This window comes from Glycomyces sp. TRM65418 (assembly GCF_019710475.1).
Lineage (GTDB): Bacteria > Actinomycetota > Actinomycetes > Mycobacteriales > Micromonosporaceae > Glycomyces.
Genome location: NZ_JAJFAX010000014.1, coordinates 1 through 97,418, shown reverse-complemented (window position 1 = coordinate 97,418; position 97,418 = coordinate 1). Strand labels below are relative to the sequence as shown.

General features: G+C 69.9%; 93 protein-coding genes and 1 pseudogene. 71 read left to right on the top strand and 23 right to left on the bottom strand.

What is annotated here, in order from left to right; all coding sequences use genetic code 11:
* Window positions 1-447: 447 nt before the first annotated feature.
* Complete coding sequence (locus tag K3N28_RS21975; protein ID WP_228094900.1) at window positions 448-1,221, bottom strand: transposase family protein; 774 nt, start codon at window positions 1,219-1,221, stop codon at window positions 448-450.
* Between the two features lie 262 nt (window positions 1,222-1,483).
* On the opposite strand from K3N28_RS21975, the gene K3N28_RS21970 reads away from it, so the two are divergent.
* The 4 genes from K3N28_RS21970 to K3N28_RS21955 all read left to right on the top strand — a co-directional run bounded on the left by K3N28_RS21970 (window position 1,484) and on the right by K3N28_RS21955 (window position 4,371).
* The gene (locus tag K3N28_RS21970; RefSeq protein ID WP_228094899.1) at window positions 1,484-1,834 is read left to right on the top strand and encodes a hypothetical protein; all 351 of its coding nucleotides are present in this window, start codon (window positions 1,484-1,486) and stop codon (window positions 1,832-1,834) included.
* 8 nt (window positions 1,835-1,842) lie between these two features.
* Window positions 1,843-2,802, top strand: a complete 960-nt coding sequence (locus K3N28_RS21965; protein ID WP_228094898.1) for a hypothetical protein — start codon at window positions 1,843-1,845, stop codon at window positions 2,800-2,802.
* The gene (locus tag K3N28_RS21960; protein WP_228094897.1) at window positions 2,799-3,860 is read left to right on the top strand and encodes a hypothetical protein; all 1,062 of its coding nucleotides are present in this window, start codon (window positions 2,799-2,801) and stop codon (window positions 3,858-3,860) included. The genes K3N28_RS21965 and K3N28_RS21960 overlap by 4 nt, the downstream gene beginning before the upstream one ends.
* A 61-nt stretch (window positions 3,861-3,921) precedes the next feature.
* Window positions 3,922-4,371 carry a DUF2269 family protein gene (locus K3N28_RS21955; RefSeq protein WP_228094896.1) on the top strand — a complete coding sequence of 150 codons (450 nt, stop codon included), beginning with the start codon at window positions 3,922-3,924 and terminating at the stop codon, window positions 4,369-4,371.
* A gap of 16 nt (window positions 4,372-4,387) precedes the next feature.
* Here K3N28_RS21955 and K3N28_RS21950 read toward each other — a convergent pair whose 3' ends face one another.
* A complete protein-coding gene (locus K3N28_RS21950) occupies window positions 4,388-4,972 on the bottom strand; it encodes a YqgE/AlgH family protein (protein ID WP_228094895.1) in 585 nt (194 codons plus the stop codon).
* Between the two features lie 258 nt (window positions 4,973-5,230).
* Window positions 5,231-6,082 (bottom strand): mycothiol conjugate amidase Mca, encoded by an 852-nt coding sequence (gene mca / locus K3N28_RS21945; RefSeq protein ID WP_374209856.1) that lies wholly within the window; start codon window positions 6,080-6,082, stop codon window positions 5,231-5,233.
* A 218-nt stretch (window positions 6,083-6,300) separates the two neighbouring features.
* On the opposite strand from mca, the gene K3N28_RS21940 reads away from it, so the two are divergent.
* Window positions 6,301-6,759, top strand: coding sequence for a DUF4307 domain-containing protein (locus K3N28_RS21940; protein WP_228094893.1), 459 nt, complete (start codon window positions 6,301-6,303; stop codon window positions 6,757-6,759).
* A gap of 141 nt (window positions 6,760-6,900) precedes the next feature.
* Window positions 6,901-7,395 (top strand): transcription elongation factor GreA, encoded by a 495-nt coding sequence (gene greA / locus K3N28_RS21935; protein WP_228094892.1) that lies wholly within the window; start codon window positions 6,901-6,903, stop codon window positions 7,393-7,395.
* Between the two features lie 103 nt (window positions 7,396-7,498).
* Here greA and K3N28_RS21930 read toward each other — a convergent pair whose 3' ends face one another.
* Window positions 7,499-8,773: an ABC transporter ATP-binding protein gene (locus tag K3N28_RS21930; protein ID WP_228094891.1), complete on the bottom strand. Its 1,275-nt coding sequence runs from the start codon at window positions 8,771-8,773 to the stop codon at window positions 7,499-7,501.
* Between the two features lie 356 nt (window positions 8,774-9,129).
* On the opposite strand from K3N28_RS21930, the gene ilvA reads away from it, so the two are divergent.
* The 5 genes from ilvA to K3N28_RS21905 all read left to right on the top strand — a co-directional run bounded on the left by ilvA (window position 9,130) and on the right by K3N28_RS21905 (window position 12,712).
* Complete coding sequence (ilvA, locus tag K3N28_RS21925) at window positions 9,130-10,344, top strand: threonine ammonia-lyase (RefSeq protein ID WP_228094890.1); 1,215 nt, start codon at window positions 9,130-9,132, stop codon at window positions 10,342-10,344.
* 3 nt (window positions 10,345-10,347) lie between these two features.
* Window positions 10,348-11,037: a uracil-DNA glycosylase gene (locus K3N28_RS21920; protein ID WP_228094889.1), complete on the top strand. Its 690-nt coding sequence runs from the start codon at window positions 10,348-10,350 to the stop codon at window positions 11,035-11,037.
* Between the two features lie 23 nt (window positions 11,038-11,060).
* A complete protein-coding gene (locus K3N28_RS21915) occupies window positions 11,061-11,312 on the top strand; it encodes a hypothetical protein (RefSeq protein ID WP_374209854.1) in 252 nt (83 codons plus the stop codon).
* A 123-nt stretch (window positions 11,313-11,435) separates the two neighbouring features.
* Window positions 11,436-11,621 carry a hypothetical protein gene (locus K3N28_RS21910; protein ID WP_228094888.1) on the top strand — a complete coding sequence of 62 codons (186 nt, stop codon included), beginning with the start codon at window positions 11,436-11,438 and terminating at the stop codon, window positions 11,619-11,621.
* A 272-nt stretch (window positions 11,622-11,893) separates the two neighbouring features.
* Window positions 11,894-12,712: an alpha/beta hydrolase gene (locus tag K3N28_RS21905; RefSeq protein WP_374209855.1), complete on the top strand. Its 819-nt coding sequence runs from the start codon at window positions 11,894-11,896 to the stop codon at window positions 12,710-12,712.
* 127 nt (window positions 12,713-12,839) lie between these two features.
* Here K3N28_RS21905 and K3N28_RS21900 read toward each other — a convergent pair whose 3' ends face one another.
* Window positions 12,840-14,147 (bottom strand): protein kinase, encoded by a 1,308-nt coding sequence (locus K3N28_RS21900; RefSeq protein WP_228094886.1) that lies wholly within the window; start codon window positions 14,145-14,147, stop codon window positions 12,840-12,842.
* Window positions 14,148-14,481: 334 nt separating this feature from the next.
* On the opposite strand from K3N28_RS21900, the gene chvE reads away from it, so the two are divergent.
* The 3 genes from chvE (at window position 14,482) to mmsB (ending at window position 18,521) form a co-directional block, all read left to right on the top strand.
* Window positions 14,482-15,567, top strand: a complete 1,086-nt coding sequence (gene chvE, locus K3N28_RS21895; protein WP_304608753.1) for a multiple monosaccharide ABC transporter substrate-binding protein — start codon at window positions 14,482-14,484, stop codon at window positions 15,565-15,567.
* Window positions 15,568-15,669: 102 nt separating this feature from the next.
* Window positions 15,670-17,220 carry a multiple monosaccharide ABC transporter ATP-binding protein gene (gene mmsA / locus K3N28_RS21890; protein ID WP_228094885.1) on the top strand — a complete coding sequence of 517 codons (1,551 nt, stop codon included), beginning with the start codon at window positions 15,670-15,672 and terminating at the stop codon, window positions 17,218-17,220.
* A complete protein-coding gene (mmsB, locus tag K3N28_RS21885) occupies window positions 17,220-18,521 on the top strand; it encodes a multiple monosaccharide ABC transporter permease (protein ID WP_228094884.1) in 1,302 nt (433 codons plus the stop codon). Before mmsA ends, mmsB begins: the two co-directional genes overlap by 1 nt.
* A 190-nt stretch (window positions 18,522-18,711) precedes the next feature.
* Here the strand turns inward: mmsB and K3N28_RS23395 are convergent, their stop codons facing one another.
* The 3 genes from K3N28_RS23395 to mce all read right to left on the bottom strand — a co-directional run bounded on the left by K3N28_RS23395 (window position 18,712) and on the right by mce (window position 22,545).
* Window positions 18,712-20,514, bottom strand: coding sequence for a DivIVA domain-containing protein (locus K3N28_RS23395; protein ID WP_304608752.1), 1,803 nt, complete (start codon window positions 20,512-20,514; stop codon window positions 18,712-18,714).
* 174 nt (window positions 20,515-20,688) lie between these two features.
* Window positions 20,689-21,888: a cell division protein DivIVA gene (locus K3N28_RS21875; RefSeq protein WP_228094883.1), complete on the bottom strand. Its 1,200-nt coding sequence runs from the start codon at window positions 21,886-21,888 to the stop codon at window positions 20,689-20,691.
* Window positions 21,889-22,116: 228 nt separating this feature from the next.
* Window positions 22,117-22,545 (bottom strand): methylmalonyl-CoA epimerase, encoded by a 429-nt coding sequence (gene mce / locus K3N28_RS21870; RefSeq protein ID WP_228094882.1) that lies wholly within the window; start codon window positions 22,543-22,545, stop codon window positions 22,117-22,119.
* Between the two features lie 33 nt (window positions 22,546-22,578).
* On the opposite strand from mce, the gene K3N28_RS21865 reads away from it, so the two are divergent.
* From K3N28_RS21865 to K3N28_RS21840, 6 genes are all read left to right on the top strand, one after another.
* Entirely contained in the window at window positions 22,579-23,751 is a 1,173-nt protein-coding gene (locus K3N28_RS21865) for an acetyl-CoA C-acyltransferase (protein ID WP_228094881.1), read from the top strand.
* Window positions 23,748-24,701, top strand: coding sequence for a methylmalonyl Co-A mutase-associated GTPase MeaB (gene meaB, locus K3N28_RS21860; protein ID WP_228094880.1), 954 nt, complete (start codon window positions 23,748-23,750; stop codon window positions 24,699-24,701). The genes K3N28_RS21865 and meaB overlap by 4 nt, the downstream gene beginning before the upstream one ends.
* 42 nt (window positions 24,702-24,743) lie before the next feature.
* A complete protein-coding gene (locus K3N28_RS21855) occupies window positions 24,744-27,362 on the top strand; it encodes a valine--tRNA ligase (protein WP_228094879.1) in 2,619 nt (872 codons plus the stop codon).
* A 75-nt stretch (window positions 27,363-27,437) separates the two neighbouring features.
* Window positions 27,438-28,790 (top strand): folylpolyglutamate synthase/dihydrofolate synthase family protein, encoded by a 1,353-nt coding sequence (locus K3N28_RS21850; RefSeq protein ID WP_374209853.1) that lies wholly within the window; start codon window positions 27,438-27,440, stop codon window positions 28,788-28,790.
* The gene (locus tag K3N28_RS21845) at window positions 28,783-29,205 is read left to right on the top strand and encodes a DUF4233 domain-containing protein (protein ID WP_228094877.1); all 423 of its coding nucleotides are present in this window, start codon (window positions 28,783-28,785) and stop codon (window positions 29,203-29,205) included. The genes K3N28_RS21850 and K3N28_RS21845 overlap by 8 nt, the downstream gene beginning before the upstream one ends.
* On the top strand, window positions 29,202-29,723 hold the full coding sequence (locus tag K3N28_RS21840) for a GNAT family N-acetyltransferase (protein ID WP_228094876.1): 522 nt from the start codon (window positions 29,202-29,204) through the stop codon (window positions 29,721-29,723). The genes K3N28_RS21845 and K3N28_RS21840 overlap by 4 nt, the downstream gene beginning before the upstream one ends.
* Here the strand turns inward: K3N28_RS21840 and K3N28_RS21835 are convergent.
* The gene (locus K3N28_RS21835) at window positions 29,705-29,953 is read right to left on the bottom strand and encodes a hypothetical protein (protein WP_228094875.1); all 249 of its coding nucleotides are present in this window, start codon (window positions 29,951-29,953) and stop codon (window positions 29,705-29,707) included. The genes K3N28_RS21840 and K3N28_RS21835 overlap by 19 nt on opposite strands.
* Before the next feature lie 203 nt (window positions 29,954-30,156).
* Between K3N28_RS21835 and K3N28_RS21830 the strand changes: the two genes are divergently transcribed.
* Genes K3N28_RS21830 through K3N28_RS21820 form a run of 3 tightly spaced genes read left to right on the top strand, consistent with a single transcriptional unit; the run spans window position 30,157 to window position 33,980 of the window.
* The gene (locus K3N28_RS21830; protein ID WP_228094874.1) at window positions 30,157-32,022 is read left to right on the top strand and encodes an SCO2524 family protein; all 1,866 of its coding nucleotides are present in this window, start codon (window positions 30,157-30,159) and stop codon (window positions 32,020-32,022) included.
* 2 nt (window positions 32,023-32,024) lie between these two features.
* A complete protein-coding gene (locus K3N28_RS21825) occupies window positions 32,025-32,969 on the top strand; it encodes an SCO2523 family variant P-loop protein (RefSeq protein WP_228094873.1) in 945 nt (314 codons plus the stop codon).
* A 12-nt stretch (window positions 32,970-32,981) separates the two neighbouring features.
* On the top strand, window positions 32,982-33,980 hold the full coding sequence (locus K3N28_RS21820) for an SCO2522 family protein (RefSeq protein ID WP_228094872.1): 999 nt from the start codon (window positions 32,982-32,984) through the stop codon (window positions 33,978-33,980).
* Here the strand turns inward: K3N28_RS21820 and K3N28_RS21815 are convergent.
* Window positions 33,977-34,999 (bottom strand): SCO2521 family protein, encoded by a 1,023-nt coding sequence (locus K3N28_RS21815; RefSeq protein ID WP_228094871.1) that lies wholly within the window; start codon window positions 34,997-34,999, stop codon window positions 33,977-33,979. The genes K3N28_RS21820 and K3N28_RS21815 overlap by 4 nt on opposite strands.
* A 39-nt stretch (window positions 35,000-35,038) precedes the next feature.
* Complete coding sequence (locus K3N28_RS21810; protein WP_228094870.1) at window positions 35,039-36,466, bottom strand: VOC family protein; 1,428 nt, start codon at window positions 36,464-36,466, stop codon at window positions 35,039-35,041.
* Window positions 36,467-36,711: 245 nt separating this feature from the next.
* On the opposite strand from K3N28_RS21810, the gene ndk reads away from it, so the two are divergent.
* Window positions 36,712-37,119 carry a nucleoside-diphosphate kinase gene (gene ndk / locus K3N28_RS21805; protein WP_228094869.1) on the top strand — a complete coding sequence of 136 codons (408 nt, stop codon included), beginning with the start codon at window positions 36,712-36,714 and terminating at the stop codon, window positions 37,117-37,119.
* 53 nt (window positions 37,120-37,172) lie between these two features.
* Here the strand turns inward: ndk and K3N28_RS21800 are convergent, their stop codons facing one another.
* The gene (locus K3N28_RS21800; protein WP_228094868.1) at window positions 37,173-37,445 is read right to left on the bottom strand and encodes an NTP transferase domain-containing protein; all 273 of its coding nucleotides are present in this window, start codon (window positions 37,443-37,445) and stop codon (window positions 37,173-37,175) included.
* Here K3N28_RS21800 and K3N28_RS23425 point away from each other — a divergent pair.
* On the top strand, window positions 37,347-37,589 hold the full coding sequence (locus K3N28_RS23425) for a hypothetical protein (RefSeq protein WP_308062216.1): 243 nt from the start codon (window positions 37,347-37,349) through the stop codon (window positions 37,587-37,589). The two genes, K3N28_RS21800 and K3N28_RS23425, sit on opposite strands and share 99 nt — an antisense overlap.
* Window positions 37,590-37,604: 15 nt before the next feature.
* Window positions 37,605-37,964, top strand: a complete 360-nt coding sequence (locus tag K3N28_RS21790) for a tRNA-binding protein (protein ID WP_228094866.1) — start codon at window positions 37,605-37,607, stop codon at window positions 37,962-37,964.
* 59 nt (window positions 37,965-38,023) lie between these two features.
* Here the strand turns inward: K3N28_RS21790 and K3N28_RS21785 are convergent, their stop codons facing one another.
* Together K3N28_RS21785 and K3N28_RS21780 are read right to left on the bottom strand one after the other, a co-directional pair.
* The gene (locus tag K3N28_RS21785; protein ID WP_228094865.1) at window positions 38,024-38,929 is read right to left on the bottom strand and encodes a 2-hydroxyacid dehydrogenase; all 906 of its coding nucleotides are present in this window, start codon (window positions 38,927-38,929) and stop codon (window positions 38,024-38,026) included.
* Between the two features lie 256 nt (window positions 38,930-39,185).
* Window positions 39,186-39,770, bottom strand: a complete 585-nt coding sequence (locus tag K3N28_RS21780; protein ID WP_374209852.1) for a dihydrofolate reductase family protein — start codon at window positions 39,768-39,770, stop codon at window positions 39,186-39,188.
* A 226-nt stretch (window positions 39,771-39,996) separates the two neighbouring features.
* Here K3N28_RS21780 and K3N28_RS21775 point away from each other — a divergent pair, with 226 nt between their 5' ends.
* Window positions 39,997-40,392, top strand: coding sequence for a hypothetical protein (locus K3N28_RS21775; protein WP_228094863.1), 396 nt, complete (start codon window positions 39,997-39,999; stop codon window positions 40,390-40,392).
* Between the two features lie 90 nt (window positions 40,393-40,482).
* Here the strand turns inward: K3N28_RS21775 and K3N28_RS21770 are convergent, their stop codons facing one another.
* Window positions 40,483-42,609 (bottom strand): anthranilate synthase component I, encoded by a 2,127-nt coding sequence (locus tag K3N28_RS21770; protein WP_228094862.1) that lies wholly within the window; start codon window positions 42,607-42,609, stop codon window positions 40,483-40,485.
* Window positions 42,610-43,113: 504 nt separating this feature from the next.
* Between K3N28_RS21770 and ileS the strand changes: the two genes are divergently transcribed.
* The 3 genes from ileS to K3N28_RS21755 all read left to right on the top strand — a co-directional run bounded on the left by ileS (window position 43,114) and on the right by K3N28_RS21755 (window position 46,977).
* Window positions 43,114-46,257 (top strand): isoleucine--tRNA ligase, encoded by a 3,144-nt coding sequence (gene ileS / locus K3N28_RS21765; protein WP_228094861.1) that lies wholly within the window; start codon window positions 43,114-43,116, stop codon window positions 46,255-46,257.
* Window positions 46,258-46,390: 133 nt separating this feature from the next.
* On the top strand, window positions 46,391-46,591 hold the full coding sequence (locus tag K3N28_RS21760) for a hypothetical protein (RefSeq protein WP_228094860.1): 201 nt from the start codon (window positions 46,391-46,393) through the stop codon (window positions 46,589-46,591).
* Complete coding sequence (locus tag K3N28_RS21755) at window positions 46,591-46,977, top strand: type II toxin-antitoxin system death-on-curing family toxin (RefSeq protein ID WP_228094859.1); 387 nt, start codon at window positions 46,591-46,593, stop codon at window positions 46,975-46,977. Before K3N28_RS21760 ends, K3N28_RS21755 begins: the two co-directional genes overlap by 1 nt.
* Window positions 46,978-47,062: 85 nt before the next feature.
* Here the strand turns inward: K3N28_RS21755 and K3N28_RS21750 are convergent, their stop codons facing one another.
* The 5 genes from K3N28_RS21750 to K3N28_RS21730 all read right to left on the bottom strand — a co-directional run bounded on the left by K3N28_RS21750 (window position 47,063) and on the right by K3N28_RS21730 (window position 56,612).
* Window positions 47,063-47,533 carry a DUF4878 domain-containing protein gene (locus tag K3N28_RS21750; protein WP_228094858.1) on the bottom strand — a complete coding sequence of 157 codons (471 nt, stop codon included), beginning with the start codon at window positions 47,531-47,533 and terminating at the stop codon, window positions 47,063-47,065.
* A gap of 144 nt (window positions 47,534-47,677) precedes the next feature.
* A complete protein-coding gene (locus tag K3N28_RS21745) occupies window positions 47,678-50,734 on the bottom strand; it encodes an ATP-dependent DNA helicase (protein WP_228094857.1) in 3,057 nt (1,018 codons plus the stop codon).
* 39 nt (window positions 50,735-50,773) lie between these two features.
* Entirely contained in the window at window positions 50,774-53,881 is a 3,108-nt protein-coding gene (locus tag K3N28_RS21740) for an ATP-dependent DNA helicase (RefSeq protein WP_228094856.1), read from the bottom strand.
* Between the two features lie 170 nt (window positions 53,882-54,051).
* On the bottom strand, window positions 54,052-55,689 hold the full coding sequence (locus K3N28_RS21735) for an ABC transporter permease (protein WP_228094855.1): 1,638 nt from the start codon (window positions 55,687-55,689) through the stop codon (window positions 54,052-54,054).
* Window positions 55,686-56,612: an ABC transporter ATP-binding protein gene (locus K3N28_RS21730; RefSeq protein ID WP_228094854.1), complete on the bottom strand. Its 927-nt coding sequence runs from the start codon at window positions 56,610-56,612 to the stop codon at window positions 55,686-55,688. The genes K3N28_RS21735 and K3N28_RS21730 overlap by 4 nt, the downstream gene beginning before the upstream one ends.
* Window positions 56,613-56,703: 91 nt before the next feature.
* On the opposite strand from K3N28_RS21730, the gene K3N28_RS21725 reads away from it, so the two are divergent.
* The 36 genes and pseudogenes from K3N28_RS21725 (at window position 56,704) to K3N28_RS21550 (ending at window position 89,041) form a co-directional block, all read left to right on the top strand.
* On the top strand, window positions 56,704-57,222 hold the full coding sequence (locus tag K3N28_RS21725; RefSeq protein WP_228094853.1) for a GbsR/MarR family transcriptional regulator: 519 nt from the start codon (window positions 56,704-56,706) through the stop codon (window positions 57,220-57,222).
* A gap of 72 nt (window positions 57,223-57,294) precedes the next feature.
* Window positions 57,295-57,576: a preprotein translocase subunit SecE gene (gene secE, locus K3N28_RS21720; RefSeq protein WP_228094852.1), complete on the top strand. Its 282-nt coding sequence runs from the start codon at window positions 57,295-57,297 to the stop codon at window positions 57,574-57,576.
* Window positions 57,577-57,839: 263 nt separating this feature from the next.
* Window positions 57,840-58,574: a transcription termination/antitermination protein NusG gene (gene nusG / locus K3N28_RS21715; RefSeq protein WP_228094851.1), complete on the top strand. Its 735-nt coding sequence runs from the start codon at window positions 57,840-57,842 to the stop codon at window positions 58,572-58,574.
* Window positions 58,575-58,808: 234 nt separating this feature from the next.
* Entirely contained in the window at window positions 58,809-59,240 is a 432-nt protein-coding gene (gene rplK / locus K3N28_RS21710; protein WP_228094850.1) for a 50S ribosomal protein L11, read from the top strand.
* A gap of 97 nt (window positions 59,241-59,337) precedes the next feature.
* Complete coding sequence (rplA, locus tag K3N28_RS21705; RefSeq protein ID WP_228094849.1) at window positions 59,338-60,033, top strand: 50S ribosomal protein L1; 696 nt, start codon at window positions 59,338-59,340, stop codon at window positions 60,031-60,033.
* A gap of 279 nt (window positions 60,034-60,312) precedes the next feature.
* Window positions 60,313-60,849, top strand: coding sequence for a 50S ribosomal protein L10 (gene rplJ / locus K3N28_RS21700; RefSeq protein ID WP_228094848.1), 537 nt, complete (start codon window positions 60,313-60,315; stop codon window positions 60,847-60,849).
* A 34-nt stretch (window positions 60,850-60,883) separates the two neighbouring features.
* Window positions 60,884-61,267, top strand: coding sequence for a 50S ribosomal protein L7/L12 (gene rplL, locus K3N28_RS21695; protein ID WP_228094847.1), 384 nt, complete (start codon window positions 60,884-60,886; stop codon window positions 61,265-61,267).
* 229 nt (window positions 61,268-61,496) lie between these two features.
* Window positions 61,497-62,759, top strand: coding sequence for a hypothetical protein (locus K3N28_RS21690; RefSeq protein ID WP_228094846.1), 1,263 nt, complete (start codon window positions 61,497-61,499; stop codon window positions 62,757-62,759).
* A gap of 1,041 nt (window positions 62,760-63,800) precedes the next feature.
* Window positions 63,801-67,232 (top strand): DNA-directed RNA polymerase subunit beta, encoded by a 3,432-nt coding sequence (locus K3N28_RS21685; RefSeq protein WP_228094845.1) that lies wholly within the window; start codon window positions 63,801-63,803, stop codon window positions 67,230-67,232.
* Between the two features lie 85 nt (window positions 67,233-67,317).
* On the top strand, window positions 67,318-71,202 hold the full coding sequence (locus K3N28_RS21680) for a DNA-directed RNA polymerase subunit beta' (RefSeq protein ID WP_228094844.1): 3,885 nt from the start codon (window positions 67,318-67,320) through the stop codon (window positions 71,200-71,202).
* 229 nt (window positions 71,203-71,431) lie between these two features.
* On the top strand, window positions 71,432-71,833 hold the full coding sequence (locus tag K3N28_RS21675; protein WP_228094843.1) for a hypothetical protein: 402 nt from the start codon (window positions 71,432-71,434) through the stop codon (window positions 71,831-71,833).
* Between the two features lie 648 nt (window positions 71,834-72,481).
* Entirely contained in the window at window positions 72,482-72,853 is a 372-nt protein-coding gene (gene rpsL / locus K3N28_RS21670) for a 30S ribosomal protein S12 (protein ID WP_091039811.1), read from the top strand.
* Window positions 72,854-72,856: 3 nt separating this feature from the next.
* Window positions 72,857-73,327 carry a 30S ribosomal protein S7 gene (rpsG, locus tag K3N28_RS21665; protein WP_205326525.1) on the top strand — a complete coding sequence of 157 codons (471 nt, stop codon included), beginning with the start codon at window positions 72,857-72,859 and terminating at the stop codon, window positions 73,325-73,327.
* A 21-nt stretch (window positions 73,328-73,348) separates the two neighbouring features.
* Window positions 73,349-75,454, top strand: a complete 2,106-nt coding sequence (gene fusA, locus K3N28_RS21660; RefSeq protein ID WP_228094842.1) for an elongation factor G — start codon at window positions 73,349-73,351, stop codon at window positions 75,452-75,454.
* Between the two features lie 129 nt (window positions 75,455-75,583).
* Window positions 75,584-76,777: an elongation factor Tu gene (gene tuf, locus K3N28_RS21655; protein WP_228094841.1), complete on the top strand. Its 1,194-nt coding sequence runs from the start codon at window positions 75,584-75,586 to the stop codon at window positions 76,775-76,777.
* Between the two features lie 419 nt (window positions 76,778-77,196).
* Entirely contained in the window at window positions 77,197-77,505 is a 309-nt protein-coding gene (gene rpsJ / locus K3N28_RS21650; RefSeq protein WP_026922761.1) for a 30S ribosomal protein S10, read from the top strand.
* Window positions 77,506-77,512: 7 nt separating this feature from the next.
* Window positions 77,513-78,166, top strand: coding sequence for a 50S ribosomal protein L3 (gene rplC / locus K3N28_RS21645; protein WP_228094840.1), 654 nt, complete (start codon window positions 77,513-77,515; stop codon window positions 78,164-78,166).
* Window positions 78,163-78,813, top strand: coding sequence for a 50S ribosomal protein L4 (rplD, locus tag K3N28_RS21640; RefSeq protein ID WP_228094839.1), 651 nt, complete (start codon window positions 78,163-78,165; stop codon window positions 78,811-78,813). The genes rplC and rplD overlap by 4 nt, the downstream gene beginning before the upstream one ends.
* Window positions 78,810-79,124, top strand: a complete 315-nt coding sequence (gene rplW / locus K3N28_RS21635; protein WP_304608751.1) for a 50S ribosomal protein L23 — start codon at window positions 78,810-78,812, stop codon at window positions 79,122-79,124. The genes rplD and rplW overlap by 4 nt, the downstream gene beginning before the upstream one ends.
* Window positions 79,125-79,135: 11 nt before the next feature.
* Window positions 79,136-79,978, top strand: a complete 843-nt coding sequence (gene rplB / locus K3N28_RS21630) for a 50S ribosomal protein L2 (RefSeq protein WP_228094838.1) — start codon at window positions 79,136-79,138, stop codon at window positions 79,976-79,978.
* Between the two features lie 3 nt (window positions 79,979-79,981).
* On the top strand, window positions 79,982-80,263 hold the full coding sequence (gene rpsS, locus K3N28_RS21625; protein ID WP_205326519.1) for a 30S ribosomal protein S19: 282 nt from the start codon (window positions 79,982-79,984) through the stop codon (window positions 80,261-80,263).
* 36 nt (window positions 80,264-80,299) lie between these two features.
* On the top strand, window positions 80,300-80,764 hold the full coding sequence (gene rplV / locus K3N28_RS21620) for a 50S ribosomal protein L22 (protein ID WP_374209851.1): 465 nt from the start codon (window positions 80,300-80,302) through the stop codon (window positions 80,762-80,764).
* Complete coding sequence (gene rpsC, locus K3N28_RS21615; RefSeq protein WP_228094837.1) at window positions 80,764-81,576, top strand: 30S ribosomal protein S3; 813 nt, start codon at window positions 80,764-80,766, stop codon at window positions 81,574-81,576. The genes rplV and rpsC overlap by 1 nt, the downstream gene beginning before the upstream one ends.
* Window positions 81,577-81,581: 5 nt before the next feature.
* Window positions 81,582-82,007, top strand: a complete 426-nt coding sequence (gene rplP, locus K3N28_RS21610; RefSeq protein WP_228094836.1) for a 50S ribosomal protein L16 — start codon at window positions 81,582-81,584, stop codon at window positions 82,005-82,007.
* 2 nt (window positions 82,008-82,009) lie between these two features.
* On the top strand, window positions 82,010-82,243 hold the full coding sequence (gene rpmC / locus K3N28_RS21605; protein WP_228094835.1) for a 50S ribosomal protein L29: 234 nt from the start codon (window positions 82,010-82,012) through the stop codon (window positions 82,241-82,243).
* Window positions 82,240-82,509, top strand: a complete 270-nt coding sequence (rpsQ, locus tag K3N28_RS21600) for a 30S ribosomal protein S17 (protein ID WP_228094834.1) — start codon at window positions 82,240-82,242, stop codon at window positions 82,507-82,509. Before rpmC ends, rpsQ begins: the two co-directional genes overlap by 4 nt.
* 12 nt (window positions 82,510-82,521) lie before the next feature.
* The gene (rplN, locus tag K3N28_RS21595) at window positions 82,522-82,887 is read left to right on the top strand and encodes a 50S ribosomal protein L14 (protein ID WP_091039823.1); all 366 of its coding nucleotides are present in this window, start codon (window positions 82,522-82,524) and stop codon (window positions 82,885-82,887) included.
* Window positions 82,888-82,890: 3 nt separating this feature from the next.
* Window positions 82,891-83,205 carry a 50S ribosomal protein L24 gene (gene rplX / locus K3N28_RS21590; RefSeq protein ID WP_228094833.1) on the top strand — a complete coding sequence of 105 codons (315 nt, stop codon included), beginning with the start codon at window positions 82,891-82,893 and terminating at the stop codon, window positions 83,203-83,205.
* The gene (gene rplE, locus K3N28_RS21585) at window positions 83,205-83,780 is read left to right on the top strand and encodes a 50S ribosomal protein L5 (RefSeq protein ID WP_228094832.1); all 576 of its coding nucleotides are present in this window, start codon (window positions 83,205-83,207) and stop codon (window positions 83,778-83,780) included. Before rplX ends, rplE begins: the two co-directional genes overlap by 1 nt.
* Window positions 83,773-83,958, top strand: a complete 186-nt coding sequence (locus K3N28_RS21580; protein ID WP_136536817.1) for a type Z 30S ribosomal protein S14 — start codon at window positions 83,773-83,775, stop codon at window positions 83,956-83,958. The genes rplE and K3N28_RS21580 overlap by 8 nt, the downstream gene beginning before the upstream one ends.
* A gap of 110 nt (window positions 83,959-84,068) precedes the next feature.
* Window positions 84,069-84,476 carry a 30S ribosomal protein S8 gene (gene rpsH, locus K3N28_RS21575; RefSeq protein ID WP_228094831.1) on the top strand — a complete coding sequence of 136 codons (408 nt, stop codon included), beginning with the start codon at window positions 84,069-84,071 and terminating at the stop codon, window positions 84,474-84,476.
* Window positions 84,477-84,491: 15 nt separating this feature from the next.
* Entirely contained in the window at window positions 84,492-85,031 is a 540-nt protein-coding gene (gene rplF, locus K3N28_RS21570; RefSeq protein ID WP_228094830.1) for a 50S ribosomal protein L6, read from the top strand.
* Window positions 85,031-85,426, top strand: a complete 396-nt coding sequence (gene rplR, locus K3N28_RS21565; protein ID WP_228094829.1) for a 50S ribosomal protein L18 — start codon at window positions 85,031-85,033, stop codon at window positions 85,424-85,426. Before rplF ends, rplR begins: the two co-directional genes overlap by 1 nt.
* A gap of 156 nt (window positions 85,427-85,582) precedes the next feature.
* Complete coding sequence (locus K3N28_RS21560) at window positions 85,583-87,394, top strand: glycoside hydrolase family 3 protein (protein ID WP_228094828.1); 1,812 nt, start codon at window positions 85,583-85,585, stop codon at window positions 87,392-87,394.
* 277 nt (window positions 87,395-87,671) lie between these two features.
* Window positions 87,672-88,316: pseudogene (locus K3N28_RS21555) on the top strand (GH25 family lysozyme); the annotation flags it as partial.
* A gap of 59 nt (window positions 88,317-88,375) precedes the next feature.
* Window positions 88,376-89,041 (top strand): peptidoglycan recognition family protein, encoded by a 666-nt coding sequence (locus tag K3N28_RS21550; protein ID WP_228094826.1) that lies wholly within the window; start codon window positions 88,376-88,378, stop codon window positions 89,039-89,041.
* 52 nt (window positions 89,042-89,093) lie between these two features.
* Here the strand turns inward: K3N28_RS21550 and K3N28_RS21545 are convergent, their stop codons facing one another.
* On the bottom strand, window positions 89,094-89,975 hold the full coding sequence (locus tag K3N28_RS21545) for a MurR/RpiR family transcriptional regulator (RefSeq protein WP_228094825.1): 882 nt from the start codon (window positions 89,973-89,975) through the stop codon (window positions 89,094-89,096).
* Window positions 89,976-90,077: 102 nt separating this feature from the next.
* Between K3N28_RS21545 and murQ the strand changes: the two genes are divergently transcribed.
* Window positions 90,078-91,004 carry an N-acetylmuramic acid 6-phosphate etherase gene (gene murQ, locus K3N28_RS21540; protein WP_228094824.1) on the top strand — a complete coding sequence of 309 codons (927 nt, stop codon included), beginning with the start codon at window positions 90,078-90,080 and terminating at the stop codon, window positions 91,002-91,004.
* Window positions 91,005-91,391: 387 nt separating this feature from the next.
* Here the strand turns inward: murQ and K3N28_RS21535 are convergent, their stop codons facing one another.
* On the bottom strand, window positions 91,392-92,345 hold the full coding sequence (locus tag K3N28_RS21535) for an N-acetylglucosamine kinase (RefSeq protein ID WP_228094823.1): 954 nt from the start codon (window positions 92,343-92,345) through the stop codon (window positions 91,392-91,394).
* Between the two features lie 136 nt (window positions 92,346-92,481).
* Between K3N28_RS21535 and K3N28_RS21530 the strand changes: the two genes are divergently transcribed.
* The 4 genes from K3N28_RS21530 to K3N28_RS21515 are packed head-to-tail and all read left to right on the top strand — an operon-like array spanning window position 92,482 to window position 96,789.
* Window positions 92,482-93,447, top strand: coding sequence for a MurR/RpiR family transcriptional regulator (locus K3N28_RS21530; RefSeq protein WP_228094822.1), 966 nt, complete (start codon window positions 92,482-92,484; stop codon window positions 93,445-93,447).
* A gap of 59 nt (window positions 93,448-93,506) precedes the next feature.
* A complete protein-coding gene (gene ngcE, locus K3N28_RS21525) occupies window positions 93,507-94,913 on the top strand; it encodes an N-acetylglucosamine/diacetylchitobiose ABC transporter substrate-binding protein (RefSeq protein ID WP_228094821.1) in 1,407 nt (468 codons plus the stop codon).
* Window positions 94,914-94,945: 32 nt separating this feature from the next.
* Window positions 94,946-95,869 carry a carbohydrate ABC transporter permease gene (locus K3N28_RS21520; protein ID WP_228094820.1) on the top strand — a complete coding sequence of 308 codons (924 nt, stop codon included), beginning with the start codon at window positions 94,946-94,948 and terminating at the stop codon, window positions 95,867-95,869.
* Between the two features lie 8 nt (window positions 95,870-95,877).
* Window positions 95,878-96,789, top strand: coding sequence for a carbohydrate ABC transporter permease (locus K3N28_RS21515; protein ID WP_228094819.1), 912 nt, complete (start codon window positions 95,878-95,880; stop codon window positions 96,787-96,789).
* Window positions 96,790-97,204: 415 nt separating this feature from the next.
* Here the strand turns inward: K3N28_RS21515 and K3N28_RS21510 are convergent.
* Window positions 97,205-97,418, bottom strand: a 214-nt coding sequence (locus tag K3N28_RS21510) for a hypothetical protein (protein ID WP_228094818.1), incomplete at its 5' end; no start/stop codon positions are given.

The following is a 97,418-nucleotide window of genomic DNA, read 5'->3' as shown; positions in this document are numbered from 1 at the left end:
GCTCTTGTGAAGTTGTCAGTTTATCCACCTGGGCCGAAATTGTGGATAGGGAAAATGTTCTCAAGATCTCGCACTTTCGTTCGAGAAGATGAGAATCGAAACGGTGCGGCCGTTTTCGCCTCCGCGGCAGCTGCAATGTTGGTGGGGATATCTGTCTCGTTGATCTTCAGTGGGGAAATCCTGCTTGGATTGGCAGTAGAGGTCTCAATGGTCCTACTTGGGATTGCCGGGTTCCTTGTTTGCGATCGTGTGCGAAGAGATCGTGTTTCCTTAGCGTCGATTAGTCTGTGATTCAAGACTCCTCAGCCCAGAGGTGGCGATGAGGTCCGCAATTCCGGTAGTCACCTGGTGACCGTCAGGGCAGTCGTGGCTACCTCGAAGTGACCGGTCCTCTTCAGCGGCCTCACCCTTCGATTTTGGGTAGCGGTAAGCGACACTGAGCCTTTCTCAACCTGATTGGTTCTCTTGGTGGTTCAGTGCGGCGATGGCGCGGGCGATCGGGGTGGCCCGGTTGGGATCGCAGCGGAGTTTCCTCAGGACACGCCACTTCTTCAACTCGGTGAAGGCCCGCTCGCCAGGGCCTCGGAGCCGGGCGTGGAACCGGTTGTGCTCCTTCTGATACTCAGGTTTGCCCTTCCCCTTGTAAGGCGTGACCACCAGTTCGTGGTCCAGGCCCTGGTAGCCCTTGTCGGCCAGGGCGAACAGGCCGTGCTCGCGCAGCAGTCTGGGCAGTTGCCAGATCCGGGCCGCCTTGGTGTCGTGGACGGACCCGCGGATCGCGCCCGAGACCCACAGCAGGTTCCCGCGCCAGTCGGTGATGGCCTGGAAGTTCATCCCATGGCAGCGATGCTTGCCCTGGTAATAGGGCCGGTCGGCGGCGAGCCGGTCGGTAGGGATGAGCGTGCCGTCGAGGATGACATAGCCCCGGCCCGAGCGCTTCGCGCGGCGCAGGCCCTCGCGGAGTTTCGGAGCGCCGGCGGCGAGTAGGCCGATGGTCTCGTGGATGCGGCGGGCGGCAGTGGCGCGGGAGATGCCGAAGCCGGGTGCGAGTTGGTCGTAGGTGTGGCCCTGGTGTAGGTAGGCGAGGGTGAGCAGGGCCTGGGCACCAGGGTTGAGCACCCGCCATCGTGAGCCGATCACGGCTCGGTGGGCGCGGACGAGCCGCGAGGTGAAGGTCAGGGTGCGACTCGACAGCGGCAAGGCCGCCTGGTACAACAGCATGGAAGCTCCTGGGAGACAACGTGTTTGGCGACTGTTGTTGTACCAGGAGCTTCTTCATTGCCGTGCAACGGAACTCCCCCAGGTTGAGAAAGGTTCACTAGGCTCCACTGACAGGCCGGGCCCGGACGCTCTCGCGTCCGGGCCCGGCCTTCTCGTACGCCCGGTCGACGGGTTCCGGGGCAGCCGTTCCGTCAGGCTTGGCCGCCGCTTCGTAGGATGCAGGCCGGATGCCGATCGCACCCCCCCAGGAAGGAACCCTCCCTTGGTCGTCCAAGACATCGATGCGATGGATCAGTCACGGGACCGCCTCACCGAGCTGGCCGACGACGCGCAGGCCCTCAAAGAGGCCGCCGCGGACGCCGATCCCGAGTTCGGCACATGGGGCCCGTTCCTCGGCGCCCTGGTGGGCCTCGCCTACAGCGGCTTCGTCAGCTGGCAGGTCACGGCCCTCATGGAGGACGTGCCCGCCGCGATCGAGGCGCACGCCATCCGGCTCGACGCCTGCGCCCGCGCCTACCAGGCCACCGACGAGGACATCGCCGCGCAGCTCGCCATCGTCAACAGCTCGCTGGACGAGGTCGCCGCGGCCGTCACGCAAGCGCAGATCTGCTAGGGCCCGGCATGAGCGATCTCGGTTACAAGAACCCCGGCTACGACATGGACGGGATGGTCGGCGACCAGCCCTCCACGGACTTCCTGTCCGTCAACCCCGTCTCCGACGGCCTGGGCATGACCGCCTACGGCGCGGGCAAGAACCTCTACGACTCCTTCCAAGGCGAGGACGTCGACATCGTCAAGGCCTCGGCGGCGACCATGGAATTGGGGGCGCAGGCGGTCGGCTGGATCACCGACCCCCTCGGGGCCCTCATCAGCAACGGCCTCGACTTCCTCATCGCGGTCATCCAGCCGCTGGAGGACATCCTCGGCTTCGTGACCGGCAACCCCGACCGGCTGCAGAACGCGATCGACCGCTGGAACACCATCGAGCAGGCCTGCTACGCGCTCGCCCAAGAGGTGCAGCACGTCTCGGGCGCCGGCCTCGGCGAATGGGACGACCAAGCCGCCGCGATCGCGAAGACGCGCATCAGCGAACTCGCCGACGCGATCGGCGGCATCGGCGTCAAGTCCGCCACCTGCCAGCACTGGCTCTCGGTCGCGCAGGCGCTCGCGCAGACCCTCCAGGAGGTCATCAAGTCGATCATCTCCAGCTTCCTGTCGCAGCTGATCACGACCTGGCTGGCGGCGCTGGCCGCGGCCGCGGTCACCTTCGGCGGCTCGACCGCCGCGGCGGCGTCGTGGACCGCGGTCATGTCCGCGAGGAACGTCATGCAGGCCACCAGGGCCCTCGCCCAGGGCAAGAACATCTCCGCGATGCTCCAGGCCTCCATCAAGACCGTGACCACCGACCTGGCCAAGGCCGGCGAGGTGCTGACGAAGATCAAGACGATCACGCCGATCGCGACCGCCACGGCCAACAACCAGGCCACCCGCAGCCGCGACAACCACTCCCGGGCCGGTGACGGCGGGTCCGAGTACGACGGCCAGGGCTTCAGCGACATCTCCGGGACGATCCACTCGTGAGCCGCTTCACCCCCCTGGTCGAAGGCTGGGAGGCCCGGGCGCACCCCCGGGCCGAACACCGCGTCCTGCCCGGCGGCACGGCGCGGCCGGGCCCGGACCGCACCGTGCTGCGCCTGCGGCTCGGCAAGGTCGGCGAGGGCGGGTGGCGGCCCCGGAACATGCCGGACGGCTGGGTCTACCCCGGCACCCCGGTGGTGCTCATCGACGGCATCCCCTGCGTGCAGGGCTTCGGCGAGGTCGATGTGGCGCTGCCTCTGGGCGGCCACGACGTCGAGGTGCAAGGCGGTGGCTCCCGCGGCTGGTGGCGCATCGAAGCAGGGACCGGCGGCATCGTCGAGCTCGACTTCGTGAACGACCTGACCCAGGACCGGACCTCGGGCCGGCGCTGGTACTTCGGGCCGCCGGTGCGGCGGCACCGCGCGCGGCACATGCGCTCCTCGCGCGTCAAGGCCCAGCCGTGGCAGCCGCTCGACGCGACGCCCGCACTGGAACCGCCGGGCGCGATCGCCCCCATGGCTCCTTCGCGTCCAGAGGTCCCGACCGGATGCGGCGCGCTCGTGATCGACCTGCGCTGGGAACTCGTGTGGCAGCGCCTCGCCCACCCCGAAGGCACGGGGCTGCGCCAGATGCCGCTGTACGGCGAGCCGCTGCCCTCGCGCCGCCGCCCGTGGCTGGAGCGCCCGACCCTGCTCGTCGACGACACCGTCCTCGACGCCAGGTGGGCGCGACTGGTCATACCGCTGCGTCCCGGCTCGCACGCGATCGACCTGGCCGTGCCCGCGACCTCCGGTGAGGACGGCGATGACTTCGTCTCCCACCAGGACACGGTCGCGATCGCGGCCGGCCGGCTCTGCCGGCGCTCGATCACCGCCGAGGTGCTCCAGGTCCACGACGGCGAGGACTACCGGCTCGACGTGCTCGCGGTGACCAGCGAGGCGCACCGGCCCGCCCGATCGCTGCCGCCGTACCCGGCGACGCGGCCGCCGTTGCGCCGCATGGACGGCGAAGACCGCGGGCACCGGCCCTACAGCGTCGACCAAGCACACTTCGAGCACTGACGGTTCCGTCAGAGACGCCATTTTTCAGATAGTCCTACCGTTATGTCCGTAAGATCGCGGTATGCACACGCTGTTGTCGATCCTGCACGTGCTGACGGCGGTGATCGTCGTCGGCCCCGCGATGCTCCTGCCGTGGCTCGGCGAGCGGGCCCTGCGCGAGCGCGACGGCGACCGGGTGCACCGGGCCGGGCGCCGCTGCATGGCGTTCAACGCGCTCACGGTCGTCGCGGCCCTCTTCGGGGCGCTCACCACCGTCACCGGAGAGCGGTACTCGTTCGCCGATCCCTGGCTCATCGTCGCGGGCACCCTGTACGTGGTCGCCGTCGTCAACGGTGCGGCCGTGATCCCCGGGACCCTCGCGCGCATCGGCAAGGAGCTCCAAGACGGCCACGGCATCATGGACGGCGAGTCGCTGGAGCAGCACCGGGCCCGACTGCTGACCCTCGCGACGCTGAACTTCGTCCTCTACCTCTTGATCGTGATCCTCATGGCCTGGCGGCCCGGGGTATGACGGGGAGCGGCGCGGCTCAGTTCATCGCGGGGTCGGCGGGGAAGTGCGCGACCGCGGAGAGCAAGCCGCCCTGGCGCTTCCACACCATGGACCACAGCTCCTCGGGATTGGTCGAGAACGGGTCGGCGGGCAGGGCGTCGAAGACCATCCACGCGCCCGCCTCGATCTCCGCCTCCAGCTGGCCCGGCGCCCATCCGGCGTACCCGGTGAACACCCGCATCCCCTCCAGCAGCGGCGCGACCTCGTCCGGGTCCCGGGAGAGGTCGAGGGTGCCGAGCCGCCCCAGCACGGGACGGAACGCCTCGTTGAATGGCGCGTCGGCCTTCCGCCAGCCCAGTCCGATCGCCGCGTCCGGCTGGACCGGGCCGCCTTCGAAGAGGACCGCGGGGTGCCCTGCCAGGTCGGCCCACTGGTCGAGGTAGTGGACGACCTGCCGCTCGGTGGCGCGGTTGAGGACCACGCCGAGCACCCCGTCGGATTCGTGTCCGACGCCGATGACGACCGTGCGATCGAAGTTCGGGTCCTGCAGCGTGGGCGTGGCGACGAGGAGACTGCCGACGAACGACTTGGTGCGCGCCGGTGTTGTTTCGCGACTGACCATGGGTCCACCTCCGTTCTGCGCCCGCCTCCGCGTGTCGTGCCCGGTCCGGGGTTCGACCCCGTTCACCCGGCACGGTAACCCGCGGGAGCGCGCTTGCAGCAAGGTTCCCGCACTTTCCGAGGAAATACAGCGTGGTGTCAGGAGCCCGACAGTTGTTTCCTCACCGAGGGTGCGCGAAGCCCGACGATCCGGCACGGCGGTGGCGCCCCAGCCGTCTGGAGTGGATGATGGGGCGCCAGAGGCCCCTGGGGCGCAGCGCTACCGGAGGCCGGCGAAGAGGTCGTTCTCGGGCAGGCGCGTCTCGACGTGCGACTCGACCAGTTCGAAGTCCTCGGTGGGCCAGGCCTTCTGCTGGATCTCGCGCGGCACGGCGAACCAGAACCCGTCCGGGTCGATCTGCGTCGCGTGGGCCTTCAGGGCCTCGTCGCGGATGTCGAAGTACTCGGCGCACTCGACCTTGGTCGTGGTCCGCTCGCTCTTGTCGCGGGTCCAGTCCCCGGCTTCCATCCAGTCCTTATAGGGCGATTCGAGGCCGGCCGTGACCATCGCGTAATGCAGGGCCTCGATCCGGGCCTTGCCGAAGGAGTGGCTGTAATAGAGCTTCAGCGGCTGCCACGGCTCCCCGACGTCCGGGTACCGCTCGGGGTCGCCCGCGGCGCGGAACGCCTCGATCGACACCTCGTGGGTCTTGACATGGTCCGGGTGCGGGTAGCCGCCCTCCTCGTCGTAGGTGGTGACCACGTGCGGTTTGAACGCGCGCATGATCGCCACGAGCGGCGCGGCGGCCTCCTCGGTCGGCACCAGGTAGAAGGCGTCCTCGGGCAGCGGCACGCCCGACTCGGGCAGCCAGCCGTCCGGGAGCCCCGAGTCGGTGAAGCCCAGCCAGTGCTGCTTGACGCCGAGGATCTCCCGGGCCCGGGCCATCTCCTCATTGCGGATCTGCGCCAGGTTCTCCTGCACTTCCGGGCGGTCCATCTTCGGGTTCAGCACGTCGCCGCGCTCGCCGCCGGTACACGTGACGACGAGGACCTCGACGCCCTCCCGGACATAGCGCGCCATCGTCCCGGCGCCCTTGCTGGACTCGTCGTCGGGATGGGCGTGCACGCACATCAGGCGCAGCTCGCTGGACGGATTCGTCACGTCGGTCAACCTCACTGGCGGGTGTCATTCGTGGAAGGCTCGGCGCACTGGAACCGACGCGCGCACAGCGGTAGTTGTCGGCTCTGGCATTCTGTGCAACGATACTCGATAATCAATGCTTCCCGGTTCTTCCAGGAACCGTGGGCTCACGGCGACCGAACCGCTGTTCGCGAACGGAAAGCGACGCAATGACTGAGACGCAGGCCACGGATGGGCGCGTGCAGGCGGTGTCCGCCCGGGACGCCGCCGACGTGACCTTCCCCGACGGTCGCTACGGTCGCCGCCGCGCTCCTCGCCGTCGCCGCCCGGCGGTGACCGTGGTCCTCACGGTCGCGGTCGTCGCGGCGGGACTCGTCGCCGCCTGGCGCCTTTCGGAGCTTTACGGCCAGAACGACGTCTCCGAGCGCCTGCTCGGCTTCGACGACTCCGTGCCCGGCCAGGTGACGGTCGAGTTCGAGGTCTACAAACCGGCCGGCGAGGGCGCCGTGTGCGCCGTCAGATCCCGCGACCTCGCGGGCGCCGAGATCGGATACGCCGAAGTCGAGATCCCGGCGGACGATGCCACGCATGTCGAGGTGGCGTATGCGCTCGCCGTGGAGGGCCAGCCCAATACCGGCGAGGTCCTGAGGTGTCGCCAGGCGGACTGAATTTCGACTTTCGGCCCGTCGCACCGCATTTCGGTCGGCGGGCCTTTCGCTATCCGGGATCGTGACCCGGAGCGGCGAGGGCCTTCACGCAGCGACAGGGCCTGACAGTACGGATCGCACTATTCGGAGGATATGGAACACATGGCTACCGACGCAAACCAGGGCACTTGGCTCACCCAGGAGGCCTACGACCGCCTCAAGAGCGAGTTGGACGAGCTCATCGCGAACCGTCCGGTGATCGCCGCCGAGATCAACGCCCGGCGCGAGGAGGGCGACCTCCGCGAGAACGGCGGCTACCACGCCGCCCGCGACGAGCAGGGCAAGCAGGAGGGCCGCATTCGCCAGCTCGAGGACCTGCTGCGCAACGCGAAGGTGGGCGAGGCGAAGGAGAGCGACGAAATCCAGATCGGGACCGTCGTGACGATCGCCTTCGACGGCGACCCGGACGACACCGAGAAGTTCCTCCTCGGCTCGCGCGAGATCGCGGCCACGACCGACCTCACCGTCTACAGCCCCGACTCGGCGCTGGGCGCGGCCATCCTCGGCCACAAGGTCGGCGACACCGTCACCTACAAGACCCCGAAGGACATCGAGATCTCGGTGAAGATCATCGAAGCCGAGAAGTTCCTGGGCTGACGGCCCGCGGGCCGCACCGGGCGGGTAAGCGCACGGCCCGGTGAGCACGAATCGATCGACGACGCCGCGGGGCCCTTCCACGAGGGCCCCGCGGCGTTCCGCTTCAGGCGCGCTGCGTCCATCCGACGTCGATGCGCTTGCCGTACTTGTCGAAGTAATGCAGCGCGTCCATGTGGACGGCCACGGTGATCGGCTGCCCGGCCGAGACGGGGATGTGCGGGGGCAGCCGGAAGACCAGGTCGGCGGGCTTGCGGATCGGGCCGGTGTCGGCCTCGCGCTGCTCGACCGCGGGCTGGCCGAACCCGGAGAACAGCCCGCCGAGGCGGCGGCGCGGCTTCGAGCCGCTGCGCGCCAGGTCCGGCTTGTCGCCGATGCCGTCCGGCACGACCGCCGTCGCGCCGATGTCGAGGAACACGAGGGTCTCGTGGCCGTGGTGCTCGTAGAACCGCACCCGGCCCTGGATCGACTGGCCCGGGTGGCCGTCCGCGACCGGTGCGAGCGCCTCGGCCCGCATCCCGACCACGATGGTCTCGCCGTGGTAGCGCGCCACGGCCCGCCCGCGCAGGTCGTGCCACGGCAGCCGCAGCTCCTGCTCGCCGAAGTCGAGGGCCACGTACCGGTCGAGGTAGACGTTGACGCGCGCCTCCACGAGGTTCATGCGCGGGGTGCCCAGGAACGCGGCCACGTACATCGTCGCCGGCCGCTCGTACACCTCGTCGGGGGTGCCCACGTCCTGGAGGACGCCCTTGCGCATGACCGCGACCCGGTCGGCCATCGTGAGCGCCTCGGTCTGGTCGTGCGTGACGTACAGGGTGGTCGCGTCGTGGCGGCGCACCAGCGAGGAGATCTCGGTGCGCAGTTCGGCGCGCAGGCCCACGTCGAGGTTCGAGAGCGGCTCGTCCATGAGGAAGAGCTTCGGGCGCCGCACGAGCGCGCGCCCCATGGCGACGCGCTGCTGCTGGCCGCCCGAGAGCTGGTTCGGCTTGCGGTCCTTGAGGTCCGAGATGCCCAACGCGCTCGCCATGTCGCCCACCGCGTCCGGCACGGACTGGGCGCCGTTCTGCTTGCCGAGCTTGAGGGGGAACCCGATGTTGTCGGCGACCGACATGTGCGGGTAGAGCGCGAACGTCTGGAAGATCATCGCCGCGTTGCGCTCGCGCGGCGGGAGGTCGTTGGCGTACTGGCCGTCGAGGAGGATCTCGCCGTCGGAAGGCGTCTCCAGCCCGGCGACCATCCTCAGCACGGTGGACTTGCCGCAGCCGGACGGCCCGAGCAGGACCAGGAATTCGCCGTGGTTGACTTCCATGCTCAAGGAGTCCACGGCCAGGGTATCGCCGGGGAACACCTTCGAGACGTTCTTCAGCGTGACAGCAGTCACCGTTGACTCCAGGGGTTCTAAGGGGATGGATGGGATCGGTGATGGGCGAGTGACGAGGACGGGCCATTGCGGAAGCGTGTCCTGCAAGCTTCTTCATGGTTAAGAGTTGAATGTTCGTAGCTTAAGCCTTCCGGTCTCGCGAAGTAGCGGCGGTCACCCATTGTCGCGGACGTCCAGTGGCGTGCGCTGCGCTCCTCGCACTTGGTGCCACCTGCGGTTTCAGACGTCCCACGCTTGTCGCCCACGACGCATCAAGATCGGCATTTCGGTCTACAGTAATCGCTTTCAGGCCATTGGGCGGTGCGCCGCGATCGATGCGCCCGAGCCCTCGGGCCGGTGCGCACTACGATCGAGGCGTGACGGAGCTCGTGACACTCGCCGACGTCCGCGCCGCGGCCGTCGAACTCGCCGGGGTCGTGCGGCGCACCCCGCTCGAACCCTCCCGCGACCCCGTCCTCGACGGCGTCCACCTCAAGTGCGAGAACCTGCAGCGCGCGGGCTCGTTCAAGATCCGCGGCGCGTACATGCGCGTCTCGCACCTGGACGAGGGCCAGCGCGCCCTCGGCGTCGTCGCCGCCTCCGCGGGCAACCACGCCCAAGGCGTCGCGCTCGCCGCCTCGACCCTCGGCATCCGATGCACCGTCTTCATGCCCGAGTCCGCGCCGCTGCCGAAAGTCGCCGCGACCAAGGGGTACGGCGCCGAGATCATCCTCGGCGGCGACAACGTCGACGACGCCCTCGACTCGGCCCGCGCCTTCGCCGAGCGGACCGGCGCGACCCTCATCCACCCCTTCGACCACCGCGACATCGTCACCGGGCAGGGGACCATCGCCCTCGAGATCCTCGATCAGCTGCCCGAGACCGGCACCATCGTGACGTCCGTCGGCGGCGGCGGGCTCATCGCCGGCATCGCCGCCGCCGCGAAGCAGCTCAAGCCCGACATCCGAATCATCGGCGTCCAGGCCGAAGGCGCCGCGGCCTACCCGGACTCGCTCGCCGCCGGGAAGCCCGTGCGCCTCGACAAGATGCACACCATCGCCGACGGCATCAAGGTCGGCCTCCCCGGCAAGGTCCCCTTCGCACACGTCGCCTCTCTTGTGGACCAGATCGTCACCGTGACCGAAGAGGACATCAGCCGCGCGCTCCTCTCACTCCTGGAACGCAACAAGCTCGTCGTCGAACCCGCCGGGGCCACCGCCTACGCCGCGCTCCTGAACTACTCCGTCGCCCACGAGGGCCCCGCCGTCGCCGTCCTCTCCGGCGGCAACATCGACCCGCTGCTGCTGATGCGGCTCATCGAACACGGCCTGGGGGCCTCGGGCCGCTTCATGCGGGCGAACCTGCGGTGCGCCGACCGCCCCGGCGCGCTCGCGTCGATCCTCCGGCTCATCGGCGCCTACGGCGGCAACATCGTCGACGTCTACCACCAGCGCTCCGATCCGCGCCTGTCCGTCGGCGAGGTCGCAGTGGACCTCTCGATCGAGACGCGGGGATCGGAACACACGAGCGAAATCGTTGCGGCCCTCCGCGACGCGGGGTATTTCGTGTCAGTGGAGGGACTTAGCATCTGAGTCATGCAGAAAACTCTCGATGAACTCATGGAGCCCGGCTGGGCCAAGGCCCTCGAACCGGTGGCCGACGACGTCGCCAAGATGGGCGAGTTCCTTCGCGCCGAAGTCGCCGCAGGACGCAAGTACCTCCCCGCCGCCGAGCACATTCTCCGCGCCTTCCAGCAGCCGTTCGACCAGGTCAAGGTGATCATCGTCGGGCAGGACCCCTACCCGACCCCCGGCCACGCCATCGGCCTCTCCTTCGCCGTCGCCCCCGACGTGCGGCCCCTCCCCAAGAGCCTGGTCAACATCTTCAACGAGTACCGCGACGACCTCGGCTACCCGCTGCCCGCCAACGGCGACCTCACCCCGTGGGCCGAGCAGGGCGTCCTGCTCCTCAACCGCTCACTCAGCGTCGCCCCCGGCACGCCCGCCTCGCACCGCGGCAAAGGCTGGGAGTCGGTCACCGATCAGGCCATCCGCGCCCTCGCCGAGCGCGGCGGCCCCGCCGTCGCGATCCTCTGGGGCGCCGACGCCCGCAAGCTCAAGGACCTCCTCGGCCCGATCCCGTCCATCGAGTCGGCCCACCCGTCGCCGCTGAGCGCCCGCCGCGGCTTCTTCGGCTCCAAGCCGTTCAGCCGCGCGAACCGGCTCCTCGTCGAGCAGGGCGGTGAGCCGGTCGACTGGCGGCTCCCGGCACTCGAGACCTCCTAGGCCGTTCGGGATACGGTTGACCCGTGGGTATGGAGATCTTGGCGAACGCGCCGTTGGCGCAGGTCGTCGCGCAGACGCAGGAGTTCGGTCCGGAACGCGACCAGGCGATGGCCGGGCCGTTCGGGCTGTTCGTGACCGTGTTCCTCGTCGTCGTGACGGTGCTGCTCGTCCGGGGGATGAACAAGCACGTCAGACGGCTGAACGAGCGCGTCGCGCGGGAGGCCGCCGAGGCGCGGGCCGCCGACGGCGGACAAGACGACCCCGCCCGCGCCTAGGCCGCCCGCCACGACCGAGACCGACCGATGCCGCGCAAGAACCGTCGCCGGAGCGAACCTCGGCGGCCGACTTCGGCCGCGCAGGACCCGACCCTGATCGACGGACCGAACGGACCCCTGCGCGTGCGCCGCATCCCCGGCGAGAGCGCGGCGAAGGCCTACCGGTGCCCCGGCTGCGACCTGGAGATCCAGCCGAGCACCCCGCACGTGGTGGCCTGGGCCGACGACGGCGACGGCGACGACCGCCGCCACTGGCACACCGGCTGCTGGAACGCCAGGGACCGGCGCCGCCCGGGCCGATGGCGCTGAGCCGCACCGACGACGACCCCTGAGGGGCCGGACCCGCGGGTCCGGTCCCTCGACGCTGCCGTCCTCTTTCGGGTGACACGAGCGCCGCGAAGGCCCGTTCTCGTCGTACCCGCGCGCAACGATGGCGCCTACCTTTCCCCGGGCGGGCGGGGGCTCGGGACGGCGGCCCTCCGCGGCCCGCCCGCCGTCCGGTGCCAGGTGCGCCACACGGGTGTCCTCCCGCGCGCCGTTCCGGGGATAATTCCCGCGTGGCTGTCATCAGATCCGCGAGCATGCTCCCCGCCAAGCGCGAGGCGCTCACGCTCCAAACCGCCGACGGGCTCGACCTCGTCGGCGAACTCGCCCTGCCCGCCGACCGCGAGCCCGAGGCGACCGTCATCTGCGTCCATCCGCTGCCCACCCACGGCGGCATGATGGATTCGCACATCTTCCGCAAGGCCGCCTGGCGGCTGCCCGCGCTGGCGGACATGGCGGTGCTGCGGTTCAACACCCGCGGCACCGCATCCCAGCAGGGCAAGAGCCAGGGCGCGTTCGACAACGGCGTGGGCGAGCGCTTCGACGTCGCCGCGGCGGTCGAGTACGCCGAGTTCGCGGAGCTCCCGCGGGTGTGGCTGGTCGGCTGGTCCTTCGGCACCGACCTGACGCTGAAGTACGGTCTGGAGCCGGGCGTCGAGGGCGCGGTGCTCCTGTCCCCGCCCCTGCGCTACACCAAAGAGGACGAGCTGGAGCGGTGGGCCGAGGACGGCCGCCCGCTCCTGGCGCTCATCCCCGAGCAGGACGACTACCTCCAGTACCCGGAGGCCGAGCAGCGCTTCGCGGCCGTGCCGCAGGCGGAACTCGTGGAGATCGAGAACGGCGGCCACCTGTGGGTCGGCAAGGCCGAAGAGGCCCTGGACCGCATCGTCGGCCGCATCCTCCCCGATCGCGCCCCGCTCCCGACGACCTGGGACGGTCCGATGGAGCGCGGCGACACCTCCGCCTACGCCGACAAGACCGTGGCCGCCTTCGGCGGTTTCCTGCCGAAGGCGGACGAAGAGCAGGGCCTGCCGACCACCGGCGACGGGCGGGATCCGAAGTCGGGCGAGGCGTAGCGCCTTCCGGCGCCCGGTCGCGACCGGCGCACGTCCCGAGCGATTCCCGGGCCTCGCGGCGGACCGCCGGGGGGCCCGGTCGTCCACCCTTCGAAGACGATGCGGCCGTCTTCGGATCGGTGCCGGCTCAGGGGCACTCGAGGAACTCGGCGATCGAGGCCGGCAGGGCCGCTTCGCCGCAGTCGGTCACGGCGACGAGGTGGTCGCCCTCGATGCGCCACGCGTGGCGCTCGGTCGCGCCTTGGCCGTCGCCCCCGGAGCCGCCCGGGTAGGTCACCGTGGCGGCCACGTAGTCGCCGTCGTCGGCGCACCAGCTCTCGACGATGTGGCCGTCCTCCAGCTGCTCGCTGATCCGCCCCCCGAGCACGGCCTGGTCGGAGCACACCGCCGCCGACTCCTCGGGGTTGGTGGCCGCGTACGTCGCCAGAGCGGCGCCGCCGAGCAGCGCTCCCGTCAGGGCCACGGCCGCGGTGGCGGTGGCGATCGACCGCAGCCTCGGGCGCATGCCGACGCGTTCGCGGCCGGGCCGGTAGGGCGCGAGCTCGGTCGAGACGGCCACGGTGACCGGTCGCAGCCCGCGCCGGGGGAGGAGCCCCGCGGCCACGGCGCCGGGACGCGGGCCCGGGGCCTTCGGGCCGTCGAGCTGCAGTCGCGTCAGCTGTTCGCGGAAGGCGTCGGCCGAGGGCCGCCGGCGCGGATCGGGCCTGAGGGCCGCGCCGATCACGTCGGTGAGTTCGGCGTCCACACCGGGGATGTGCGGCACGGGGGCGGCGCGCAGCAGCGGGTCGGCGGCGTCCTCGCGGGCGTGGCGCACCCACGGCAGCCTGCCTCCAAGGGCCGCGTAGAGGGCCGTGGCGAGGGCGTAGACGTCTCCCGAAGGGCTGGCGGCCACCTCGCCCGCGACGGCGGCGTCGAGGTGTTCAGGGGCCGTGTAGGACGTGGGCGGCAGGGGCGCGGCCAGGACCGGGGCGGTGACGTCGTAGGCGGTGAGCTCGAGGTGGTGCCCCGAGCCGACGAGGATGTGGGAAGGCTGGATGGCGCCGTGGATCAGCCCGGCCCGGTGGTAGACGGCCACGGCGTCGCTCAGGGCGACGCCGAGCGCGCGGACCTGCCCGGCGGGCATGGGCCCCTGCTCGGCCAGGAGATCGGCGAGGGTGCGCCGCGAGGTGCCGACGGCCAGATAGGGGCGGCCGTTCTCGGTGAGCCCGACGGCGGTGCAGGGGGACAGATGGGGGTGGGCGGGGAGGCCGGTGAGCTTCGCGGCCCATTCGAGGAAGACTTCGCGGCGGGAGCCGTCGACGCGCTCATGCGCGACGGTGACGCACAGCAGGTCGGTGGGGGCCGACGCGACGGTGCCGCTGAAGACGCTGCACACCGCGTCCCGGTGCAGTAAACGGTGGACGGCTGCGGGTCCGACGGTCTGGGGGCTCGACATCCTCACCTCCTCAGGGGTCCGCTGTTCGGTGTCGTGATTTGGCACTAAATGTGAGGCTAACCCATCCGAACGGTCGAGCGGTAGTCGGCCGTTGAGTTGTGGCACGATCAGGTGACCAGGTCGATACGCACGGTCATTTCCCTCGGAGCGTCCAGTGTCCGATGCGCCCCGAGGGGGCGGTGTGTCGCAATTCAACGATCTTGAAAAGCAACGATTCGGACACGAGAGGCATCCGCTGTTGACGGTTGTCGAAAAACGTTGAACTATCGAAACCGTCTTGACCCCAGGGCGACGTCGGCCGTGCGCCGACACCGCCCGGTACGAAGGAGTACTAATGAACGTCAACCGACGGCACCTGCTGACCGGCACGATCGGCGCCGCGGCCGTGGCCATGGTCGCCTCCGCCTGCGCGTCCGAGGACGGCGGCGACGGTTCCGGCAGCGGCAAGAAGGTCGGCATCGCGATGCCCACGAAGACCTCCGAGCGCTGGATCCTCGACGGTGACAACCTGAAGAAGTCGTTCGAGGAAGAGGGCTACGAAGTCACTCTGCAGTACGCGAACGACGAGCCCGACGAGCAGGTCAGCCAGATCGAGACCATGGTCGGCCAGAACGTGGACGTGCTGGTCATCGCCGCGATCGACAACAAGTCCCTCAGCGGCGTCCTGGCCCAGGCCAAGGAGCAGGACATCACGGTCATCGCCTACGACCGCCTCATCCTGGACACTCCGGACGTCGACTACTACGCGAGCTTTGACAACACCAAGGTCGGTACCCTCCAGGGCACCTACATCGTCGAGGCGCTCGACCTCGCGAACCAGGCCGGCCCGTTCAACCTCGAGCTCTTCGCCGGGGCGTTGACCGATAACAACACCAAGTACTTCTTCCAGGGCGCCTGGGAGGTGCTCCAGCCCTACGTGGACGAGGGCAAGCTGGTGATCCCGTCCGGGCAGACCGAGCTCGAGCAGATCGCCACCGAGAACTGGGACGGCGCCGTCGCCCAGGAGCGCATGGACAACATCCTGTCCAACTTCTACCAGGGCGGCAACCAGGTCCAGGCGGTCCTCTCGCCCTACGACGGCATCAGCCGCGGCATCATCGCCTCGCTCGAAGGCAACGGCTACACGACCCTCCCGGTCGTCACCGGCCAGGACGCCGAGGTCGAGTCGGTGAAGTACATCATCGACGGCAAGCAGTCGATGACCGTCTACAAGGACACCCGCGAGCTCGCGGCCACCACGGTCGACATGGTCGTGGCCGTCCTCGACGGCAACGAGCCCGAGGTCAACGACGACTCGACGTACGACAACGGCGTCAAGGTCGTCCCGGCCTACCTGCTGGAGCCGGTGAGCGTCGACGTGAACAACTACCAGGAAGTCGTCGTCGACTCCGGCTACATCGACGCCGAAGACCTCGCGTAGTCCGTTTGCGCCAAGCCTTTTCCTCGGGGACGCCCATGCCCGCCACGGGCGTCCCCGAACCTCTCCCCAGAGCTGTCCATTCATTTCAAATAGGACGAAGCAATGTCTGAAGACATCCTCCGTATGCGGGGGATCACCAAGCGGTTCCCCGGCGTGCTCGCGCTCTCCGGGGTCGACTTGGAGGTCAAGCGGGCGACGATCCACGCGCTCGTCGGCGAGAACGGCGCCGGCAAGTCGACGCTCATGAAGATCCTGTCGGGCGTCTACGCCCACGGCGACTTCGAAGGCGAGATCGAGTTCGACGGCGAGCCCGCACAGTTCCGCAGCATCCGCGATTCCGAGGCCGCCGGCGTCGTCATCATCCACCAGGAGCTCGCCCTCGTGGGCGAGCTCTCGATCGCCGAGAACATCTTCCTCGGGAACGAGCGCAAGAGCGGCGGCGTCATCTCCTGGGACCGCACCAACACCGAGGCGGCCGGCCTCATGCGCAAGGTCGGTCTCCACGACAACCCGGCCACGCTGGTCGAGAAGATCGGCGTCGGCAAGCAGCAGCTCGTCGAGATCGCCAAGGCCCTGTCCAAGGACGTCAAGCTCCTGATCCTCGACGAGCCCACGGCCGCGCTCAACGACACCGACTCCGAGAACCTCCTGGAACTGCTCAAGCAGCTCCGCGAGGAGGGCGTCACCAGCATCATCATCTCCCACAAGCTGGGCGAGGTGCTGGCGGTGGCCGACCGGATCACGGTGCTCCGCGACGGCCAGTCCATCGAGACGCTCGACAACGCCGAGGACGACGTCACCGAGGACCGCATCATCAAGTCCATGGTTGGCCGCGACCTCGAGCACATGTACCCGCCGCACGAGCCCAAGATCGGCGAGGTCTTCTTCGAGATCGAGGACTGGACCGTCTACCACCCCGAGCAGCGCGACCGCGTCATCGTCAACCGGGCGGCCCTGAACGTCGCCCGCGGCGAGATCGTCGGCCTGGCCGGGCTCATGGGCGCCGGCCGCACCGAGTTCGCCATGAGCGTGTTCGGCCGCAGCTGGGGCTCGAACATCTCCGGCCGGGCGCTCATGGACGGCAAGCCGCTGCGCCTGCGCAACGTCCCCGAGGCCATCGAAGCCGGCCTCGCCTACGCGACCGAGGACCGCAAGCACTACGGCCTGCACCTCGAATACGACCTGCGGGAGAACTTCACCCTGCCCGGCCTGGGCAGGCTCTCCAAACGCGGTGTCGTCGACCAGGACGGGATCAACGCCGTCTCCGAGCGCCTGCGCAAGGAGTTCGGCGTCAAGGCGCCGTCGGTCTACCAGCTCGCCGGCAACCTCTCCGGAGGCAACCAGCAGAAGATCGTGCTCGGCAAGTGGGTGTTCACCGAACCCGAGCTGCTCATCCTCGACGAGCCGACCCGAGGCATCGACGTCGGCGCCAAGTACGAGATCTACGAGCTGATCCAGAAACTGGTCGACCAGGGCAAGGGGGTCCTCATGATCTCCTCCGAACTGCCCGAGCTGATCGGCATGTGCGACCGCATCTACGCGATGAGCGCCGGGCACATCACCGGCCAGGTCGACCGCGAGAACGCCACACAGGAAGAGCTGATGCGGCTCATGACGCTTGACGTCGCATCCGGGGGAGAAGAACTACGCTGATGAGCACCGTCCAGACCACATCACGGCCGAACCCGTTCTCGGCCCTGAAGCACCTCAACCTTCGTTCCTACGGCATGATCATCGCCCTGGTGCTGATCATGCTGCTGTTCCAGGTCCTCAACGTGACCTTGCAGAACGAGAACTTCATCACGCCGCTGAACCTGACGAACGTGATCCTGCAGAACTCGTACATCCTGATCCTCGCGATCGGGATGATGCTGGTGATCGTCAACGGCCACATCGACCTGTCGGTCGGCTCGCTCCTGGCCTTCTGCGGCGCCGTCTCCGCGATCGCGCTCTCGCACTGGGACCTGCCCTGGTTCCTCGCGGTGCTCATCGCGATCGCCCTCGGCGCCCTCGTCGGGGTCTGGCAGGGCTTCTGGATCGCGTACGTGCGGATTCCCGCCTTCATCGTGACCCTGGCGGGCATGCTCATCTTCCGCGGCCTGACCCTGAAGGTCCTCGACGCGGAGACCATCGGCACCCGCGGCACCTACAACCAGCTGGCCTCCGGCTACGACGTCCTCGGCGTCGACCTGCGCATGCCGACGCTCGTCGTCGGCATCGCCGGCGCGGCCCTGTACGTGCTCCTCCAGGTCCGCGGCCGCAACCGCCAGCTCAAGGCCGGCATCGCCGGGTCCTCGCAGTTCGCGTGGCTCGCGAAGGTCGTCGCCGTGGCGGCCGTGATCGTCGTGGCCTCGTACGTCTTCTACTCGTACAAGGGCCTGCCGATCATCGGCTGGATCCTGCTGGGCCTGGTCCTGCTGTACACCTTCATCGCGAACCGGACCGTGTTCGGCCGCCACGTCTACGCGGGCGGCGGCAACGAGAAGGCCGCGCTGCTCTCGGGTGTGAAGACCAAGAAGACCACGTTCTGGGTGTTCGTGAACATGGGCGCGCTGTCCGGCCTGGCCGGCGTCATCGTCACCGCCCGCCTGCACGCGGCCACGCCGGGCGCGGGCGAGATGTTCGAGCTCAACGCGATCGCGTCCTCGTTCATCGGCGGCGCCTCGGTCACCGGCGGCGTGGGCACCATCATCGGCGCCGTCATCGGCGGTCTCGTGATGGGTGTGCTCAACCAGGGCATGCAGGTCCTCGGCATCGCCACCGACACCGTGCAGATCGTCCTCGGCCTGGTCGTCCTCGCCGCGGTCCTGTTCGACGTCTGGAACAAGAAGCGCGCCACCGGCGGCGGCCTCATGCCGCCGATCGTCGGCACCACTCCGGGCGGGTCCGGCGAGGCCAAGAGCAAGGGCAAAGAGGGCTCCGGCAAGGAGCCCGCGAAGGCCGGCTCCAGTTAACCGGCGATGACCGGTCCCCCTCACGGCGGCGCCTGCGGGCCGTGAAGCGAGTCCGGTCAGCGGGGCCCGCGCCGAGCGATCGGCGCGGGCCCCGTCGCGTTCCGGCGGGTGCGGCGGCCCGAAGCCGCCGCCCGCGGAGGACGACGCAGGGCCCGCACCGGGATCGGTGCGGGCCCTGTGCTTCGTGCGCTTACGAGGAGGACACCTTCTCGGTGGACTCGCTGCTCTGCTTCCCGCCGCCCTGCGGGCGCTTGCGGTTGTTCGCGCCGGGCTGGTCGTTCCCCGTCGGCTCCTGCGCGGGCGCCTCGGCCTCGCCGTCGCGGCCCGCGCGGGCCTCCTCCAGCAGCTTCTTCGCCTGCGCCCGGGCCGTGGCCAGGATCGCCTCGGAGTCGCGCCGCGCGGTCTGCTTGGCGGACTTCGACAGTTCCTCGGCGCGGCGCTTGGCGTTCTCGGCCCTCTTCTCGGCCTCGGCCACGTACTGGTCGCGTTCGGACTTGACCTGCTCGGCCTCCTGGTTCGCCTGCTCCAGGACCTTGGCGGCCTCGGCCTTCGCGTCGGCCAAGAGCTGCTCCCGCTCGGCCTCGATCGCGGCCAGCTCGGTGCGGGACCGCTCGACCTGGGCCTCGGCCTCCACCTTCGCCCGATCCGCGTCCTCGCGCAGCTTCGCGGCCTCCGCGGCGGCCTCGGCCGTGATCCGCTCCACCTCGGCGGCGGCCTGCTCACGCAGCCGCTGCACCTCGATCGCGGTGTCCTCGTTGAGCTTCCGGGCGGCGGCCTCGGCGTCCTCTCGCTCCTTGCGGGCGGCCTCGGCCGCCTCCTCGCGCATGCGCCGGGTCTCGCGCTCGGTCTCCTCGGCCAGCCGCACCGCGGCGGCCTCGGCGTCCTCGCGCTCCTGGCGCGCGGCGGCTTCGGCCGCGGCGGTCAGCTCGGCGAGCCTCGTCTCGGTCTCGGCGGCCAGCCGCTGCGACTCGGCCTCGGCCTCTTCGAGCTTGCGCTGGGCCTCCTGACGGAGCCGCTTGGCCTCGTCGGCGGCCTCGGTGCGCGTCTGGGTCGCACTGTCGGCGGCCTCGGCCCGCACGCGCGTGGCCTCGCTCTCGGCCTCGGAGCGGACGGTCTGCGCGAAGATCTCGGTCTCCTGCTTGAACTTCTCGAGGCTCTCGACCGCCTCGGTGCGCAGGTCCCGCAGTTCCGCCTCGTGCTCGGCGCGCTTGCGCTCGGCCTCGGCCTCGGCTTCGGCGGCCATCCGCTCGGCCTTCTCGCGGGCCTCGGCGACCACCTGCTCCGCCGTCTGGGCGGCGTCGTCCTTGAGCTGCTGGGCCTCGGCGCGCAGGCGCTCGACATGAGCGACCAGCTGCCGGGTCTGCTCGTCAGCGGCGGCGCGCTTGTTCTCGGCGTCCTGCTCGGCCTCGGCCACGAGGGCCGCGGCGCGCTCCTTCGCCTGGTCCACCATGGCCTGTGCTTCGCGGGCGCGCTTGTTGATCTCGGCGTCGATGATGGCCCGCCGGTCGGCCTCGGCCTTCTCGGCGGCGGCCCGCCGGGCCTTCAACGTGGTCTCGAAATCCTTGCGCGCCTGCTCGATCTGCGCCTCGGCCTCCCGCAGGCGCTGGTCGGCGTGCTGGTGCAGGTGCTGGGTCTGCGCGTGGGCGTTGGCCTTGATCTCCTCGGCCTGCTCCTCCGCGAGGGTCAGCATGTGCTCGATCCGCACGCCCAAGTGCCGGTAGGAGGCCTTGTCGCCGGCGGCGCTGCGGCGGCGCAGATCCTGGATCTGGGCCTGCAACTGCTGGATCTGCACCACGAGCCGGTCGATCTGGGCGAGCGCTTCGGCGCGTTCCCCCGCCAGCGTGTCCATCTGGAGCTGCATCTGCTGGAGGTACCGGTCCACCTGCCGTTTGTCGTAGCCGCGCAGGGCGGTCTCGAACCCCCGGTCGATGGGTCCGGCCTCATCGAATCCGGTCAGCAGTTCCGAATCATCGAGTCTGTCTTCACGCGCCATACCCTCATCCTCACGTAAGCCGCGTCCCGTCACATCCGGCAAGGGACCGGATGTGACGGGACGCGGCCGAAGCTGTGGTTCCTCCACCGTCGACCAACGCCTGCGACCATTCTTCACTGCCGCAGACTTCGACGGTAACGCGGATTCGCCAGGTTTACTTGTCGTCAGGCGTTTCTACTTGTCATCGGACGACTGCCCGAGAGCGCCTCCCAGCGCCCCGCTGACCAGACCGCTGAGGTTGCGCAGAGTCTCCTGCACCTGGTCGCGCTTCGCGGTGAGCTCGGAGACCTTGGTCTCCGCCTCCTGCGTGACGCGCTCAGCGTCCGATTTGGCGTCCGCGAGCAAGCGCTCGGCCTCGGCCTTCGCATCGGCCACGAGCTTGTTCGCGTCCTTTTTGGCCTTGCTGGTGGTCTCTTCCGCGTACTTGTCGGCCTCGGAGCGCTTTTCCTCGGCGCGGGTCTCGGCGGACTTGGCGCGCTCCTCGGCGTCGCGGGCACGGTTCTCGGCGTCGGAGACGAGCTTCTGCGTCTCGGCGACGGCGCGGGTGTGGCGCTCGGACTCCTCGCGCTCGGCCTTCTCCTTGCGCTCGGCCAGTTCGAGGTCGAGGGCCTGGAGGTCCTTGTCGCGCTTCTCCTTCGCCTCGGCGAAGAGCTTCGCGGCCTCGGCGCGCTTCTCCTCCGCCTCGCGGGCGGCCTTGGCGCGCAGCTGGGTGATCTCGCGGTCGGCCGTGGCACGGAGGGTCGCGACCTCGCGCTCGACGGACGCCTTGAGCTCGGCGACTTCGTGACCGGTCGCAGTGCGCAGCTGCTTGGTCTCGCGCTCGGCGTCGGCGCGGAGGGTCTCGCACTCGCGGCGGGCGTTGGTCCGCAGCTCGGCGACCTCGCGCTCGACCTGGGTGCGGAGGGTGTTGGCCTCGCGCTCGGCGTTCTGCTTCAGGCTGCCGGCCTCGCCGCGGGCGGCGTCGGTGATCTCGCGGGACTCGAGGCGGGCGGCCGAGAGGATGCCCTCGGTCTCGCGCTTGGCCTCGGCGCGGTGCTCGTTCGCCTGCTCCTCGGCCAACCGCAGGATCTGCTCGACCCGGGTGCCGAGCCCGGAGAGCGTCGGGCGGGTGTTCTCCTCGAGCTGCTTCTGCTGCTCGGCGAGGCGCTGCTCGAGACCCTGGATGCGCTGCTCGGCCTGGCGCAGACGACGCTGGGCGTCCGTCATCCGCTGCTCGGCCTCGGTGCGCTGCTGCTCGGTCTGAGTCAGCTTCGCCAGGTTCTTCTGGATGAAGTCATCCACCTGGTGCCGGTCGTACCCCCGCAACTGCACGGGGAATTCCGGCACCGATTGGTCGTTGTCGAAAAAGGTACTGCTGGAGGGCTGCTGCGACATGGACCAATACTTGCAGACGCGACCGGGAATGTCGACAGCAAGGTCAGGGGTTTGTGGAGCGGGAACCACCCGCAACACTAGCCGCAAAACGGGCGAAATCCTTGAAACACCGCGGAAGTCGGTCGAGGTCCGTTTTCACCGTTCTTCGAGTGTCACTCGAACGGCGTCGCGTATCCGACAGCCACGGTGGTCCCGCGGCCACGCTCCGGCAGGGGCCCGGCAAAAGCCCTATGCCGGTTCGACCAGTTCCACCAGGACGCCGCCGGCGTCCCGCGGGTGCACGAAGTTGATCTTGGAGCCCGCGGTGCCCGGCCGCGCCTCCTCGTACAGCAGCCGCGCGCCGCGCGCCCGCAGCGCCGCCGCGGCCGCCTCGACGTCGGCGACGGTGAACGCCAGCTGCTGGAGCCCCGGCCCCTTCGTCCCGATGAACTTCGCGATCGGCGAGTCCTCCCCGAGCGGCGCGAGCAGCTGCACCTGCGCTCCGCCCTCGGGCCAGGCCACCATCGCCTCGACCACGCCCTGCGCCTCGTTCACCTCGCGGTGCACGGCCCGCCCGCCGAGCGCGCCCTCATACCATTCCAGGGCCGCATCCAGGTCCGGGACCGCGATTCCCACGTGATCGATGCGCCGCAATCCGATTCCGTCAGTGAACGTCATACGATCGAGCGTATCGACCAACGGAGGATCGCCATGAACGACAGCACTCACAAGGACTGCACCGTCATCCTCGCCGCCGCCCGGACACCCATCGGGCGCTTCAACGGCGCACTCGCCGACGTCCCCGCCACCGAGCTGGCCGGGACCGCCGTCAGGGCCGCGCTCGAACGCGCCGGGGTCGCCCCCGACCTGGTGGACCAGGTGATCCTCGGGCAGGTCCTGCCCGCCGGATGCGGCCAGAACCCCGCCCGCCAGGCCGCCGTCGCGGCCGGGCTGCCGATGCGCGTCCCCGCATTGTCGGTCAACAAGGTGTGCCTCTCCGGGCTCACCGCCGTGGGCCTGGCCGACCAGCTCCTGCGCGGCGGCGCCGCCGACGTCGTCGTCGCCGGCGGCATGGAGTCGATGAGCCGCGCCCCGCACCTGCTGCCCGGCTCGCGCCGCGGCTTCAAGTACGGCGAGACCGTCCTCCTCGACCACCTCGCCCACGACGGCCTCACTGACGCCTACGACGGCATCTCCATGGGCGAGTCCACCGAGCGCCACCTCAAGGGCCGCTCGATCACCCGCGAGGACCAGGACGCCTTCGCCGCGCTCTCGCACCAGCGGGCCGCCAAGGCCGCCGAGCGCCTCGCCGAGGAGATCACCTCGGTCGAGACCCGCAAGGGCCTCGTCGACGCCGACGAGGGCGTCCGGCCCGACTCCACCGCGTCCGGTCTGGCCCAGCTGCGCCCCGCCTTCACCGAGAACGGCACCATCACCGCCGCGACGGCCTCCCAGATCTCCGACGGCGCGTCCGCGCTCGTCCTCGCCCGCAAGTCCGTGGCCGAGGCCAACGGCTGGGCCTGGACCGCGGAGATCCTCGGCTACGCCACGGTCGCCGGCCCCGACAACTCGCTGCTCGACCAGCCCGCCAACGCCATCGCGAAGGCGCTCGACATCGCCGGCGTCGCGGCCGCGGACCTCGACGTGGTCGAGATGAACGAGGCCTTCGCCGCCGTGGTCCTGGCCTCGGCCGAGACCCTCGGCGTCGACCTCGACCGCGTCAACCCCGACGGCGGCGCGATCGCGCTCGGCCACCCGATCGGGGCCTCCGGGGCCCGGCTCGCGCAGACCCTCGCCCGCCAGCTCGGCCCCGGCCGGCTCGGCGCGGCCGGCCTGTGCGGCGGCGGCGGCCAGGGCGACGCGATCGTCCTCAAGGGAGCATGACTCGAGTGCGAGACAGCGCTTTGCACGACACCGCTCTGCACGACACCGTGGCGGCGGCCCGGGCGGGCGACCGCCGGGCCACCGCCCGCCTCCTGACCGCTCTGGAGAACCAGACGCCGGACGCCGCCGAGATCGCCCGCCTCGTCAAAGGCGGCGACGCCACGATCGTCGGCGTCACCGGCTCGCCCGGCGTCGGCAAGTCCACCCTGGTCTCGGCGCTCATCGCCGCGTGGCGCGCGGCGGACCTGCGGGTCGCCGTCCTCGCCGTGGACCCCTCCAGCCCGTTCAGCGGCGGCGCGATCCTCGGCGACCGCGTCCGCATGGCCGACCACGCCCTCGACACCGGCGTCTACATCCGCTCCGTGGCCACCCGCGGGCACCTCGGCGGCCTCGCGGCCACCACCGGCGCGGGCGTGCGCCTCCTCGAAGGGCTCGGCTTCGACGTCGTGGTCGTCGAGACCGTCGGCGTCGGCCAGGCCGAAGTCGAGATCGCCAGCCTCGCCGACACGACGCTCCTGCTGCTCGCACCCGGCATGGGCGACGGCATCCAGGCCGTCAAGGCCGGGGTCGTGGAGATCGCGGACGTCTACGTCGTCAACAAGGCCGACCGGCCCGGCGCCGACGGCGCGGTGCGCGACCTGCGCGCCATGATGAGCCTCGTCCGACGCGAGCCCGGCGAATGGCGGCAGCCGATCTGCACCACCGTCGCCGCCGAAGGCAAGGGCGTCGACGACCTCGTCGCCGCCATCGCGAAGCACCGCGACTGGCTCGCCGGGAGCGACCACCTCGCGCTGCACCGCCGGCGGCGGGCCGCCGCGGAGATCCGCGCCCGCGTCGACGCGGCCCTGCGCGAGCGCTACCGGGTCCCGGAGGCGCTGGCGGCGGCGGTCGCGAACGGCGAGATCGACGTCGCCTCGGCCGCGGGGAGGGTTCTGGGCGACACCGAGTAAACCGCTTCGCGCCCCAGCCCGCGTGCTCCTTACACTGGACGGGTGACAGACGCAGCTAAGAAGACACCGGACCTGGAAACCCATCTGCCGAAGACGTACGCGCCCGTAGAGGTAGAGGCGCGACGCTACGCCAAGTGGGTAGCCGACGGGCGCTTCAAGGCTGACGACGACTCGGACCGCGAGCCCTACGCGATCGTGATCCCGCCGCCGAACGTGACCGGCCAGCTGCACCTCGGGCACGCGCTCGACCACACCCTCATCGACACCCTCGTGCGCCGCGAGCGCATGCGCGGCAAGGAGGCCCTGTTCCTGCCGGGCACCGACCACGCCGGGATCTCGACGCAGAACGTGGTGGAGCGCCAGCTCGCCGACAAGGAGGGCCTGTCCCGCCACGACCTCGGCCGCGAAGGCTTCGTCGAGCGCGTGTGGGAGTGGAAGGACGTCTACCACGAGCGCATCACCTCGCAGATGAAGAAGATCGGCGACGGCGTCGACTGGGACCGCGAGCGGTTCACGCTCGACGAGGGCCTCTCCAACGCCGTGCAGACGATGTTCAAGCGCATGTACGACGACGGCATGATCTACCGCGCCGAGCGCATCATCAACTGGTGCCCGCGCTGCATGACCGCCCTGTCGGACATCGAGGTGGAGCACCAGGAGGACGCGGGCGAGCTCGTGTCCATGCGCTACGGCGAGGGCGAGGCCTCGATCGTGGTGGCCACGACCCGCCTGGAGACGATGCTCGGCGACACCGCCGTGGCCGTCCACCCCGACGACGAGCGCTACCGGCACCTGCTCGGCACGACGGTGGAGGTCCCGTTCACCGGCCGCCGCATCCCGATCGTGGCCGACTCGCACGTCGACCCGGAGTTCGGGACCGGCGCGGTGAAGGTGACCCCGGCGCACGACCCGAACGACTTCGCGATCGGCCAGCGCCACGGCCTGGAGTCGATCCTCATCATGGACGAGCGCGGCGTGATCACCGCGCACGGCCCGTTCCAGGGCCTGGACCGGTTCGAGGCGCGTTCGGCGATCGCCTCGGCGCTGCGGGCCGAGGGCCGCATCGTGGCCGAGAAGCGCCCGTACCTGCACGCCGTCGGGCACTGCGAGCGCTGCGACACCACCGTGGAGCCGCGCCTGTCGAAGCAGTGGTTCGTGAAGGTGGAGCGCCTGGCCAAGCTGGCGGGCGACGCCGTCCGCAACGGCGAGACGAAGATTCACCCGCCGGAGATGGAGAAGCGCTACTTCTCGTGGGTGGACAACCTGCTCGACTGGTGCATCTCGCGCCAGCTGTGGTGGGGCCACCGCATCCCGATCTGGTACGGCCCGAACGGCGAAGAGGTGTGCGTGGGCCCGGGCGAGACCGCCCCCGAGGGCTACGTGCAGGACCCGGACGTGCTCGACACGTGGTTCTCCTCGGGACTGTGGCCGTTCTCGACGTTCGGCTGGCCGGAGGGCACGAAGGCCCTCGACAAGTTCTATCCGACCGCGGTGCTCGTCACCGGCTGGGACATCATCTTCTTCTGGGTGGTCCGGATGATGATGTTCGGGACCTACGCCATGGGCAGGGCGCCCTTCGGCGAGGTGTTCCTGCACGGCCTCATCCGCGACAAGCACGGCAAGAAGATGTCGAAGTCCTCCGGGAACGGCATCGACCCGCTCGAGGTGGTCGACCAGTACGGCGCGGACGCGCTGCGGTTCATGCTCGCGCGCGACGCGAACCCGGGCGCGGACTCGATCGCGTCGATCGAACTGGCGGAGATCAGCCGGAACTTCTGCAACAAGCTGTGGAACGGCACGCGCTTCGCGCTCATGAGCGGGGCCACGGTCGAAGGGGACCTGCCCGCCGACCCGTCGCTGATCGACCGGTGGATCCTCTCGCGGCTCTCGAACACGGTCGAGGCGGTCGACCGCCACTTCGAGCAGTACGAGTTCGCGAAGGCCATGGACGCGCTCTACCACTTCGCGTGGGACGACGTGTTCGACTGGTACGTGGAGCTCACCAAGCCGGTGCTCGCCGAGGGCGGGCAGGCCGCCGAGGACACCCGCCGCGTGCTCGGCCACGTCTTCGACCGGCTGCTGCGCCTGCTGCACCCGGTGATCCCGTTCGTCACCGAGGAGCTGTGGCTCACGCTCACCGGCGGCGAGCCGCGCGGGGAGTCGCTGACCGTGGCCGCCTGGCCCGAGGCCGCCGGGGCCGACGAGGAGGCCGAGCGCCTCGTCGCCGCGCTCCAGCACCTCGTGGTCGAGGTGCGCCGCTTCCGCCAGGACCAGGGCGTCAAGCCGAGCCAGCGGGTGGCCGCGCGCATCAGCGGCCTGGACGCGGCGGGGCTGGGCGACCAGGAGCGGTTCATCCGCTCGCTCGTCAAGCTCGACGCCGAGGCCGAGGGCTTCGCGCCGACCGCCGAGCTCGCGGTGTCCGACCAGATCACCGTCGCGCTCGACACCTCCGGCACGATCGACGTCGCGGCCGAGCGGGCCCGGCTCGAGAAGGCCCTGAAGGTCGCCGAGAAGGAGCTGGCCGGGACCACGGGCAAACTCGGCAACGAGGCGTTCCTGGCGAAGGCGCCCGACGCCGTGGTCGAGAAGATCAAGGCGCGCCAGGCGACCGCCGAGGCCGACATCGCCCGCATCACCGCACAGCTCGAACGACTGGCGTAACCGGTCCGCGGCCGTCCGACGGGGACGGCCGCGGACCGCTCACCGGCCGCCGCCGCGGCCCACCGACGCTCGCCAATGGGGGATCACACCTTGAACGCCGAATTCGCCCAGGTCGAGGCCGCGCTCGAAGCGCGCGGCTTCTCCCGCTGGGACTTCACCCTCGACCGCATCAAGCAGCTGCTCGACATGATGGGCGACCCGCAGCGGTCCTTCCGTTCCGTGCACATCACCGGCACCAACGGCAAGACCTCGACCAGCCGCATGATCGAGCGGCTGCTGCGCGGGCACGGGCTGCGCACCGGCATGTTCACCTCGCCGCACCTCACCACGGTCAACGAGCGGATCTGCATCGACGGCGAACCGATCCCGTTCGACAAGTTCGCCGCCCAGTACTACGAGATCGCGCCGCTCGCCGAACTCGTCGACCGCGAGGCCTCCGAGCCGCTCACCTACTTCGAGATGACCGTGGCGCTCGCCATGGGCGCGTTCGCGGACACCCCGATCGACGTGGGCGTCATCGAAGTGGGCCTCGGCGGCGAGACCGACTCGACGAACGTCCTGGGCGCCGAGGTCGCGGTCATCACCCCCATCGGGATCGACCACACCAAGTGGCTCGGCGAGACCCTCGCCGAGATCGCGACCATGAAGGCCGGGATCGTCCACGAGGGATCGACGCTCGTCACCGCGGCGCAGGAGCGCTCGGCCATGGAGCCGCTGCTGCGCCGCGCCAACGCCGTCGGCGCGAAGCTCGTGCCCGAGGGCCGCGGCTTCGAGGTCACCGCCCGCGAGGTGGCCTTCGGCGGCCAGCTCGTCACCATCGAGACCCGTGCGGCCCGCTACCAGGACCTGTTCCTGCCCCTCCACGGCGAGTACCAGGCGCACAACGCCGCGCTCGCGCTCGCCGCCGTCGAGGTGCTCCTCGGCGCGGGCGAACCGAAGGCCCTCGACGCCGAGGTCGTGGAGCAGGCCTTCGCGGAGTTCTCCTCGCCCGGCCGCCTCGAGCTGGTGCGCAACGCCCCCGCGGTCCTCCTCGACGCCGCCCACAACCCGGCGGGCATGGAGGCCATGACGCGGGCCGTGGAGGAGGAGTTCAACTTCCGCAAGCTCGTCGGCGTCGTCGGCATGCTCGCCGACAAGGACGCCGACCACATGCTCGAACTCCTCGAACCGGTCCTCGACGAGATCGTCGTGACGAAGTCCTCTTCGGACCGGGCGATGCCGGCGGCGACGCTCGCGAAGCTCGCCCGCGAGGTCTTCGGCGAGGAGCGCGTCACGGTGCTCCCGCACCTGCGCGACGCGATCACCCGCGGCATCGAGCTCGCCGAGGAGGCCGACGACCTCTACGAGTCCGGCGGCGGCGTCCTCATCACCGGTTCGGTCTTCACCGTCGCCGACGCCCGGAAGATCCTGGTCGGCCGTCGTGGCTGACCGGCGGCCGGACCCCGAGCGCCCCGAGCCCGAAACGGCCGAGGCCCCCTGGAGCGAGCCCGACGCGACCCGCTCGGGCCTGCGCGACCCCGCCAGGGCCGCGCGCAGCCTCGCCGCGATGGCGCTGGCCTTCGAGGCACTCGCGCTGCTGCTGGCGATCGTCCCGATGCGGATGATCCTGGACGACGCCACCGGCGCGATCGTCGCGGTCCTCGTCCTCACGGTCGCCTGCGTCGTCCTGGCGGGCATGGCCAGGCGCCCCTGGGTCTGGGCCGCGGGCGCGGTCGTCCAGGTCGCCCTGATCGCCTGCTGGGCCCTCCATTGGTCGCTCGGCGTGGCCGGCATCGTGTTCGCCCTCGTGTGGGCCTACTGCTGGTACGTGAAGACCGCGCTCGGCAGGCCGCCGAAACGATGAGGCTCCGCCTGGCGACCGAACGGCTCGTCCTGCGCGACTGGACCGAGGACGACGTCGAACCCTTCGCCGCGATGAACGCCGACCCCGACGTCATGCGCTACATCGGCGACGGGCTGCCGCGCACCGTCCGGCAGACCCGCGAGGCCGTCGAGCTGATGATGCGGCGCTGGGACGAGCAGGGCTGGGGCACGTTCGCCGTGGAGCTGGCCGAGACGCGCGAGTTCGTCGGCTTCGCGGCGCTGGCCGTTCCGGCGTTCCTGCCGGAGATCCTGCCCGCGGTCGAGGTGGGCTGGCGCATCGAGCGACGCCGGTGGGGCCAGGGGCTCGCGCCCGAGGCGGCGCGGGCGGTCATGGGATTCGCCTTCGACGAGCTGGGGCTCGACCGCGTCGTCTCCTGCATCCATCCGCAGAACGCCGCCTCGATCCGCGTCGCCGAGAAGCTCGGCATGACCTTGGAACGCGAGACGGTCGTCCCGGTCCGCGAGGTCCCCTGCAGCGTCTACGAACGCCGCGCCTGACGCCCGGGCGGCTCCGCCCAGCGCGTCCCGTCGGCCGCGCCGCCCTCGGCCCTACCCGTCCAGCCGCTCGGGATCGGTTCGCCGGACGGCGGTGCTCCGGGACGCTTCGCCGCGGTCCGTTTCGTCGCGACGCGCTCGGCCCTGCGGCGGCGCCGGTCGCGGACGCCGGTGACCGTCGCCGCCGTCGTCACGGCGCCGATGAGCAGGCCCGCCAAGATCAACTCGACCATCTCGACTCCTCGCGCATGAAGGGACCGGTTCGCCCGGTTTGCCACCTTACTGAAAGGACGCTCGAGACCCCGTTCTCGGACGTCCGAAGTCTGTCGGGTAGCCGACAGAACATGTTCTGTGAGCCTATTCGTGTCGCATCGTCGTGCCATAGTGAATCCGTCCGTTTCGGTCCTGAGCGCGCTCGGCGGTGAACCCTGTGAAGATGCAGCCTCGGCAACAGCTCCTCGACATCTGGAAGGCCGAAGTGGCCTACAGTTGGCGGGTCCCCGAGGACGGCGGCCGACACAAGGCCTGGCACTGGGGCGGGCGCAACGACTCCGACGCCGTCGGCGACGCCCAGCAGCTCCTGTGCCTGCTCTACCCCGCCCAGGAACTCGCCGAGCTCAACTACGCCGACCCCGACGCCACCAGCGACGCCGTGCTCGACGCCCTCGCGGGCCTCGGCGACGCCGTCGAGATCCCCATCCGGGTCATGCGCCTGGTCAAGAACTACATGGAGAAGCACGTCGACGACGCGGGCGTGCCCGTCTACTCCGGCGGCTCCAACATGCACCGGGTCGACCGCAGCCAGAAGGCCAGCGCCGAGCAGCGCGCCGTCGACGTCACCGAGGGCTTCGCGCTCGCGATCCCGCTGTGCCTCACCGCGTTGACGTTCCTCGCCGACTTCAGCCCCACCGTCGTCCGCATGGACCGCGAGGACCTCGTCAAGGAGCTGGAGGACGTCGAGCGCGCCGTCCACCGCCGCCTCCTCGGCGCGATCACCGGCCTGCTGCGGTCCTTCGCCGTGTCCACCTTCGACGCCGACGACGACTTCGGACGCCAGCTCATCGCCCTCATCAACGTCGACGGCCAGCCCGACCGCAAGATCGTGCGCCGCTTCCGCGAGGAGGCCGAGGAGATCGTCGCGACCCTGCGCACCATCACCGTCGGCTCGGGCGGTACCGCCGGCGTCGAGGCCCCCACGAAGCTCTTCGAGATCGGCTGGTCCTGGTCGGTCGTGGAGCAGGCCCCGGACATCCTCGACGTCTCCGACACCTCCACCCAGCGCCCGGGCCGCGCCGAGGACGCCCCGTACCTGTACTTCACCGTGGTGGCACTCGAAGCCATCCAGACGCTGTTCTCGCCGCGGGTCATGCGCCGCAACCTCCTCACCGAGGAGGAGCAGCGCCTCGTCCAGTCCCTGCAGCTGCGCGTGGACGTCACCCGCCGCTACTGGGCCATGGTCGCCTCCTTCGGCGGCGGCTCGAAGTGGCCGCTGGAGGACGTCCCCTGGCGCACCACCGACGGTCTCGAGTACGACTACTACAGCCTCCTGGTCTGCGCGGTCGCGACCGAGACGTTCGGTTCCCAGCGCGGCGGCGACGACGACCTCATCCGCCTCGGCGAGGTCCTCGTCGAACTCGCCAACCGCGGCCGCATCACCCGCCGCGCCCTCACCGGCGACCGGGCCGTGGAGATGCACTTCCCCGGCGTGAAGGCCGAACTCGCCGGCATCGAGAAGCTCGACGGCCCGGCGATGGTCTGGAACATGGTCGACTTCGCGCCGCTCCTGCTCAAGCGCCTCTACCACGCCGCCGGTCTCCTGGTCACCATCGGCGCCCGCGCCGAACTGCTCGACGTCGCCGACCAGGTGTGGGACCACCTCGCGCGCCGGCGCATCCGCGAGGGCCGGGCCGCGCGCCTGTGGGACCAGCCGCAGCAGGTCTACAGGGAGATCCCCGACTGGTTCGAGGACCCGTCCTGGCACTTCACCATCCGCGTGGTCGAGTCGATGGTCCTCGCCGCCCAGTTCGCGACCTCCGAGCCCGCACGCTCCCGCGGCCTGGAGGACCTGGCGCACGAGCTGCTCGTCGAGGCCGAGCACATCTACGACCAGGAGCTGCTGCGCGGCTCGGGGAACGCCGGTCCCGCGCTGGCGCAGGAGATCCGCTCGGTCGGCCTGACGATCCGCCACGCCAAGGACGTGGTCGACGAGCGCCCGGGCACCGCGTTCGCGCTCGGCGTGCGGGCCCTCATCGACCTCGACCGGCTCATCGCGGCCGGCCGCGACGCCGAGACCGGAGTGTGACGATGCTGCTGTTCGCGACCTCGGACAAGGGCGGTACGGGGCGCTCGGTCTCCTCCTGCAACCTGGCCTACCGGCGCGCCGTCCAGGGCAGCAACGTGTGCTATGTGGATTTCGACTTCGGTTCGCCCACGGCCGGGGCGATCTTCGCCGTCGACGACCTCGAACACGGCACCCACGGCAGCGGCATCCACGATTACCTCCAGGACCTCGCCTCCGAGCCCGAGCGGCACTCGGTGTGGGCCGTGAGCGACCGGTCCGAGCTCCAGGCCCGCCCGGACGGCGCGGGCGAGCTGGTGCTGTGCCCGGGGGACGCCGACGGCTCGGAGTTCTCCGGCGAGGCGGACACCGTGGACCGCTGCGTCAAGCTCCTCTACGAACTCTCGCGCGAGTTCGACCTGGTCATCGTCGACTTGAGCGCGGGCCGCTCCCACGCCACCGAGATGGTCATGGCCGCGACCGCCCGCCCCGAGCTCGCGAACCTGCCGTGGCGGTGGATCGTCTACCACCGCTGGACCAAGCAGCACGTCCTCGCCGCGCACTCGCTCGTGTACGGCGAGCGCGGCCTGGTGGAGACGAGCAGGGCCCTCGGCGAGGAGTACCAGCGCAAGCTCCTGGCCTCGATCCGCTACGTGCGCACCGCGGTCGTGGACCCCGACGGGGCCGACCTCTCGGGCCTCAAGCCCACGCAGGTCCGCTGGCTGCGCAAGATCGACGCCGACCTGCACCAGATGGCCGCGCGCCTCAAACTCGGCCGCATGAACCTGCTCGGCTCGGTCCCGCTCGACCCGGTCCTCCAGTGGCGCGAGCAGATCATCACCGACGCGGACACCGTCACGCTCGACATCGCCAACCAGGAGACCGTCCGGGCGTTCACGGAGCTGGCGGCGCGCTCCGCGGAGGAGCTGTTCGTGCCCGGCCTGGAGGCGCTCGCACGTGGGATCGACTGAGGGGCGGATCGGATGACGTACGAGGAGACCAGCGCCAAGCAGCGCACCGAACGCTTCGGCATGTCCCACCTGTCGATCGAGGTGGGGCATCTCTACGCCGAGGACCTGGCCCGGCCCGAGACGCTGAAGGCGGAGATGGCGTCGGCCGCCGCCTGGGTCCACGGCACCACCGAGGCCCTCCAGAAGCGCCTGGGCGGGCGCCGCCCGCGCGTGAGCACCTGCTACCTGGTGGACGACTACAGCCAGCAGGGCATGCCGCCGCCCGAGGAGCTGATCGGCGTCGTCACCGAGGCCGCCGCGGACGCGGGCCTGCGCATCGACTACCTCGCCCGCGAATCGGCGTGCGCCCGGATGGGCGGCCTGGACCTGGCCGCGCTCGTGGCCGACCGGATCGTGTTCGAGCCGCCGCCCGGCGCGAACGGCTCCCGCCCGCCGGTGGCCCGCTCGGGCTGGCTGTGCAACGGCGTGCCCAGCCCGAAGCCGAAGGGCATCGCGATGGGCGCGCCGGACCGCCAGTGGCGGCCCCCGAGCCAGAACGCGAAACGGGAGCACTCGGTGTTCCTCGACGTCGAGCTGTGGAGCGACACCGCGCAGGGCCGCCGCTGGTCCTGCCCGATGCTCGCCGCCGTCTGGCAGCTGCTGCGACTGGGCGTGCTGCGCGACCAGGGCAAGCGCATCGGCGTGCCCGAACCGGTCGAGGCGGTCGTCCCCGCCGAGCACGGCCACGACCCCGACCGCCCGGCGCGGGCCCGCTTCCCCGAGACGTGGGAGGCGATGCCGCCGATCCTCCAGCTGGAGGCGAAGGCGTTCCCGTTCCCGGCGTACCGCACCGTCTCGATCCTGTCGGTGAACTACCTGGAGGTCGAGCACGCGGTGCGGGTCATCTGCGGGTCGGTCCGCCCCGAGGCCGGCGCGATGGCGATCATCCGCACCTCGGCCGAACGCGAGGGCATGGCCCTCCCCGGCGAGCTCGTGGACCGCCTCTCCTACATCTTCCAGGGCCCGCTCTAGCGGTAGAACGAATCGCCCGAGCCGCCGGCCTGCCGTTGGCGCTGCTCCATCATGTCGAGCATCTGCGCGGCCAGATCCGCCGCGCCGTAGTCGATCTGCGAGCGCACCCGCTCGGTCATGGTGGTCCACTGCCGCGTCAGACCCGGCCGCCGCTCCAGCGCGTCCCACATGAACTCCAGGTCCCGCGAAGTCCGGGCCCCGGCCGACCACAGGTGCAGCAGGTGGTCGACGACCGGCCGGAGCGTGCGCAGCGTGTGCCGGGGGTCCTCGCCGATCTTCGCGAGCGCGATCCGCGCCGCGACCGCGCTCAGCAGCCAGTCGTGGACCGCGAGGTCCTCGGCGGCGGCCGCGACGTGCTCGGGGGCGACCGGTCCGATCACCATGCTCATGCGCCGCCGGTCGTTGCCGGCCAGGCGGAACGCCACGGCCTTGTCTTTCCCGGGGTCGATGACCGCGGCCCAGCGCAGCCGGGTCGACCCGGTCTTGATCGGCGGGCGCTGGTCGAACACGGGCCGCGAGAGCACGTCGTGGATCGAGTGCCGAGCGATCGCGGCCGCGTCGAGGAGCTTCGCGCGGTCGCGGCGGTTCTCGGCGACGAGGAAGCCCTCGGCGAGGCGGCGGGCGTCGAACTTCCCGATCGTCTCCAGCCTCCCGGGCTTGGCGAGGTAGTACGACCAGGGCATCCGCCGCGGATGCCGCGACGGCGACACCGCGGCCCAAGCCGAGCCCTGCAGCAGGTGGCCGCCGGTGAGCACCGCCCGCGAACTGACCGTGCCGACGGCCCGCAGCGAGCCGTTGCGGTCGTCCTCGTCGACCTGGTCGCTGTCCGGCTTGGGCCCCAGCGGGAGTCGGCAGTCCACGCCGTGCAGGAGCGTCGGGGACGCGGTGTGGGGGACCGGCCGGGCCCACTGCACGACCGTCTCGCCGACCGCCAGCGACAGGGCCGCGCGGGCCTCCTCGGGCGTGAGCGGCCGGGAGTGCGGCAGCAGCGCGGTGTGGATCTCGCCGACGATGAGCATGGGACCTCTACTCCGGTTCACTGGGGCCGGAACGCGCCGCTAGTCGCGTTCCCGGTGCTCGGTGATGGCCAGGCCGTGGCCGTCGGGGTCGCGGAACGCCGCGGCCCGCATCTCGTAGTGCTGGCCCAGCAGCGCGGTGCGCGGCAGGTGCAGGAACTCGACCCCGGCCTGGTTCATCTTCGCGAACGTGGAGTCGATGTCGCCGACCTCGAAGGTCAGGTGCATGACCCCGGTCTCGCCGGGCGGTGCGTCGGGCCGCTCCCACAGCAGGATCTTGCCGAACCCGGCGTCGAGCACCGCCGCCTCCTCCGTGCGGTCGGCCACGGTGAGCCCCAGAGCGTCCGTGTAGAACTCGATCGAGCGCTGCAGGTCGCCGACGACGAGCGTGGCGGCCACGTCGGTGACGTCGGCGCCGCCGAGGCGCTCCTCCGACAGGAGCAGTTCGGCGAGGTCGTGGGCGAGGCTGCGGCCTTCGGTGGTGTCGCGCTGCCGCGGCGGCGCCTTCAGTCGCGTGACGGCCTCGGCGATCCGTCCCTTGGCCGGCGCGGCCGCCGGTCGAGCCGGAGCCGTCGCGGTCCCAGTGGCCGCGGCGTCCCCGCCGACCTGATCGGTCGGCAGCGAGAACGCCACCGTGGACGGACCGTCGCCCGTCGGCGGCCCGGCGTCGCCGACCGCCGCCGCCAGCGGCTCCGGTTCGTCCTCGACCGTGATCGCCTCGCTCACCGGTTCGGTGACGACCGGCGGCGTCTCCGCCGCGATCGTCGCCTTCGGCTCATCGGCGGGCTCGGCGACCGCTTCGGCCGCGACGACTGCCACCGGCTCCACGACTGCCGCCTCCGCCGTGGCCGGTTTCGCCGGCCCCCCGACCGGCGCGGTCTGCGGCGCCCCGGCCGCCTTCTGCGCCGACTCCGGGAGCGAAGCGGGCTCGAACATGTCGCCGAGTGCGTCGATCGTCGCCGGCACCGCTTCCTTCACGGTCGCGGCCCGCGGCGCGTCGTCCTCCTCGATGAGGTCCTCGATCCGGTGCTGCCCGATGAGCGGCGGGGCCGGGACCGGTTGGGGGAAGCGCCGTTTCGAGTGCTCCACGGTGAAGAAGCCGATGCAGCCGGCCAGGCACAGGAACGCGAGCACGGCGATGCCGATGCTCTGCGCGCCGATCGCCATCGAGGTGAAGAAGAAGGAGAGGATCAGTAAAGTGATCGCGCCGACCGCGTGGGAGGTGCGCCAGCGCATCCTCCTGTCGGCGTTGAGGACCGTGCCGATCGCCTCGCCGCCGGCGGCGTGGTGCTGCCGGGTGTGCAGGTCCTTCAAGGCGTTCTGGTTGATGACCCACCAGCGCGCCTCGCGCTGGCGGCGCTGCTGGTCGAGCATGAGGCGCTGCTGCCGCAGCTGCTCGGCGGTGGCCGCCCGGCCCACCGGCTGCCGCGCGCCGCGGGGCATCGGCTTGCCGGGCGCGGTCTTGCGCACGCCCTGCGCGCCTTTCGCGCCGCCTTTGGCGGCGGTGCCTTTCGCCCCACTTTTCGCGCCGCCTTTACTGGGCGCCTTGGAAGGCCGTGGGGCGGGCCGCGGTGGTTGTCTCGGGGGCATCTGGGACACCTCATCCACAACTGGGAAACCGGGTTTCAATGTGAATCGTACGTGGGTGAGGCAACGGACACAACATCGCTTAGGATGGCAGCCACAATCCGACAGTCTCTTGCGAGGAGTTTCCCGTGGCCGAACAGCGCACGCTCGTGTTGATCAAACCCGACGCCGTCCGGCGCGGGCTCATCGGCGAGGTGCTCAGCCGCCTTGAACGCAAGGGCCTGCGCATCGAGCAGCTGCGGCTGCGGACGATGGACGCGGCGCTGTCGGACGCGCATTACGCCGAGCACGTCGGCCGGGAGTACTACGAGGGCCTGAAGGCCTTCATGACCTCCGGTCCCCTGGTGAGCCTGGTGGCCGCGGGCGACGAGGCGATCCCGGTGGTGCGCAAGCTCGCGGGGGCCACGGACGGGCGCAAGGCCGAGCCGGGCACGATCCGCGGCGACTTCTCGGTCTCGAACCAGCAGAACCTCATCCACGCCTCGGACTCCGAGGAGTCGGCGAAGCGCGAGATCGACCTCTGGTTCGCGGCCTAGGGTCCTCGACGCACCGCTGACGACGCCGGCGGCGGCACGCGGCCCGGTTCCCGCTAGGGCCGGATCGGCTGCGTCCCCGCCGGGCGCGTGAGCGCGGCGAGGTCGGCCGGGGTGTCGACGTCGATCCGATCACCCGGACAGGGGACCGCTGCGACGACTTCCGGGTGCGCGGCCAGGAAGTCGCGCACCCCCCGGTCGCCGACGGCGGCGTCCGCGATCGGCCCGAGGTGCTCGCGCGCGAAGTACATCGGGTGCCCGCGCCGTCCCTCGTAGACGGCGACCGCGACCGTCGCTCCCGCCGCGGCGGCGGCGATGACACCCCGCACCGCTTCGTCCTCGCGAACGCACGGCCCGCGACCGCCGTGCGGCTCACCATCTTCCCCGACGGCGGCATCGCCCGACTCCGCCTGTACGGCCGCCTGACGGAGGAGGCGCTGGTGGAAATGCGGCGGCGGTTCACGGGCCCGTAGCGGTATCCTCCGCGCATGGCTGCACCGACCGAGACCGCGGAGCCCAGCTCCGTCGAGGACTTCTTCCGGACCGAGATACGCGCCGGCCGTATCGTGAAATCGGAGCCGAACGAGAAGGCGCGCGTCCCCGCGTACAAGCTGTGGATCGACTTCGGCGACCTCGGCGTCAAGCAGTCGAGCGCCCAGATCACCGCCCGCTACAGCGCTGAAGCGCTCGTGGGCCGCACGGTCGTCGCGGTGACGAACTTCCCGCCGCGCCGCATCGCCGGCTTCAAGTCCGAGGTGCTCGTCCTCGGCGTCCCGGTCGAGGGCACGGACGAGGTCGTCCTGCTCGCCCCGGACGCCGACGTCCCACTCGGCGCCCGCATCGCCTGACACCGGGGCGCCCGGGAACCGCGCCTCAGCGAATCGGCCGCGCCCCCCGGCCGCCTCGCCTAGTAGCCGTTCTCGACCGCGTTCGCGAGCGGTTCACCGGCCGCGAGGCGGCGGATCTGGTCGCCCACCTGCGGGTAGCACCGCTCCATGAAGCCGTCGACGCCGCCGCCGACATGCGGCGTGATGAGCGCGCCCTCCAGCCCCCACAACTCGTGCTCGGCCGGGAGCGGCTCGGGTTCGGTCACGTCCAGCGCGCACCGCAGCCGCCCCGAGGCCACCTCGGCCGTGATCGCGGCGGTGTCGACGACCTTGCCGCGCGCGGCGTTCACCAGCAGCGCGCCGTCCTTCATGCGCGCCAGGAACGCCGCGTCGATGAGGCCCTCGGTCTCGGCGGTGAGCGGCACGATGACGACCACCACGTCGGCCTGCGGCAGCAGCTCCGGGAGATCCGCGAGCGTCCCGACCCCCGGCCGCGCGGTCCGCGCGATCTTGCCGACCGCCATGCCCAGCGCCGCGAACCGGCGCGCCACCGCCTCGCCGATCGATCCGGCGCCGACGATGAGCGCGGTCTTCCCGAACAGCGTCCCGGTCCGCACCGGCGCCCATTCCCGCTCGGCCTGCAGGCGCGCGAAGTGATCGAGCCGCCGCACCGACGCGAGCGACGCGGCCGCCACCCATTCGGCGGTCGCCTCGGTGTGCGCGCCGCGGTTGTCGCACAGCGCGACCCCCGCGGGCATGAACGGGACCCACGTCTCGACCCCGGCGCTGAGCAGCTGCACCGCTTCGAGGTTCGGCATGTCCTCCAGCAGTTCCGCGGGCGTCCGGGGCGTGGACGGCGGGACCAGGAACACGACGTCCTTCGGATCGGAGGGGTACGCGCCGCCGTCGAACACCTCGATCTCGACCTCGTCGGGGACCGGACCGAGGTGCGCCAGGCCCGCTTCGTGAGCGATCCAGATCTTCATGCGGCCATCGTAGGGTCCCCGCCTCGCCGGATCGTCGCGGTGATCCGCGAGCGAGCATCCGTCACAACCGCCCGTCTCAATGGCCGCTTCTCGCCTGCTCCGCCGAGGCGCGGCGCCGTTCGAACGCGGTTCCCGTGCTCGGCGCCGACCCTGCGCGCGGCCTCCGCCGCCGACGCCTGGAGCGCGGGTCGGTTCCTCGCTCCCGCAGGGCGAACGGGACCGCACGCCGCGGTCCCGTTCGCATCAGCGGCCCGGTCTACTTCACGCGGTACGTCAGGCAGGCGAACTGGCCGACGCTCTTGGTCTCGGTCAGTTCGAGGCGCTCGGCGAGGATCCGCCGCGGCAGCAGCGGCGCGCCCCCGCCGAGGGACACCGGCGCGAGCGACAGCCGGACCTCGTCGAGCAGGCCCGCGTCGAAGAACTGCCCGACGAGTTCGCCGCCGCCGACGATCCACCGGTCCCGGTCGCCGGCCGTCGCGACCATCTCGGCGTGGACCGGCGCGACGTCCCCGGACACGAACCGGATGTCCGCCCCGGGCACCGCCGGGAGGTCCCGGCTCGTGAAGACCCAGGTCGGCGGCTCGTACACCCACTTCTCCGGGTGCTCGACCGCTTTCTCGTAGTCGAGGATCCACTCGTACGTCGTCGAGCCCATGCAGATGGCCCCGACCCCGGCGAGGAACTGGCCGAACTCGTCCAGCGGGGAGTCCTCCGCCTCGCCCGTCGCGTCCGACTCCTCCGGCTCGCCTCCCGGGACGGCGAAGAGCCATTCGAGGGAGTTGTCGGGATCCGCGATGTACCCGTCGATGCTGGTCGCTGTGTTGTACACGGTTTTCGCCATCCCCTCAGCCAAGCACGGCCCACCGACATCGCGCCGAGGGGTTCGGCGCGCCCGTTTCGAACAGACCGGCTCGGCCGCAGGGCCGCCGCGGCGTGCTCCGCGAACGCCCGCTGTCGGCTTCCGGACATTATCCGTTTTGTATCTGAACGCGTGCTTCTTCAGCATTAGGTTGATTCCACGTCGTCCGGCGTGATCACGAGCAATCGCACCGAAGGGGTCCCCGATCATGCAGCGGTACTTCACTGCCATCGGCGTCTTGGCGGCCGCGTTCGCGCTGGCGCTGTCCGCCGCGTCCTCGGCCGCCGCCCAGCCCATCGCGGCGCCGACGCCCGTGAAATCGCGGATCGAGAGCACGGCCCCGCCGACCGTCGCCTCCGAGCAGCGGACCTGCCGGGCCCGCTTCGCCGAAGGCGTCAACCACCGCCGCCTCGCCGAGACCGGGTCCGCGATCCTTGAGATCATCCCGGCCGACACGTGGGTCCCGGTCTCCTGCGAACGCGGCGCCGGCGGCGAGTACCGCGCCTGCGGCCTCTCCAGCGACTACTGGATGGAGGTCTACTGGAACGGCGCCTGGGGCTACAGCGCCTGGGCCTGCGTCAAGGACTGGGAGTACACCTCCTAGACCCGCCGGAGATCTGCGGGGCCGGGAAGCGCCGCAGCGCCTCCCGGCCCGCTCACGTCCGCAACGGAGCCCGCTCCGGGACCGACTCGCTCAAGCGGTCAGCCGCAGCACGTTCCCGATGATCCGGTGCCCGTGCGCGCCCGCCGCGGTCAGGATCGACTCGGGGTGGAACTGCACCGCGAACCAGCGCTTCGCGGGCGCCTCGATCGCCATGACCACCTCGTCGATCGCGGCCGTCGGCGCGAAATCGCCCCGCACCTGGTCCGCCGTGGCGTACAGCGAGTGGTAGCGCGCCGCGGTCACCTCGTCGGGCAGCCCCTCGAACAGGCCCCCGCCGGTCACCTTCACGTTCCCGGGCTTGCCGTGGCTCGGCTCGTCCAGCAGCGACAGCGAACCGCCCGCGTGCTCGACCATCGCCTGCAGGCCCAGGCACACCCCGAACGCCGGGAGGCCCTGCCGCTCGATCTCGTCGAGCAGGCCCGCGGTGTCGAAGTCCTCCGGCCGCCCCGGCCCGGGGGAGAGCACCACCAGGTCGGGGGCCGCCTCGGCGAGGACCGTCGCGGGCTCGAACCCGAACCGCAGCGTCGTCACCTCGCAGCCGTGCTGGCGGAAGTAGTCGCCGAGGGTGTTCACGAACGAATCCTCGTGGTCCACCAGGAGCACCTTCCGGCCCACGCCCGCCGGACCGCCCGCGACCTCGATCGGCTCGGGCACGCGCGCGGCCGCCCCGACCCCGCCGGAGGCGGTCTCCAGGAGCGCCCGGGCCTTCAAGTGGGTCTCGGCCTCTTCGGCGTCCGGGTCGGAGTCGTACAGGAGCGTCGCGCCCGCGCGCACGCACGCGACGCCGTCGCGGATCTGCGCCGTGCGCAGCGTCAGCCCGGTGTTCATCGACCCGTCGAAGCCGACGAAGCCGACCGCGCCGCCGTACCAGCGCCGCGGCGTCGTCTCCTGCTCCTCGATGAACCGCATCGCCCACGTCTTCGGCGCGCCGGTCACCGTCACCGCCCACATGTGCGTGAGGAACGCGTCCAGCGCGTCCATGTCCTCGCGCAGCCGCCCCTCGATGTGGTCGACGGTGTGGATCAGCCGCGAGTACATCTCGATCTGCCGGCGCCCCAGCACCTTCACCGAACCGGGCACGCACACGCGGGCCTTGTCGTTGCGGTCCACGTCGGTGCACATCGTCAGCTCCGACTCCTCCTTCGGGGAGCCGATGAGCTCGGCGATCTGGGAGGCGTCGTGCATCGGGTCGTCGCCGCGGGCGATCGTCCCCGAGATCGGGCAGGTCTCCACCCGGTCGCCGGTGACCCGCACGAACATCTCCGGGCTCGCGCCCACCAGGTACTCGCGCTCCCCGAGGTTGAAGATGAACTCGTACGGCGCCGGGTTCGCCGTCCGCAGCCGCTCGTAGAACAGCGTCGGCGAGTCGCACGCCGCGTACATCTCGTGCCCGGGCACCACCTCGAACAGGTTGCCCGCCTTGAACTCCGACTTCGCCCGCCGCACGGTGTCCGCGTACACGCCCGGCACCGGGCCCTCCGGCACCGACGAGGCGGTCACGTAGTCGAGCGACTCGGTCTCCCGGGACAGCCCCTTCGTGCTGCGCCCCCCGAGACTGAACTCGTAACGCCGCACCTGCGCGGTCTCCCGCTTGCGGTCGACCACGTATATCTCGTCCGCCAGATGCAGCACCAGGTCGCGCGCGTCCTCGCCGCGGTCCTTCGCGAACGGGATCGGCTCGAACTGGTACGCCAAGTCGTACCCGAACGCCCCCCACAGGCCCAGGTACGGGTCGTCGCACGCCAGCGCGTGGAGGATCACCCGCAGCGCCGAGAACGCCGTGGGCTGCTTGGAACGCAGCTCCTCCGGCACCCGCTCGGTCGGCGCCGGCACCTCCACGCGCACCTCGCCGTCGTCGCGGGCGACCGCCCCGACCCCGGCCTCGGCGAGCGCGTCCGCCAGCACGTCCACGAGCAGGAACCCGCGCGCGTTCAACTGCCGCACCGTCACCGAACGGCCCCGCGCCACGACCTCCAGCGACGGGTCGACATACGCGAGGTGATAGCGCGAATAGCGCCCCGGATACTCCATGCCGCTCGACAGGACCCCGCCGCGGCGGGACTCCACCTGCGCGACGATCGACGTCAGGTCGTAGTCGTCCAGATCGGCGACGGTGCGCTCGACCGTCACCCCCGCGGGTGTCAAGAACTCGGTCATCGGCCCTCTCAATGGGTCTCAGGCCCGTCGCGAGGCGGCCGTCCCCGGAAACGACGAAGCGACCGCCCTCGAGACGGTCGCTTGCTCAGCTTGCACGCAGAAGCAGGGACGCCGCCTCAGCGACGCCACCACCAGTTGCGTGCGTGGATTCTCACAGACCAGATATTACATGCCCGGCCAGCGAGACGATCGACGGTGCTCACAGGGTGGACACCCTCGCCGCGCCCCCGGTAATCGATGGCGGCCTCCCCGGCGACCGGCGCTACAATGGCGGACAACAGCGTCGACCCGGCCATCACCGGCGAGCTTCCGGAAGAACCGGCCAACGTCTCCCGAGACCGCGGCCCCAGTAGAACCGGACGGACGCGGCCCGTCACCGCCGCCGAATCGAGCGGGCGCACCCAGTGCGCCAAGCGAGGTGGTACCGCGGGCCGGGCTCCCAGAGCCACGACTCGTCCTCGCACCCTGAAGTCCGACAGGCGTGTGTGAGGAGACCCGGGTCCCATGGCCTATCCACTCGACGACCCCCAGCGGGGCGTACCCGCGAGCCCGAACCTCCCGGAGGTCGAGCGACGCGTACTCGACTTCTGGACCAAGGACGACACCTTCAAGGCCTCCATCGAGGCCCGGCCCGCCGGCGAGAACGGCGCCAACGAGTTCGTCTTCTACGACGGCCCGCCCTTCGCCAACGGCCTGCCCCACTACGGGCACCTCCTCACCGGGTACGTCAAGGACATCGTCCCCCGCTACCAGACCATGCGCGGCAAGCGCGTCGAACGCCGCTTCGGCTGGGACACCCACGGCATGCCCGCCGAGGTCACCACCGAACGCGAACTCGGCCTCAAGTCCAAGGCCGACATCGAGGCCTACGGCGTCGACCGCTTCAACGCCGCCGCGAAGGCCTCCGTCCTCCAGTTCACCGGCGACTGGGTCGACTACGTCACCCGCCAGGCCCGCTGGGTCGACTTCGAGAACGACTACAAGACCCTCGACCTGACCTACATGGAAAGCGTCATGTGGGCCTTCAAGACCCTCTACGACAAGGGCCTCATCTACGAGGGCTACCGCGTGCTCTGGTACTGCTGGCGCTGCGAGACCCCGCTGGCCGCCACCGAGACCAAGATGGACGACACCTACCGGAACCGGCAGGACCCCGCCGTCACGGTCGGCCTCGACATCACCGACGAGGGCCCCCTCTCCGGCGTCAAGCTCCTGGTCTGGACCACCACGCCCTGGACGCTCCCGTCCAACCTCGCCGCCGCCGTCCACCCCGACGTCGACTACGTCGTCGTCGAGACCGAAGGCAGCCGCTACCTCCTCGCCGAGGCCCGCCTCGCCGCGTACGCCCACGAACTCGGCGACGAAGCCGACGTCGTCGGCCGCTACCGCGGCGCCGAGCTCGTCGGCCTCCGCTACAACCCGCCGTTCGACTTCTTCGCCGGCCGCGAGAACGCCCACCAGGTCCTCGCCGCCGACTACGTCACCACCGAGGACGGCACCGGCGTCGTCCACATCGCCCCCGCCTTCGGTGAAGAGGACAAGCTCGTCACCGACGCCGCCGGGATCGAACCGGTCGTCCCCGTCGACAGCGCCGGCAAGTTCACCGGCGAGGTCCCCCCGTACGAGGGGGTCCACGTCTTCGAGGCCAACAAGCTCATCATCAAGGACCTCAAGGACACCCAGCGGGTGCTGCGGCACGACACCTACAACCACAACTACCCGCACTGCTGGCGCTGCGGCTCCCCGCTGATCCAGCGGGCCCTCTCGGCGTGGTTCGTCGCCGTCACCAAGTTCCGCGACCGCATGGTCGAGCTCAACCGGCAGATCGACTGGACCCCCGGCCACATCCGGGACGGCCAGTTCGGCAAATGGCTCGCAGGCGCCCGCGACTGGAACATCAGCCGCAACCGCTACTGGGGCGCGCCCATCCCCGTGTGGGTCTCCGACGACCCCGAACACCCGCGCATCGACGTCTACGGCTCCCTCGCCGACCTCGAACGCGACTTCGGCGTGCCCGTCACCGACCTGCACCGGCCCGGCATCGACGACCTCGTGCGGCCCAACCCGGACGACCCCACCGGCAAGTCCGTCATGCGCCGCGTCCCCGAAGTCCTCGACTGCTGGTTCGAATCGGGCTCCATGCCGTTCGCGCAGGTCCACTACCCGTTCGAGAACGCCGACTGGTTCGAGCACCACTACCCGGGCGACTTCATCGTCGAGTACACCGCGCAGACCCGCGGCTGGTTCTACACGCTGCACGTCCTCGCGACCGCCCTGTTCGACCGGCCCGCGTTCCGCACCGCGCTCGTCCACGGCACCCTCCTCGGCGCCGACGGGCAGAAGATGTCGAAGTCGCTCCAGAACTACCCGGACGTCCGGGAGTCGTACGAGCAGTTCGGCTCCGACGCCATGCGCTGGTTCCTCGTGTCGTCCTCGGTCCTGCGCGGCGGCGACATGCCCGTCACCGAGACCGGCTTCCGCGACGCCGTCCGCCAGATCGTCCTGCCGCTGTGGAACGTGTGGTACTTCTACACGCTCTACGCCGGCGCCGCCGGGTACGAGGCGACGCCCGAACAGGCCCGCACCGCCGCGCTGGCGAGCGAGCACCGGCTCGACCGGTACCTGCTCGCGAAGACCCGCGAACTGGTCGAGTCGATGACCGCGTCGATGGACGCCTACGACCTCGCGGGCGCGGCCGCGGTGTTCCGCTCGTACCTGGAGAGCCTCACGAACTGGTACGTGCGCCGCTCGCGCGACCGGTTCTGGGAGGGCGACGAGGCCGGGTTCGCCACGCTCGCGACGGCCCTGCAGACCGCCTGCGAGGTGGCCGCGCCGCTGCTGCCGATGATCACCGAGGACATCTGGCGGGGCCTCACGGGCGGCCGCTCGGTGCACCTGGCCGACTGGCCCGACGCCGCGGACCTGCCCGCCGACCACGCCCTGGTCGAGGCGATGGACGCCGTGCGCGAGATCGCCTCGGTCGGCCTGTCCATGCGCAAGGCCCGCAAGCTCCGGGTGCGCCTGCCGCTGGCGAAGGCCACGGTGGCGACCGGCCACGCCGAGCGCCTCGCGCCGTTCGCGGACCTGCTCAGGGACGAGCTGAACGTCAAGGCCGTCGAGTTCGACTCCGACGTGAGCGCCTACAGCAAGTCCGACCTGAAGCTGGTCCCGCGCGTGCTCGGGCCCCGGCTCGGCAAGGACGTGCAGCGGGTCATCAAGGCCGTCAAGGCCGGCGACTGGTCCGTCGAGGACGGCACGGTCACCGCCGGGGGCGTCGCCCTGGAGGACGGCGAGTACGAGCTGACGATGGTCGCGGTCGACGCCGAGCACACCGAGTCCCTGCCGAACGGCGCCGGGGTCATCGTCCTCGACACCGATGTCACCCCCGAGCTCGCCGCCGAGGGCGTGGCCCGCGACGTGGTCCGGGTGATCCAGCAGGCCCGCAAGGACGCCGGCCTCGACGTGAGCGACCGCGTCGAGGTCGTCGTGGACGCCGACGACGAGGTGCGGGCGGCGATCGAGACCCACCGCGAGTTCGTGCAGGCCGAGACGCTGGCGCTGGATCTGTCGTTCGGCGGGCTGCCCGACACCGCCACGACCGGGGAAGCCGGAGGAGGCACCGTCAAAGCGACCGCCGGCAGGCGCTGAGCAGAGCGAGACGAGCGGGGCCCGGCGAGCTGCGCTCGCCGGGCCCCGCTCGTTCGCGAGTGTCGCCGATCGGCGACTGGTCCCATGGTGGCAGAAGTGGTATCATTCATGCTACCAAGATGGAGGTGGACCTATGGCGATGACGCTCAGACTCCCCGACGAGGTCGAAGGAAAGTTCCGTGACGCTGCTGCCGAAGCAGGGCTGTCGATGAACAGCGCGGCTGAGGCCGCCATCGCGGAGTGGATCGAGCGACAGTCCCGCGATCACGTGCGCTCGGTTGCCGAGGATATCGCCAAGCGCCACGCCCGGCTGCTGACGAGGCTCGGCGAGTAGTGCCACGGTACCTGTCGACCGCAGAACTGGCCGACCTCACGTCGATCGCGGCGGGCCCATCGGTCGTCATTCGCGATATCGGACTGTTGGAGTCCGCCGCAGCCCGCCCGCAGACGAATGTGTTCGGAGCCGAGGCGTACGAGACGCCGTTTGAAAAGGCCGCGGCGCTCCTGCATTCGCTCGTCTCGAACCATCCGTTGTTCGACGGGAACAAGCGGCTGGGGTTCTTGGCCGCCGCGACCTTTCTCGAGCTCAACGGGTTTCGCCTGAAGGATCCAGAGGAGATCGAGGACCAGGCCTATGACCTGGTGATCGCAGCCGCCTCGGGAACCCTGGTTGAAGTCGGCGACATCGCTGACCGGCTACTCGCGCTTCTGGTCAAGTAGTCGGCCCGGGATGCGTTGCGTCCATGCATGAGCAAGGACCCGACGAACGACGCTCGTCGGGCCCTTTACCTTGGTGCGGTGTCGCTTAAGCGAACTCGCCGCAGATCTTCCAGACGTCGTCTTCCTTGACCATCTCGAAGGTCTCGTCGGTGGTCTCGCCGTTCTCGGTCATCTCGACCTCGACGGTGGCGGTGTCGCCTTCCTCGGTGACCTCGCCGACCTCGTAGGACCAGTCCTCGGGCATCGCGAAGTCATCGCCCATGTGCTCGGCGATCTCCTCCTCGGACATGCCCTCGAGCATGCCGGTCATCTCTTTGACGCCCTCGACGTCCTCGGCGCAGAAGTACTCCTCGGCGGTCGCCACCGCGGCGTCGGAGTCGCCTTCCTTGATGGCGTTGAAGAGGTCCTCGACACCGTCGCCCAGGAAGCCCTCCACGGCCCCGGCGGGGGTGTCGCCGTCGCTGCCGCACGCGGCGAGGGCGAACGTGAGGGCGAGGGCGCCGCCGGCGAGGGCGGAGGCGCGGCGGGTGGCACGGGACTTGTTGCGGTTGCGCATGGGTTCCAATCACATGGGGATACTCTGCGGCCCCGTGGGTGGCGGGGCCGACGGCCGGATCGGATCCGGCCATTGCGGTGATCACGGTAGCGCCCGCGCGCAAACCGGCGGAGAAACCGGGGCGAACACCGCAGGACGGCGGCGCTAATCCAGCTCGGGCCACCAAGTGTGGTCGGCGCCGACGTAGTGGAAGGCCGTTCGGATCGCCGTCTCGTCGATGTCCTTGAGCTTCGCCCAGGCCTTCCGGTAGACCTTCAACTGGAGTGCGGCGTGCTCGGCCGCCTCGCCCTCCGGCGGGCGGCCGGTCTTCCAGTCGACGATGTCGTAGCCGCCGCCCTCCCTGTGGAAAACCGCGTCGATGCGCCCCCGCACGATCGTGCCCTCGTACTCGATCACGAACGGGACCTCTTGCGCCGCGATCCGGCGCCGCGACCATTCGGAGTTCCGGAACGCCGCCTTCAGGCGGTCCAGGTCCGTGTCCGGCGCCGCCTCGTCGGCCGCTCCCGGCAGGTCCGCCGGGTCGAAGAGCGTGCTCCCGCCGAAGAACTCCTCCACCCAGGAGTGGAACTCGGTGCCGCGCTGCGTCGCCTCCCGCGGCGGCTGCGGCATCGGGCGGCGCCGCTGCGCCGCGAACGCCTCCTCGTCGGCCCGCATCGCCATCAGCTGCGACGTGGAGAGCCGCGTCGGGCGGGGGAGCCGGACCACGCCCGACTCCCGTTCGTCGCGTTCGGCCAGCAGCAGCTCGGCCTCTTCCCTCCACTGCCGCGCCAACGGGCCCTCGGCGACCGCATCGCCGACCGCCAGCACCAGGTCCGCCGCCTCGGCGAACGCCGCCTGCCGCGAACCCAACGGGGCCTTGCTCGGCCACTCCGCCGTCCGGGCCTGGTCCTCAAGCGGGTTCGACCGCCCCGGCTCCGCCCACACCGGGACCCGCGCCCCCGCGTTCCGGGCCTCCTCCAGGTACGGCGCGGGCTTGCGCGAGGACCGCGCCTCGGCGTCCCACCAGTAGCCGCTCGCGAGCAGCGCCCGCCGAGCCCGCGTCAGCGCCACGTACGCCAGCCGGCGCTCCTCGTCGAGCTTCGCCTCCCGGTCGTCCGCCTTGAACGCCGCGACCGCCTTCTTGACCTCCGCCGGGGTGTACGCCTCGTCCAGGTACAGCACCGGGAGGTTCTCGGCGTCGCCCCGCAGTCCGTACGGCAGCCTCGCCGCGTCGCTCACCCACGTCGAGTCGCGCTTCACCGACGTCGGCAGGATCCCCTCGCACAGCCCCGGCACCGAGACCACGTCCCACTCCAGGCCCTTCGCCGCGTGCACCGTCATCAGCTGCACGACGCCGCCCGCCGGGTTCGCGCCCTCCACGACCAGGCCCCGCTCGCGCTTCGCCGCCGACTCCAGGTATGAGAGGAACCCCGGAACGCTCGCCCCGCTCGTGTCGTTCTCGTACGCCGCGGCGATGTCGGTGAACTCGTCCAGATTGGACAGATCGCCGTGGTGCAGCATCACCTCCACGTCCAGGCCGCTGTGCGCGATCACGTCGCCCACGACGTCGGGAAGGCTCTGCCCCAGGCGGCTCCGAATCCAGCTCAGCTCCTCGTGGAGCTGCGCGAAGCGCAGATACCCCAGGGTCGAGTAGTGCTCGGCCGCACCCGGATCGGCCAGTGCATCCGCGAGGGACGCCTCCGCCTCCACGCCCGCGTCCGGTTCGAAGCCCCGCGAGTCGGGGGCGAGCTCGCGGGCGCGCGCCCACAGGGCGGCGATGTCCCGCGGCCCGATGCGCCACCGGTTCCCCGCCAGCAGCCGCATGAGCGCGGGCCCGTTCGTCGGGTCGGCGGCGGCCCGCAGCATCGCGACGGTCTCGGCGACTTCGGGGTAGTACAGCAGCCCGAGCGAGCCGATGACCTGGACGGGGAGCTCCGCGGCGGTCAGCGCCCGGTGCAGGGCCGGGATCTGTCGGCGCTTGCGGATGAGGACCGCGGCGGTCTCCTCCCGCTCGGGGTCCCAGACCGCTTTCAGGCGCGCGGCGATCCACTCGGCCTCGTCGGCGGCGGTGAGGTGCATCGTGGCCTCGACCAGGCCTTCGCCGTGCTCGTCGTCGAACTTCGCGCCGACGGTGAGGGGCGGGACGGTCCCGGCGCGCAGCGGCTCGGAGACCGCGTTCGCCACGTCGAGCACGGCTTCGCGGTTCCGCCAGGACCGGGTCAGATAGGCGACGTGGGCCGGTCCGCCCGCCCCGGTGGGGAAGTCGCTCGGGAAGCGCTGCAGCGTGCCCGCCGAGGCCCCGCGCCAGGAGTAGATGGACTGGTTCGGGTCCCCCACGGCCGTGACCGGGTGGCCGCTGCCGAACAGGTCGCGCAGCAGCGCCACCTGGGAGAACGACGTGTCCTGGTACTCGTCGAGGAGGACGACCCGCCAACGGTCCCGCTCGGTCCGGACGATCTCGGGCGCCCCCGCGACGAGCTGCGCGGCCAGCGACAGCTGGTCGGCGAAGTCCATGACCCCCAGCTCGCGCTTGCGCCGGTCCCACGCCTCCACGAGCGGCAGCAGCTGGTCCCGCTTGCGCCGCAAGGACAGGAGGCTGCGGAACTCGTCGTTGAGCTTCGCCGACCGCCGTTCTTCGAGCATCTCGTGCAGGTCCCGGTCGAAGCGGCGCAGGTCCGCGCCGTCCCGCAGGTGCTCGGCGAGCTGCTCGGCCAGCTGGAGCACGAGCTCGGTGACGCGGTCGACGCTGACGTCGAACTCGCTCATCTCGCCGTCCCACGCGCACACCAGGTCCCGGGCGAGCTGCCAGCGGCCCGTGTCGGTGATGACCCGCGTGCTCGGCTCGACGCCGATGCGCAGGCCGTGCTCGCCGACGAGGCTCCCGGCGTACGCGTTGTAGGTCGAGACGGTGGGCTCGCCGTGCAGTTCGGACAGTTCGGGGATCGACTCGGTGAGCCGACGCAGCTTGTCGCGGACGCGCGCGGCGAGTTCCGCGGCGGCCTTGCGGGTGAAGGTGAGCCCGAGGATGTGCTCGGGCCTGGCGACGCGGTTGGCGATGAGCCACACCACGCGGTCGGCCATCGTCGTCGTCTTGCCCGAACCGGCGCCGGCGACGACGAGCATCGGATCGCGCCCGGCTTCGATCACCGCCTGCTGCTCGCCCGTGGGGGTGGGCTGGCCGAGCCGGTTGGCCAAGCCCACGGCGCTGAAGTGCTCGCTCACCGGTACCGCCTCTCCGTCCGCGCCTTCGGCGGCGCCGCTTCACTCATCGGTGACCTGCCGGCCCTCGTCGGCGATGGGGCAGCAGTGCTTGACCGAGCACGTGTCGCATCTGCTGGTGTTGCGGGCCTCGAAGACCGGTCCGGCCATGCGGTTCGCGGTGTCGGCGACGAGCGCCCGCGCCCAGTCGGGATTCTCGGCCTCGCTCAGCGGCCCCTGGGCGACCGAACGCGTGGACGTCTTGTTGTCCACGTTGGGGTAGACGAGCTCGGCCCCGCCGGGCCGGTCGCCCTCCTCGAACGCGCCCTCGGCGACCGCGAGCTGGTACGCCCCCAGCTGCGGATGCCGCTCCACTTCGCCCTTGGTGGGCGCGCTCTTGCCGGTCTTGAGGTCCACCACGTAGAGGCGGCCCTCGCCGTCGCGTTCGAGCCGGTCGACCTGCCCCGACATGACGACCTCGACACCGGGCGGCCCGAGTTCGAGCTTGACGCGGAAGGACCGCTCGGCCCCGATGAGCTCCCGCCGGTTGGCCGCGAGCCACCGCGCGAAGCGCTCGACCGCGCCGGAGACGCGGCGGCGCTGCTGCTCGGCGTGCCACGGCGCCTCGAACGGGAGCCGGTCGAAGTGCTCGCCCACGACCCGCTCCATCACCTGCGCCGGGTCCGCGGCCGGGTCGACCGTGACGGCCTCGGCCGCGGCGTGCAGGAGCGTGCCGAGGTGGCGGGGGAGCAGGTCGCCCGCGTCGGCGCCGTGCGATTCGAGCGCCCACCGCAGCCCGCACTGCTGCGTCAACTCCACTTGCGAGGGCGAGATCCTGATGGTCTCCCCGGCGAGCGCGAGCGCGCGCTCGTCGGAGATCTCGGCCAGGCCCCACCACCGGGCCGGGTCGGCGCCCGGGACGCCCTGCTCGGTGAGCTTCCGGAGCGCGGCCGCGGCGGCGTCGCGCTCCCGGTGGCCCGAGTCCACGACGACCTCCCGCAGGCGCGCGGTGAGCGACGCGAGGCTCAGCGGCCGCCCGCGCCGGGGCGCGGTGACCGGTTCGACGCCGAGTTCCCCGCAGAAGCGGCTCGGCTGCGCGTCGTCGGAGTCCACGGCGGTCACCAGGAGCCGCACCCGGGCCCGCGTGCAGGCGTTGTAGAACAGGCGGCGCTCCTCGTCGAGAAGCTGCGCCACCTGGTCGACGTCGGCCCGCCCGTCGAGGACGTCCACGAGCGCCTCGGCCCCGAGGAGGGAGCCGCGGGGGCGCAGGTTGGGCCACATGCCCTCCTGCGCGCCCGCGACGACCGCGAAGTCCCACTGCCGCCCGTGCGCGGCGTGCGCGGTCGTGAGCGTCACGGCGTCGCCGAGTTCCGCCCGCGCGGAGAGGAAGTCGCCGGGCAGCTGCTGCTGCAGCACGTGCTCGCAGAAGACCTCGGCGCCCGCGCCCGGCTGCTTCCGCTCATACGCGGCGGCGAGGTCGAACAGCGCGATCACCGCGTCGAGCTCGGCGTCGGCGCGCTGGGCGCGCCGGTCGGCGGACAGCGCGCGCCGCTTGAGCCGCTCGCCGAGCCCCGAAGCCTCCCACACCCTCCACAGTGTCGCGGTGATGCCGCCGCCTTCCCTGGCGGCGGCGAAGAGCGCGTCGAGTTTCCGGGCGGGCCCGGCCCAGTCCTCCTCCGGCAGCGCCGCGATCTTCTCCGGCGCGACGAGGGCCTCCACGAGGAGGTCCGATCCGGGCGAGAAGTCGTCGGCGGCGACGGCGAGCCGCCGCAGCTCCTGGCGCAGGCGGCGCTCGGCGAACGGGTCGGCCCCGCCGAACGGCGAGTGCAGGAGCCCGGCCGCGGTGGTCTCGTCGAGCCGCTCGGGATGGCGTCCGATGAGGACGACGCGCAGCAGGTCGCGCACGGTCGGGTGCGCCGGCAGCGGCACGTCGTCCGCGGCCTGCCGCGTGGGCACTCCCGCGTGCTGCATGGCCCGGCGCAACTGGGGGATCGCCGACGCCGACTTGACGATGACCGCCATGTCCCCGTAAGGGATCCCGTCGAGCAGGTGCGCCCGGCGGGCGATGTCGGCGATGTAGACCGCCTCCCGCGTCGGCGAGGGCAGGTACACGACCTCGGCCCGGCCCGGTTCCTCGGACGCCGTGCCGCGCGCCCGGTCCCGGTCCGAGCCGCGCAGCCGCCGCGACAGCGTCACCGTCGCCGCCAGCGGCGCGAGCGCCACCGTGTGCGTGTTCCGCAACTGCACCACCGCGGCCTCGCCGCCGTCGCGCGCGGGGAACCGGTACGGGAAGTCGCGCACCGACTCGGGGTCGCCGCCCTGATAGCCGAACACGGCCGCATCGGGCGTGCCGGCCGCGACCAGGTTGGCGCCGTCCCCGGCGAGCAGTTCCAACAGCTCCAGGTGCGCCGGGGTCGCGTCCTGGAGGTCGTCCACGAACACCCAAGCGGGCGTAGGGCACAGGTCCGGGCTGCCGCGCAGCGCCGCCGCGGCGGCGCGCACGATCTCGGCCGAGTCGTACAGCGCGCTCGACAGCGACTGGATCGCGAGGGTCGTCACATAGCGGTCGTAGAAGCGGGCCGCCGCGACCCATTCGGGCCGGTCGTGCCGGACGCCGAGGGACGCCAGGCCCGGTCCGTCGAGGCCGCGCTCGCCGCAGCGCAGCACCAGGTCCCGCAGCTGCTGCGCGAACGCGTACGTCCGCACCGCCTCGTCGAAGCCGTCGGGCCAGCCGAAGTCCTCGCCTTCCAGCATGGACCGGATGAGCGCGTCCGCCTCGGGGCCGGTGAGCAGGCGCGGCTCGTCGCGGCCCTCGGCGACCGCCGCCGAGCGCAGCAGCGCGAACGCGAACGCGGGGAAGGTGAACACGCCGACCTCGGCCGCCGACAGTGCGGCGGTGGCCGCATCCAGGCGCGACCGGAGCTTCGCGGTGTCCTGGCGGCGGAGTCCGAACAGGAGGATGGAGGCCGGGTCGACCCCGGCCTCCACTTTCGACGTGACGGCCCGCAGGAGCGACTCGGTCTTGCCGGTGCCGGGCCCGCCGCGCACCAGCAGCGGCCCGGAGGCGTGCTCGACCACCGCCCGCTGCGCCGGGTCGAGATCGAAGTCGGCCTCGTCGGCGGGCGGGTCGGTGAACTCGTACCTGAGTTCGGTTGCGCTTCCCGACGACATGGTGCCCATGGAACCACAGCGAACCACACGGGTGCGACATCGCCGTGGCGACACGGCCGCGAAGGCGGCCGCGCCACGGCGCGGAGCGGCGCCGCCGGCCCGGGGTGTCGGACCGGCGGCGCCCGGTTTCCTTGCGGTTCGGTTCGTGGTGCGCTCGGTTGCTCAGGCGCTCAACTGAAGTGCAGGTCCCTGCGCCTGGCGCCCGCGTAGCCCAGGGCGCTGATCGCGGCCGCCGCGATCACGAGCACGGCGATCGGGAGCCATTCGACGTCCGCGGCCGGGTAGTCCGCGATGTGGTCGAACGGCGAGATCCCCTGCAGCCAGCCGGGCATCTCGAGGAGCTGCCCGTAGTAGGCGACCACGAACGCGTAGAGCCACACGAGCCAGCGCAGCCAGCCCGCGCGCGGCAGCCACGCGTAGGCCGCGAACGCGAACGCCGTGAGGACCCACACCGCCGGCAGCTGGAGCACCGAGGCGCCGAACAGCTTCCCGAAGGAGCCCCAGTCGTCCAGCGACGCGGCGCCTGCCAGTGCCAGGGACACGCCGCCGACGACGACGGCCGCGGTCGCGGTCGTCAGCGCGGCCGGCAGGTACGAACCGGGCCAGCGGCCGCGGGTGACCGGCGCGGCGGCGAGGAGCTCGCCGCGCCCGTCCGTCTCCTCCTTGCGGGCGCGGCCGACGACCAGGAGCCCGAAGATGGCGGCGAACAGGGCGTCGATCGTGGCGATGGTGGCGGCGAAGTTCTCCTCGATGCTGGAGCCGCCCCGGTTGAGCACCTGCCGCTGCTCCTCGGAGAGGTTGGCGAGCATCTCGTCGGCGCTGCCGAGGATCGACCCGTAGGCCGCGCCGAGCAGCAGCATGGTGATCACGGCGGCCCACATCAGGCCGCGGGTCAGCCGGAACGTCAGCGATCCGGCGCCGCGCAGGCTCGCGGGGGCCTCGGCGCGTCCGGCCCGGCCGGCCATCATGCCCTGCCCGAAGTCGCGGTGGGCGACCAGCGTGAACGCGAGCCACACGGCCAGGAGCCCGAGGGCGACGCCGAGCGCCAGGGGCCACCAGCGCTGCTCGGGGGTCATGACGTAGGTCAGCTGCGACCAGCCGATCGGCGAGAGCCAGGTGACCCAGTTGTCCTGGGCGTTGCCGACGGCCGCGAGCAGCACCGAGGCGCCCAGGGCGGCGAAGCCGAGCCCGTTCGCGCTGGAGCTGTAGGCGCCCAGCTGGGCCGCCACCGCGGTCAGGCCCGCGAAGACCAGCGCGATGGCGGTGTGCGCCGCGCCGTACAGGAACGCGCCCTCGGCGTCGGCGCCGTCCACTCCGAGCACGGTCAGCCCGATGAGCGCGCCGAGCACGAGGGCCGCGACGGCGGCGAGGAGGAGCGCGGCGGCCAGGTCGGCGCGGCGGCCGACCGGTTCGGAGCGGATGACCTCGAGCCGCGAGGTCTCCTCGTCGGCGCGGGTCAGCCGGGTGAGGAGCAGGATGAACATGACCGCGGTCAGCGCGCCGGTCCACAGCAGCATGTTGTGGGCGAACATGGCGCCGGTCGAGGAGGCGTAGGCGTCGATGTACGTCCCGGGCCCGGTCATCGAGCGCATCGCCGGCGTGTCGACGGTGAGCGCGTAGCCGGCGCGGTCCTCGGCGGTCGGGTACAGGTTCGGGAAGGCCGCCGCGATGAGCCAGGTGCCGCCGACGAGGCCGGCGAACCAGCCCAGCAGGTACAGGCGGGTGCGGCGGGCGTGGAAGCGCAGGAGCTTGCCGGTGCCGGCGAGCGTGCCCAGGTTGTCGCCCAATGCCGCGGTCGCGGTGGTCATGACCCGTTCTCCTCGCCGTTCGGGACGCCCGAGGCGGCGAGCTCGTCGCCGTAGAAGCGCAGGAAGATCTCCTCGAGCGACGGCGGCTCGCAGGTGAGGGCCGCGACGCCGGCGACGGCCAGCTGCGCGAGCACGTCGTCGAGTGCGGCGGTCTCGACGCTGCACTCGATGTCGAGGCCGTTCACGGTGAGGTCGTGGACGCCGTCGTGGTCCGCCAGGCCCCGCACGGGGTTCTTGAGGGTGGCGCGCACGCGGGAGCGCGAGAAGTGCCGCATCTCGGCGAGCGTGCCGGTCTCGACGATGACGCCCTTGCGGATGATGCTCACCCGCTCGCACAGGGCCTCGACCTCGCTCATGATGTGGCTCGAGAGCAGCACGGTGCGCCCGGCCTCGGCGGCCTCCTTGACGCACTCGTTGAAGACGGCGCCCATGAGCGGGTCGAGCCCGGAGGTCGGTTCGTCGAGCAGCAGCAGGTCGACGTCGGCGGCGAACGCGGCGACCAGCGCGACCTTCTGCCGGTTGCCCTTGGAGTAGGAGCGGCCCTTCTTGCGCGGGTCGAGGTCGAACCGCTCGAGCAGCGCGTCGCGTTTGCGCTTGTCGACGCCGCCGCGCAGGCGCCCGAGGAGGTCGATGGTCTCGCCGCCGGTGAGGCCGGGCCACAGGGCGACGTCGCCGGGGACGTAGGCGAGGCGCCGGTGCAGGTCGGCGGCGTCCTTCCAGGGGTCGCGGCCGAAGAGCTCGGCGCGGCCCTCGTCGGAGCGGAGCATGCCGAGGAGGACGCGGATGGCGGTGGACTTGCCGGCGCCGTTCGGGCCGAGGAAGCCGTGCGTCTCCCCTTGCGCCACTTCGAGGTTCAGATGGTCGAGCGCGGTCACGTGACCGAAGCGCTTGACCAGGTTCTCAGTGCGGATCACTGCGTTCATCCGCTCAAGCTAACACACTTTTCAAGGATTTGTAAAATCTATGTCAGCTTCGGCTATCATCTGTGGCACGTGGTGCCGAAGAGGGGGAGCGATGGATCACCGAAGCGACGAACGAAAGGCCTTGCTGGAGTACGTGGAGCAGTTCACCGAGGTCATGGTCACCAGCGGCATGCAGCGCATGTCCGCGCGCGTGTTCAGCTACGTCCTGGTCGACGACGCCGAGACCTACACCGCCGCCGAGATCGCCGAGGGCCTGGGCATCAGCCTCGCCGCCGTCTCCGGGGCCGTCCGCGAGCTCATCGCCGCCGGGCTCCTCATCAAGGGCCGCCGCCCTTCCACCCGCGCCGACATCTACAAGCTCAACGACGAGGACATCTGGGGCTCGATCATGCTCGACCGCACCGGGATCCTCAACCGCTACCAGGACACCGCCGTCACCGGCATCGAGACGCTGCCCGACGGCCCCGGCCGCGACCGGCTCATCCAGACCGCCGCGTTCATGGAGTTCATGAAGGCCGAGATGGGCGCGCTGCGCGTGAAATGGAACGAGCGCCGCAAGGAGCTGTGCACCGGCTTCGAGGAGCAGCGCCGAAGCGCCCCGCCGCGATAGTGACGCGTCCCGCTGGTCCGGTATGCTGCAATCCTGACCGCCCCGATCAGACGAACCCTGGAGGAAGCCGACGTGGCCGACGACACCAGCCGCTCCGATGCGACCGCCGACAAGGGTCGTCCCACGCCCAAGCGAGGCGAGAAGACCGCCGAGCGGAACCCCTTCAAGAAACTCGGCCGGTTCCTCCGCGAGGTCGTCGAGCAGCTGCGCAAGGTCGTCTACCCGACCCGCCGCCAGCTCATCACCTACTCCATCGTGGTCATGATCTTCGTCGGCATCGTGATGGCCTACATCGGCGGCCTCGACCTGCTCTTCGGCGACCTCGTCCGCCGGGCCTTCGGCACCGACTCCTGAGCCGCGCCCCCCGCCGCCCCGCCCGCTCCGCGGCCGGGCGGATCGCGTGACCTGCGCCGGTTCGACGGTGCCTGAGACGCGCCGCCGTCCTGAGCGGCTACCCTAGAGGTACAACGCGCGCCGGTCTCCCCGGCGCGCCGCTGTTAGAGGGCAGTGTTGGCGACGCTCGCGGCGCCAAGCGCCTGCCCGGATCACCGCATTTGAGAGACCAGAGTCGTGGGACCCCGCCGGTGCGCGGGGACGAGCCGGAATGAGAGTTGAGCGTGTCTGAGTTCGACGAGGCCCTGAAGAACGACGTCGAGGCGCAGGCCGCAGCGGCGCAGGCCGCGGACGTCGACGAGGAGCCGGAGATCGAGGAGGACGAGGTCGCCGAGTCCTCGGAACCCGAGGTCGACCCGGCCGAGGCGCTGCGCGCCAAGCTGCGCTTCGCCCCCGGCGAGTGGTACGTGCTGCACTCCTACGCCGGCTTCGAGAACCGCGTGCGCTCCAACCTGGAGAACCGGATCCAGTCCTTCGACATGGAGGACTACATCTACCAGATCGAGGTCCCCACCCACACCGAGGTGGAGATCAAGAACGGCAAGCGCTCCAAGGTGGAGGCCAAGGTCTTCCCCAGCTACGTGCTCGTCCGCATGGAGATGACCCCCGAGTCCTACTCGGTCGTGCGCAACACCCCCGGCGTCACCGGCTTCGTCGGCGTCGTCGACCGCACCGACCGGCCCAGCCCGCTCCCGCTCGACGAGGTCATCCAGTGGCTGCTCCCGCCGGAGCAGAAGCCCAAGGACGAGGCCGCGAGCGAGACCGCCGGCGGCGACTCCGACATCAAGGTCGACTTCGCCGAAGGCGAGTCGGTCACCGTCGTGGACGGCGCCTTCGCCTCCATGCCGGCCACGATCGCCGAGATCAACGCCGAGCAGCAGAAGCTCAAGGTGCTCGTCTCGATCTTCGGCCGCGAGACCCCGGTCGAGCTCAACTTCAACCAGGTCTCCAAGCTCTGAGGCGGCCGCCCGCCGACTCGGCGGGCTGCCGCACAGCTCACATACCTCGCTTCAGGCGCCCGCTCAGGCGGCGGGTACCCTGGAGAGGTTGCGTGCCTGCTCACGCAGGCGCGCGCACGTAAGGCGGGGCCTCCGGCCCCGCATAGCCAGTCACGGCGAAGCTTGCGAGCGGTAAGCCAGCCGGTCACGGTGAAGCTTGCGAGCCGTAAATCAGCCCAGGAAGAGAAGGACACGATGGCTCCCAACAAGAAGGCCGTTGTGACGTTCAAGCTGGAACTCGCGGGTGGCCAGGCCACCCCGGCTCCGCCGGTGGGTCCCGCCCTCGGCCAGCACGGCGTCAACATCATGGAGTTCTGCAAGGCCTACAACGCGGCCACCGAGTCGCAGCGCGGCGAGGTGCTCCCCGCTGAGATCACGGTGTACGAGGACCGCTCGTTCACGTTCATCCTCAAGACCCCGCCGGCCGCCAAGCTCCTGCTCAAGGCCGCCGGTGTCGCCAAGGGCTCGGGCGAGCCCCACCGCGTCAAGGTCGGCAAGGTGACCCAGGCCCAGGTGCGCGAGATCGCGGAGAAGAAGCTCCCCGACCTCAACGCCAACGACCTCGACGCCGCGGCGCAGATCGTCGCCGGCACCGCCCGCTCGATGGGCATCACGGTCGAGGCCTAGCAGGCCCCCAACGAGTCGGAGGCCGCACGTCGGCGCCGACGCCAACCCTGTGGCAGGGCGAGCGCTCGCCCTCACCACGACATCCGAAGGATGGAACATGAAGCGCAGCAAGAAGTACAACGACCTCGCCAATAAGGTCGACCGGTCGCAGCTCTACGCTCCCGCCGAGGCCGCCGGCCTCGCCAAGGAGACCTCGCCGACCAAGTTCGACGCGACCGTCGAAGTCGCCATGCGGCTCGGCGTCGACCCGCGTCAGGCCGACCAGCTCGTCCGCGGCACCGTCTCCCTGCCCCACGGCACGGGCAAGACCGTCCGCGTGATCGTCTTCGCCGAGGGCGACAAGGCCGAGGCCGCCGTCGCCGCCGGCGCCGACGAGGTCGGCTCCGACGAACTCGTCAAGCGGATCTCCGAAGGCTGGCTCGACTTCGACGCCGCCGTCGCCACGCCCGACCAGATGGCCAAGATCGGCCGGATCGCGCGGATCCTGGGCCCGCGCGGTCTCATGCCGAACCCGAAGACCGGCACCGTCACTCCCGACGTCGCCAAGGCCGTCTCGGAGATCAAGGCCGGCAAGATCGCCTTCCGCGTGGACAAGCACGCCAACCTGCACCTGCCGATCGGCAAGACCAGCTTCTCCGCGGAGCAGCTCGCCGAGAACTACAACGCCGCCCTCGAAGAGGTGCAGCGCCTGAAGCCCGCGAGCTCCAAGGGCGTGTACATCAAGAAGGTCACCGTCAGCACCACCATGGGCCCGGGCATCCCGGTCGACCCGCAGGCGGTCAAGCTCAAGTAGCACCTTCGGTGTGACGTGGCCCCGGCGCAGCTCCTGCGCCGGGGCCCTTCGCGTTCGGCCTGCTAGCATGGAGGCCACAACCCAAAGACCGTTCGGTCACCGCCTTGTGCGGTTGTAAACCACCCGGGACCGACGTAGGGCGACTACTCGAAGCGACCATGGTGTGGGCCAACGCTGTTGGCCTCAGGTCCCAATGACGAGGCGTCCCGCTGGGGCGCCTTTCTTGTTTGTCGCCTCCGCGAACGGTTGAGGATTGATCAGCCGAGAAAGGAGGGAATTATGGCTGAACGTGAATACCCGGCGGACAAGCAGGCCGCCATCGCCGAACTCGCCGACCGCTTCTCCACCGCGAACGCCACGGTGCTCACCGAGTACCGAGGACTGAGCGTTGCGGAGCTCAGCGAGCTGCGGCGTTCCCTCGGCGAGGGGGCGCGCTACCGCGTCGCCAAGAACACCCTTGCCAAGCGTGCTGCCAACCAGGTCGGCGTGACCGAACTGGACGACCTGTTCATCGGTCCCACCGCGATCACCTTCATCGAAGGCGACCCGGTGGAAGCCGCGAAGGGCCTGCGCAACTTCGCCAAGACGCACGAATCCCTGGTGATCAAGGGCGGTTACATGGAGGGCAAAGCCCTCTCCGTCGAAGAGATCACCAAGCTCGCCGACCTCGAGTCGCGCGAAGTGCTCCTGGCCAAGCTCGCCGGCGCGATGAAAGCCACTGCGCAGAAGACCGCCTCCGTGCTCGCCGCCCCTGCCTCGCAGGTGGCCCGGCTCGGTGCGGCGCTGCAGGACAAGAAAGCGGCCAGTGGCGAGTAGCGCCACCGGTCCGAGACTTTAGAAAGGAAACACCATGGCCAAGCTGTCCACTGCCGAGCTGCTCGACGCGTTCAAGGAGATGACGCTCCTCGAGGTCTCCGAGTTCGTCAAGGCGTTCGAGGAAGAGTTCGACGTCACCGCCGCCGCCCCCGTCGCCGTGGCCGCCGCCGGCCCCGCCGCCGGTGGTGGCGAGGCCGCCGCCGAGAAGGACACCTTCGATGTCGTCCTCGAGTCCGCCGGTGAGTCGAAGATCAAGGTCATCAAGGAAGTTCGCGGCCTGACCGGTCTCGGCCTCAAGGAAGCCAAGGACCTCGTCGAGAGCGCCCCCAAGGCCGTCCTCGAAGGCGCGAAGAAGGAAGACGCCGACAAGGCGAAGGAAGCCCTCGAAGGCGCCGGCGCCACCGTCACCCTGAAGTAGTCGCGCACACCGCGACCGCTGCGGCGGAGCCCTCGGGCTGCGCCTGACGGACGACGACAGGGGCCTCCCAGCCCTCGTACGGCAACCGGGTCCGCACCGCCACCAGGCGGCGCGGGCCCGGTTTCCTTGTTCGTGGAGATTTCTCAGAAGAATGCCGACAGGCTGCAACGAAAGCGGACCATCGACACGTCTTTGCGGGTAGACACACCCGGACGCAAGGAGATGGACGATGTCCGCAAGGAGAGGAGCCGCCGGGCTCGGCGCGGCCACCGTGCTCGCGCTCACGGCAGGCTGCGGGATGCTCGGCATCGGCGCCGAAGAGGAGCCTTCCGAAGAGGAGCGCCTCATCGAGATGCTCAACGAGAGCCGGCGCATCGAGAGCGAGGTCATGGCCGCCGAGTTCCGCATCGTCCAGAACTGCCTGGAGGACGCGGGCCACACGGTCCACGAGCCGTGGAGCATGCAGCCCTGGGAAGAGCCCCCGCAGGACACCCTCAGCTGGGGCTACCCCCACGAGGAGTTCCTCCTCCCCTCCGAGGAGGCCGCCGAGTTCGGCTTCGGCCAGTGGGCCAACGCCCCCGACGGCTGGGAGAGCCCCGAGGCGGAGGACTACTACGCCGCCCAGGAGGAGGAGTACGAGGACGACTGGGAAGAGCCCGACACCACCGACTGGGACGCGCTGGCCCCCGAGGAGCAGTACGCGTGGTACGTCGCCTACCAAGGCGAGGAGTACGCCGAGCACAACTGGGGCAGCGAGCAGGAGTACGTCGACATGATGGCCTCCGAGGCCGAGGAGGACTACGAGGAGGAACTCGCCGAGGGAGAACTCGAGGAAGAGGACGACGGCGGCGAGATCGTCATCGAGGACGACTACAGCTACGAGGAGCCCAAGCCGGGCGGCTGCCAGCTCGAGATGATCGAGGCCCTCTACGGCGAGCCCCGCATGGTCGAGGAGACCTGGGAGGGCGACGGCGGCGACGAGACCTACGTCTTCTGGGAGTACCGCCCGACCAACCCCGTCTACGGCTCTGAGGGCGAGGAGTCCATGTGGGAGGACATCGAGGCCGAGTACGCCGCGGCGATGGCCGACGTGCAGGGGCGGTTCCTCGACTGCATCACCCCCCTCGGCTACGAGGGCTGGGAGTTCACCGAGTACAACAGCCTGCCCATCTGGGAGTTCTTCGAGGCCCTCTACTACCAGAACAGCGACGAGGACGAGCGCGGGATGGTCATGTCCGGCGACTCCGACGTCGAGGTCCCGCCGGTCCCCGAGGACGCGGGCTCCACGTACGAGGAGTGGAAGGCCTACGAGATCCAGATGGCCGTCGACTTCGGCAAGTGCGGCGAGGAGGTCGGCTACGCCGAGGTCTCCGAGGAAGCCTACGACGAGGCCCACGTGAAGGCCTACACCGCGATCGAAGAGGACGTCTACGCCTGGCAGCAGGACATGCGGGACGTCATCACCGAGGCGCAGGAACTGCTCGACGCCTAACCACCGGGGGCGCCCGCGGGACGGGCGCCCGGCAAGCCACTTCTCTATCGGGGAAGAAAAGGCCCGGGCCGCGCAGATGGGGCGCGGCCCGGGCCGCCCTGCGTCCGGACCCCGCAGCCGAATCCGCGTCACCTTTCCGCCGCGGGCTCGTTGTACAGGCGAGGCGACCCGGTTCCATGGCCGGCCGCCGAAGGTGCGAGGGCGGGACGCCGCAATGCGGCCGGAGCCGGCCGGCGACAGCGGGCCGGGACCGGCGGCAGGCGACGCAAAGGCGTCCCGCGCCCGCACTGAACGCTCCCTCGACGCGCCCGCGGCGCGCCGGAGCGCACCACGGCGGGCCGGCCGCGACACGCCCGGGCGTCCACGCTCGCTCGGCGCTTCCCGCAGCCCGGTTCCCCCTGCCGCACGCCGCCTCCCGAATCGGCCCGCAGGCCCGCTGTCCTGGGCTTCGCCCGCCTCTGGACTGTCCTTCGCGCCCTTCGGACTCCCCGCTCCAGGCGCCGGGGCCGCAGCGGCGCACCGGGGCGAATTAGACGCTTGACTTGACGAACTGTGACTTGATCCTGCAAACTAGTTCCTCAAGCGCCACTGCGTGGCGCGTGCAACGTCCGCCGTCACACGGCCGGTCCCGACCGGCCCTGGAACGAGCGGGCGGGCATCGGGCCGCTGCGGGCGGCCCGGAGGCAGGACGGTACCGGCGAACATGCGAGCCGGACTTGTTGAAGCGTGTACTGGAGGGACTTCGGCAGCGGGAGAGATTGTCGTCACCGACCACCCCACCGCGCGGCGGGGCAGTTGACAGTCTGCCGGAGCTTACGCTAAGGTAATAATTTGCGCTGCCTCCTTCACGCCTTCTTGACGCGGTGAGGGTCGTGGACGGTGGGGAATCCAGGCTGTCGACCGACACTAGAGTTCTAGTGCTCCGCACGTTACCGTGCGATTCGATGCCCGTCTCCGGCTGTCCTCGTCTATCCCGCATCGGTGCGGTGACTGTGGCATGCGCCGGCCGTCGTAACAATCAGGTCCTCGGAAGGACGAATCTTGGCAGCTTCCCGCACTGGCAAGACCAGCTCCAGCAAGAGCAAGCACGCACCTCGCCGTATCTCGTTCGGCAGGATCGAAGAGAAACTCGAAGTCCCGAACCTTCTGGCGCTCCAGACCGACTCGTTCGACTGGCTCGTCGGCAACGAGGCCTACCGCGCCCGTGTGGGCGAGGACGCCGTGAGCGGCCTCGACGAGATCCTCGATGAGATCAGCCCGATCGAAGACTTCTCGGGCACCATGAGCCTGTCCTTCTCGAACCCGCGGTTCGACGAGGTCAAGGCCCCCATCGAGGAGTGCCGCGAGAAGGACCTCACCTACTGCGCCCCGCTGTTCGTCACCGCGGAGTTCATCAACAACACCACCGGTGAGATCAAGAGCCAGACGGTCTTCATGGGCGACTTCCCCATGATGACCCCGAAGGGCACCTTCATCATCAACGGCACCGAGCGCGTGGTCGTGTCGCAGCTCGTGCGCTCGCCGGGCGTCTACTTCGACAAGCAGCCCGACAAGACCTCCGACCGGGACCTCACCAGCGCCAAGGTCATCCCGGGCCGCGGCGCCTGGCTCGAGTTCGACATCGACAAGCGCGAGACCGTCGGCGTGCGCGTCGACCGCAAGCGCCGCCAGGCCGTGACCGTGCTGCTCAAGGCCATCGGCTGGGACAACGACCGCATCCGCGAGCGCTTCGGCTGGTCCGAGCTCATGATGACGACCTTGGAAAAGGACACCATCAACTCGCAGGACGAGGCGCTGCTCGACATCTACCGCAAGCTCCGTCCCGGCGAGCCGCCGACGAAGGACAACGCGCAGTCGCTGCTGGAGAACCTCTTCTTCAACAAGAAGCGCTACGACCTCGCCAAGGTCGGCCGCTACAAGGTCAACAAGAAGTTCGGCCTGGACACGCCGATCTCGACCGGCGTCCTCACCGAGGACGACCTGGCCGCGACCATCGAGTTCATGCTGCGCCTGCACGCGGCGGAGCCCGGCTACGGCCCCGACGACATCGACCACTTCGGCAACCGCCGCCTGCGCACCGTCGGCGAGCTCATCCAGAACCAGATCCGGGTGGGCCTCTCCCGCATGGAGCGCGTCGTGCGCGAGCGCATGACGACCCAGGACGTCGAGGCGATCACGCCGCAGACCCTGATCAACATCCGCCCCGTGGTGGCCGCGATCAAGGAGTTCTTCGGCACCTCGCAGCTGTCGCAGTTCATGGACCAGGTGAACCCGATCACGGGTCTGACCCACCGCCGTCGCCTCTCGGCGCTCGGCCCCGGTGGTCTGTCCCGCGACCGCGCCGCCATGGACGTGCGCGACGTGCACCCGTCGCACTACGGCCGCATGTGCCCGATCGAGACGCCCGAAGGTCCGAACATCGGCCTCATCGGCGCGATGTCGACCTTCGCGCGCGTCAACCCGTTCGGCTTCATCGAGACGCCGTACCGGAAGGTCGTCGACGGCATCGTCACCGACGAGATCCAGTACCTGACGGCCGACGAAGAGGACCGCTTCACCATCGCCCAGGCGAACCAGCTGCTGAACAAGGACGGCTCGTTCACCGACGCGCAGGTCCTCGCCCGCGGGCGGGGCGGCGAGGCGGAGCTGCTGACGGCCGACGAGATCGACTTCATGGACGTCTCGCCGCGCCAGATGACCTCGGTTGCGACCGCGCTGGTGCCGTTCCTGGAGCACGACGACGCCAACCGCGCCCTCATGGGCGCGAACATGCAGCGCCAGGCCGTGCCGCTCATCAAGACCGACTCGCCCCTCGTGGGCACCGGCATGGAGTACCGCGCCGCGGTCGACGCCGGTGACGTGGTCGTCGCCGAGGCCGACGGCGTCGTCGAGGACTCCAGCGCCGACTACATCACGGTCGCGCAGGACAACGGCATGCGCCGCACCTACCTGCTGCACAAGTTCCGCCGCTCCAACGCGGGCTCGTGCATCAACCAGGTGCCGCTCGTGACCGAGGGCGAGCGCGTCGAGGCCGGCCAGCCGATCGCCGACGGCCCGTCCACGGACAAGGGCGAGATGGCCCTGGGCAAGAACCTGCTGGTCGCGTTCACCACCTGGGAAGGCCAGAACTTCGAGGACGCCATCGTGCTGTCCTCGCGCCTGGTCGAAGAGGACGTGCTCACCTCGATCCACATCGACGAGCACGAGGTCGACGCCCGCGACACCAAGCTGGGCCCGGAGGAGATCACCCGCGACATCCCGAACGTCGGCGAGGAGATGCTCTCCGACCTGGACGACCGCGGCATCATCCGCATCGGCGCCGAGGTCGAGGACGGCGACATCCTCGTCGGCAAGGTCACGCCGAAGGGCGAGACCGAGCTGACCCCGGAGGAGCGGCTGCTGCGCGCGATCTTCGGCGAGAAGGCCCGCGAGGTCCGCGACACGTCCCTGAAGGTCCCGCACGGCGAGGCCGGCACGGTCATCGGCGTCCGCACGTTCTCGCGTGAGGACGGCGACGAGCTGAGCCCCGGCGTCAACGAGATGGTCCGCGTCTACATCGCGCAGAAGCGCAAGATCGGCGTGGGCGACAAGCTCGCGGGCCGCCACGGCAACAAGGGCGTCATCTCGAAGGTCGTGCCGCAGGAGGACATGCCGTTCCTGCCCGACGGGACCCCGGTCGACATCCTGCTCAACCCGCTGGGCGTACCGGGCCGAATGAACATCGGCCAGGTGCTGGAGGTCCACTTGGGCTGGGCGGCCAAGACCGGCTGGAAGCTCGAAGGCTTCGAGGAGGCGTGGGCGCAGGCGCTCAAGGCCATCGGCGCCGACGAGGCCCCGGCCGACTCGAAGGTCGGGACGCCGGTGTTCGACGGCGCCCACCCGGACGAGGTCCAGGGCGTCCTGGCGAACACGCTCCCCAACCGCGACGGCCAGCGCATGGTCGCCCCGACGGGCAAGGCGCAGCTGTTCGACGGGCGCACCGGCGAGCCGTTCCCGGACCCGATCTCGGTCGGCTACATGTACATCCTGAAGCTCAACCACATGGTCGACGACAAGATCCACGCGCGTTCGACCGGTCCGTACTCGATGATCACCCAGCAGCCGCTCGGCGGCAAGGCCCAGTTCGGCGGCCAGCGCTTCGGTGAGATGGAGTGCTGGGCCATGCAGGCCTACGGCGCGGCCTACGCGCTGCAGGAGCTGCTGACGATCAAGTCCGACGACGTGGTGGGCCGCGTGAAGGTCTACGAGGCCATCGTCAAGGGCGAGAACGTCCCCGAGCCGGGCATCCCGGAATCGTTCAAGGTGCTGCTCAAGGAACTCCAGTCGCTCTGCCTCAACGTGGAGGTCCTGTCCGCCGACGGGCAGGCCATCCAGATGACCGAGAGCGACGACGAGGTCTTCCGCGCGGCCGAGGAGCTGGGCATCGACCTGTCCCACGAAGAGCCCTCGAGCGTGGACTTCGAGAGCGCCTGACGTCGAGTGAGGGCGGCGTCGACATCGCCGCCGCCCTCCCCAACGTCTCATCCAATCCTTAAGAACCATCAAGGGGAAGAGTTCAGTGCTCGACGTCAACTTCTTCGACAAGTTGAAGATCGGCCTCGCCACCGCCGAGGACATCCGGCAGTGGTCTCACGGCGAGGTGAAGAAGCCCGAGACCATCAACTACCGCACCCTCAAGCCCGAGAAGGACGGCCTCTTCTGCGAGAAGATCTTCGGCCCGACCCGGGACTGGGAGTGCTACTGCGGCAAGTACAAGCGCATCCGGTTCAAGGGCATCATCTGTGAGCGCTGCGGCGTCGAGGTGACCCGCTCGAAGGTCCGCCGCGAGCGGATGGGCCACATCGAGCTCGCCGCTCCGGTGACGCACATCTGGTACTTCAAGGGCGTCCCGTCCCGACTGGGCTACCTGCTGGACCTGGCGCCGAAGGACCTGGAGAAGGTCATCTACTTCGCGGCGTACGTCATCACCGGGGTCGACGAGGAGGCCCGCCAGCGGGACATCCCGACCCTGGAGAACGAGATCGTCGCCGAGAAGCGGCACCTGGAGCAGCAGCGCGACGCCGCGATCGAGGAGCGCGCCTCGAAGCTCGAGGCCGACCTGGCCGAGCTGGAGGCCGAAGGCGCCCGCGCCGACGTCCGCCGCAAGGTCAAGGACGGCGGTGAGCGCGAGATGCGCCAGATCCGCGACAAGGCGCAGCGGGAGATCGACCGCCTCGACGAGGTCATGGACACCTTCCGCAAGCTCGAGGTCCGTCAGCTCATCGGCGACGAGATGCTCTACCGCGAGCTGCAGCAGCGCTTCGGCGAGTACTACACCGGCGGCATGGGCGCGGAGTCCATCAAGAACCTGCTGGAGAACCTGGACCTGGACGCCGAGGCGATCAGCCTGCGCGAGACCATCGCGACCGGCAAGGGCCAGAAGAAGCTCCGTGCGCTCAAGCGCCTGAAGGTCGTGGCCGCGTTCCAGGCCACGGGCAACTCGCCGCTGGGCATGGTCCTCGACTGCGTGCCGGTGATCCCGCCGGAGCTTCGCCCGATGGTGCAGCTCGACGGCGGCCGGTTCGCGACCTCGGACCTCAACGACCTGTACCGCCGGGTCATCAACCGCAACAACCGCCTGAAGCGCCTGATGGACCTCGGGGCCCCCGAGATCATCGTGGCGAACGAGAAGCGGATGCTGCAGGAGTCGGTGGACGCGCTGTTCGACAACGGCCGCCGCGGCCGCCCGGTCACGGGCCCCGGCAACCGTCCGCTCAAGTCGCTGTCCGACATGCTCAAGGGCAAGCAGGGCCGGTTCCGCCAGAACCTGCTCGGCAAGCGCGTCGACTACTCGGGCCGCTCGGTCATCGTGGTCGGCCCGCGCCTGAAGCTGCACCAGTGCGGTCTGCCCAAGCAGATGGCGCTGGAGCTGTTCAAGCCGTTCGTGATGAAGCGCCTGGTCGACCTGAACCACGCGCAGAACATCAAGTCGGCCAAGCGCATGGTCGAGCGCGCGCGCCCGGTCGTGTGGGACGTGCTCGAAGAGGTCATCTCCGAGCACCCCGTCCTGCTCAACCGCGCGCCCACGCTGCACCGCCTCGGCATCCAGGCGTTCGAGCCGCAGCTGGTCGAGGGCAAGGCCATCCAGCTCCACCCGCTGGTGTGCACCGCCTTCAACGCCGACTTCGACGGCGACCAGATGGCCGTGCACGTGCCGCTGAGCGCCGAGGCCCAGGCCGAGGCCCGCATCCTGATGCTGGCGTCGAACAACATCCTCAAGCCCTCGGACGGCAAGCCGGTGGCCCTGCCCACGCAGGACCAGATCATCGGCCTGTACTACCTGACGCACCTCTCCGAAGGCCGCGTCGGCGAGGGCCGGGCGTTCTCGGACGTCGGCGAGGCGCAGATGGCGAAGGACCGCGGCGAGCTGGACCTCCAGGCGCCGATCCGGATCCGACTCGACGGCGTGCCGTCGATCAACAACGGACCGGGCGAGCCCTGGACCGCGCCCGAGGGCTGGTCCCCGGGCGAGCCGCTGCTGGTCGAGACCACGCTGGGCCGGGTGTTCTTCAACGAGTGCCTGCCGCCGGACTTCGAGTACGTCAACTACGAGGTCCGCAAGGGTCAGCTGTCGAACATCATCCACGACCTGTCCGAGCACTACTCGAAGGTGCAGCTGGGCGCCTGCCTGGACGCGCTGAAGTCCGCGGGCTTCAAGTGGGCCGGCTGGTCGGGCGTGACCATCGGCATCGAGGACGTCGTGGAGCCGGCGCACAAGGCCGAGATCCTGGAGAAGTACGAAGCGGACTCCGCCAAGATCGACAAGCAGTACGTCCGCGGTCTCATGACCGCGGAGGAGCGCCGCGGCGAGCTGACGGAGATCTGGACCAAGGCCACGGCCGAGGTGCTGGACGACCTGAACGAGACGCTGCAGCCGGAGAACCCGCTGTGGCAGATGATCAACTCGGGCGCGCGAGGCAACATGCTGCAGCTGCGCCAGATCGCCGGCATGCGCGGCCTGGTGGCGAACCCGAAGGGCGAGATCATCCCGCGTCCGATCAAGTCCTCGCTGCGCGAGGGCCTGACGGTGCTGGAGTACTTCATCTCGACCCACGGTTCCCGCAAGGGCCTCGCGGACACCGCGCTGCGGACCGCCGACTCGGGTTACCTGACCCGTCGTCTGGTGGACGTGTCGCAGGACGTCATCATCCGCGAGGACGACTGCGGCACCGACCGCGCGCTGGACTTCCCGGTCGCCGTCGAGGTCGACGGCCGCTTCATCGAGTCCGAGCTGGTCGAGACCTCGATCGACGCGCGGAACCTCGCCGAGGACGTGGAAGTCGACGGCAAGGTCATCCTGGAGCGCAACACGGCGCTGAACTCGGATCACATCGCCGAGCTCGTCGCCGCGGGCGTCACCAACGTGAAGGTCCGCTCGGTCCTCACCTGCGAGTCCCGCCAGGGCGTCTGCGCGGCCTGCTACGGCCGTTCGATGCCCACGGGCGAGAAGGTGGACCTCGGCGAGGCCGTCGGCATCATCGCGGCCCAGTCGATCGGTGAGCCCGGCACCCAGCTGACGATGCGGACCTTCCACACCGGTGGTGTGGCCGGGGACGACATCACGCAGGGTCTGCCGCGTGTCCAGGAGGTCTTCGAGGCGCGCATCCCGAAGGGGAAGGCGCCGATCGCCGAGGCGAGCGGCACCGTGCGCATCGAGGACGCCGAGAAGAGCCGGAAGATCATCATCACCCCGGACGACGGGTCCGAGGAGATCGTGGTCGACAAGGTGCCCCGCCGCCTGCGCCTGCGCGTGGGCGACGGCGAGCGCGTCGAGGTCGGCGAGAAGCTCGTCGAGGGCACCATCGACCCGCACGAGCTGCTGCGCGTGCTCGGTCCGCGGAAGGTCCAGCGCCACCTGGTGGAGCAGGTCCAGGACGTGTACCGCTCGCAGGGCGTGATGATCCACGACAAGCACATCGAGATCATCGTGCGCCAGATGCTCAAGCGGATCACGATCATCGACTCGGGCACCTCGGAGTTCCTGCCGGGCTCCCTGGTCGACCGCCTGGAGTTCGAGGAGCAGAACCGCAAGATCATGGCCGACGGCGGCGAGCCGGCCTCCGGCCGCCCGCAGCTGATGGGCATCACGAAGGCCTCGCTGGCGACCGAGTCGTGGCTGTCCGCGGCTTCGTTCCAGGAGACCACCCGGGTGCTCACGGAGGCGGCGATCTCCGGCAAGTCCGACAGCCTCGTCGGTCTGAAGGAGAACGTGATCCTCGGCAAGCTGATCCCGGCCGGTACCGGCATCGCGAAGTACCGGAACGTGTCCGTGGAGCCGACCGAGGAGGCCAAGGCCGCGGTCTACTCCCTGGGCGGGTACGAGGACACCACCGCGAACGCCTTCGCCTACGGCGGCGGCCCCGCGGTCAGCCTCGAGGACTCCTACGACCTGGGTTCCTTCTAGAAGCAACCCTCTGCCGATTCCCGACGGCACGAAGAAACCGGTGGGCCGGCGGCGCGACAGCGCCGCCGGCCCACCGGCTTTCCATACCCCCTCCACGGCCCCGGCGAGGGCGCACCCGAACACGGCGCCCCCGCCGCCGTCCACGGGGTCCCCGGGAACTCCGGCGGCCGGTCCCTCGCGGCGATGTTCCCCCGCCCGGCGGCGCGAGGCGGCCCCATAGGATGGTCGCGTGGTCGAGGTGCGTTCGGGGTTCAGCGGGGTACGGCATCCGGATGATCCGGAGCCGGTCGAGTCGACGAAGATCGTCGCCGCCCGGCTGCTCGCCGCCATCGGGATCGCCTTGTCGCCCTTCGTCGGCGGAGCGATCCCCGCCTGCATCGCGCTGCTCCTGGCCCGGCAGGCCGAGGCCGACATCCGCCGATCCGAGGGGTTCCTGCTCGGCGGCTCCCGGTTGCCCTCGATCCGCCGGCTCTCCTGGGCCGCCCTCGGGATCGCCGCCGCGATCGTGGTCGCGCTCCTGCTCGTCGGTGTCATCGCGCTCGCCCGCACCGCCGGCGACGCCTCCTATGAGGGGGACGTCGCGGTTTCGCTGTCGACGACTCAGGGAACTGCTGGTGAACAGCGCCTCTAGGGGGCATCCCGCGCGGGCCCGTCCCGCATCGCGAGCTAATATAGGCCACGGTGTGTCTACCGCACCGAACGAACAGGCCGACGCCCCGACCCCGGGGTCGCCAGTTGCGACTCGCCAGCCTCATCGAGAGCGCTTGCGGATCGCGGATCGGCATCGCGCCGCTGTCCGTGACACTGAACACGGACGCTTCGCGGAGCGATATCGAGTTGGACCTCGTTCGTTAGGCTAGGTAGGCTTCTCCCTTGCGCCTGGACACCGCTTTGAGCGGCATGGTGGCCCTGTCAACTCCGGCAGCTCGGTCCCCGTGAGAGCCAGGCCAGGTTGCGTGCCTGCAAGGCGGTGGGACTCAGGTTTCATCGGCTGGCGTCATCGGCACGCATCCCTCGCACTGGGGGCTTCGTGAACACGGCTCATTAGCCGGTCCTGACGGATCCGTTCACGAACGCGTCTGAACCTGCTCGACGGTGGACTCCGGTCTGCCGGAAGGCCGGTATGGGTCCGGAGAGGCGCGACACGCCCGAACGCGGGGGACGGGATCCCACACCTTGAACCGGGTCTTCACCAGACTCGATTCGCGGTCCGAGGGACAGATGACGCCGTAGTCAGGAATACGCAACCAGTCGAGAGATGTTGAGAGGGGTCGGCTTAGTGCCAACCATCCAGCAGCTGGTCCGGAAAGGCCGCAAGGCCAAGACCAGCAAGAACAAGACGCCCGCGCTGAAGGGCAGCCCGCAGGCCCGCGGTGTGTGCACCCGTGTGTACACCACGACGCCCAAGAAGCCGAACTCGGCCATGCGCAAGGTCGCCCGTGTGCGCCTCATGAACGGCACCGAGGTCACCGCCTACATCCCCGGTGTGGGTCACAACCTGCAGGAGCACTCCATCGTGCTCGTGCGCGGCGGTCGCGTCCGCGACCTGCCCGGTGTCCGCTACAAGATCATCCGCGGCGCGCTCGACACCCAGGGCGTCCGCGACCGCAAGCAGGCCCGCAGCCGCTACGGCGCGAAGAAGGAGAAGTAAGCCATGCCGCGTAAAGGTCCCGCGCCGCGCCGGCCGCTTACCGCCGACCCGGTGTACAACTCGGTGCTCGTCACCCAGCTCATCAACAAGGTCCTCAAGGACGGCAAGCGCCGCCTCGCCGAGCGCATCGTCTACGAAGCCCTCGAGAACTGCCGCAAGAAGGCCGACTCGGACCCCGTGGTCATCCTCAAGCGCGCGCTCGACAACGTCAAGCCGACCCTCGAGGTCCGCTCCCGCCGCGTCGGCGGCGCGACCTACCAGGTGCCGGTCGACGTCCGTCCGCAGCGCGCCACCACCCTGGGCCTCCGCTGGCTCGTGGGCTACGCCCGCGACCGCCGCGAGAAGAGCATGGTCGAGCGCCTGACGAACGAGATCCTCGACGCCTCGAACGGCCTCGGCGCCGCGGTCAAGAAGCGCGAGGACACGCACAAGATGGCCGATTCCAACAAGGCATTCGCGCACTACCGCTGGTAGTCGCAGAGAGACTGAGAGATCGTGGCTAACAAAGCTAACGCGGAGCTCGCCAAGCTGCGCAACATCGGCATCATGGCCCACATCGACGCCGGCAAGACCACCACCACCGAGCGCATCCTGTACTACACGGGCGTGTCGCACAAGATCGGTGAGGTCCACGACGGCGCCGCCACGATGGACTGGATGGAGCAGGAGCAGGAGCGTGGTATCACCATCACCTCCGCTGCGACCAAGTGCCAGTGGGACGACCACATCATCCAGATCATCGACACGCCCGGCCACGTCGACTTCACCGTCGAGGTCGAGCGTTCGCTGCGCGTCCTCGACTCCGCGATCGCCGTCTACGACGGTGTGGCCGGTGTGGAGCCGCAGACCGAGAACGTCTGGCGCCAGGCGAACAAGTACGACGTCCCGCGGATGTGCTTCGTCAACAAGCTCGACCGCACCGGCGCGAACTTCTTCCGCTGCGTCGAGATGATGCAGGACCGCCTCAACTCGAACACCGCGGTGATCCAGCTGCCGATCGGGAACGAGGCCGACTTCATCGGCGTCGTCGACCTGGTCGAGATGCACGCCAAGGTGTGGCGCGGCGAGACCGGCCTGGGCGAGGAGTACACGGTCGAGGAGATCCCCGCGGACCTGGCCGACCAGGCCGAGGAGTACCGCGAGAAGCTCCTGGAGACCCTCGCGGACGTCGAGGACGAGTTCGCCGAGAAGTTCCTCTCCGGCGAGGAGATCACGACCGCCGAGGTCAAGGCCGCGATCCGCAAGGCCACGATCGCCAACCAGATCAACCCGGTCCTCTGCGGCACCGCGTTCAAGAACAAGGGCGTCCAGCCCCTGCTCGACGCGGTCGTGGACTACCTGCCGAGCCCGCTCGACGTGCCGGCGATCGAGGGCACCCTCACCGACAACGAGACCCCCGCGCAGCGTCACGCGGACGTCGAGGAGCCCTTCGCGGGCCTCGCGTTCAAGATCCAGACCGACAAGCACCTCGGCCGCCTCACCTACGTCCGGATCTACTCCGGCACGGTGGCGTCCGGCACCCAGGTCATCAACTCGACCAAGGGCCGCAAGGAGCGCATCGGCAAGATCTACCAGATGCACGCGAACAAGCGCGAAGAGCGCGCCGAAGCGCAGGCGGGCGACATCATCGCGGTGCAGGGCCTCAAGTCCACCACCACCGGTGACACGCTGTGCGACTCGAACGACCAGGTGATCCTCGAGTCGATGATCTTCCCCGAGCCGGTCATCGACGTGGCCATCGAGCCCAAGTCGAAGGCCGACCAGGACAAGCTGGCCACCGCCATCCAGCGCCTCGCCGAAGAGGACCCGACCTTCCGGGTCAAGACCGACGAGGACTCCGGCCAGACGATCATCTCCGGCATGGGCGAGCTGCACCTCGACATCCTGGTCGACCGCATGAAGCGGGAGTTCAACGTCGAGGCCAACATCGGCAAGCCGCAGGTGGCCTACCGCGAGACGGTCACCCAGCGGATCGAGAAGGTCGAGTACCTGCACAAGAAGCAGACCGGCGGTTCCGGTCAGTTCGCGCGCGTGCTCGTCAACCTCGAGCCGCTGGAGATGAAGTCGAACGAGGACGAGATCTTCGCCTTCGACGACAAGATCACCGGTGGCCGCATCCCCCGCGAGTACATCCCGTCGGTCAAGGCCGGCGCGGAGAGCGCGCTGGAGGACGGCGTCCTGGCGGGCTACCCGCTGGTGGGCGTCAAGATGGAACTGATCGACGGTCAGTACCACGAGGTCGACTCCTCGGAGATGGCCTTCAAGATCGCGGGTCGGATGGCGCTGAAGGAGGCCGCGAAGCGGGCTCGTCCGGTGCTGCTCGAGCCGATGATGGCGGTCGAGGTCATCTGCCCTGAAGAGAGCATGGGCGATGTCATCGGCGACATCAACTCCCGTCGCGGCATGGTCCAGGAGATGGGCGAGCGCGGCAACGACCGCACGGTCAAGGCCGTCGTGCCGCTGTCCGAGATGTTCGGTTACGTCGGCGACCTGCGGTCGAAGACGGCCGGGCGTGCGAACTACTCGATGCAGTTCGACACCTACGCCGAAGTCCCGGCGAACGTCGCCAAGGAAATCATCGCCAAGGCGACAGGCGAGTAAGCGGCTCGGGCGCCCAAGCCTGGGCGCCCACCGCTGACCACCTGTTGCCAGCAGCGGCGCTGTTGCCCCGAAGCGATGCAATAGGTCAGATAAGTCAAACCAGATTTACCCAGTCCACAGGAGGACGAAGTGGCTAAGGAAAAGTTCGAGCGCAACAAGCCGCACGTGAACATCGGCACGCTCGGTCACGTCGACCACGGCAAGACCACGCTGACCGCGGCGATCACCAAGGTCCTGCACGACAAGTACCCGGACCTGAACCCGTACACGCCGTTCGACGAGATCGACAACGCGCCCGAAGAGAAGCAGCGCGGTATCACGATCTCGATCTCCCACGTCGAGTACCAGACCGAGTCGCGCCACTACGCGCACGTCGACTGCCCCGGTCACGCCGACTACATCAAGAACATGATCACCGGTGCGGCCCAGATGGACGGCGCGATCCTCGTCGTGTCCGCCGCTGACGGCCCCATGCCGCAGACCCGCGAGCACGTCCTCCTCGCCCGCCAGGTCGGTGTCCCGTACATCGTCGTGGCGCTGAACAAGTCCGACATGGTCGACGACGAGGAGATCCTCGAGCTCGTCGAGATGGAGGTCCGCGAGCTGCTGTCCGACCAGAACTTCCCGGGCGACGACGCTCCGGTCGTTCAGGTCTCGGCCCTGGGCGCCCTCGAGGGCGAGCAGAAGTGGGTCGACGCCGTCGCCGAGCTCATGCAGGCCGTCGACGACTCCGTGCCGGAGCCCGAGCGCGAGATGGACAAGCCGTTCCTCATGCCGATCGAGGACGTCTTCACCATCACCGGTCGCGGTACCGTCATCACCGGTCGCGTCGAGCGCGGTGTGCTGCTCCCCAACGAGGAAGTCGAGATCGTCGGCATCCGCGAGGGCGCCATCCGCACCAAGGTCACCGCGATCGAGATGTTCCGCAAGACCCTCGACGACGCGCGCGCCGGTGAGAACGTGGGGCTCCTGCTCCGCGGCACCAAGCGCGAAGAGGTCGAGCGCGGCATGGTCGCCGTCAAGCCCGGCACCACGACCCCCCACACCGACTTCGAGGCGCAGGTCTACATCCTGTCCAAGGACGAGGGCGGGCGTCACACGCCGTTCTTCAACAACTACCGTCCGCAGTTCTACTTCCGGACCACCGACGTGACCGGCGTCGTGACCCTCCCCGAGGGCACCGAGATGGTCATGCCGGGTGACAACACCGACATGAAGGTCGAGCTCATCCAGCCCATCGCGATGGACGAGGGTCTCCTCTTCGCGATTCGCGAGGGTGGCCGCACCGTCGGCTCCGGCCGCGTCACCAAGGTCATCAAGTAAGACCGCATACCGGGGCGACTCGACCAGTGCGAGTCGCCCCGGTTTACTTGCGTCCCATGCTTGTCGGGCTATGACCGACAGTCCGCCCCAGGCGGCGGCGGGACGCGGTGAACGCTGCAAACTCGTAACCTGTCCCACTGTTCCCCGACCCCAGCTTGTTGAGCTGGAGCAGGACCAGTCATAATATTCAGGTTGCGTACGCTCCGGCGCGCCTTCCACGGCATGCGCAGGGGCTCACGCCCGGCCCGCGGGCCCGAGTAGGCACTCGATTGTGCTGAGAGGGACCGTTTCATGGCGGGCAGGCGGGCGAGCCAAGAGATCAACCATGAGCATCGCTATGCCCAAGTCAGTCTCGAACTCGCGACACGCCCGACCGCGTGGAGCGGTCTGAACAGCCAATTTACGTAAGGTTAGGAATCATGGCGGGACAAAAGATCCGCATTAGGCTGAAGGCCTACGACCACGAGGTCGTGGACTCTTCCGCCCGCAAGATCGTGGAGACGGTCACCCGTACCGGTGCTGCCATCTCCGGGCCGGTGCCGCTGCCGACCGAGATCAACCGCTTCTGCGTGATCCGGTCGCCGCACAAGTACAAGGACTCGCGCGAGCACTTCGAGATGCGCACGCACAAGCGCCTCATCGACATCCTCGACCCGACCCCGAAGACGGTCGACTCGTTGATGCGCCTTGACCTCCCGGCCGGTGTCGACATCGAGATCAAGCTGTAGGGGACCAATGGACAGGCAGATCAAGGGAATCCTGGGCACCAAGCTCGGCATGACCCAGGTTTGGGACGAGAACGGCCGCGCCGTTCCGGTCACTGTGGTGCAGGCCGGCCCGAACGTGGTCACCCAGGTTCGCAAGCCCGACGTCGACGGCTACTCGGCCGTCCAACTGGGCTTCGGCGACATCAAACTCAAGAACGTGACGAAGCCGATCCAGGGCCACTTCGAGAAGGCCGGCGTCGCCCCGCGTCGCCACCTTGTCGAGCTGCGCACCTCGGACGCCGCCGACTACGACCTCGGCCAGACCATCGAAGCCACCATCTTCGAACCCGGTCAGCTCGTCGACGTCACCGGCACCACCAAGGGCAAGGGCTTCGCCGGCGTCATGAAGCGCCACGGCTTCGGCGGTCTCCCCGCCAGCCACGGTGCGCACAAGGTCCACCGCGCCCCCGGCTCCATCGGCGGGTGCGCCACGCCGGGCCGCGTGTTCAAGGGCATGCGCATGGCCGGCCGGATGGGCCACAACCGTCACACCACGCAGAACCTGCGCATCCAGGCGGTCGACGCCGAGCGCGGTCTGCTGCTCATCGTGGGCGCCGTGCCCGGCCCGAAGAACGGCCTGGTGCTCGTCCGCACGGCAGTGAAGCAGGTGGCTAACCAATGAGCCTCGCAATCAACGTCAAGAACGCCTCTGGCGAAGAGACCGGGAAGACCATCGAGCTCCCGGCGTCGATCTTCGACGTCGAGCCGAACATCCCGCTCATGCACCAGGTCGTCACGGCACAGCTGGCCGCCGGCCGCTCGGGCTCGGCCAACACCAAGACCCGCGGCGAAGTCCGCGGCGGTGGCAAGAAGCCGTACCGGCAGAAGGGCACCGGCCGCGCCCGCCAGGGTTCGATCCGCGCCCCGCAGTACAACGGCGGCGGCATCGTCCACGGCCCCAAGCCGCGGTCGTTCGCCGAGCGGACCCCGAAGAAGATGAAGGCGGCGGCGCTCGCCGGCGCCCTCACCGACCGGGCCCGCGGCAACAACGTGCACGTCATCGACGCCTTCATCGAAGGCGACACGCCCAAGACGAAGACCGCGCAAGCCGCGCTGGGCAAGCTCACCGAGGCCCGCAAGGTCCTCGTGGTCCTGACCCGCGACGAGCAGACCGCGGCGCTGAGCCTGCGCAACCTCCCCGAGGTGCACCTGCTCGACTGGGGCCAGGTCAACACCTACGACGTGCTCAACAACGAGGACATCGTGTTCAGCGAGGCCGCCATCGAGGCGTTCATCGCTGACCGGACTGAGCAGGAGGTCGCGGCGTGAGCGAAGTGACCGTCGCCGACCCGCGCGACATCATCATCAAGCCGGTCATCTCGGAGAAGACCTACACCCTCCTCGGCGAGGGCAAGTACACCTTCGAGGTCGACCCGCGCGCCAACAAGAGCCACATCAAGATCGCGATCAAGCAGATCTTCGGTGTGGACGTCAAGAGCGTCAACACCCTGAACCGCTCGGGCAAGCGCAAGCGCACCCGGACCGGTTGGGGCCAGCGCAAGAGTGTCAAGCACGCGATCGTCACCGTGGAAGGCGACCCCGGTCGTCTCGGTGAGATCTTCGGCGGACAGATCTCGTAGGAGCTAGAAGCATGGCTATTCGCAAGTACAAGCCGACGACCCCGGGTCGTCGCGGTTCGAGCGTCTCCGACTTCGCCGAGATCACCCGCTCGACCCCGGAGAAGTCGCTGCTGCGTCCGATCAGCAAGACCGGCGGCCGCAACAACTCCGGCAAGATCTCGACCCGTCACCGCGGCGGCGGCCACAAGCGCCGGTACCGCGTGATCGACTTCCGTCGCCACGACAAGGACGGCGTGCCGGCGAAGGTCGCGCACATCGAGTACGACCCGAACCGCACCGCGAACATCGCGCTGCTGCACTACGCGGACGGCGAGAAGCGCTACATCCTGGCCCCCAAGGGCATCAAGCAGGGTGACGTGATCGAGAACGGCCCGGAGGCCGACATCAAGCCCGGCAACTCGCTGGAGCTGCGTCACATCCCGGTCGGTACCACGATCCACGCGGTGGAGCTCAAGCCCGGCGGCGGCGCCGCTCTGGGCCGCTCCGCGGGCGCCTCGATCCAGCTGCTCGCCCGTGAAGGCAAGTACGCGCACCTGCGCATGCCTTCCGGTGAGATCCGCCTGGTCCAGGTCACCTGCCGCGGCACCGTCGGCGAGGTCGGCAACGCCGAGCAGGGCAACATCAACTGGGGCAAGGCCGGCCGCATGCGGTGGAAGGGCTGGCGCCCGACCGTCCGCGGTGTCGTCATGAACCCGGTCGACCACCCGCACGGTGGTGGCGAGGGCCGGACCTCCGGTGGCCGCCACCCGGTCAACCCGCAGGGCAAGCCCGAGGGCCGCACCCGGAAGCGGAACCACCCGAACGACCGGCTCATCGTCCGTCGTCGCAACGTCAACCGGAAGCGGGGGAAGTAGTCCATGGCTCGCAGCCTCAAGAAAGGGCCGTTCGTCGACGACCACCTGCAGAAGAAGGTGGACGCTGCGATCGAGACCAAGAGCAAGAACGTCATCAAGACCTGGTCGCGTCGCTCCACGATCACGCCCGACTTCATCGGGCTGACCTTCGGGGTCCACGATGGCCGCAAGCACGTCCCTGTCTACGTCACGGAGAACATGGTCGGGCACAAGCTCGGCGAGTTCGCGCCCACGCGCACCTTCCGCGGCCACGAGAAGGACGACCGCAAGAGCCGTCGCCGCTAGGCCACGGGCTTTGAGAACGAACGAAGGATTATAACGATGGCAACAGTGGAGCAGGAGGCTCCGAAGGCGCGCGCGGTGGCGCGGTACGTCCGCGTAGCACCTCGCAAGGCGCGCCGCGTCGTCGACCTCGTGCGTGGTCTGCCCGTGGACGAGGCCTTGACGACTCTCGAGTTCGCGCCTTACAGCGCGGCCGAGATCGTGTACAAGGTCATCGCGTCGGCTCAGGCGAACGCCGAGAACAACCTCGGTCTGGACCCGGAATCGCTTCTGGTGTCCGAGATCAAGGTCGACGAGGGCCCGACCATGCGTCGGTACCGCCCGCGCGCCCACGGTCGCGCCTACCGGATCAACAAGCGCACCAGCCACATCACCGTGGTGGTCGAGTCGGTCCAGGCCAAGCAGTCCAGCGCCCCCTCGGTGCGCCGCCCCAAGGCGGCCGCCCCGAAGCCGGCGGAAGCCAACACGAAGTCCGAGAACGCTGAGAAGGAGGAGACCGCCTAATGGGTCAGAAAATTCACCCGCACGGGTACCGCCTCGGCATCAGCGCCGACTGGACGTCGCGTTGGTACGCCGACAAGGAGTACGCGGACTACGTCGGTGAGGACGTGAAGATCCGCAAGCTCATGACCAAGGGTCTCGAGCGCGCCGGCATCAGCAAGGTCGACATCGAGCGCACCCGCGAGCGGGTCCGCGTCGACATCCACACCGCCCGCCCGGGCATCGTCATCGGCCGCAAGGGCGCCGAGGCCGACCGTCTGCGCGGCAACCTGGAGAAGCTGACCGGCAAGCAGGTCCAGCTGAACATCATCGAGGTCAAGAACCCCGACATCGATGCGCAGCTCGTCGCCCAGGGCGTCGCGGAGCAGCTGTCCAGCCGTGTGAACTTCCGTCGCGCGATGCGCAAGGCCATTCAGTCGGCCATGCGCAACCCGACCGTGAAGGGCATCAAGGTGCAGTGCTCCGGCCGTCTCGGCGGCGCGGAGATGTCCCGCTCGGAGCAGTACCGCGAGGGCCAGGTCCCGCTGCACACGCTCCGCGCGAACATCGACTACGGCCTGTTCGAGGCCCACACCACCTTCGGCCGCATCGGCGTGAAGGTGTGGATCTACAAGGGTGAGGCCACGCTCAAGGAGCAGGCCGAGCAGGTGCAGCGTCGTCGGGACTCCGGTCCGGACCGCGGCGGCCGTGGTGGCCGCGGCGGCGCCGGTGCGGCTCGCGGCGGCCGCGGCCGTGGTGGCCGTGGCACCGCTGCTCCGTCGGGCGAGTCCGCTGCCGCCGCGCCCGCCCCCGAGACTGAGAAGCAGGAGGGCTAAGCGACATGCTCATGCCACGGAAACCGCCGCGCGGTTACCGGAAGCCTCACGCTCCCAAGCGCAAGGGCAAGGCCACTCGCGGCACGAAGGTCTCCTTCGGCGAGTACGGCATCCAGGCGTTGGAGCACAGCTACGTGACCAACCGCCAGATCGAGTCGGCTCGTATCGCCATGACCCGCCACATCAAGCGTGGCGGCAAGGTCTGGATCACGATCTTCCCGGACCGTGCGATCACGAAGAAGCCGGCCGAGACCCGTCAGGGTTCCGGTAAGGGTTCGCCCGAGTACTGGGTGGCCAACGTCAAGCCGGGCCGCGTGATGTTCGAGCTCTCGTTCCCGAACGAGGCCACGGCCCACGAGGCGCTGCAGCGCGCGATCCACAAGCTGCCGATGAAGTGCCGCATCGTGCACCGCGAAGGGGCAGGTGAGTAGTGATGGCTACTGGTATCGACACCGGTGAGCTGCGCGAGCTCAGCGACAAGGAACTCCAGGCGAAGCTCGTGGAGAAGAAGGAAGCACTGTTCAACCTGCGGGTCCGGAACGCCACGGGCCAGCTGGAGAACAACCACGAGCTCGGTCTGGTCCGCAAGGAGATCGCGCGGATCTACACCGTCATGAACGAGCGCCGGCTGGGCCTCAGCGCCGCGCCGGAGGAGGTTGAGAAGTGAGCGAGGAAACTCAGACTCGCGGTCGGCGCAAGGTGCTCGAGGGCTTCGTCGTCGGCGACAAGATGGACAAGACCGCTGTCGTCGAGGTCGAAGACCGCAAGAAGCACGCGCTGTACGGCAAGGTCGTCAAGTCCAACAAGAAGTACAAGGCCCACGACGAGAACAACGAGGCCGGCATCGGCGACCGCGTCTCCATCATGGAGACCCGTCCCCTGTCGAAGACCAAGCGTTGGCGCATCGTCGAGATCCTTGAGAAGGCCAAGTAGGGAGATCGGGACGTGATTCAGCAAGAGTCGCGGCTCAAGGTCGCCGACAACACCGGTGCACGGGAGATCCTGTGCATCCGGGTGTTGGGCGGCTCGGGCCGACGCTATGCCGGTATCGGCGACACGATCGTGGCCTCCGTCAAGGACGCCACCCCGGGTGCCGGGGTGAAGAAGGGCGACGTCGTGAAGGCCGTCATCGTACGGACGGTGAAGGAAACCCGCCGTCCTGACGGCACGTACATCAAGTTCGACGAGAACGCCGCCGTCCTCGTCAAGGACGGCGAACCGCGAGGGACCCGTATCTTCGGGCCGGTCGCCCGCGAACTGCGCGACAAGCAGTTCATGAAGATCATCTCCCTCGCACCGGAGGTGCTGTAAGAGATGAAGATCAAGAAGGGCGACCGAGTCCGCGTCATCGCAGGCAAAGACAAGGGTGCCGAGGGCCTGGTGCTGGAGGCGTACCCCGACCGCGAGCGCGTGCTCGTCGAGGGCGTCAACCGCATCACCAAGCACATCAAGGCCGGGCAGACCGCTCGTGGCTCGAAGACCGGTGGCATCGTGGTCCAGGAGGCCGCGATCCACGTCTCGAACGTGATGGTCCTCGACGCCGACAACCAGCCCACTCGCGTGGGTTACCGGTTCGGCGACGACGGCCGCAAGGTCCGTGTTTCGAAGCGGACGGGTAAGGACCTGTAATGACTGACGTTGCAGAGAAGGTCCAGCCGCGCCTGAAGGAGACCTACCGCTCCGAGATCAGGCCCGCGCTGCAGGAACAGTTCAAGTACAAGAACATCCACCAGATCCCCGGTCTGACGAAGATCGTGGTCAACATGGGTGTGGGCGAGGCCGCTCGCGACTCCAAGCTCATCAACGGTGCGCTGGAGGACCTGACCACGATCACGGGGCAGAAGCCGCTCGTGCGTCGGGCCAAGAAGTCGATCGCGCAGTTCAAGCTGCGCGAGGGCCAGGCGATCGGCGCGAAGGTCACCCTTCGCGGCGACCGCATGTGGGAGTTCCTCGACCGCCTCCTGGCGATCGCGCTGCCGCGCATCCGCGACTTCCGCGGGCTCTCGGACCAGCAGTTCGACGGCAACGGGAACTACACCTTCGGTCTCACCGAGCAGAGCGTGTTCCCCGAGATCGACCAGGACAAGATCGACCGGGTTCGTGGTATGGACATCACCTTGGTGACCACCGCGAAGACCGACGACGAAGGCCGGGCGTTCCTGAAGCTGCTCGGCTTCCCGTTCAAGGAGAACGACAATGGCTAAGAAAGCCCTCATCGCGAAGGCCAAGCGGAAGCCGAAGTTCGCCGTGCGCGCCTACACCCGCTGCCAGAAGTGCGGCCGGCCGAAGGCCGTCTACCGCAAGTTCGGCCTGTGCCGGATCTGCGTGCGCGACATGGCCCACGCGGGTGAACTTCCCGGCGTCCACAAGGCTTCCTGGTAACCCCAGGCTTACGGTCCGGCTCCGCCGGCCGATAACCCTGTCGATCGCCACAGGCCCTGCGGCTGCGAAGCAGCTGCAGGGAACCGGGGTGAGAAAGGTAAACAACGCTAATGACAATGACCGACCCGATCGCAGACATGCTGACCCGTCTGCGGAACGCCAACCAGGCCTACCACGACCAGCTCGTGATGCCGCACTCCAAGATGAAGGCCTCCATCGCGGAGGTCCTCAAGCAGGAGGGCTACATCGCCGAGTGGCGCGTCGAGGAGCCTGAAGAAGGCAAAGTCGGCAAGACCCTGGTCATCGACCTGAAGTTCGGCGAGCGCCGCGAGCGGTCCCTGGCGGGCCTGCGCCGCGTCTCGAAGCCGGGCCTCCGGGTCTACGCCAAGTCCACTGAGCTGCCGCGCGTCCTCGGCGGCCTGGGTGTGGCCATCGTGTCCACCTCCCAGGGCCTGCTGACCGACCGTCAGGCTCGCAAGCGCGGCGTTGGCGGCGAAGTCATCGCCTACGTCTGGTAGCAGGAGGGTATAAGCATGTCCCGCATTGGGAAGCAGCCGATTCTGGTGCCCTCCGGCGTCGACGTCAAGATCGATGGCGCGACGGTGACCGTGAAGGGCCCCAAGGGCCAGCTCAGCACTGAGCTGCCCGAGCCGATCGGCATCGAGAAGCACGAAGACGGGTCGATCTCGGTCACCCGCCCCAACGACGAGCGCAAGTCCCGGGCCCTGCACGGCCTGGCCCGCAGCCTCGTCAACAACATGGTCGTCGGCGTCTCGGAGGGCTACAAGAAGTCCCTCGAGATCAACGGCACCGGTTACCGGGCCGTCGCCAAGGGCAAGGGCGTGGAGATGAGCCTCGGCTTCTCCCACACCATCCAGGTCGACGCCCCGGAGGGTATCTCGTTCACGGTCGAGAAGCCGACCCTGCTGCACGTCGAGGGCATCGACAAGCAGCTCGTCGGTCAGGTCGCGTCGAACATCCGCCGACTGCGTCCGCCGGAACCCTACAAGGGCAAGGGCGTGAAGTACGTCGACGAGCGTATCCGCCGCAAGGCCGGGAAGGCAGGTAAGTAATGGCGAGCAAACTCGAAAACCGCCGCCCGTCCGGGTCGGTGTCCGAGCGCCGCCGGATCGGCAAGAACCGGCGTCACTTCCGTGGCCGCAAGAAGATCACCGGCACGGCCGCCCAGCCGCGTCTGGCGGTCTTCCGTTCTTCGAAGCACATCGTGGCCCAGGTCATCGACGACGTGAAGGGCCACACGCTGGCCGCCGCGTCGACGGTGGAGCCCGAGCTGCGCGCCTTCGAGGGCGACAAGACCGCCAAGGCCAAGGAGATCGGTCGGCTCATCGCCGAGCGCGCCAAGGCCGCCGGCGTCGAGGCCGTGGTCTTCGACCGCGGCGGTGTCAAGTACCACGGCCGTGTCGCGGCCCTGGCCGACGCCGCCCGTGACAACGGCCTGAAGTTCTAGTCCGCCGGCGCTTCGGCACGTCGTAACGCCGGGGAGGAGCATCCGCTCCTCCCCGGCTTTCGTCGTCTCCGGGCCCGTTCGCGGCCTTCGGGTGACGGGGGCGGCATCGCCCGGGTCGGTGTCGCGCGCCGCCGGGGCGTGGGTCAGGATGGGCGGGTGCGTTCCCCGAAGCTCTCCCGCAAGTCCGTGCTCGTCACCAGTGTCGCCGGGGCCGTCGCGGCCGTCGGCGGCGGCGCCGTGATCGCCGGGGCCGCCGCCCGGCGAGGCGGCGGCGACGCGCCGGGGGACGCGGTGGACGAGACGACCGAGGCCGCGCCCGACTGGGTCGAGACGCAGCTGGCGTCGATGTCCCTGGAGGACAAGGTCGGCCAGCTGTTCATGGTGTACGTGCACGGCGAGAGCGCCGACACCGACCAGTCCGAGGCGGTGGCCTCCAACCGCGAGCGCCTCGGCGCCGACAACGGCGCCGCGTTCGTGGCCGCGTACAAGCCCGGCGGGATCATCTACTTCGACTGGGCCAACGGCCTGACCGATCCCGGGCAGATCGCGGCGCTCTCCAACGGCCTGCAGGAGGCCGCCGGCGACGTCCCGCTGCTCATCGCGACCGACCAGGAGTACGGCTCGGTGGTCCGCATCGGCGAGCCGGCCACGCAGTTCCCCGGGGCGATGCCGCTGGGCGCGACCCGCGACCTCGAGGCGGCGCACGAGGCCGCGCAGATCGCGGGCGCCGAACTGCGGGCGATGGGCCTGAACCAGAACTTCGCACCCGACGCGGACGTGAACGTGGACCCCGCGAACCCGGTGATCGGGGTGCGGTCCTTCGGGTCCGACTCGGCGCTCGTCGCGGAGTTCACGACGGCCCAGGTCGGCGGCTACCAGGCCGGGGGAGTGGCGGTGTCCGCCAAGCACTTCCCGGGCCACGGCGACACCGGGACCGACAGCCACGTGGGCCTGCCGGTCATCACCCACACCACCGAGGAGTGGGAGCGGATCGACGCCCCGCCGTTCGTCGCGGCGATCGCGGCCGGGGCCGACATGGTCATGTCGGCCCATATCCAGTTCCCCGCCTTGGACGACTCGCTCAAGCCGGCGACGCTCTCGGAGCCGATCCTCACCGGGCTGCTGCGCGACCGGCTCGGGTTCGACGGCGTGATCGTCACCGACGCCCTCGACATGCAGGGGGTCCGCACCGAGTACGGCGACGAGCGGGTGCCCGTGCTGGCGCTCCTGGCCGGGGCCGACCTGCTGCTCATGCCGCCGGACTTCCCGCTCGCGTACGAGGCGGTGCTCGCCGCGGTCGCGGCGGGGGAGCTGACCGAGGAGCGCATCGACGCCTCAGTGCGCCGCCTCCTCGCGCTCAAGCACGCTCGCGGCATCCCCGAGGCCCCGATGGTCGACGCGTCCGCCGCCGCGGACGCGGTCGGCACCGCCGAGCACCTCGCGGTGGCCGCCGACATCGCCGAGCGCTCCATCACGCTGCTCGCCAACGACGGCACGCTCCCGTTCGCGGGCGGCTCGGTGCTCGTCACCGGTTGGGGCGAGAACACTACTGCGCGGCTCACCGAATCCCTTGCGGGCCTGGGCGTCCAAGCCGAAGCGCTCGTCACCGGGGAGGCTCCGGACGCCGCGGCGATCGCGTCGGCCGTCGCCGCCGCCGAGGGCCGGGACCTCGTGGTGGTCACGACCTTCAACGTCGCCTCCGGTTCCGCTCAGGCGGACCTGGTCGCCGCGCTCATGGATGCCGGCGTCCCGGTGGTCGCCGCCGCCGTCGGCACGCCCTACGACGCCGCGGGGCTGCCCGCGGTCAACGCCTCACTGGCGTCCTATTCGTACACCGCGCCCTCGCTCGCGGCCCTGGCCAAGGTGATCACGGGCGCGCTCGATCCGAGCGGGATGCTGCCGGTGGACGTCCTGTCCGAGTCCGGCGAGGTGTCGTACGCCTTGGGCCACGGCCTGCACTACGCGTAATCGTTCACTCGCCCTTCGCGGAAAATTACTTTCACACGCTTGACTCTTTGTGAAGATTGTCTTCATACTGGGGTCCGGTGCGATACCGCGCACCTCCCCCCAAAAGGCGGATCCCCTGACAACAAGGGAGTCTCGTGTGAAACTCTTCCCGACCCATCGAAACCGACCCCGCGGCACCGCGCGGCGCGGCCTGCGCGCCGCGTTCGTCCTCTTCGCCGCGAGCATCCTCACGTTCGCCGGACTCGCGGTCGCGAGCCCGGCCCAGGCGCAGACCCGCATCGCGGGCATCGACGTCTCGCACTACCAGGGCTCGATCAACTGGACCTCGGTCAGGAACTCCGGCGTCGAGTGGGCCTACATCAAGGCCACCGAGGGCACCAGCTACAAGGACCCACGGTTCAACACCAACTACGTGGCCGCCTACCACGCGGGCGTGATCCGCGGGGCGTACCACTTCGCCCGCCCGGGCAGCTCCAGCGGCGCGGTGCAGGCGAACTACTTCGCCAGCAACGGCGGCGCGTGGTCGGCCGACAACCGCACCCTCCCGGGCGCGCTCGACCTGGAGGCCCCGCCCTCGGGCGCGGCCTGCTACGGCCTGTCGACGACCCAGATGCGCAACTGGATCACCGACTTCTACAACACGTACAAGGCCAGGACCGGACGCGACGTGGTCATCTACACGACCGCCTCGTGGTGGAACTCCTGCACCGGCTCGTGGACCGGCATGGCCTCCAAGAGCCCGCTGTGGATCGCGCACTGGGGCGTCTCGGCGCCCTCGCTGCCGGCCGGCTGGAACAACACGACCTGGACGTTCTGGCAGTACACCGCCACCGGTCGGGTCTCGGGCATCTCCGGCGACGTCGACCGCGACTACTTCAACGGTTCGCGCTCCCGACTGCTGGCGCTCGCGAACAACACCTAGCACGCCAGGGGGCGGGCCGGCCCCGATCGGACCGGCCCGCCCCGTCTCCGGAGGCAGCCATGAACGCAGACCACCGCCGCATCGGGCGCCGGATCCTCCTGAGGACCGGCGCGGCCGGGCTCCTCGGAGCCGCCGGCGTCGCCGCGACCGCGAGCGCCGCGAGCGCCGCCGCGGTCGAACCCGACATCGACTCGACCACCGTGTGGGGCGCGCGGCGTCCCAACGGCACCAACCCCGTCATCACAGGCCGTCCGAACAAGCTGATCGTGCACCACACGGTCGCGCCGAACACCGCCGACTTCTCGCGCGAGCAGGCGCATCGCCACGCGCGGTGGGTCCAGAACCTGCACATGGACGACAACGGCTGGCGCGACAGCGGCTACAACTTCATCGTGAGCCGCGGCGGGTGGATCACCGAGGGCGCCACCGGGAGCCTGCCGGCGCTCCACCACGGCGGCCGCTTCGTCCAGGGCATCCACACCGCCGGGCAGAACACGCAGTCGATTGGGATCGCGAACGAGGGCGCCTATCACGACGGCGCGGTGCCGACCGCCGCGCAGTGGGAGACGCTGGTGACCCTGTGCGCCTTCGCGTGCGAGCAGTACGGGATCCCCTCGACCCAGATCTACGGGCACAAGGACTTCGGATCCACGCTGTGCCCGGGGATCTTCCATGATCGGCTGCCCCGGCTGCGCCGGGAAGTCGAGGCCGCCCGCGGCAGGTAGGCGGCACGAGCCGGTCGCGCGCGGCGCCGAGGACCGTCGCGCGCGACCGCTTTCAGGCCCGCTGGCGGCCCGAGACCGCCGCCGCGGTCGCGGCCAGGGCCTTCGCGGTCCGCTTGCGCTGCTTGGCCGCCACGCCCACGAAGAGGCAGTCGACGACCATCAGCTGCGCGATGCGGCTCACGGTGGCACCCGAGCGGAACGTCGTCTCGCGGGCCGCGGTCGTCAGCACCAGGTCCGCGACGTTCGCCAGCGGCGAGCGGGCGTGGTTCGTGATCGCGATCGTCGTCGCCTCGCGGTCCCGGGCGGACTCCAGGAACTCGACGGTCTCCGTCGTCGCGCCCGAGTGCGAGATCGCCAGGGCCACGTCCTTCGGGCTCGCCAGCGCCGTCGCGACCAGCGCGGAGTGGACGTCGGGCCACGCGAACGCGGTGCACCCGATGCGGTGCAGCTTCTTCACCAGGTCCGAGGCCACGATCCCGGAGGCCTCCACGCCGAACACGTCGACGCGGCCCGCGTTCGCGAGAGCCGCCACGGCGGCCTCGCAGGCGGCCGTGTCGAGCGCGTCGGCGGTGTCGGTGATCGCCCCCACGTCGGCGTAGCTCACTGTGGCGATGATGCGCGACATGTCCGCGCCCGAGGGGATGTCCCCGCCCGCGATCTCGCGGTCGGGCCCCTCGCCGGTGCCGATGACGGCCTGCGCGGCACGCATCCGCAGCTCACGGTGCCCCGCGAGGCCCAGGGACCGGCAGAAGCGCACGACCGTGGCCTCCGAGGTCCCCGCGGCGTGCGCGAGTTCGGTGATGGTACGCGTCGAGGCGGCCTCGGGTTCGCGGATGATCTCCTGGGCGACCTTGGTCTCCGCCTTCGACAGCGAAGGCAGGACGGACTTGATGAGCACCAGGAGGTTGGGCGTGTCGGCGCGACTGGCAGGCATGACGACACGGTACACCCGTCACGGCCCGTGCACGGTACGGCGTGATTCTTCAAGCACTCCCGAGGCGATGAAATTTTACTTCATTGCGCTACGCTCGCAACTGTGAGTGAGACGACCGAGCGCCTGGAGGCGCGCACCCATTTGGCAACGCTGGCGACCGAGCAGGCCGACCCCCGTTACGCGGGCATCGAGACCCTCTCGACCCTGGACCTGGCGCGCACCATGAACGACGCGGACGCGAGCGTCCCGACCGCGGTCGCCGCGGTGCTCCCGCAGGTCGCCGCCGCGATCGACGCCGTGGCCGAGCGCCTCGCGCGGGGCGGGCGCCTGCGGTACGTGGGGGCCGGCACCGCCGGGCGGATGGCGGTGATGGACGCGGCCGAATGCCCGCCGACGTTCTCCACGGACCCGGAGCTGGTGAAGGCCATTCTGGCGGGCGGCAAGGCGGCCGAGGGCGGCGCCGTGGAAGGCACCGAGGACGACGCGGCGGCCGGCATCGCGGCGATCGCCGCCGACGGGATCGGGCCGGACGACGCGGTGGTCGGGCTCGCGGCGAGCGGGCGGACGCCGTTCGTGGTCGCGGCGGTCAAAGAGGCCCGGCGGCGCGGGGCGCTCACGGTCGGACTCTCCTGCAACACCGGGACGCTGCTCTCGGAGGCGGCCGAGCACCGCATCGAGGTCGAGGTGGGGCCCGAGGTGGTGGCCGGCTCGACGCGGTTGAAGTCGGGGACGGCGCAGAAGTTCGTGCTCAACATGATCTCGACGATCAGCATGGTGCGCCTGGGCAAGATCTACCGGAACTACATGGTCGACATGCGGGTCGCGAACTCGAAGCTGGCCGCGCGGGCGGTGCGGATGATCCGCGAGATCACCGGCGCGGACGCGGAGGAGGCCGAGGCGGCGCTGACCGCGTCGGGCAACCACGTGAAGACCGCGGTGGTCATGATCGAGCTGGGCGTGGACGCGACTGAAGCGGGGAAGCGCCTGGAGCAGGCGGAAGGCCGCCTGGCGGCCGCATTGCAGGTGTGAGCGGACGGCGGGCACGCTGAAGCGGTCCGGAGCCGAGCGGCGCCCGCGGTTCCAGCGTGCCCGGTGGAGGCGGCGCTGATCTGCGGCGAGGCCGCCGGTCGCGTTTCGGCGAGGGAGCGGCGGCGTGCCTGGGCTCGGCAGAGGTGTGCGGGCGATTCGTGCGGCCCTCGGTTCGAGCGTGCCCGGTGGAGGCGGCACCGACTTGCGTCGAAGAGCCGAATCGCCTCGGCGCGGCAGCAGCAGCGGCGCTCGGGCCAGGGAAGACGCGAAGGCGATTCGCCGAGCCTCCGGTACAAGCGAATCCCGCAGGCACGGCGAACGAAACGGCACGGGCGCTTTCGGCGCCCGTGCCGTCATGCTGTGCGTCTCGTTAGTCCCGCGTCCGGTTCAACGCCAGGCGAGCTGGCGGTGGAGCCGAGCCTTCGCCTCTTGGTCGGTCACGAAGGCGCTGGCGGCCATCCAGGCCGCACCGATCGCAGGGTCGGTGGCCTTGCTGATGCCGGCCTTCGGGTACACCAGGCGGAACCGCTCCTGCAGCAGCGCGGCGATCGGCGTCGGCCTCGTCAGCAGGCTCCCTGCCATCACGATCGGCAGCTCCCGGTCCACCACGTACGACACCGATTCCGCCAGATGGCCGACGGCCCTCGCCACGATCGACTCGGCCACCGGGTCGCCGCCGTCCGCGGCCTCGCACACCAGCGCCGCGAAGCGCGCGAGCCGCACCGGCGGATCCGCCATGCACTTCGCCACGATCGCCCCTGAACGCCGGTGCTCCGGCGCGATCGCCGTGACGATGGCCTCCACGAGCCGCCCGCCCGGGCCGTTGCCGTCGATGTGCCGCAGCGCCGCCCGCACGGCCTCGCGCCCGAGCCAGAAGCCCGAGCCCGCGTCGCCGAAGAGCCACCCGTAACCGTCCGAGCGCAGCGCCGGGGTCCGGTCGCGGACCGCGAACGCCACCGCGCCGGTGCCCGAGACCACGACGGTCCCGTCGGGCGCCGACGACCCGGCCGCGAACGCGATCACCGCGTCCGAGACGACCTGGACCTCGCAGTCGGTCGCGAAGCGCCGCTTGAGGTCCGCCGACACCTCGCGCACTTCCTCGGTCAGCGACAGCGCTCCCGCCGTGCCGACGCAGACCGCGTCGATCTCCGTCGGGTCGATGCCGCCGAGGGCCCGTTGGAACGCCAAAGCCATATTGGACAGTGCGATCTCCCGATCACCGCCGACCGGATTGGCCGGGCCGGACGCTCCGGTCCCGAGCACCGCGCCGCTCTCATCGATGAGGACGGCGCGGCTGCTGGTCCCGCCGGCATCGAGGCCGACGGCGAGTCTTGCGTGCATGTGGGGGTCCCCGCTCCTTGCGTTACCGGCAGTATCCGTCCTTGCTGCGAACCAGTAAAAAAAATTCTCATGAACTTGACATGAGTGTGTCATAGGTAATAGTTTTTCTTGCATCCACCTCCCGAAGGGGTCGCCCATGGACCGCACCCGCCCCGTTCTCGGCGCGCAGTCGTCGCCGAGACCGACCGACGCGGCCAACGCGCCCGCCAAAGCCGGCGTGCTCGAACGCATCCGCATGGGCGCGAGCGAACTCTCCGAAGCCATGTCGAAAGTGGCCGACCAAGTGCTCGTCGACCCCGAAGCGGCGGCGCGGGCCACGATCATGGACCTCGCCGAACTCTCCGGTACCTCCCCAGGAACCATCACACGATTCTGCCGTCATCTTGGATATGACGGTTACGCAGCCCTCAGGGTTGCAATCGCCACTGAAACCGGTCGTGCCTCCGCCCGCCGCGAGACCGGCTGGGACGTCAACATCGGCCGCGAGATCGCCCACTCCGACCCCCTCGACCGGGTCCTCAAGCAGCTCATCACCATCGACGCGGCCATGCTCCGCGACACCGTCGACACCCTCGACCTCGACGCCGTCGAGCAGGTCGCCGCCCGCGTCTCCGAGGCCCGCCGCGTCGACGTCTACGGCGTCGGCTCCAGCGCCATCGTCGCCCGCGAACTCCACATGGGCTTCTACCGCACCGGCATCGCCGCCTGGGCCTGGACCGAGGTCCACGACGCGCTCGCCAGCGCCGCCCTCCTCGGCGAAGGCGACGTCGCCATCGCCGCCTCCCTCTCGGGCACCACCGCGGAGGTCGTCGAGATGCTCACCGAGGCGGGGAGCCGCGGCGCCCTCACCGTCGCGATCACCGGCGTCGCCGACTCGCCCATCGCCGAGATCGTCGACCACTGCCTCGTCTCGGCCGCCACCCGCACCGGCAACCGCGCGGATCTGCTGGCCGGCAGGCACTCTCAGCTCCTGGTCGCCGACCTCGTCCACATCGCCGTCGCCCAGCGGCGCTTCCCCGAAGCCCGCGACGCCCTGGAATCGCGCGCCCAGGCCGTCGCCGGCCACCGGCCGACCCCCCAACCCCGAAACGGATCGAGCTGACCCGCTCACCGTCACCAGTGCGGTCCTGCCCAATCTGCTACCCCTTGAAGGAGCGACCCATGACGAACCCAACCGCAGATCGACACCCGATCTTCACCCGACGCAACCTGTTCGGCGCCACCGCAGCCGGACTCGCGGCGACCTCGCTGGGGGCCTGCGCCACCAGCGGCGGCGACGACGACGCCGAAGAGGTCACCGTCGGCGGCGACGCCGAGAACCCCTTCGAGGTCGACGGTTCGGCGCCCCTGGACGTCGTCATCTTCGACGGCGGCTTCGGCAACGAGTACGCCCTCGCCCACCAGGAGATCTACAACCGCTCCTTCCCGGACGCCGAGATCGAGCACCTCGCCACCCAGGCGATCGCCGAGACCCAGCAGCCGCGCTTCGCCGAAGGCAAGCCCTGCGACGTCCTCGACAACTCCGGGGCCCAGCAGATCCCGATGGACTCGCTCGTCAGCGACGGCGAGCTCGCCGAGCTCACCCCGCTCCTGGACGCGCCCTCCTACGACGACCCGGAGGTGACCGTCCGCGACACCCTGCGCGACGGCGTCCTCTCCATGGGCACCTTCAACGGCAAGGTCTACGCCCTCAACTACGTGTTCTCGGCGTGGACGGTCTGGTACGACGCGAAGCTCTTCCGCGACAAGGGCTGGACGCCGCCCGAGACCTGGGAGGAGATGCTGGCCCTGTGCCCGACCATCCAGGCCGAGGGCATCGCGCCGTGGACCTACGCCGGCCAGCACCCGGTGTACCTCTACGACCTGTTCCTCATCCTCGCGGGCCGCCACGGCGGCGTCGACGTCGTCAAGGCCATCGACCACCTCGAACCCGACGCGTGGCGCCACGAGTCGGTCGTGAAGGCCGCCGAGGCGCTGGCCGGCCTCCACACCGCCGGGTACATCCTCGAGGGCACGCCCGGCATCGACCACATCCAGTCGCAGACGGCCTTCAACGAGCGCCGAGCGGCGTTCCTGCCGTGCGGCTCGTGGCTCCCGAACGAGCAGAAGGGCATCGCCCCCGACGACTTCGAGTACGCCCCGATCGGCGTGCCCTACCTGGAGGGCTCGGTCCAGCCCGGCCTCATCAGCGCCGGCGGCGAGGAGCCGTTCGTCATCCCCAAGAACGCCTCGAACCTCGCGGGCGCCTACGAGTACCTGCGGATCATGCTCTCCCAAGAGGGCGCGCAGGTCTTCGGCGACACCGTCCAGGCGGCCACCGTGGTGAAGGGCGTCGAGCTCGACAACCCCGCCGCGAAGATGACCGACGCGCTCGTGTCCAACCCGGACGACCTCTTCCAGCCGCGGTTCCGCTTCTGGTACACGAAGATGAACGAGGAGGTCCGGCCCGCGCTCGGTGCGCTCCTGTCCGGCGACGCCACGCCCGAGGAGTTCATCGACCGGATGCAGACGGCGGCCGACGAGACCGCCGCGGACGACACCATCGAGAAGTTCCGGCACGAGGACTAGCCGCTCAACCGAGAGAGAGGAGGGCCTGGGCTGTGAAGCACGGCAGGTACCCGTTCGTCCTGAGTTTCCTGGCGCTGCCGGTGGGGCTCTACACCTGGCTGGTGGTGCTGCCGTTCGCCCAGGCCTTCCAGATCTCCCTCACGGACTGGTCGGGATCGAGCAACTCGTTCAACTACATCGGCTTCGACAACTACGTCAACCTGTTCAAGGACGAGCGCCTCGTCCTGCCCGCCCTGCGGCACACCGGGATCATCCTCGTGGTGCTGCCGGTCGTGACGATCGCGCTCGGTCTGTTCTTCGCGTTCATGCTCAACCTCGGCGGGCGGATGCGCCAGGGCCGCATCGAAGGCGTGCGCGGCGCCCGCTTCCACAAGGTCGTCTACTTCTTCCCGCAGGTCCTCTCGGTCGCGATCGTCGGCATCCTGTGGAAGCAGGTGTACGCCCCCGAGAACTTCGGCGGGCTCATCACCGGGGCGCTCACCGCGGTCGGACTCCCGGCCCCGGTCAACGGGTTCCTGTCCGACAAACGCTTCGTGCTCGCGGCGGTCATCGCCGTCCTCGTCTGGAGCGCCGTCGGCTTCTACATGGTGTTCTTCTCCTCGGCGATGGCCTCGATCCCGCGGGACCTCTACGAGGCGGCGATCATCGACGGCTCCGGGCGGATCCAGATGTTCTTCAAGATCACGCTGCCGCTCTTGTGGGACTCGGTCCAGACCGCCTGGATCTACCTCTCCATCATCGCCTTGGACGTGTTCGTCCTGATCTACATGATGACTCCCGAACGCGGCGGGCCCGACGCGGCGAGCGAAGTGGTCGGCGGCGTCATCTGGAAGTACGCGTTCAACCACGGCGAGCAGGCCTTCGCGTCGGCGCTCGGCGTGGTCCTGTTCTTCGCCGCGCTGACGCTGGCCGTCGTGTCGCTGCGGTTCGGCCGCCGCGAGCGGATCGAGTTCTGAGGAGCGACATGGCAACCGACACTCCTGCCAAGCCTGCCGCCGAGAGCGGTCCGAAGGCCCCCGCCCCCGCGCCCAAGCGTCCCCCGCACACCGAGGGCAACGCCCTCAACGTCTTCTCGCACGGCCTCCTGTGGGTGTGGGGGCTCATGGTCATCATCCCGGTGGCGTGGATCGTCCTGACCTCCTTCAAGACCACCCGCGAGATCGCCACCGACCCGCTCGGCCTGCCCGAGTCGTTCCAGTGGGAGAACTACGCGAACGCCTGGACCACCGGGAACATCGGCGGGTACTTCATCAACACCATCCAGGTGATGGCCTTCAGCGTCACCGGGACGATGCTGCTGGGCGCGATGGCGGCGTACGTGCTGGCCCGCTACGAGTTCTTCGGCAACCGCATCGTCTACTTCGGGTTCGCCGCGGGCATGATGTTCCCGGTGTTCCTGGCCCTGTTCCCGCTGTTCAAGACGCTGCAGAACGTGGCGCTGCTGAACACCTACCCGGGGCTCGTGCTCGTCTACATCGCCTACTCGCTGCCGTTCACGGTCTTCTTCCTGACCGCGTTCTTCCGAACGCTCCCGAGCGGGGTCGCCGAGGCGGCGGTCGTGGACGGCGCCGGGCACTACCGGCTGTTCTTCCAGGTGATGCTGCCGATGGCCAAGCCGGGCCTCATCGCCATCACGATCTTCAACATCATCGGACAATGGAACCAGTTCCTGCTGCCGCTGGTCCTCCTCAGCCGCAACCCCGAGGACGCCATGATCTCCCAGGGCCTGGCGAACCTCGCACTGCGCCAAGGCTATGAAGGCGACCCGGGCGCGCTCTTCGCGGGCACCGTGATGGCGATGCTGCCGATCTTCGTCGCCTACGTCGTCTTCCAGCGCCACATCCAGGCCGGTCTCACCGCGGGCGCCATCAAGTAGCACGCGGCTCCGTCGGGCAGGTGCGTCGGACTGGACGTCAATCGATCTGGCCGGCGGGCGAGGCGGTTCGGCTTGCCGGGTGGTGGACGGTCACCGTTCAGGCGGGCGGCGACAACGGGGCCTGTACTCCCGGGGGTTCGTTCTCGGCTTCCGGGTGGCTTTCGGTTGCGGTCTTCTGAGCGGCGGCAACGAGGTAGGGGTCGGCCCTGGTGGGTTCTTCGGCTTCCGGGGTGGCGGTGGTCGCGGTCCGAACAGGCAGCGACGAGAAGGGTTTGGTTCCCTGCCGGTTGGCGGTCGGCTTTCCGGCGCTCGGCTCTAGCTGTTGCCGCCAGCGGGCATGACGGAGGGCCCGATCCCCATGGGGATTCGGGCTGGAGGGCCGTGGTGATGTGCCTTCCGTTCCCCGTCCCAGTCGTCACCGGAACGGGCACGGTAAGAATGGTGGATCGCCCAGATCCATGGCGAGATCCGTTGTCTCAGTGCTTTGAGGTCCCGGAACCTCGGCCTCCGGCTGCTGAGCGAATCGTTCTCGGCATTTCGCTTTGGCGGCCCTGATCGCTGCTAGGCGCTTGGCTTGTTCGGCGGCTTCGGCACGAGCGTCCAAGTCGGGCTTCATCGTCTGGGTCCAT

Excerpts from the sequence above, each read along its gene's own strand:
- K3N28_RS21515 (WP_228094819.1), top strand. The coding sequence starts at position 95,878 with ATGGCAACCGACACTCCTGCCAAGCCTGCCGCCGAGAGCGGTCCGAAG.
- rplF (WP_228094830.1), top strand. The coding sequence starts at position 84,492 with ATGTCCCGCATTGGGAAGCAGCCGATTCTGGTGCCCTCCGGCGTCGAC.
- K3N28_RS21975 (WP_228094900.1), bottom strand. The coding sequence starts at position 1,221 with ATGCTGTTGTACCAGGCGGCCTTGCCGCTGTCGAGTCGCACCCTGACC.
- K3N28_RS21780 (WP_374209852.1), bottom strand. The coding sequence starts at position 39,770 with ATGGCGAAAACCGTGTACAACACAGCGACCAGCATCGACGGGTACATC.
- K3N28_RS21850 (WP_374209853.1), top strand. The coding sequence starts at position 27,438 with ATGGGGGATCACACCTTGAACGCCGAATTCGCCCAGGTCGAGGCCGCG.
- K3N28_RS21690 (WP_228094846.1), top strand. The coding sequence starts at position 61,497 with ATGTCCGCAAGGAGAGGAGCCGCCGGGCTCGGCGCGGCCACCGTGCTC.
- K3N28_RS21785 (WP_228094865.1), bottom strand. The coding sequence starts at position 38,929 with ATGAAGATCTGGATCGCTCACGAAGCGGGCCTGGCGCACCTCGGTCCG.
- rplD (WP_228094839.1), top strand. The coding sequence starts at position 78,163 with ATGAGCCTCGCAATCAACGTCAAGAACGCCTCTGGCGAAGAGACCGGG.
- K3N28_RS21760 (WP_228094860.1), top strand. The coding sequence starts at position 46,391 with ATGGCGATGACGCTCAGACTCCCCGACGAGGTCGAAGGAAAGTTCCGT.
- K3N28_RS21900 (WP_228094886.1), bottom strand. The coding sequence starts at position 14,147 with ATGTCGAGCCCCCAGACCGTCGGACCCGCAGCCGTCCACCGTTTACTG.
- ngcE (WP_228094821.1), top strand. The coding sequence starts at position 93,507 with ATGACGAACCCAACCGCAGATCGACACCCGATCTTCACCCGACGCAAC.
- K3N28_RS21730 (WP_228094854.1), bottom strand. The coding sequence starts at position 56,612 with ATGAACGCAGTGATCCGCACTGAGAACCTGGTCAAGCGCTTCGGTCAC.
- mce (WP_228094882.1), bottom strand. The coding sequence starts at position 22,545 with ATGACGTTCACTGACGGAATCGGATTGCGGCGCATCGATCACGTGGGA.
- K3N28_RS21940 (WP_228094893.1), top strand. The coding sequence starts at position 6,301 with ATGACTGAGACGCAGGCCACGGATGGGCGCGTGCAGGCGGTGTCCGCC.
- rpsC (WP_228094837.1), top strand. The coding sequence starts at position 80,764 with ATGGGTCAGAAAATTCACCCGCACGGGTACCGCCTCGGCATCAGCGCC.
- K3N28_RS21920 (WP_228094889.1), top strand. The coding sequence starts at position 10,348 with ATGCAGAAAACTCTCGATGAACTCATGGAGCCCGGCTGGGCCAAGGCC.
- K3N28_RS21825 (WP_228094873.1), top strand. The coding sequence starts at position 32,025 with ATGCTGCTGTTCGCGACCTCGGACAAGGGCGGTACGGGGCGCTCGGTC.
- K3N28_RS21535 (WP_228094823.1), bottom strand. The coding sequence starts at position 92,345 with ATGCACGCAAGACTCGCCGTCGGCCTCGATGCCGGCGGGACCAGCAGC.
- mmsB (WP_228094884.1), top strand. The coding sequence starts at position 17,220 with ATGAGCACCGTCCAGACCACATCACGGCCGAACCCGTTCTCGGCCCTG.
- K3N28_RS21550 (WP_228094826.1), top strand. The coding sequence starts at position 88,376 with ATGAACGCAGACCACCGCCGCATCGGGCGCCGGATCCTCCTGAGGACC.
- K3N28_RS21775 (WP_228094863.1), top strand. The coding sequence starts at position 39,997 with ATGCAGCGGTACTTCACTGCCATCGGCGTCTTGGCGGCCGCGTTCGCG.
- K3N28_RS21790 (WP_228094866.1), top strand. The coding sequence starts at position 37,605 with ATGGCTGCACCGACCGAGACCGCGGAGCCCAGCTCCGTCGAGGACTTC.
- K3N28_RS21840 (WP_228094876.1), top strand. The coding sequence starts at position 29,202 with ATGAGGCTCCGCCTGGCGACCGAACGGCTCGTCCTGCGCGACTGGACC.
- ileS (WP_228094861.1), top strand. The coding sequence starts at position 43,114 with ATGGCCTATCCACTCGACGACCCCCAGCGGGGCGTACCCGCGAGCCCG.
- K3N28_RS21545 (WP_228094825.1), bottom strand. The coding sequence starts at position 89,975 with ATGCCTGCCAGTCGCGCCGACACGCCCAACCTCCTGGTGCTCATCAAG.
- rplP (WP_228094836.1), top strand. The coding sequence starts at position 81,582 with ATGCTCATGCCACGGAAACCGCCGCGCGGTTACCGGAAGCCTCACGCT.
- rpmC (WP_228094835.1), top strand. The coding sequence starts at position 82,010 with ATGGCTACTGGTATCGACACCGGTGAGCTGCGCGAGCTCAGCGACAAG.
- K3N28_RS21530 (WP_228094822.1), top strand. The coding sequence starts at position 92,482 with ATGGACCGCACCCGCCCCGTTCTCGGCGCGCAGTCGTCGCCGAGACCG.
- chvE (WP_304608753.1), top strand. The coding sequence starts at position 14,482 with ATGAACGTCAACCGACGGCACCTGCTGACCGGCACGATCGGCGCCGCG.
- rplX (WP_228094833.1), top strand. The coding sequence starts at position 82,891 with ATGAAGATCAAGAAGGGCGACCGAGTCCGCGTCATCGCAGGCAAAGAC.
- rpsS (WP_205326519.1), top strand. The coding sequence starts at position 79,982 with ATGGCTCGCAGCCTCAAGAAAGGGCCGTTCGTCGACGACCACCTGCAG.
- mmsA (WP_228094885.1), top strand. The coding sequence starts at position 15,670 with ATGTCTGAAGACATCCTCCGTATGCGGGGGATCACCAAGCGGTTCCCC.
- rplA (WP_228094849.1), top strand. The coding sequence starts at position 59,338 with ATGAAGCGCAGCAAGAAGTACAACGACCTCGCCAATAAGGTCGACCGG.
- rplK (WP_228094850.1), top strand. The coding sequence starts at position 58,809 with ATGGCTCCCAACAAGAAGGCCGTTGTGACGTTCAAGCTGGAACTCGCG.
- rplE (WP_228094832.1), top strand. The coding sequence starts at position 83,205 with ATGACTGACGTTGCAGAGAAGGTCCAGCCGCGCCTGAAGGAGACCTAC.
- rplJ (WP_228094848.1), top strand. The coding sequence starts at position 60,313 with ATGGCTGAACGTGAATACCCGGCGGACAAGCAGGCCGCCATCGCCGAA.
- K3N28_RS21835 (WP_228094875.1), bottom strand. The coding sequence starts at position 29,953 with ATGGTCGAGTTGATCTTGGCGGGCCTGCTCATCGGCGCCGTGACGACG.
- K3N28_RS21725 (WP_228094853.1), top strand. The coding sequence starts at position 56,704 with ATGGATCACCGAAGCGACGAACGAAAGGCCTTGCTGGAGTACGTGGAG.
- K3N28_RS23395 (WP_304608752.1), bottom strand. The coding sequence starts at position 20,514 with ATGGCGCGTGAAGACAGACTCGATGATTCGGAACTGCTGACCGGATTC.
- meaB (WP_228094880.1), top strand. The coding sequence starts at position 23,748 with ATGACTCGAGTGCGAGACAGCGCTTTGCACGACACCGCTCTGCACGAC.
- K3N28_RS21865 (WP_228094881.1), top strand. The coding sequence starts at position 22,579 with ATGAACGACAGCACTCACAAGGACTGCACCGTCATCCTCGCCGCCGCC.
- mca (WP_374209856.1), bottom strand. The coding sequence starts at position 6,082 with ATGTGCGTGCACGCCCATCCCGACGACGAGTCCAGCAAGGGCGCCGGG.
- K3N28_RS21950 (WP_228094895.1), bottom strand. The coding sequence starts at position 4,972 with ATGGTCAGTCGCGAAACAACACCGGCGCGCACCAAGTCGTTCGTCGGC.
- rpsG (WP_205326525.1), top strand. The coding sequence starts at position 72,857 with ATGCCGCGTAAAGGTCCCGCGCCGCGCCGGCCGCTTACCGCCGACCCG.
- rplV (WP_374209851.1), top strand. The coding sequence starts at position 80,300 with ATGGCAACAGTGGAGCAGGAGGCTCCGAAGGCGCGCGCGGTGGCGCGG.
- K3N28_RS21955 (WP_228094896.1), top strand. The coding sequence starts at position 3,922 with ATGCACACGCTGTTGTCGATCCTGCACGTGCTGACGGCGGTGATCGTC.
- rpsH (WP_228094831.1), top strand. The coding sequence starts at position 84,069 with ATGACAATGACCGACCCGATCGCAGACATGCTGACCCGTCTGCGGAAC.
- K3N28_RS21905 (WP_374209855.1), top strand. The coding sequence starts at position 11,894 with ATGCTCCCCGCCAAGCGCGAGGCGCTCACGCTCCAAACCGCCGACGGG.
- K3N28_RS21735 (WP_228094855.1), bottom strand. The coding sequence starts at position 55,689 with ATGACCACCGCGACCGCGGCATTGGGCGACAACCTGGGCACGCTCGCC.
- K3N28_RS21580 (WP_136536817.1), top strand. The coding sequence starts at position 83,773 with ATGGCTAAGAAAGCCCTCATCGCGAAGGCCAAGCGGAAGCCGAAGTTC.
- K3N28_RS21820 (WP_228094872.1), top strand. The coding sequence starts at position 32,982 with ATGACGTACGAGGAGACCAGCGCCAAGCAGCGCACCGAACGCTTCGGC.
- K3N28_RS21770 (WP_228094862.1), bottom strand. The coding sequence starts at position 42,609 with ATGACCGAGTTCTTGACACCCGCGGGGGTGACGGTCGAGCGCACCGTC.
- greA (WP_228094892.1), top strand. The coding sequence starts at position 6,901 with ATGGCTACCGACGCAAACCAGGGCACTTGGCTCACCCAGGAGGCCTAC.
- K3N28_RS21740 (WP_228094856.1), bottom strand. The coding sequence starts at position 53,881 with ATGTCGTCGGGAAGCGCAACCGAACTCAGGTACGAGTTCACCGACCCG.
- K3N28_RS21830 (WP_228094874.1), top strand. The coding sequence starts at position 30,157 with ATGCAGCCTCGGCAACAGCTCCTCGACATCTGGAAGGCCGAAGTGGCC.
- K3N28_RS21965 (WP_228094898.1), top strand. The coding sequence starts at position 1,843 with ATGAGCGATCTCGGTTACAAGAACCCCGGCTACGACATGGACGGGATG.
- rpsJ (WP_026922761.1), top strand. The coding sequence starts at position 77,197 with ATGGCGGGACAAAAGATCCGCATTAGGCTGAAGGCCTACGACCACGAG.
- K3N28_RS21750 (WP_228094858.1), bottom strand. The coding sequence starts at position 47,533 with ATGCGCAACCGCAACAAGTCCCGTGCCACCCGCCGCGCCTCCGCCCTC.
- rplB (WP_228094838.1), top strand. The coding sequence starts at position 79,136 with ATGGCTATTCGCAAGTACAAGCCGACGACCCCGGGTCGTCGCGGTTCG.
- rplR (WP_228094829.1), top strand. The coding sequence starts at position 85,031 with ATGGCGAGCAAACTCGAAAACCGCCGCCCGTCCGGGTCGGTGTCCGAG.
- K3N28_RS21815 (WP_228094871.1), bottom strand. The coding sequence starts at position 34,999 with ATGCTCATCGTCGGCGAGATCCACACCGCGCTGCTGCCGCACTCCCGG.
- rplL (WP_228094847.1), top strand. The coding sequence starts at position 60,884 with ATGGCCAAGCTGTCCACTGCCGAGCTGCTCGACGCGTTCAAGGAGATG.
- K3N28_RS21875 (WP_228094883.1), bottom strand. The coding sequence starts at position 21,888 with ATGTCGCAGCAGCCCTCCAGCAGTACCTTTTTCGACAACGACCAATCG.
- rplC (WP_228094840.1), top strand. The coding sequence starts at position 77,513 with ATGGACAGGCAGATCAAGGGAATCCTGGGCACCAAGCTCGGCATGACC.